The 115,343-nt window shown below is 65.0% G+C and carries 96 protein-coding genes and 3 pseudogenes (2 of these 99 only partly in view); 38 read left to right on the top strand and 61 right to left on the bottom strand.

What is annotated here, in order from left to right; genetic code table 11:
- The 3 genes in view from HAP48_RS30255 to HAP48_RS30245 are tightly spaced (at most 59 nt apart) and all read right to left on the bottom strand, a layout consistent with a single transcriptional unit that may run on beyond the window.
- Positions 1 to 107 carry the start of a WS/DGAT/MGAT family O-acyltransferase gene (locus HAP48_RS30255; protein ID WP_166203528.1) on the bottom strand. Its footprint begins 1,444 nt before the window's first position, so 107 of the gene's 1,551 nt are visible here — the first part of the coding sequence; the start codon lies at positions 105 to 107; the stop codon falls past the left edge of the window.
- 59 nt (positions 108 to 166) lie between these two features.
- Entirely contained in the window at positions 167 to 958 is a 792-nt protein-coding gene (locus tag HAP48_RS30250; protein WP_166215281.1) for an alpha/beta fold hydrolase, read from the bottom strand.
- Positions 959 to 966: 8 nt separating this feature from the next.
- Positions 967 to 1,215 (bottom strand): DUF6489 family protein, encoded by a 249-nt coding sequence (locus HAP48_RS30245; RefSeq protein WP_166203526.1) that lies wholly within the window; start codon positions 1,213 to 1,215, stop codon positions 967 to 969.
- 376 nt (positions 1,216 to 1,591) lie between these two features.
- On the opposite strand from HAP48_RS30245, the gene HAP48_RS30240 reads away from it, so the two are divergent.
- The 13 genes and pseudogenes from HAP48_RS30240 to HAP48_RS30180 all read left to right on the top strand — a co-directional run bounded on the left by HAP48_RS30240 (position 1,592) and on the right by HAP48_RS30180 (position 16,883).
- Positions 1,592 to 3,190: an ABC transporter substrate-binding protein gene (locus tag HAP48_RS30240; protein ID WP_166203524.1), complete on the top strand. Its 1,599-nt coding sequence runs from the start codon at positions 1,592 to 1,594 to the stop codon at positions 3,188 to 3,190.
- A gap of 115 nt (positions 3,191 to 3,305) precedes the next feature.
- Positions 3,306 to 4,286 carry an ABC transporter permease gene (locus tag HAP48_RS30235; protein ID WP_166203522.1) on the top strand — a complete coding sequence of 327 codons (981 nt, stop codon included), beginning with the start codon at positions 3,306 to 3,308 and terminating at the stop codon, positions 4,284 to 4,286.
- A gap of 11 nt (positions 4,287 to 4,297) precedes the next feature.
- Entirely contained in the window at positions 4,298 to 5,260 is a 963-nt protein-coding gene (locus HAP48_RS30230; RefSeq protein ID WP_166203519.1) for an ABC transporter permease, read from the top strand.
- Complete coding sequence (locus HAP48_RS30225; protein ID WP_166203517.1) at positions 5,257 to 6,240, top strand: ABC transporter ATP-binding protein; 984 nt, start codon at positions 5,257 to 5,259, stop codon at positions 6,238 to 6,240. Before HAP48_RS30230 ends, HAP48_RS30225 begins: the two co-directional genes overlap by 4 nt.
- On the top strand, positions 6,237 to 7,232 hold the full coding sequence (locus HAP48_RS30220; protein WP_166203515.1) for an ABC transporter ATP-binding protein: 996 nt from the start codon (positions 6,237 to 6,239) through the stop codon (positions 7,230 to 7,232). Before HAP48_RS30225 ends, HAP48_RS30220 begins: the two co-directional genes overlap by 4 nt.
- 109 nt (positions 7,233 to 7,341) lie before the next feature.
- Positions 7,342 to 9,147, top strand: a complete 1,806-nt coding sequence (locus tag HAP48_RS30215; RefSeq protein ID WP_166203513.1) for a gamma-glutamyltransferase family protein — start codon at positions 7,342 to 7,344, stop codon at positions 9,145 to 9,147.
- A gap of 9 nt (positions 9,148 to 9,156) precedes the next feature.
- The gene (locus HAP48_RS30210; protein ID WP_166203511.1) at positions 9,157 to 9,867 is read left to right on the top strand and encodes a DUF1028 domain-containing protein; all 711 of its coding nucleotides are present in this window, start codon (positions 9,157 to 9,159) and stop codon (positions 9,865 to 9,867) included.
- Positions 9,864 to 10,853: an ABC transporter ATP-binding protein gene (locus tag HAP48_RS30205; protein WP_166203509.1), complete on the top strand. Its 990-nt coding sequence runs from the start codon at positions 9,864 to 9,866 to the stop codon at positions 10,851 to 10,853. The genes HAP48_RS30210 and HAP48_RS30205 overlap by 4 nt, the downstream gene beginning before the upstream one ends.
- A 163-nt stretch (positions 10,854 to 11,016) precedes the next feature.
- Positions 11,017 to 12,111: pseudogene (locus HAP48_RS30200) on the top strand (ABC transporter ATP-binding protein); the annotation flags it as partial.
- 30 nt (positions 12,112 to 12,141) lie between these two features.
- A complete protein-coding gene (locus HAP48_RS30195; RefSeq protein ID WP_166203505.1) occupies positions 12,142 to 13,665 on the top strand; it encodes an ABC transporter substrate-binding protein in 1,524 nt (507 codons plus the stop codon).
- Positions 13,666 to 13,801: 136 nt separating this feature from the next.
- Positions 13,802 to 14,884: an ISAs1 family transposase gene (locus tag HAP48_RS30190; RefSeq protein WP_166203503.1), complete on the top strand. Its 1,083-nt coding sequence runs from the start codon at positions 13,802 to 13,804 to the stop codon at positions 14,882 to 14,884.
- A gap of 162 nt (positions 14,885 to 15,046) precedes the next feature.
- Positions 15,047 to 15,988: an ABC transporter permease gene (locus HAP48_RS30185; RefSeq protein WP_166203501.1), complete on the top strand. Its 942-nt coding sequence runs from the start codon at positions 15,047 to 15,049 to the stop codon at positions 15,986 to 15,988.
- Positions 15,989 to 15,992: 4 nt separating this feature from the next.
- The gene (locus HAP48_RS30180; protein WP_029078096.1) at positions 15,993 to 16,883 is read left to right on the top strand and encodes an ABC transporter permease; all 891 of its coding nucleotides are present in this window, start codon (positions 15,993 to 15,995) and stop codon (positions 16,881 to 16,883) included.
- A gap of 178 nt (positions 16,884 to 17,061) precedes the next feature.
- On the opposite strand, the gene cnbZ is transcribed toward HAP48_RS30180, so the two are convergent.
- From cnbZ to HAP48_RS30150, 6 genes are all read right to left on the bottom strand, one after another.
- Positions 17,062 to 17,805, bottom strand: coding sequence for a 2-amino-5-chloromuconate deaminase CnbZ (gene cnbZ, locus HAP48_RS30175; RefSeq protein ID WP_166203499.1), 744 nt, complete (start codon positions 17,803 to 17,805; stop codon positions 17,062 to 17,064).
- Positions 17,806 to 17,999: 194 nt separating this feature from the next.
- Positions 18,000 to 21,098 carry a multidrug efflux RND transporter permease subunit gene (locus tag HAP48_RS30170; RefSeq protein ID WP_166203497.1) on the bottom strand — a complete coding sequence of 1,033 codons (3,099 nt, stop codon included), beginning with the start codon at positions 21,096 to 21,098 and terminating at the stop codon, positions 18,000 to 18,002.
- Positions 21,099 to 21,178: 80 nt separating this feature from the next.
- Positions 21,179 to 22,372 carry an efflux RND transporter periplasmic adaptor subunit gene (locus tag HAP48_RS30165; RefSeq protein ID WP_166203495.1) on the bottom strand — a complete coding sequence of 398 codons (1,194 nt, stop codon included), beginning with the start codon at positions 22,370 to 22,372 and terminating at the stop codon, positions 21,179 to 21,181.
- Between the two features lies 1 nt (position 22,373).
- Positions 22,374 to 23,075: a TetR/AcrR family transcriptional regulator gene (locus tag HAP48_RS30160; RefSeq protein WP_166203493.1), complete on the bottom strand. Its 702-nt coding sequence runs from the start codon at positions 23,073 to 23,075 to the stop codon at positions 22,374 to 22,376.
- Between the two features lie 64 nt (positions 23,076 to 23,139).
- On the bottom strand, positions 23,140 to 23,730 hold the full coding sequence (locus HAP48_RS30155) for a thiamine pyrophosphate-dependent enzyme (RefSeq protein WP_166203491.1): 591 nt from the start codon (positions 23,728 to 23,730) through the stop codon (positions 23,140 to 23,142).
- On the bottom strand, positions 23,727 to 24,260 hold the full coding sequence (locus HAP48_RS30150; RefSeq protein WP_166203489.1) for a thiamine pyrophosphate-binding protein: 534 nt from the start codon (positions 24,258 to 24,260) through the stop codon (positions 23,727 to 23,729). Before HAP48_RS30150 ends, HAP48_RS30155 begins: the two co-directional genes overlap by 4 nt.
- A 207-nt stretch (positions 24,261 to 24,467) precedes the next feature.
- Here HAP48_RS30150 and HAP48_RS30145 point away from each other — a divergent pair, with 207 nt between their 5' ends.
- Positions 24,468 to 25,703 (top strand): cytochrome P450, encoded by a 1,236-nt coding sequence (locus HAP48_RS30145; protein WP_166203487.1) that lies wholly within the window; start codon positions 24,468 to 24,470, stop codon positions 25,701 to 25,703.
- A 103-nt stretch (positions 25,704 to 25,806) separates the two neighbouring features.
- Positions 25,807 to 26,035, top strand: a pseudogene (locus tag HAP48_RS30140) (aminotransferase class III-fold pyridoxal phosphate-dependent enzyme); the annotation flags it as partial.
- Positions 26,036 to 26,573: 538 nt separating this feature from the next.
- Here the strand turns inward: HAP48_RS30140 and HAP48_RS30135 are convergent.
- A complete protein-coding gene (locus HAP48_RS30135; protein WP_224496680.1) occupies positions 26,574 to 26,855 on the bottom strand; it encodes a hypothetical protein in 282 nt (93 codons plus the stop codon).
- Between the two features lie 24 nt (positions 26,856 to 26,879).
- On the opposite strand from HAP48_RS30135, the gene HAP48_RS30130 reads away from it, so the two are divergent.
- The 3 genes from HAP48_RS30130 (at position 26,880) to rocD (ending at position 30,153) form a co-directional block, all read left to right on the top strand.
- Complete coding sequence (locus tag HAP48_RS30130; RefSeq protein WP_224496679.1) at positions 26,880 to 27,995, top strand: Spy/CpxP family protein refolding chaperone; 1,116 nt, start codon at positions 26,880 to 26,882, stop codon at positions 27,993 to 27,995.
- Between the two features lie 144 nt (positions 27,996 to 28,139).
- Positions 28,140 to 28,814 (top strand): potassium channel family protein, encoded by a 675-nt coding sequence (locus tag HAP48_RS30125; protein WP_224496678.1) that lies wholly within the window; start codon positions 28,140 to 28,142, stop codon positions 28,812 to 28,814.
- Between the two features lie 124 nt (positions 28,815 to 28,938).
- Entirely contained in the window at positions 28,939 to 30,153 is a 1,215-nt protein-coding gene (gene rocD, locus HAP48_RS30120; RefSeq protein WP_166203481.1) for an ornithine--oxo-acid transaminase, read from the top strand.
- A 25-nt stretch (positions 30,154 to 30,178) separates the two neighbouring features.
- On the opposite strand, the gene HAP48_RS30115 is transcribed toward rocD, so the two are convergent.
- The 11 genes from HAP48_RS30115 to HAP48_RS30065 all read right to left on the bottom strand — a co-directional run bounded on the left by HAP48_RS30115 (position 30,179) and on the right by HAP48_RS30065 (position 42,509).
- Positions 30,179 to 31,324 (bottom strand): alpha-hydroxy acid oxidase, encoded by a 1,146-nt coding sequence (locus HAP48_RS30115; protein WP_166203479.1) that lies wholly within the window; start codon positions 31,322 to 31,324, stop codon positions 30,179 to 30,181.
- 113 nt (positions 31,325 to 31,437) lie between these two features.
- Positions 31,438 to 32,301 carry a sugar phosphate isomerase/epimerase family protein gene (locus HAP48_RS30110; RefSeq protein WP_166203477.1) on the bottom strand — a complete coding sequence of 288 codons (864 nt, stop codon included), beginning with the start codon at positions 32,299 to 32,301 and terminating at the stop codon, positions 31,438 to 31,440.
- Positions 32,301 to 33,509 (bottom strand): dihydrodipicolinate synthase family protein, encoded by a 1,209-nt coding sequence (locus HAP48_RS30105; protein WP_166203475.1) that lies wholly within the window; start codon positions 33,507 to 33,509, stop codon positions 32,301 to 32,303. Before HAP48_RS30105 ends, HAP48_RS30110 begins: the two co-directional genes overlap by 1 nt.
- Before the next feature lie 15 nt (positions 33,510 to 33,524).
- On the bottom strand, positions 33,525 to 34,676 hold the full coding sequence (locus HAP48_RS30100) for a Gfo/Idh/MocA family protein (protein ID WP_166203473.1): 1,152 nt from the start codon (positions 34,674 to 34,676) through the stop codon (positions 33,525 to 33,527).
- Positions 34,673 to 36,079 (bottom strand): hypothetical protein, encoded by a 1,407-nt coding sequence (locus HAP48_RS30095; protein ID WP_166203471.1) that lies wholly within the window; start codon positions 36,077 to 36,079, stop codon positions 34,673 to 34,675. Before HAP48_RS30095 ends, HAP48_RS30100 begins: the two co-directional genes overlap by 4 nt.
- Before the next feature lie 14 nt (positions 36,080 to 36,093).
- Positions 36,094 to 36,942: an ABC transporter ATP-binding protein gene (locus tag HAP48_RS30090; protein WP_166203469.1), complete on the bottom strand. Its 849-nt coding sequence runs from the start codon at positions 36,940 to 36,942 to the stop codon at positions 36,094 to 36,096.
- A gap of 169 nt (positions 36,943 to 37,111) precedes the next feature.
- Positions 37,112 to 38,110 (bottom strand): ABC transporter substrate-binding protein, encoded by a 999-nt coding sequence (locus HAP48_RS30085; RefSeq protein WP_166203467.1) that lies wholly within the window; start codon positions 38,108 to 38,110, stop codon positions 37,112 to 37,114.
- A gap of 59 nt (positions 38,111 to 38,169) precedes the next feature.
- Positions 38,170 to 38,979, bottom strand: coding sequence for an ABC transporter permease (locus tag HAP48_RS30080; RefSeq protein ID WP_166203465.1), 810 nt, complete (start codon positions 38,977 to 38,979; stop codon positions 38,170 to 38,172).
- A 475-nt stretch (positions 38,980 to 39,454) separates the two neighbouring features.
- Positions 39,455 to 40,489, bottom strand: coding sequence for an IS110 family RNA-guided transposase (locus tag HAP48_RS30075; RefSeq protein WP_166203463.1), 1,035 nt, complete (start codon positions 40,487 to 40,489; stop codon positions 39,455 to 39,457).
- Positions 40,490 to 40,655: 166 nt separating this feature from the next.
- Positions 40,656 to 41,312: a TetR/AcrR family transcriptional regulator gene (locus HAP48_RS30070; protein WP_166203461.1), complete on the bottom strand. Its 657-nt coding sequence runs from the start codon at positions 41,310 to 41,312 to the stop codon at positions 40,656 to 40,658.
- 336 nt (positions 41,313 to 41,648) lie between these two features.
- Positions 41,649 to 42,509 carry a VOC family protein gene (locus HAP48_RS30065; protein ID WP_166203459.1) on the bottom strand — a complete coding sequence of 287 codons (861 nt, stop codon included), beginning with the start codon at positions 42,507 to 42,509 and terminating at the stop codon, positions 41,649 to 41,651.
- 334 nt (positions 42,510 to 42,843) lie between these two features.
- Between HAP48_RS30065 and HAP48_RS30060 the strand changes: the two genes are divergently transcribed.
- On the top strand, positions 42,844 to 43,737 hold the full coding sequence (locus HAP48_RS30060; protein WP_166203457.1) for a sugar kinase: 894 nt from the start codon (positions 42,844 to 42,846) through the stop codon (positions 43,735 to 43,737).
- Between the two features lie 22 nt (positions 43,738 to 43,759).
- The gene (locus HAP48_RS30055; protein ID WP_166203455.1) at positions 43,760 to 44,695 is read left to right on the top strand and encodes a ribokinase; all 936 of its coding nucleotides are present in this window, start codon (positions 43,760 to 43,762) and stop codon (positions 44,693 to 44,695) included.
- A gap of 103 nt (positions 44,696 to 44,798) precedes the next feature.
- Here HAP48_RS30055 and HAP48_RS30050 read toward each other — a convergent pair whose 3' ends face one another.
- Positions 44,799 to 46,016: an NAD(P)/FAD-dependent oxidoreductase gene (locus tag HAP48_RS30050; protein WP_166203453.1), complete on the bottom strand. Its 1,218-nt coding sequence runs from the start codon at positions 46,014 to 46,016 to the stop codon at positions 44,799 to 44,801.
- A gap of 258 nt (positions 46,017 to 46,274) precedes the next feature.
- Here HAP48_RS30050 and HAP48_RS30045 point away from each other — a divergent pair, with 258 nt between their 5' ends.
- Positions 46,275 to 47,066, top strand: coding sequence for an enoyl-CoA hydratase/isomerase family protein (locus HAP48_RS30045; RefSeq protein ID WP_166203450.1), 792 nt, complete (start codon positions 46,275 to 46,277; stop codon positions 47,064 to 47,066).
- A gap of 12 nt (positions 47,067 to 47,078) precedes the next feature.
- Here HAP48_RS30045 and HAP48_RS30040 read toward each other — a convergent pair whose 3' ends face one another.
- From HAP48_RS30040 to HAP48_RS30025, 4 genes are all read right to left on the bottom strand, one after another.
- On the bottom strand, positions 47,079 to 48,419 hold the full coding sequence (locus HAP48_RS30040) for a TRAP transporter large permease (RefSeq protein WP_166203448.1): 1,341 nt from the start codon (positions 48,417 to 48,419) through the stop codon (positions 47,079 to 47,081).
- The gene (locus HAP48_RS30035; protein WP_166203446.1) at positions 48,416 to 49,000 is read right to left on the bottom strand and encodes a TRAP transporter small permease; all 585 of its coding nucleotides are present in this window, start codon (positions 48,998 to 49,000) and stop codon (positions 48,416 to 48,418) included. The genes HAP48_RS30040 and HAP48_RS30035 overlap by 4 nt, the downstream gene beginning before the upstream one ends.
- A 27-nt stretch (positions 49,001 to 49,027) precedes the next feature.
- A complete protein-coding gene (locus tag HAP48_RS30030) occupies positions 49,028 to 50,029 on the bottom strand; it encodes a TRAP transporter substrate-binding protein (protein ID WP_166215278.1) in 1,002 nt (333 codons plus the stop codon).
- Positions 50,030 to 50,193: 164 nt separating this feature from the next.
- The gene (locus tag HAP48_RS30025) at positions 50,194 to 51,897 is read right to left on the bottom strand and encodes an IlvD/Edd family dehydratase (RefSeq protein ID WP_166203444.1); all 1,704 of its coding nucleotides are present in this window, start codon (positions 51,895 to 51,897) and stop codon (positions 50,194 to 50,196) included.
- Between the two features lie 172 nt (positions 51,898 to 52,069).
- Between HAP48_RS30025 and HAP48_RS30020 the strand changes: the two genes are divergently transcribed.
- Together HAP48_RS30020 and HAP48_RS30015 are read left to right on the top strand one after the other, a co-directional pair.
- Entirely contained in the window at positions 52,070 to 52,762 is a 693-nt protein-coding gene (locus HAP48_RS30020; RefSeq protein WP_166203442.1) for a GntR family transcriptional regulator, read from the top strand.
- Positions 52,763 to 52,796: 34 nt separating this feature from the next.
- Positions 52,797 to 53,366 carry an invasion associated locus B family protein gene (locus HAP48_RS30015; protein WP_166203440.1) on the top strand — a complete coding sequence of 190 codons (570 nt, stop codon included), beginning with the start codon at positions 52,797 to 52,799 and terminating at the stop codon, positions 53,364 to 53,366.
- Here HAP48_RS30015 and HAP48_RS30010 read toward each other — a convergent pair whose 3' ends face one another.
- Complete coding sequence (locus HAP48_RS30010; RefSeq protein ID WP_166203438.1) at positions 53,367 to 54,188, bottom strand: NAD-dependent epimerase/dehydratase family protein; 822 nt, start codon at positions 54,186 to 54,188, stop codon at positions 53,367 to 53,369.
- 124 nt (positions 54,189 to 54,312) lie between these two features.
- On the opposite strand from HAP48_RS30010, the gene HAP48_RS30005 reads away from it, so the two are divergent.
- Positions 54,313 to 55,275, top strand: coding sequence for an SMP-30/gluconolactonase/LRE family protein (locus HAP48_RS30005; RefSeq protein ID WP_166203436.1), 963 nt, complete (start codon positions 54,313 to 54,315; stop codon positions 55,273 to 55,275).
- 108 nt (positions 55,276 to 55,383) lie between these two features.
- Here the strand turns inward: HAP48_RS30005 and HAP48_RS30000 are convergent, their stop codons facing one another.
- Positions 55,384 to 56,817: an aldehyde dehydrogenase family protein gene (locus HAP48_RS30000; RefSeq protein ID WP_166203434.1), complete on the bottom strand. Its 1,434-nt coding sequence runs from the start codon at positions 56,815 to 56,817 to the stop codon at positions 55,384 to 55,386.
- Between the two features lie 302 nt (positions 56,818 to 57,119).
- The gene (locus tag HAP48_RS29995) at positions 57,120 to 59,486 is read right to left on the bottom strand and encodes a transketolase (protein ID WP_166203432.1); all 2,367 of its coding nucleotides are present in this window, start codon (positions 59,484 to 59,486) and stop codon (positions 57,120 to 57,122) included.
- Positions 59,487 to 59,628: 142 nt separating this feature from the next.
- Between HAP48_RS29995 and HAP48_RS29990 the strand changes: the two genes are divergently transcribed.
- Together HAP48_RS29990 and HAP48_RS29985 are read left to right on the top strand one after the other, a co-directional pair.
- The gene (locus HAP48_RS29990; protein ID WP_029078130.1) at positions 59,629 to 60,090 is read left to right on the top strand and encodes an Lrp/AsnC family transcriptional regulator; all 462 of its coding nucleotides are present in this window, start codon (positions 59,629 to 59,631) and stop codon (positions 60,088 to 60,090) included.
- Positions 60,091 to 60,739: 649 nt separating this feature from the next.
- Positions 60,740 to 61,036, top strand: coding sequence for a hypothetical protein (locus tag HAP48_RS29985; RefSeq protein ID WP_166203430.1), 297 nt, complete (start codon positions 60,740 to 60,742; stop codon positions 61,034 to 61,036).
- A gap of 597 nt (positions 61,037 to 61,633) precedes the next feature.
- Here the strand turns inward: HAP48_RS29985 and HAP48_RS29980 are convergent.
- Positions 61,634 to 62,806 carry a fumarylacetoacetate hydrolase family protein gene (locus tag HAP48_RS29980; protein ID WP_166203426.1) on the bottom strand — a complete coding sequence of 391 codons (1,173 nt, stop codon included), beginning with the start codon at positions 62,804 to 62,806 and terminating at the stop codon, positions 61,634 to 61,636.
- Between the two features lie 241 nt (positions 62,807 to 63,047).
- Between HAP48_RS29980 and ppk2 the strand changes: the two genes are divergently transcribed.
- Both ppk2 and HAP48_RS29970 read left to right on the top strand, forming a co-directional pair.
- Positions 63,048 to 63,911, top strand: a complete 864-nt coding sequence (gene ppk2, locus HAP48_RS29975) for a polyphosphate kinase 2 (protein WP_166215274.1) — start codon at positions 63,048 to 63,050, stop codon at positions 63,909 to 63,911.
- A 316-nt stretch (positions 63,912 to 64,227) separates the two neighbouring features.
- Positions 64,228 to 65,121: a transporter substrate-binding domain-containing protein gene (locus HAP48_RS29970; RefSeq protein ID WP_166203424.1), complete on the top strand. Its 894-nt coding sequence runs from the start codon at positions 64,228 to 64,230 to the stop codon at positions 65,119 to 65,121.
- Between the two features lie 175 nt (positions 65,122 to 65,296).
- Here the strand turns inward: HAP48_RS29970 and HAP48_RS29965 are convergent, their stop codons facing one another.
- The 8 genes from HAP48_RS29965 to HAP48_RS29930 form a co-directional block, all read right to left on the bottom strand.
- The gene (locus HAP48_RS29965) at positions 65,297 to 65,965 is read right to left on the bottom strand and encodes an amino acid ABC transporter permease (RefSeq protein WP_166203422.1); all 669 of its coding nucleotides are present in this window, start codon (positions 65,963 to 65,965) and stop codon (positions 65,297 to 65,299) included.
- A gap of 110 nt (positions 65,966 to 66,075) precedes the next feature.
- Positions 66,076 to 67,335: an NAD(P)/FAD-dependent oxidoreductase gene (locus tag HAP48_RS29960; RefSeq protein ID WP_166203420.1), complete on the bottom strand. Its 1,260-nt coding sequence runs from the start codon at positions 67,333 to 67,335 to the stop codon at positions 66,076 to 66,078.
- Positions 67,336 to 67,339: 4 nt separating this feature from the next.
- On the bottom strand, positions 67,340 to 68,098 hold the full coding sequence (locus HAP48_RS29955) for an SDR family NAD(P)-dependent oxidoreductase (protein WP_166203418.1): 759 nt from the start codon (positions 68,096 to 68,098) through the stop codon (positions 67,340 to 67,342).
- 81 nt (positions 68,099 to 68,179) lie between these two features.
- Entirely contained in the window at positions 68,180 to 69,262 is a 1,083-nt protein-coding gene (locus HAP48_RS29950) for a zinc-binding dehydrogenase (RefSeq protein ID WP_166203416.1), read from the bottom strand.
- A 91-nt stretch (positions 69,263 to 69,353) separates the two neighbouring features.
- Positions 69,354 to 73,142: an autotransporter domain-containing protein gene (locus tag HAP48_RS29945; protein ID WP_166203414.1), complete on the bottom strand. Its 3,789-nt coding sequence runs from the start codon at positions 73,140 to 73,142 to the stop codon at positions 69,354 to 69,356.
- Between the two features lie 241 nt (positions 73,143 to 73,383).
- Positions 73,384 to 74,337, bottom strand: a complete 954-nt coding sequence (locus HAP48_RS29940; RefSeq protein WP_166215270.1) for a DMT family transporter — start codon at positions 74,335 to 74,337, stop codon at positions 73,384 to 73,386.
- Positions 74,338 to 74,592: 255 nt separating this feature from the next.
- Positions 74,593 to 75,432: an aldo/keto reductase gene (locus HAP48_RS29935; protein ID WP_166203412.1), complete on the bottom strand. Its 840-nt coding sequence runs from the start codon at positions 75,430 to 75,432 to the stop codon at positions 74,593 to 74,595.
- A gap of 238 nt (positions 75,433 to 75,670) precedes the next feature.
- Positions 75,671 to 77,155: an aldehyde dehydrogenase family protein gene (locus HAP48_RS29930; protein WP_176399242.1), complete on the bottom strand. Its 1,485-nt coding sequence runs from the start codon at positions 77,153 to 77,155 to the stop codon at positions 75,671 to 75,673.
- A 117-nt stretch (positions 77,156 to 77,272) separates the two neighbouring features.
- Here HAP48_RS29930 and HAP48_RS29925 point away from each other — a divergent pair, with 117 nt between their 5' ends.
- Positions 77,273 to 78,358: a substrate-binding domain-containing protein gene (locus HAP48_RS29925; RefSeq protein WP_166203410.1), complete on the top strand. Its 1,086-nt coding sequence runs from the start codon at positions 77,273 to 77,275 to the stop codon at positions 78,356 to 78,358.
- Positions 78,359 to 78,418: 60 nt separating this feature from the next.
- Here HAP48_RS29925 and HAP48_RS29920 read toward each other — a convergent pair whose 3' ends face one another.
- Genes HAP48_RS29920 through HAP48_RS29910 form a run of 3 tightly spaced genes read right to left on the bottom strand, consistent with a single transcriptional unit; the run spans position 78,419 to position 81,314 of the window.
- The gene (locus HAP48_RS29920) at positions 78,419 to 78,865 is read right to left on the bottom strand and encodes a DoxX family protein (RefSeq protein WP_166203408.1); all 447 of its coding nucleotides are present in this window, start codon (positions 78,863 to 78,865) and stop codon (positions 78,419 to 78,421) included.
- A 56-nt stretch (positions 78,866 to 78,921) separates the two neighbouring features.
- Positions 78,922 to 80,280 (bottom strand): MFS transporter, encoded by a 1,359-nt coding sequence (locus tag HAP48_RS29915; RefSeq protein ID WP_224496677.1) that lies wholly within the window; start codon positions 80,278 to 80,280, stop codon positions 78,922 to 78,924.
- Between the two features lie 59 nt (positions 80,281 to 80,339).
- Positions 80,340 to 81,314: an amidohydrolase family protein gene (locus HAP48_RS29910; protein ID WP_166203404.1), complete on the bottom strand. Its 975-nt coding sequence runs from the start codon at positions 81,312 to 81,314 to the stop codon at positions 80,340 to 80,342.
- Positions 81,315 to 81,498: 184 nt separating this feature from the next.
- Here HAP48_RS29910 and HAP48_RS29905 point away from each other — a divergent pair, with 184 nt between their 5' ends.
- Positions 81,499 to 82,050 carry a MarR family winged helix-turn-helix transcriptional regulator gene (locus HAP48_RS29905; protein WP_166203402.1) on the top strand — a complete coding sequence of 184 codons (552 nt, stop codon included), beginning with the start codon at positions 81,499 to 81,501 and terminating at the stop codon, positions 82,048 to 82,050.
- A 21-nt stretch (positions 82,051 to 82,071) separates the two neighbouring features.
- Entirely contained in the window at positions 82,072 to 83,271 is a 1,200-nt protein-coding gene (locus HAP48_RS29900; protein WP_166203400.1) for a 3-hydroxybenzoate 6-monooxygenase, read from the top strand.
- A 23-nt stretch (positions 83,272 to 83,294) separates the two neighbouring features.
- On the opposite strand, the gene HAP48_RS29895 is transcribed toward HAP48_RS29900, so the two are convergent.
- From HAP48_RS29895 to HAP48_RS29870, 6 genes are all read right to left on the bottom strand, one after another.
- Positions 83,295 to 84,194: an SMP-30/gluconolactonase/LRE family protein gene (locus HAP48_RS29895; RefSeq protein ID WP_175612236.1), complete on the bottom strand. Its 900-nt coding sequence runs from the start codon at positions 84,192 to 84,194 to the stop codon at positions 83,295 to 83,297.
- 270 nt (positions 84,195 to 84,464) lie between these two features.
- A complete protein-coding gene (locus tag HAP48_RS29890) occupies positions 84,465 to 84,887 on the bottom strand; it encodes a globin family protein (protein ID WP_166203398.1) in 423 nt (140 codons plus the stop codon).
- Between the two features lie 91 nt (positions 84,888 to 84,978).
- A complete protein-coding gene (locus tag HAP48_RS29885) occupies positions 84,979 to 85,773 on the bottom strand; it encodes an ABC transporter ATP-binding protein (RefSeq protein WP_166203396.1) in 795 nt (264 codons plus the stop codon).
- An 11-nt stretch (positions 85,774 to 85,784) separates the two neighbouring features.
- Complete coding sequence (gene ntrB, locus HAP48_RS29880; RefSeq protein ID WP_029078150.1) at positions 85,785 to 86,687, bottom strand: nitrate ABC transporter permease; 903 nt, start codon at positions 86,685 to 86,687, stop codon at positions 85,785 to 85,787.
- Positions 86,688 to 86,751: 64 nt separating this feature from the next.
- Positions 86,752 to 88,068 carry a CmpA/NrtA family ABC transporter substrate-binding protein gene (locus tag HAP48_RS29875; protein WP_166203394.1) on the bottom strand — a complete coding sequence of 439 codons (1,317 nt, stop codon included), beginning with the start codon at positions 88,066 to 88,068 and terminating at the stop codon, positions 86,752 to 86,754.
- 344 nt (positions 88,069 to 88,412) lie between these two features.
- Positions 88,413 to 89,327 (bottom strand): dioxygenase family protein, encoded by a 915-nt coding sequence (locus HAP48_RS29870; RefSeq protein ID WP_166203392.1) that lies wholly within the window; start codon positions 89,325 to 89,327, stop codon positions 88,413 to 88,415.
- A 145-nt stretch (positions 89,328 to 89,472) separates the two neighbouring features.
- Here HAP48_RS29870 and HAP48_RS29865 point away from each other — a divergent pair, with 145 nt between their 5' ends.
- The 3 genes and pseudogenes from HAP48_RS29865 to HAP48_RS29855 all read left to right on the top strand — a co-directional run bounded on the left by HAP48_RS29865 (position 89,473) and on the right by HAP48_RS29855 (position 93,839).
- Positions 89,473 to 90,738 carry a serine hydrolase domain-containing protein gene (locus HAP48_RS29865; protein WP_166203390.1) on the top strand — a complete coding sequence of 422 codons (1,266 nt, stop codon included), beginning with the start codon at positions 89,473 to 89,475 and terminating at the stop codon, positions 90,736 to 90,738.
- Positions 90,739 to 90,972: 234 nt separating this feature from the next.
- Positions 90,973 to 92,430 carry a sensor histidine kinase gene (locus tag HAP48_RS29860; protein WP_210292954.1) on the top strand — a complete coding sequence of 486 codons (1,458 nt, stop codon included), beginning with the start codon at positions 90,973 to 90,975 and terminating at the stop codon, positions 92,428 to 92,430.
- Between the two features lie 89 nt (positions 92,431 to 92,519).
- A pseudogene (locus HAP48_RS29855) lies at positions 92,520 to 93,839 on the top strand (dicarboxylate/amino acid:cation symporter).
- Between the two features lie 141 nt (positions 93,840 to 93,980).
- Here HAP48_RS29855 and HAP48_RS29850 read toward each other — a convergent pair.
- Positions 93,981 to 94,292, bottom strand: a complete 312-nt coding sequence (locus HAP48_RS29850) for a hypothetical protein (protein ID WP_224496676.1) — start codon at positions 94,290 to 94,292, stop codon at positions 93,981 to 93,983.
- Between the two features lie 583 nt (positions 94,293 to 94,875).
- Between HAP48_RS29850 and HAP48_RS29845 the strand changes: the two genes are divergently transcribed.
- Together HAP48_RS29845 and HAP48_RS29840 are read left to right on the top strand one after the other, a co-directional pair.
- Complete coding sequence (locus HAP48_RS29845; protein ID WP_094194089.1) at positions 94,876 to 95,271, top strand: helix-turn-helix domain-containing protein; 396 nt, start codon at positions 94,876 to 94,878, stop codon at positions 95,269 to 95,271.
- A gap of 521 nt (positions 95,272 to 95,792) precedes the next feature.
- Entirely contained in the window at positions 95,793 to 96,125 is a 333-nt protein-coding gene (locus HAP48_RS29840; RefSeq protein ID WP_166203386.1) for a hypothetical protein, read from the top strand.
- 191 nt (positions 96,126 to 96,316) lie between these two features.
- Here the strand turns inward: HAP48_RS29840 and HAP48_RS29835 are convergent, their stop codons facing one another.
- The 8 genes from HAP48_RS29835 to HAP48_RS29800 form a co-directional block, all read right to left on the bottom strand.
- Complete coding sequence (locus HAP48_RS29835) at positions 96,317 to 97,399, bottom strand: isocitrate/isopropylmalate dehydrogenase family protein (protein ID WP_166203384.1); 1,083 nt, start codon at positions 97,397 to 97,399, stop codon at positions 96,317 to 96,319.
- Positions 97,400 to 97,563: 164 nt separating this feature from the next.
- Positions 97,564 to 98,634: an alcohol dehydrogenase gene (locus tag HAP48_RS29830; RefSeq protein ID WP_166203382.1), complete on the bottom strand. Its 1,071-nt coding sequence runs from the start codon at positions 98,632 to 98,634 to the stop codon at positions 97,564 to 97,566.
- A gap of 84 nt (positions 98,635 to 98,718) precedes the next feature.
- Complete coding sequence (locus tag HAP48_RS29825) at positions 98,719 to 99,687, bottom strand: ABC transporter ATP-binding protein (RefSeq protein ID WP_166203380.1); 969 nt, start codon at positions 99,685 to 99,687, stop codon at positions 98,719 to 98,721.
- The gene (locus HAP48_RS29820) at positions 99,684 to 100,670 is read right to left on the bottom strand and encodes an ABC transporter ATP-binding protein (RefSeq protein ID WP_166203378.1); all 987 of its coding nucleotides are present in this window, start codon (positions 100,668 to 100,670) and stop codon (positions 99,684 to 99,686) included. The genes HAP48_RS29825 and HAP48_RS29820 overlap by 4 nt, the downstream gene beginning before the upstream one ends.
- Positions 100,667 to 101,536, bottom strand: coding sequence for an ABC transporter permease (locus tag HAP48_RS29815; RefSeq protein WP_166203375.1), 870 nt, complete (start codon positions 101,534 to 101,536; stop codon positions 100,667 to 100,669). The genes HAP48_RS29820 and HAP48_RS29815 overlap by 4 nt, the downstream gene beginning before the upstream one ends.
- Entirely contained in the window at positions 101,523 to 102,431 is a 909-nt protein-coding gene (locus tag HAP48_RS29810; protein ID WP_234622381.1) for an ABC transporter permease, read from the bottom strand. Before HAP48_RS29810 ends, HAP48_RS29815 begins: the two co-directional genes overlap by 14 nt.
- The gene (locus tag HAP48_RS29805; RefSeq protein ID WP_224496675.1) at positions 102,337 to 104,022 is read right to left on the bottom strand and encodes an ABC transporter substrate-binding protein; all 1,686 of its coding nucleotides are present in this window, start codon (positions 104,020 to 104,022) and stop codon (positions 102,337 to 102,339) included. Before HAP48_RS29805 ends, HAP48_RS29810 begins: the two co-directional genes overlap by 95 nt.
- A gap of 236 nt (positions 104,023 to 104,258) precedes the next feature.
- On the bottom strand, positions 104,259 to 105,434 hold the full coding sequence (locus HAP48_RS29800) for a CaiB/BaiF CoA transferase family protein (protein ID WP_175612235.1): 1,176 nt from the start codon (positions 105,432 to 105,434) through the stop codon (positions 104,259 to 104,261).
- A gap of 211 nt (positions 105,435 to 105,645) precedes the next feature.
- Here HAP48_RS29800 and glgA point away from each other — a divergent pair, with 211 nt between their 5' ends.
- Together glgA and HAP48_RS29790 are read left to right on the top strand one after the other, a co-directional pair.
- Positions 105,646 to 107,073 (top strand): glycogen synthase GlgA, encoded by a 1,428-nt coding sequence (glgA, locus tag HAP48_RS29795; protein ID WP_166203371.1) that lies wholly within the window; start codon positions 105,646 to 105,648, stop codon positions 107,071 to 107,073.
- Between the two features lie 181 nt (positions 107,074 to 107,254).
- A complete protein-coding gene (locus tag HAP48_RS29790; protein ID WP_166203369.1) occupies positions 107,255 to 108,313 on the top strand; it encodes a class I SAM-dependent methyltransferase in 1,059 nt (352 codons plus the stop codon).
- Positions 108,314 to 108,420: 107 nt separating this feature from the next.
- On the opposite strand, the gene HAP48_RS29785 is transcribed toward HAP48_RS29790, so the two are convergent.
- The 5 genes from HAP48_RS29785 to HAP48_RS29765 all read right to left on the bottom strand — a co-directional run.
- The gene (locus HAP48_RS29785; protein ID WP_166203367.1) at positions 108,421 to 110,049 is read right to left on the bottom strand and encodes a L,D-transpeptidase; all 1,629 of its coding nucleotides are present in this window, start codon (positions 110,047 to 110,049) and stop codon (positions 108,421 to 108,423) included.
- A 222-nt stretch (positions 110,050 to 110,271) separates the two neighbouring features.
- Positions 110,272 to 111,510 (bottom strand): MFS transporter, encoded by a 1,239-nt coding sequence (locus HAP48_RS29780; protein WP_166203365.1) that lies wholly within the window; start codon positions 111,508 to 111,510, stop codon positions 110,272 to 110,274.
- A gap of 88 nt (positions 111,511 to 111,598) precedes the next feature.
- Entirely contained in the window at positions 111,599 to 112,102 is a 504-nt protein-coding gene (locus HAP48_RS29775; protein ID WP_166203363.1) for a PRC-barrel domain-containing protein, read from the bottom strand.
- 47 nt (positions 112,103 to 112,149) lie between these two features.
- Entirely contained in the window at positions 112,150 to 114,351 is a 2,202-nt protein-coding gene (locus tag HAP48_RS29770; RefSeq protein WP_166203361.1) for an amylo-alpha-1,6-glucosidase, read from the bottom strand.
- A gap of 84 nt (positions 114,352 to 114,435) precedes the next feature.
- On the bottom strand, positions 114,436 to 115,343 hold the 3' portion of the coding sequence (locus HAP48_RS29765) for an ABC transporter ATP-binding protein (RefSeq protein WP_166203359.1). It continues 856 nt past the right edge of the window; 908 of the gene's 1,764 nt are visible here — the last part of the coding sequence; its start codon lies beyond the right edge, outside the window — the gene reads right to left on this strand; it ends in the stop codon at positions 114,436 to 114,438.

Below are 115,343 nucleotides of genomic sequence, written 5' to 3'. Positions count from 1 at the left end.
TCGGGCAGGCGGAAGATCGCCATGCTGCCAACATGCATCGGCATTTCCGGCGTTTCCAGATAGAGAAACGATGCGTCCAACGAGGACAGCTTCTTGGCGTCGCTCATGATCTCCTCCCGAGAGCAAATTGACGCGGGCGCCTTGGCGGCGCTTCTCGTCGTCTGGTTTAGGATAGTGCCTGTTCTGCCGCCCCGTAGGCAATGGCAAAGGGGCCCGACCGGTCAAAATGCCGGAACTCCCCTTCCGGCTGCGCCAGCCGGTTCGCGATCGCCCACAAGGCTGCGGGGTTGACGCCGAGGCCGAGATGGCTGGCGAAATGCACCTCGATGTTCTCGGCGGTGGCCGAAGGCCGCAGCCGCGAGGTCCGCCAGTTCACGATGCCGTCGGTGCGGGAATAGATCGAAGTTGTCGGCACCGGCATGTCGCCGGCGATCGCGGCGCGGATCTCGGGGATGTCGTCCACCCCCTCACCGGACAACAGCTCATAGAGCCGTGTCGCATTGGTGGCGCGGATGTCGTCGGCGAACGGGCTGCCCAGCGTGATAATGGAGCGCACCAGCTCCGGCATCTGCGACGCCAGGTCGCGTGCGTAGACGCCGCCGAGGCTCCAGCCGATGATCGAGACCTTGCGCCCGGAAGCCTCGTGTATCCGCTTCACGAGGTCGCGCAGCGCATCGCGCCTGGAGGCGATGCCGCCGAAATTGCGGCCCATGTTCCAGGCGTATGCGTCGTAGCCGAGCTCCTTCAGATAGCGCCGCATCGGCGCCATCGAAAGGTCGCTGGCCAGGAAGCCCGGCAGCGTCAGCACCGGATGACCGTCGCCCTTCGGCGCCTGCAGCAGCAGCGGCGAGAGCAGCAGGCTCGAATTGAGCTCGAGCACGCCGCGCGCTTCCGCCAGCATCAGGAACAGGCTTGGCGGGCGCAGCCGGCGTCCGGTCCCATCGACGCTCCTGTCCATGTCGGTCACTACTTCTTCTTGGCCGTGCTGCCGAAGCCGGCCATCGCCACGAACATGTCCTGGAAGCGCTCAGCGAGCTTGGGATCGAAGGTGAACCAGCTCTGCATCAGCGATTCCGGTGAAATCTTGTCAATGTTCGACAGCATCTGCTGCTGCAGCTTGTCCATCACTGCGTTCTGCATCGGCGCCACATCCGGCAGGCCGAAGAACTGCCGCGCTTCAAGGGGCGTACAATCTATCTCGACGTTGACTTTCATATCCCGCCTCCTCAAATGCGCCTGGCCCGCCTCAGTATCACCGCGACGGGGGGAGTCACGCAAGCGAGCCGTATCTGCCCCGAGGTACAGTCGGCCTCAATCATCCGTTATGGTCAACTAAACCGTTCACCCGTGGCCGGCGCAAACGGCGGCCGCCGGTGATCGCCATTGCGGCCAATACGGCACTCCGAAAGTCGAATGTCACGCGTTCGCGCCGACCGCCTATTCTCACGATCCTGTTCATTGCGCTGCACCCGCGCAAACCGGTTAACCCTTTGGGAAATCGCGCTTGCGTGGCCTGCAAACTCTGGCAACATGGCCAATAATACCAGCCGGACAAAGCAGCCGGCGGACAAAAACGGGGACGCGGGATCACATGTCGGTACGTTGGAGTTTGTTTGCGGCGGCTGCCGTCGCACTCGTTGCCTTTGCTTTGCCGGTATCGGCCCAGACGTTGAAATATGCCAACCAGGGCGAGCTCAAGTCGCTGGATCCCTACACACTGAAGGAAACCACGACGATCGCGCATCATGGCCATGTCTATGAGGGACTGGTTGCGCGCGACAAGGACCTGAAGATCATCCCGGCACTGGCGGAGAGCTGGGAAATACTGAGCCCGACTCAATGGCGCTTTCATCTGCGCAAGGGCGTGAAATTTCACAATGGCGACCCCTTCACCGCCGACGACGTGCTGTTTTCCGCCGAACGCGTCCGCGCCAAGGGCTCCAACTTCCTCAGCAACGTCCCGGCCGACGCCAAGTTCACCAAGGTCGACGACTACACGGTCGACGTGACGCTGGACTCACCCAATCCCATCCTGACCGCGCAATGGGATGGCTGGTACATCATGGACAAGAAGTGGTGCGAGGAGAACAACGCCGTCGCACCGACGCCGGCCTCCGCGACCACCCCGAGCTACGCGACGCTGCACGAGAACGGCACTGGCCCCTTCACGATCGAGAGCCACCAGCCCGGCGTCAAGACCGTCTTCAAGGTCTACCCGGACTACTGGCGCAAGCCGGAGCACAATCTCAAGGAAATTATCTTCACCCCGATCGCATCCGATGCCACCCGCGTCGCCGCGCTGCTCTCGGGCGAAGTCGACGTCATCGAGCCGGTTCCGATCCAGGACATCCAGCGCGTCAATTCGAGCGGCACCGCGACCGTCCTGACCGGGCCGGAGATCCGCACCATCTTCATCGGCATGGACATGGCGCGCGATGAGCTGCTGTTCTCCAATATCAAGGGCAAGAACCCGTTCAAGGACATCCGCGTCCGCGAGGCCTTCTACAAGACGATCGACGTCGATCTGATCAAGACCCGCGTCATGCGCGGCATGTCGACGCCCTCGACGCTGATGATCGCCCCCGAGCTCTATCCGCTGTCGAAGGAGTTCACCCGGCCGAAGCTCGATCCGGATGGTGCCAAGAAGCTGCTCGCCGACGCCGGCTATCCGAACGGCTTCGAAGTCACGATGGATTGCCCGAACGACCGTTACGTCAACGACGCCGCGATCTGCCAGGCGGTGGTCGGCATGCTGGCGCGCATCGGCATCAAGGTGAACCTGCTGGCGCAGCCGAAGGCGCAGTATTTCGCCAAGGTGCTGAAGCCCGGCGGCTACCAGACCTCGTTCTTCATGCTCGGCTGGACGCCGGCGACCTCGGATTCCCACAACGTGCTGCACGACATTTTCGGCTGCCGCCCCGACCCGAAGGATTCCACGAGGGGTGAAGCCAATCTGGGCGGCTACTGCAGCAAGGAGGTCGACGCGCTGACCGACAAGGTTCTGGTCGAGCCCGACGACGCCAAGCGCAACCAGCTGATCAAGCAGGCCTACGAGATCGTCATCAAGGAGTACGGCTACATCCCGCTGCACCAGCAGTCGCTGGCATGGGGCGTATCCAAGAAGGTCAAGCTGACCCAGCGTGCGGACAACCAGGTGCTGCTTTACTGGGCGACCAAACAGGGTGAATAGTGGTTGCAGTGAATTGGGTCCCGGAAGCCCCTGCTTCCGGGACCTCTTGCTTTCCGGGCGCGCAATGCCGCGTGCCGAGTGTACTGACAAGTGCCAAGAGCAGTGAAAGGTAGAGATGCTGGCTTTCACTCTTCGTCGCGTGCTGCAGGCGATCGGCGTCATGCTCGCCGTGGGCGTCATTGCGTTCTCGATGTTCCGCTTTGCCGGCGACCCGGTGAACCAGATCGTCTCGATCGACACCTCGGCCGCGCAGCGCGCCGAGATACGGCAATCGCTCGGCCTCGACGATCCCGTGCTGGTGCAGTTCGGCCGCTATTTCATCAATGCCGTGCAGTTCAAGTTCGGCGTGTCCTACCAGTTCCGCCTGCCGGTCTCCTCGCTGCTGGCGGAGCGGCTGCCGGCGACGCTGGAGCTTGCGATCTGCGCGACGCTGTTCGCCATGGTGGCCGGCATCCTGATGGGGGTCTATTCGGCGCTGCGCCGTGACACCGTGCTCGCCAAATTATTCCAGGCGATATCGCTGATCGGCATTTCGCTGCCGACCTTCCTGATCGGCATCCTGCTGATCTATCTGTTCGCTGTGACGCTGGGCTGGCTGCCCTCCTTCGGCCGCGGCGAGGTGGTGAAGCTCGGCTGGTGGACCACCGGACTGCTGACCGTTTCCGGCCTGAAAGCGCTGATCATGCCGTCGATCACGCTCGGGCTGTTCCAGATGACCCTGATCATGCGGCTGGTGCGCGCCGAAATGCTGGAAGTGCTACGGACCGACTATATCCGCTTCGCCCGCGCCCGCGGTCTGACCACGCGCGCTATTCATTTCGGCCATGCGCTGAAGAATACCCTGGTCCCGGTGATCACGGTCGCCGGCCTGCAGTTTGGCTCGGTTATTGCTTTCTCGATCATTACGGAAACCGTGTTCCAATGGCCGGGCATGGGACTTCTGTTCGTACAGGCCGTGCAAAACGTCGATATCCCGATCATGGCCGCGTATCTGTTGATGGTCTCGCTGATCTTCGTCACCATCAATCTCGTGGTCGACATCCTCTATACCGTGGTCGATCCGCGCTTGCGGTCGACTGTCGGCCGCGCGGCGTGAGGGGCTGACCGATGTCCGACGCCGTCGTCCCCCATCGCCCTGAAGATCACTCGCACGCACCGGCCGGCTGGTTCAGGCGCGCGCTTGACAGCGACATCTTCTATTCGTTCCGCCGTTCCCGGCTGACGATGGTCGCCGCCGTGATCACGCTACTGTTTTTCCTGCTGGCGCTCTTCGCGTCGTGGCTGGCGGTGCAGAACCCGTTCGATCCGGCGCAGCTGCAGCTGATCAACTCGCGGATCGCACCACTGTGGACCGCCGACGGCCAAAGCCCCTTCCTGCTCGGCACCGACGAGCAGGGCCGCGACGTGCTGTCCGCGATCCTCTACGGCCTGCGCATCTCGCTTGCGGTCGGCGTCGCCGGCGTCGTCTTCGCCGGCGCGCTCGGCATCGCGCTCGGGCTGGTCGCCGGATATTTCGGCGGCGCGGTCGACAGCGTCATCATGCGGATCGCCGACGTGCAGCTCACCTTCCCGGCGATCCTGATCGCGCTGTTGGTCAACGGCGTCGCCAAGTCACTGCTCGGCAACCGGCTCGACGAGATGAGCACGCTCGGCGTGCTGATCATCGCGATCGGACTCAGTTTCTGGGTGCAATATGCCCGCACCGTGCGCGGTTCGGTGATGGTCGAGAAGAACAGGGATTATGTGGCGGCGGCGCAGCTGATCGGGCTGCCGGCGCCGACGATCATGCTGCGGCACGTGCTGCCGAACACGATGGGTCCGATTCTCGTCATCGCCACCATCAATCTGGCGCTCGCGATCATCACCGAGGCGACGCTGTCGTTCCTCGGCGCCGGCATGCCCGACACCATGCCATCGCTCGGCACCCTGATCCGGATCGGCAACAACTATTTGTTTGCCGGCGAATGGTGGATCGTCGCCTTCCCGGGCATTGCGCTGGCGGGCCTGATCCTGTCCATCAACCTCGTCGGCGACTGGCTGCGCGACGCCCTCAATCCGAAGCTCCGATGACCAAACCCGTCCTCTCCGTGCGCAACCTCGAGGTGGAGTTCGTCACCCGCCGCGCGACCTTGCGCGCCATCAACGGCGTGTCGTTCGACATCGCCAAGGGCGAGGTGCTTGGCGTGGTCGGCGAATCCGGCGCCGGCAAATCGGTCACGGGCCTGGCGGTAATCGGACTGATCGATCCGCCCGGCCGGATCTCCGGCGGCGAGATCGAGCTGTCGGGCACCCGGATCGACCATCTTCCGCCGGAGGAGATCCGCCGCGTCAGGGGCAAGCGGATCGGCATGATCTTCCAGGATCCGCTGACCAGCCTCAATCCGCTCTACCGGATCGGCGACCAGATCATTGAGACCATCCGCACCCACACCAATCTCAGCGAAAGCGCCGCACGCAGGCGCGCCATCGATCTATTGGCCGAGGTCGGCATTCCCGCGCCGGAGAAGCGCATCGACGGATACCCGCACGAATTCTCCGGCGGCATGCGCCAGCGCGTCGTCATCGCGCTTGCGATCTGCGCCGAGCCCGAGCTGATCATCGCCGACGAGCCGACCACCGCGCTCGATGTCTCCGTGCAGGCGCAGATCATCGCGCTGATCAAGCGGCTCGGCCGCGACCATGGCACCGCCGTGATGCTGGTGACCCACGACATGGGCGTGATCGCCGAAACCTGCGACCGCGTCGCGGTGATGTATTCCGGCCGCATCGCCGAGATCGGCCCGGTGCAGGAGGTGGTGCGCAATCCGCTGCATCCCTACGCCAAGGGCCTGATGGGCGCGATCCCGACGCTCGCGGGCGAGGACAAGCGGCTGGTGCAGATCCCGGGCGCGATGCCGCGGCTGTCTGCGATCCCGCCGGGTTGCCCGTTCAATCCGCGCTGCGCGTTCGCGTTCGATCGCTGCCGCATCGAGCGGCCCGAACCGATCCGCCAAGGCACACAATCCGTCGCCTGCCATCTGTTCGAGCCCGCAAAGGAGACGGCGGCATGAGCACGGCGCTGATCGAGGTCAAGAGCCTGCGCCGTGTCTTCGACGTCTCGAAGCCGTGGCTCAATCGCGTGATCGAGGGCGGCCATCTCGAATTCCTGAAGGCCGTCGACGGCGTCAGCTTCGACATCAAGCGCGGCGAGACCTTTGCACTGGTCGGCGAATCCGGCTCCGGCAAGACCACGGTTGCGCGCATGGTCGTCGGCCTGCTGCCGCCGAGCTCGGGCGAAGTCGTTATCGACGGCGTCTCGATGACCGATCCGCGGCAGGCCCAGGCGCGCCGCCGGCTGCGCCGGCGCATCCAGATGGTTTTTCAGGACCCCTATGCGAGCCTCAATCCGCGTTACCGGGTCGCCGCCATCGTCGCCGAGCCGATCCGCGCCTTCGACCTGATCCAGGGCGAGCGCGACATCAAGGCCCGGGTCGGCGAGTTGCTCTCGCTGGTCGGCCTGCACCCCGACGACGGCCAAAAATTCCCGCACGAATTTTCCGGCGGCCAACGCCAGCGCATCGCGATCGCCCGCGCGCTGGCGTCCGAGGCGGAGTTCATCGTCTGCGATGAGCCGACCTCGGCGCTCGACGTCTCCGTGCAGGCGCAGATCCTCAATCTGATGCGCGATTTGCAGGACAAGTTCGGCCTGACCTATCTCTTCATCAGCCACAATCTCGCGGTGGTCCGCCATATGGCGAGCCGGATCGGCGTGATGTATCTCGGCCGCATCGTCGAGATCGCGGAGGGCCGAAAACTGTTCGAGACCCCGCTTATGCCCTACACCAGGATGCTGCTCGGCGCGGTTCCAGATTTGGCGATGTCCGGGCGCCAGCGCATCCCGGTCAAGGGTGAGATTCCAAACCCGATCGATCCGCCGCCGGGTTGCGCGTTCAACCCGCGCTGTCCGCTCGCCTTCGATCTCTGCCGTGAGAGGACGCCGGAACTGATCGATGGCGTCGCCTGCCACGCCGTCAACAATGCCGCCGCCGCCGTTCCGGCATGATCACGCGGATGGGAGCGGCCATGTCTACCAAGCGGTTGGCATACCAGCCGGCCTGTGATCAAGTGCGCGCGCACAAGAAACCCAACAAGCCGCCAAACGGTCAATCGTCATGAGCAACGTCAACCCCGATCCGTTCACCACCAGGCCCGAGATCGAAGGCACCTTCGGCGTCGTCACCTCGACGCACTGGATCGCCACCGCGGTCGGCATGGCGGCGCTGGAGAAAGGCGGCAACGCCTTTGATGCGGGGGTCGCGACCGCCTTCACGCTGCAGGTGGTCGAACCGCATCTGAACGGGCCCGGCGGCGACGTGCCTGTTATCGTGCACGACGTCAAGCGCGGCAAAAGCGAAGTGATCTGCGGCCAGGGCCCGGCGCCGGCGAAGGCAACCATCGCGCACTACCGCAGCGAGGGCCTCGATATGGTGCCCGGCACCGGCCTGCTCGCGGCCTGCGTGCCCGGCACGTTCGAAACCTGGATGCTGCTGCTCCGCGACTACGGCACGATGAAGCTGCGCGACGTGCTGGAGCCTGCAATCGCCTATGCCCGTGACGGCTATCCGCTGGTCGAGCGTGCGTCGGCCACCATCCAGACCGTCGAGCAGCTGTTCCGGAAATACTGGACCACGTCGGCCGACGTATACTTGCCGAACGGCGAGGTACCGAAGCCCGGCACCATCTTCACCAACAAGACGCTCGCCGAGACCTACACACGCATCCTTGAGGAGGCGGAGAGCGCCGGCAGCGACCGCGTCGCACAGATCGAGCGCGCGCGGCAGGCCTGGTCGAAGGGCTTCGTCGCCGAGGCGATCGACAAATTCTGCCGCACCCAGGAGGTGATGGACGTCTCCGGCTCGCCGCATCGCGGCGTGCTGTCGGCCGACGATATGGCGCGCTGGCAGCCGACCATCGAGGCGCCGCTCACCTATGATTACGGCCGTTACACCGTGCAGAAGTGCGGCGTCTGGAGCCAGGGCCCGGTGATGCTGCAGCAGCTCGCGCTGCTCAAGGGTTTTGAGCTCGACGGGCTCGATCCGGCTGGCGCCGACTTCATCCATCTGCAGATCGAAGCCGCCAAGCTCGCTTATGCCGATCGCGAGACATTCTATGGCGACCCCAAGTTCACCGATATTCCGATCGAAACGCTGCTGTCCGATACCTACAACAACGAACGGCGCAAGCTGATCTCGAAGGAGCATGCTTCGCTCGATTTCCGCCCCGGCTCGCTCGAAGGTTTCGGCGGCGTGGTGAAATTGCGGCGCGCCGAAGGGCATCGCGAGGCCGTCGGCGCCATGGGCGCTGGCGAGCCGACGGTCGGCCGGTTCGGCGAGGTGCGCGGCGACACCGTGCATTTCGACATCATCGACAAGGCCGGCAACATGATCTCGGCGACACCGTCGGGCGGCTGGCTGCAATCCTCGCCGGTGATTCCCGAGATCGGCTTCTGCCTCGGCAGCCGCGCCCAGATGTTCTGGCTGGAGGAGAACCACCCCGCCGCGCTCGCACCGGGCAAGCGGCCGCGCACCACGCTGTCGCCAACCATGGCGCTGCGCGACGGCGAGCCGTATCTCTCCTGGGGCTCGCCCGGCGGCGACCAGCAAGACCAGTGGATCACGCAGTTCTTCCTGCGCCACGTCCACGCCAAACTCAATCTGCAGGAGGCGATCGACGCGCCGGCCTGGCACTCCGAGCATTTCCCGATTTCGTTCTGGCCGCGCACTTCGCGGCCCGGCGTGCTGGTGCTGGAGAATCGCGTGCCGAAATCGACCATCGACGAATTGAAACGCCGCGGCCATCTGGTGGAGATCGGCCCCGATTGGTCGGAAGGCCGTCTCACCGCGGCCTCCAAGGTCGGCCCGCGCCGCCGTGCCGCAGCCAACCCGCGCGGCATGCAAGGTTATGCCGCAGGCCGCTAGGGGTTTGGGATGACCTGGTCGATCATCGCCCGCGACAGCGCCACCGGCCAGCTTGGCATCACGGTTGCGACGCGGTTCTTCGCGGTCGGTGCGCTGGTGCCGCACGTTGCGCCCGGGATCGGCGCCGTCGCGACCCAGGCGCTGGTCAATCCCTATTACGGCATCGACGGCCTCGCGCTGCTGCGCGACGGCAAGAGCCCGCATGAGGTGATCGCGGCGCTGCTTGCGACCGACAGCGGCCGCGAGAGCCGGCAAGTGCATGTCATGGACGCCAAGGGCCGCATCGCCGCGCATTCCGGCAAGGACTGTATCGACTGGTTCGGCCATATTGCAGGCGACGGCTTCTCGATCGCCGGCAATATGCTGGCCGGCGCCGCGGTGCTGGACGAGACCGCGCGCGTGTATTCCGCAAGCGAAAAACTCCCGTTCGCCGAGCGGCTGATCAAGGCGATGTTTGCCGGCGAAGCGGCCGGCGGCGACAAGCGCGGCAAGCAATCGGCGGCACTCCTGATCCACGGCGCGGAGGAATGGCCGCTGCTCGACCTGCGGGTCGACGATCACGCCGATCCCCTGCGCGAGTTGGAGCGGCTGGAAGCGGTCAGCCGCGAGCATTGGGTGCCGTTCCGGAACTTCATGCCGACCCGGAGCAATCCGGCCGGAACCAGCGACCGCGCCAAGATCGACGCCGGCATTGCAGCCGCAACCGCGGGCCGCGAATGACGGCAGGCCCGCTGATCGAGATCGAAGGCCTGCGCGTCACGTTCCACGGCGACGACGGCCGCGTTACACATGCCGTCGACAGCGTCGATCTGTCGGTCGCCAACGGCGCCACGCTCGGCTTGGTCGGCGAGTCCGGCTGCGGAAAAAGCGTGACCTCGCTCGCGATCATGGGATTGTTGCCGAAACAATCGGCCGAAGTCTCCGGCGCGATCCGCTTCGACGGCTTCGACCTGCTCGACGTGCCGGACGCGACGTTGCGCGACCTGCGCGGCAATCGCCTCGCGATGATCTTCCAGGAGCCGATGACCTCGCTCAACCCGAGCTTCACCATCGGCGACCAGATCGCCGAGACCATTTTGCGCCACCGCGGCGGCTCGCGGCGCGCGGCGCGCGAACGCACCATCGAGCTGCTCCGCCGCGTGCATATCCCCTCGCCCGAAAAGCGCATCGACGAATTCCCGCACAAGCTGTCCGGCGGCATGCGCCAGCGCGTGATGATCGCGATGGCGCTGGCCTGCGATCCGCAGCTTCTGATCGCCGACGAGCCGACCACCGCGCTCGACGTCACGCTGCAGGCGCAGATCCTCGATCTGATGCGCGAGCTGAAGGCCGCGAGCCGCGCCGCGATCATCCTGATCACCCACGATCTCGGCGTCGTCGCCGAAGTCTGCGACGAGGTCGCGGTGATGTATGCCGGCGAGATCGTCGAGCGCGCGCCGGTCGATGAGCTGTTCGCCAACCCGCAGCATCCTTACACGGTCGGCCTGCTCGGCTCGATCCCGCGGCTCGACCGCCGCACCAGCCATCTCGCCACCATCGAGGGCATGGTGCCGAACATGGCGAACCCGCCGGCGGGCTGTCGCTTTGCCGCGCGTTGTCCGTTCGTTGAGAATGCCTGCACCAAATCGCCGCCGTCGCTCGCGATGCTGAGCGCAACCCACGCCTCGCGCTGCATCAGGGCGCCGCTGGAGCGGCTGGTGTCATGACGGTTCCGTCTTCCACTCTCGTGCCCCGGGCGCAGTGCAGCACAAGCGTAGCGCGGTGGTGCACTGCTGAACCGGGGCCCACAGCGAGCGTGATGAGACATGGGTCCCGGTTCAGCAGCGCAACACTTCGCGTTGCACTGCGCCCGGGACACAGAGGGCAACACCGATGACCGTGCTGCTCGAGGTCGAAGGGCTGGTTAAGCATTTCGTCGCCGAACGGTCGGTATTCGGCCGGCCGACCGCCCATGTGAAGGCGGTCGACGGCGTCAGCTTCACGGTCGAGGCCGGCAAGACGCTGGCACTGGTCGGCGAATCCGGCTGCGGCAAATCCACCGTCAGCCGCCTGGTGCTGCGGCTGATCGAGGCGGATGCCGGACGCATCAGATTCGAGGGCCGCGACCTCGGCGCGCTCGATGCCGAGCAGTTGCGCGTATTCCGCCGCGACGCGCAGCTGATCTTCCAGGACCCCTACGCCTCGCTCAACCCGCGCATGACGGTGAGCCAGATCCTGACCGAGCCGCTGGCGCTGCACGATCTGGTACCAGCGGCGCGCCGCCGCGAGCGGGTCGAGGAGCTGCTGCGCCTGGTCGGCCTCGAGCCGCGCTTCGCGCGCCGCTATCCGCATGAATTCTCCGGCGGGCAGCGCCAGCGCATCGCGATTGCGCGGGCGCTCGCGGTCGAGCCGAAGCTGATCATCTGCGACGAGCCGGTGTCGGCGCTCGACGTCTCGATCCGCTCGCAGATCCTGAACCTGCTGCGCGACCTGCAGGATCGCCTGAAGCTCGCGTACGTCTTCGTGTCGCACGATCTCGCGGTCGTGAAGCACATCGCCGATCGCGTCGCCGTGATGAATCTCGGCACCATCGTCGAGACGGCGGATGCGCAGGCGCTGTTCGCCGCGCCACGCCATCCCTACAGCCGCGCGCTGTTGTCGGCGATCCCGGTGCCTAAACCGAAGGCAAAGCGCAGCCGGATTGTGCTGCAGGGCGAGCTGCCGAGTGCGCTGCATCCGCCCGCGGGCTGCCGATTCCACACAAGATGTCCCTATGCGATCGAGCGCTGCCGCAGCGAAGCGCCACAGCTCGTTGAAGATGGCACCGGACATGCAACGGCGTGTCACCGGACGGCGGAGCTGCCGCGGGACGATGCGATCGTCCCGTCTGACGGCGGCTCCTCGCCGACGCTGGAAAAACTGCTGGCCGCCTTCGGCGCGGCGGAAGGGGCCGGACGTCCCGGGGTTGGTACAGTCGGGACTTAAGGTCGGCGCGTGAACATGGGGAACGGTGTGATGAAGATGTTTCGTTTGGCGGCGGCTGCAGCAGGCCTGCTGCTCGCGCTCGGCGCGGGCGCCCAAACCCGGGCTCAAGCCCAGACCACGCTGCGCATCGGCCTTGCCGAGGACCCCGACATCCTCGATCCCTCGATCGGGCGCACCTATGTCGGCCGCATCGTCTTTTCCGCCTTCTGCGACAAGCTGTTCGACATAGATGAGAAGCTGAACATCGTGCCGCAGCTGGCGCTGTCGTACGAGACCTCCGCCGACGGCAAGGAGATGACGATCAAGCTCCGGCCCGGCGTCAAGTTCCATGACGGCGAGCCGTTCGACGCCGAGGCCGCCAAGTTCTCCCTGGAACGCCATCTCACGCTGCCGACCTCGTTCCGCAAGCCGGAATTGGCCGCGCTCGACCATGTCGACGTCGTCGATCCCCTGACCATCAAGCTGGTGCTCAAGACGCCCTACTCGCCGCTGATCGCGCAGTTGACCGACCGCGCCGGCATGATGGTCTCGCCGAAGGCGGTAAAGGAAGCGGGCGACAAGTTCGGCCTGCATCCGGTCTGCGCGGGACCCTACAAGTTCGTCGAACGCGTGCAGCAGGACCGCATGGTGTTCGAGAAATTCCAGGATTACTGGAACAAGGATAACGTCTTCATCGATCGCATCGTGTTCCTGCCGATCGTCGACGCCACGGTGCGGCTCGCCAACCTGAAATCCGGTGGGCTCGATCTGATCGAGCGCGTGCTCGCCACCGACATCAAGGACGTGCGCGCCGACAAGCGGCTCGTGCTGTCGACTGCGCCCGAACTGGGCTATCTCGGCCTTACGATCAACATTGCGAACGACAAGAACAAGGGGCCGCTCAGCCAGTCGGAGAAGGTGCGCCAGGCGCTCGACCTGTCGATCGATCGCGAGGCGCTCAATCAGGTCGTCTTCAACGGCGAGTTCACGCCGGGCAATCAATGGGTCAGCCCGACGCATCCCTATTACCAGAAGGCGTTTCCGGTTCGCGGACGCGATGTCGCCAAGGCCAAGGCGCTGCTGAAGGAAGCCGGTGTCACGCTGCCCGTCGCCGTCGACTACATGATCCCCAAGGGGGCCGAGAACGAGGCGGTGGCCCAGGTCGTGCAGTCGATGGCCGCCGAAGCGGGCTTTGACATCAAGATCCGCGTGGTCGAATTTGCGACAACCTTCAAGCAGGCCCAGGCCGGTGAATTCCAAGTGTTCCAGATCAACTGGAGCGGCCGGATTGATCCTGACGGCAATTCCTACGTCTTCCTGCACACCAAGGCACCGCAGAACGACGGCGGCTATTCCAATCCGGAAGCCGACCGGCTGATGGAAGAGGCGCGGCTGGTCAACGACCCCGCCCAACGCAAGGCGATCTACGAGAAGATGGCCAAGATCGTGCTCAACGACGAACCCATCATCTACATCTATCACCGCACACTTCTGATCGCACACACCACCAAGGTCGAGGGTTACCGGCAGATGCCGGATGGATTGGTGCGCGTGGTCGGGCTGAAATTGAAATGATGACCGGCGGCATCGGCGCTTTCTGCGCTCCCTCCCCCCTTGTGGGTAGGGGAATCGCATATGGCTCAGGAGGGGTGTTGCCAAGCGGTTGGAACTGGATTCTTTGGGGGTCTCTCGATTGTCGAGGGAGACCCAAATGCGCAAACTCAGGCGCCTGTTTCGACCGCTCAAGGATCCACGCGCCGGCAACACGCGACACGATTTGTTGGAGATCCTCGTCATTGCCTTGGCGGCGACGCTGGCCGGCGCCAAGACCTGCACCGAGTTCGAGTTCTTCGGCAAAGGCCGAGAGCAGCTGTTGCGGAAGTTCCTGGAGCTTGGACACGGTATTCCTAGCCACGACACGTTCAGCAACGTCTTCCGCGTGCTGGACCCGAAGGGTCTGGAAGCGGTTTTGCGTAAGTTCAGCAAGAGCTTCGGCGTCAAGGGCGTGGTCAGCATCGACGGCAAGGCGTTGCGCGGAGCCTTCACGCGTGGCCGGCGGGCTACGCCGCTACATATGGTCAACGTCTGGGCGGCAGGCACGCGCATGGCGTTGGCGCAGAGAAAGGCTCCCAATCGCAACGAGATTGCCGGCGCTCTCGAAGTCCTCGCCCTGCTCGATCTGGATGGTGCTCTTGTCACCGCCGACGCCTTGCATTGCCGGCCCGACACGGCGCAGGCCATCCGCGATCGGAAGGGCCACTATGTATTGGCCATCAAGAGTAATCGCGGCCGGCTCTTCAAAGCCGTCAAGGCGCTGCTCGATACGGCCCGGAAGCCAGCGCGGGCGAGCCAGCGAAGGACATCGGCCCACGGCCGCATCGAGCGCCGGCAGGCCATCGTCGTGCCGGCCCCAGACTTGGCAAAGCAATACAGCTTCCCTGCTATCGCTGTCGTCGGTCGCATCGATAGTTGGCGCGCCAAGGCCGGCAAGACAGCCAAACACACGGCCCGATACTTTCTGGCCTCACGCCGGTTGTCGGCCAAGAAGCTGCTCGAGGCCGTCCGCGCCCACTGGGGTATCGAGAACAACTTGCATTGGGTTCTCGACGTTCTGTTCGACGAAGACGCCTGCCGTAGCCGCAAGGGCCATGCCGCCGGAAATCTTGCCGCCATCCGAAAGCTGGCACTTAACGCTCTACAAGCCACGCCAGGTCCCACGCGCACCAGCCACAAAATGCTCCAGGCCAGATGGAATAACGACTTCCTTCTCTCCGTCCTCGCCCATATGCGATAGCCCTACCCTTGTGGGGGAGGGTTGGGGTGGGGGGTGCCACGAACTCAGAGTCCCGTTGGGTTACCCCCCTCCCTATCCCTCCCCCACAAGGGGGGAGGGAACGGAGTCAGTGGCGCGTGCCGGCACGCTTGTTCCGTCGTCGCACGGAGATGGACGATCGTCATGCTGAACTTCCTCGCCAAGCGGCTGGTTCAGCTGGTGCCGACGCTGTTCTTTGTCTCGCTCCTGATCTTCTCGCTGCAGCATCTGCTGCCCGGCGATCCGGCACTGGTCATGGCGGGTGAGGAGCGCGATCCCGCCGTCATCGAACAGATCCGCCAGCAGTACCATCTCGATCGGCCGATCCCGGTGCAATATGCCTACTGGGTCAAGGGCGTGCTCACAGGCGACTTCGGCGAATCCCTGCGCAACAAGATGCCGGTGTTGAGCCTGATCACGCAGAAGCTGCCGGTGACGATGCAGATCGCCGGCATGGCGATCGTGATCGCCTTCCTGATCGGGATTCCCGCCGGCGTCATCTCTGCGGTGAAAAAGGGCACGGCGTGGGACTATGGCGCCAATTTGTTCGCGCTGTGGGGTATCTCGACGCCGAATTTCTGGCTCGGCATCATGCTGATCTTCCTGTTCTCCGTCGAACTGGGCTGGCTGCCGGCCTCAGGCTACGTGCCGCTGAGCGAAAACTGGCGCGCCAGCCTCGCCGCATCCATCATGCCGGCCTTCGTGCTCGGCAACGCGATCGCCGCGATCCTGATGCGGCATACGCGCAGCGCCATGCTGCAGGTGCTGGAGAGCGACTATGTCCGCACCGCGCGCGCCAAGGGCCTGTCTGAACGCACGGTGATCCTCAAGCACGCAATGCGCAACGCGCTGACGCCGATCATCACGCTCGGCGCGCTCGAGCTCGGCACGCTGCTGTCGGGGGCGGTTCTGACCGAGCAGATCTTCTCGATCCCCGGCTTCGGCAAGCTGATCGTCGATGCCGTATTCAATCGCGATTACGCGGTCGTCCAGGGCGTGGTGCTGACCACCGCGACGATCTACATCACGCTCAACCTGATCGCCGACATCGCCTACATTCTCGTCAATCCGCGACTGAGGGGCTGATCGGATGACCGACGCCACACTCGTCACATCAGCTTCGCTTGCCGCCTCCGAGACGCTGGAGAGCCCGGCGCGGCGCGCGTGGCGGCGGCTGGTCAGGCGCAAGGGCGCCGTGCTCGGCCTTGCCGTGATCGCAGTCTTCATTCTGCTCGCAATCTTCGCGCCGCTGATCGCGCCCTATGATCCGGTCGCGACGAGCTGGTCTTTGGTACGAAAGCCGCCTTCGGCGCAGCACTGGTTCGGCACTGACGACCTCGGCCGCGACGTGCTCGTCCGCGTCATGTTCGGCGCCCGCGCCTCGCTGCTCGCGGGCGTCATCGCGGTCAGCATCGCGCTTGCGGTCGGCGTGCCGCTTGGATTGCTCGCCGGCTATCGCGGCGGCTTCATCGACGCGCTGATCGGCCGCATCACCGATGCGATGCTGGCCTGCCCGTTCCTGATCCTGGCGATCGCGCTGGCCGCCTTCCTCGGTCCAAGCCTCGGCAACGCAATGATTGCGATCGGCGTCTCGGCGACCCCGATCTTCATCCGCCTGACCCGCGGCCAGGTCATGAGCGTCAAGGTCGAGGACTATGTCGAGGCCGCACGCGCCATGGGCAATCCGCGCTGGCGTATCGCGCTGGTCCACATCCTGCCGAACATCCTGCCGGCATTGCTGGTGCAGGCGACGCTGTCGATCGCGGCTGCGATCATCGCGGAAGCCGCACTCTCCTTCCTCGGCCTCGGCCAGCAGCCGCCGGCGCCGTCCTGGGGCAGCATGCTCAACGCCGCCCAGCGCTTCCTCACCAGCGCGCCATGGATGGCTATCTGGCCCGGGCTCGCGATCTTCCTGATCGTGCTGTCGTTCAACCTGGTCGGCGACGGCCTGCGCGACGCGCTCGACCCGAAGGCGCGGTAGCATGTCGCCGTCCGTCGCAGGGCGCGCCTATTCTTCCCCGTCATCCTGAGGTGCGAGCTCTTGCGAGCCTCGAAGGATGCACGGCCCGGCTGGTGGCCGCCGATCCTTCGAGGCTCGCTGCGCGAGCACCTCCGGATGACGGGATCGATAGTGGCGACTCGGTGAGAGCAATATCGACCTAAATCACCACTTCCCTTAGCACGCGCCGACAATCCATCTCGTATTCGAGATCGACCACCGGCGGCCGGCAGAAGTGCCAGGTCAGGCCCGAGCGCGTGGCGCCGCGGCGAACCAGTTCGTCGACCATGACGGGATGGATATCGTGCACGGTGTAGGCCTGCACCGCCGTCGTCTCCGGCCAGCCGAAGCTGAACTCGGCGAGACGCCGCTCCATCTCGCCCGTGGTGAAGCGGACCTTCTCCCGCCACGCGCCGGGACTGAGATCGCGATAGCAAACGATGCGCTCGGGATAGCTGCCGGCGCCGCCGCGTGCCTCGGCGCCACCCGCGATCACGAAGGACGGCGACGCGCTTGTGCTCGGGCGCGTGAAGGAGAACGCATGGAACGACGGCTCGGACGGCGGATCGATCTCGGGACAGACATTGCTGCGGGCCACCGGATTGATGGTGCCGTCGAACAGGCCCCACTCGGCGAGCGTCTTGACATAATGCTGGTTGAAGGCACGGAAACCGTCCTCGGTGAAGGCGGCCGGCGAGCGCAACTCGCAGGCGCAGAACGAGGTCAGCGGCCGGCCGGCATTCCGGATGTAGGCCGCGCTCTGCGCAAAACCTTCCGCAAGCGGCACCAGGCGGTCGAAGCGGACCCGCTCGATCTCATAGCCCGCGTTGGCCTGCGCGCCGCTTGAATACTGAAACACGGCCGGAATGAACCGGTAATTGCCCGCCGCAAACTCGCTCGCCATGCCTGTTTCCTCCAGATCTTGTGCGGAGCATAGCGTTTTTTCGAGCGAAGTGGTCTCCCGGTTGGCGTGAAGAAAACACGTCAAACCACGGAGGCTTCTGCCTGCCCATCGGCAAAGCCTGTCACAGGACAAAGAAAAGGCGGCAGTGGCTTTCGCTAGTGCCGCCTTTCCTGCGAGCATGAGCTTTGGAGGGCTCAGGTCGGTTTCAGCGCACCGCCGCCGCCGAGCTCGTAGTCGGCGATCTGCTTGGCGCGGTCGGAACGGGCCGCGGCCTGGTGGTCGGTCGCGATCACCGTGTAGACCATCGGCAGCACGAACAGGGTGAACAGCGTGCCGATCGTCATGCCGGTGACGACCACGAGCCCGATCGAGAAGCGGCTGGCGGCGCCGGCGCCCGAGGCGGTGAGCAGCGGCAGCAGGCCGGTGACCATGGCCGCCGTCGTCATCAGGATCGGACGCAGACGAATCCGGGCCGCCATCTCGATCGCCGAGCGACGGTCCAGTCCCTCGTTGAGCTGCAGCTCGTTGGCGAACTCCACCATCAGGATGCCGTGCTTGGTGATCAGTCCGACCAGCGTCAGCAGGCCCACCTGGGTGTAGATGTTCATGGTGGCGACGCCGAAGAACAGCGGGATCAAGGCGCCGACGATCGCCATCGGCACGGAGATCATGATCACGAACGGATCGCGCAGGCTCTCGAACTGCGCCGCCAGCACCAGGAAGATGATGATGATGGCGAACGCGAAGGTGACCAGCAGCTGGTTGCCTTCGTGGACGTATTGCCGGGAGTCGGCCAGGAAGTCGTAGGTGAAGCCGGACGGCAGCTTCTTGGCTTCCCCCTGCAGGAACTCCACCGCCTGCCCCATCGAGACGCCGGGCATCGGCACGGCCTGGAAGGTCGACGAGTTGAGCTGGTTGTAATGGGTCAGCGCGTTCGGATCGACGCCGGTCTCGACCGTAACCACGGTCGACAGCCGCACCAGCTGCCCGGTCGCGGTCGGAACGTAGTAGTTGTCGAACGATTCCGGCGCGAGCCGGTTGGCGCGCGGCACCTGCGGGATCACCTGATAGGAGCGCCCTTCCAGGTTGAAGCGGTTGACGTAGTTGCCGCCAAGCAGCGTCGCCAACGCGCCGCCGATCGACTGCATGGTGATACCGAGGTCGCTCGCCTTGGAGCGATCGACCTTCACCCGGACCACCGGCTGGTTGAAGTCAAGATCGCTGTCGGTGACGATGAACAGGCCGCTCTTGCGCGCGGCAGCCTTCAGCTTGTTCATCTGGTCGAAGACCTGCTGGAAGCTGGCCGTCGAGTTGATCACCATCTGCACCGGCAGACCGCCGGGGCCGCCAGGCAGCGGCGGCAGGCTGAACGCGAACGCGCTGATGCCTTCGAGCTTCGACAGTTCCGCCTGGATCAGCGGCTGCAACTGCTGCGCGGTACGCTTGCGCTCATCCCACGGCTTCAAAAGCGCGCCGGCGAAGCCGCCCTGCGGACCGGTGATGCCGTTCAGGATGAACCGCAGGTCGGTCTCGGGAAACTTCTGGAACTCCTTGTCCATCTTGTCGCCGTAGTAATCGATGTAGTCGATGTTGGCGTATTTTGGCGCCTTGGTGATCGCGAACACGATGCCCTGGTCTTCCTGCGGCGCCAGCTCCTTCTGGATGTGCATATAGAGGAAGCCGACCAGGCCGAGGATGGTGAGGGCGAACAGCGCCGTGATCGGGCGATAGTCGAGCGAGCGGTCGAGCAGACGGCCATAGCCGCGCGTGATCGCGCCGAACACGCGATTGACCAGCCTGGCGAAACGCCCCTCTTCCGCACTCTTGAGGAACACCGAGCACATCATCGGCGACAGCGTCAGCGCGATCACGCCCGACACGATCACCGAGCCGGCGAGCGTGAAGGCGAATTCCCGGAACAAGGTACCGGTGACGCCGCCAAGGAAGCCGATCGGCGCGTACACCGCCGCCAGCGTGATCGTCATCGAGACGACCGGGCCGACGATCTCGCGCGCACCTTTCAGCGATGCCTGCACCGGTGGCAGGCCCTCTTCGAGATGTCGATGGATGTTCTCCACCACCACGATGGCGTCGTCGACCACGAGGCCGATCGCCAGCACCATCGCCAGCAGCGTCAGCAGGTTGAAGCTGAAGCCCGCGGCCAGCATCAGGATGCAGACGCCGATCAGCGACAGCGGAATGGTGACGACGGGGATGATCACCGAGCGGAGCGACGCCAGGAACAGGAAGATGACGACGACGACGATCAGGACCGCTTCGGTGAGCGTCTTCTCGACCTCGTCGATCGACGATTGGATGAACTTGGTGGAGTCATAGGCCACCTTCATCTTCATCGACGGCGGCAGGTTGCGCTCGAGGGTGGGAAACAGCGCCCGCACGCCCTGCACCAGGGTCAGCGGGTTGCCTTGCGGCGTCGCCTTGATGCCGATGAAGATCGCGTGCTCGCCGTTGAAGGCGACGCTGGCATCGGTGCTCTGCGCCGCGAGCTCCACCGTCGCGATGTCCTCGATGCGCACGAAGCCGCCGTCCTTCGACTTCACGATCATTCGCTTGAACTGATCGATGTTCTGAAGGTCGGTATTGGCCGAGACGTTGGAGACGATGAAGAAGCCCTTGGTCTGGCCGGCGGCCGCCTGGAAGTTGTTGGCGGCGATTGCGGCGGCGACGTCGTTGGGCGACACGCCGCGTCCGGCCATGCGGGTCGGATCGAGCCAGACGCGCATCGCGAAGGTCTGGCCGCCCAGGATGTCGGCCGAGGCGACGCCGTCGACCGTCGAGAGCACCGGCTGCACGACGCGGGTCAGATAGTCGGAGATCGCAGATCCGGTCAGCTCTTCGCTGGAGAAGCCGAGATACATCACGGCGATGGTGTCACCGGTCGCCTTGCTCACGACCGGGTCGAATGCTTCCTTCGGGATCAAATATTTGACCGAGTTGACCTTGGCGAGCACCTCGGTCAGCGCCTGGTTCGGATCGTGGTTGAGCTTGACGTAGACCTGAATCGTCGAAGTGCCGAGCACCGAGTTCGACGTCATGTAGTCGACGCCCTCGGCCGAAGCGACGGCCTGCTCGATCGGCGTGGTGATGAAGCCGTTGATCAGCTCCGGCGACGCGCCCGGATATGACGTGGTGATCGTCACGACGGTGTTCGAGAGATTCGGATATTGCCGGATCGGCAGCACCATCGCCGCGCGCAAGCCGATCAGCAGGATCAGCAGGCTGACGACGACCGACAGCACCGGGCGCTTGATGAAAATATCAGTGAAGGCCATCGCCAACTCGATTCGTGTTGTCTGCCGGTTGCGGCATAGGGCGGAGGGCCAATCGGCCCTCCGAGTTCAGATAATGGAGATCAGTAGCGCGGCGGCTCGGCCGGAATCGGCGGCGGCGGATCGGTTGAGATCGCAACCGCCATGCCCGACTGCAGCTTGATCTGCCCGACGGCGACGACCTTGTCTCCGGGCTTGAGACCCTTGAGGATCTCGACACGTCCCTCGACGCGGTTGCCGGTCTTCACGAAGGTGCGGTCCGCGGTCAGCGTGGTCTTGCCGTCGTCGCCCTTCTTCTCGGTGATCAGGAACACCGAGTCGCCGTACAGCGTGTAGTCGACCGCCGTCTCAGGGACGGTGACAACCGGCGGCTTCTCGGGCAGCACGATCGTGGTGGTCGCGAACATGCCGGGCTTGAGGATGCTGTCCGGATTCTGGATCGTGGCCTGGACCCGGATGTTGCGCGTGTCGGTCGAGATCTGCGGCTCGATGGTCGTGAGCTTGCCCTCGAAGGTGCGGCCCGGATAGGCGTCGACCGCGATCCGCACGGTCTGGCCGACCTTGATCTGCGAGCTCTGCTTCTCGGTCACGGTCAGGTTGGCGTACAGCACCGACAGATCGGTCAGCGACACGATCTGCGTGCCGGCCGTCAGGTACTGGCCGACTTCGACCTGGCGAACGCCGAGGTCGCCTTCGAACGGCGCGCGGACCAGCTTCTGCGAGATCAGCGCTTCGGTCCTGGCGATGCCCGCCTTGGCCTGGTCGTAGGTCGCCTGCGCGGTGTCGACGGTCGACTGCGGTCCAAACTGGCGTGACGCGAGTTGCTTGGCGCGGTCGAGCTGCTGCTCGCCGACGGTCGCCTGCGCCTTGAAGCTCGCCAGATCGCCCTGCTCCGGCGCGTCGAACAGCTGCACCAGCGGCGTCCCCGCCTTCACATGGCTGCCGGCGGTGAACAGGATCTCGGTGATGCGGCCCGACACGTCGGTGGTGACGTTGACCTGGTGCACGGCGACGAGATCGCCGACCGCACTCAACAGGTTCGGAATCACCTCGGACTTCGCCTCGACGGCGGTCACGTTCGACGGCGGCGGCTTATTGTTGGCGAAGAACTGCGCGATCATGTGGCTGCGGAAGGCGTTGAAGCCGACCAGCGCGCCGACCAGCAGAGCCAGCAACAGGCCTACGATGAAGAACCAGCGCACCATGCGGACGGGGCGCTTGGCCTGTTTTTCCTTGAGCGGTTGTCCCGAGATGTGACTTTCGGTCTGGATATTCATGTCATGCACTTTCTGCAGTTACCGACGGTCCTGCGATCGGCGACGGCTGGCGGCCCAAATGAGTTGAGATTGCGGCCTCGGTAAGTCCGATGCCGCGAAGGATGAATTGGCAAAGCTGCCGCTCGGCCGCGGCGGCATCGCCGTAGGGGAGACATGGTGTCGCGGGCAGCTGTGTCAGCGCGCTCATAAGCACGGTGTGGTGCGCAAACCAGAACAGGTTGAGCGGCTGGTCGCCGATCTGCGTGGCCTCGCCGGCAGCGATCGCCCGTTCGAGCGAGGCGGCGAAGGTCGGACCGATCAGCTTGCCGACCTTGTCGTAGAGCAGGCGCGCAAACTCGCCGTCATCGAGATGGCTCGTCACCATCAGCCGCATCCGCTGCGCCTCTTCCTGGTCCGGCGCATCCCGCAGTTGCATGAAGTGGCCGACCATGCCCTGCACCAGTTCGACCAGCGTCGCGGTCGAGGGCTCCTGGCCGAGCAGATGTGCGAGGTCGGGATCGGCCTCGCACTCTTCGGCAAGGATTTCGGCGTAGAGCGCCGCCTTCGACGGGAAGTGCTTGAACAACAGCCCTTCCGAAATGGCAGCCGCGGCCGCCACGCTCTTGGTCGTGGTGCCGGCAAAGCCGTTCCGGGCGAAGCATCGCTTTGCAGCGCTCAGGATCAACTGACGCCGCAAGTCACTCGTCATGCGTAAAGTAGACATTTGGGTCGTGAGTAATCACTCACTTTACCAAAAGTCAAGGTTCTACTGCACCGCGAAAGCCACTTTAAATTGGAGTGTGGCCGACAGACCCGCGGATGCGGTTGACGATGTAGGTGCCGTCGCGGCTGGACAGCACGCGTTCCAGATTGGCCCCGTCGATCTTCGCGCTGGCGAACCGCGGTCCCGCCGTAACGTCTTGCAAAGACGAAGCAAAAGCCTCGACCTCGGCCATCGTGCTGATCGAGCGGCTATCCCCGATTCCGCACGCTTTGGCAACACCCACGAGGTCGGCGGGCCCGCCGGTGTGGCTGGACTGGCCGCCGGTCTCGCCATAGGCCTCGTTGTCCAGCACGATGATCGAGAGGTTTTTGGGCCGCTGCAGCCCGACGGTCGCGAGGCTCCCCATCCCCATCAGCATCTCGCCATCGCCGGTGATCACGACCACCGGCAGCGTCGGCTGGGCCAGTGCAAGGCCAAGCCCGATCATGACGGCGCCGCCCATGCCGCCCCAGAGATAGAAGTTGCGGTCGTGGTCGCCGGCGGCGGCGATGTCATAGGTGGAGGCGCCGAGGCCGCCGACGGCGAAGGCGCCCTTGCGATCCCTCAGCAGTTCGGAAACGACGGCGCGGCGGTCCAGGAGATTGGCTTTGCTCATTTGGTGAAAACCTTTGCCCCGATCAGGCGCTGCGACAGCAACACGGCGGTCGGCGTGCAAGCGTTGTAGGCTTGCGCGGCGCCGGCCTCGACGACTTCGCGCACCTCATCTGGATGCGAGGCGCGGAGCACCTTGATCCCCGCCAATTCGAGAATCCCTTGGGTGTTCGAACCCATCGGCACCTGCCACGGATTGAACTCGCCCCATTCGCCGCGCATCGTCACCAGTGTGAGGAACGGCAAGCGGAAGATCTGCACCAGCGACAGCATGTTGATGCAATTGCCGACCCCGCTCGACTGCATCAGCAGCACGCCGCGCTGGCCGCCGGCCCAGGCGCCCGCCAGCAGCGCCACGCCCTCCTCCTCGGTGGTCAGCGCAATGCCGCGCATCGAGGACGAACTGAGCACCCGTTCGATCAGCTCTGAGTGCCCGGCGTCCGGCACGTAAGGCACCTGGCGCACCTCGAAGCGCTGCAATATCGAGAAAATCTCCTCGGGCCAGGAGGCCGCGGTCTCGGCACGGGCATGCATCGGCGTTTCCGGTCTCTATTGTTTGGCCGCGACTGTAGTGGGGCGCGCGCGCTTCATCAAAGCGCAAAACCGCATATGGCTCTGCGATTTACTCGCATCGGATCGCGGCCGCCGCGCTGTTCCCGCGGCCTGCAAATTGTGTTGCGCGGCCGCCGCCCGCGGCTTACGATAGTTGCAAATGAAACTAATAAGCGTTGGATTTCCGCCATGAACGGGCACGCGCGAGAGCTGGCTGACGGTTTCGACCTGGAGAAGCTGACGCCGGACTTCTACGCCAACCCCTACCCGACCTATCGGGCGCTGCGGGAGACCGCGCCGGTGAAGCGGCTGCCGAACGGCTGCTATTTTCTCACCCGCTACGACGACCTGATCGCCGCCTACAAGAACACCAAGGCGTTCTCCTCCGACAAGAAGAAAGAGTTCTTGCCGAAATACGGCAACTCGCTGCTCTACGAGCACCACACGACGAGCCTCGTCTTCAACGATCCGCCGGCGCACACCCGGGTGCGCCGATTGATCATGGGCGCATTGTCGCCGCGGGCGATCGCCGGCATGGAGCCGGACCTGATCGCACTGGTCGACAGCCTGCTCGACCGGATCGAGACCAAAGACCGCGTCGAACTGATCGGCGATTTCGCTTCTGCCATTCCCGTCGAGGTGATCGGCAATCTGCTCGATGTGCCGCACGACGAACGCGAGCCGCTGCGCGACTGGTCGCTGGCGATCTTGGGGGCGCTGGAGCCGGTGATCGGCAAGGAGGCGTTCGACCGCGGCAACAATGCGGTCAAGGATTTCCTCGCCTATCTCGAAACCCTGGTCGAACGCCGCCGCGCCAAGCCGGGCAATCCCGAGCGCGATGTGCTGACCCGGCTGATCCGAGGAGAAGGTAGTGGTGAGGACAATGGCGAGCGGCTGACCGCGAAGGAATTGCTGCACAATTGCATCTTCCTGCTCAATGCCGGCCACGAGACCACGACCAATCTGATCGGCAATGGGCTGGTGACGCTGAGCCGATATCCCGAGGAGAAGCAGCGGTTGATCGCGCAGCCCGAGCTGATCAAGACCGCGGTCGAGGAGATGCTGCGCTACGAAAGCTCGAACCAGCTCGGCAACCGCATGATCGTGGAGGAAACCGAGCTCGGCGGCATCAAGCTGCCGGCCGGCACGCTGGTCACGCTGTGCATTGGCGCTGCCAACCGCGACCCCGCACAGTTCCCCGATCCTGAACGCTTCGACGTCGCGCGCACGCCGAACCGACACCTCGCCTTCGGCACCGGCGCGCATCAATGCGCGGGCATGGCGCTGGCGCGGCTCGAAGGCGCCATCGCGATCTCGCGATTCCTCAAGCGCTTGCCGAACTATGTGCTCGACGGCGAGCCGGTGCGCGGCGGACGGGTGCGCTTCCGCGGCTTCCTCAGCGTGCCATGCCAGACGAATTTGTAGGTCCGCAGGGTGCGGCAAACGCGCTCTTGCCCCATACGGACTGCGGACCGGCCTGCAAGCCCTCGCGAATTTGGCCAACGACAACACTTCCCTCATCGTCTGCGCCAACGTGATCCGCGAGGTACGCGGGCGCGGCTGATGCTGGCGATCGAACTACACCCGGAAGCCGGCGGTGCCCGCCGCTACTGCCTGGCGCTGCAGCGCGCGGCATCCTCGCCAAGGACACCCACGAACACACCATTCGCATCGCGCCGCCGCTGGTGATCACGGCCGATCAGGTCGACTGGGCCGTGGAGTGGATTGCGGCTGCCCTCACCCAGGACATTTCCTGACGGTTGCCTGCGTCGGAACACCGCAAGGCCGGCCGCGACCAACAAGAACGATTCGGACGTCTGTGCGTTGAAGCTCTGTGGGCGGGATGAACGGAGAGCTACGCTCATGCTTCCCCGCCGTGGTGGCTTTGCTGTGTTTTTGATCGGCGTCTCGCTGCTGGCCGCAAGCAGCGGCGCGTTCGCCCAACCGCATGGAAAGGGCGGACCGCCAGGAGCCGCGGCACGTCCAGCCGCACCGCCCGCGATGGCGCGCCCTGCCGCACCGCCAGCGATGGCACGCCCCTCCGCGCCGATGGTACACGCCGCCCCTCCCGCAATGGCTCGGCCGCCAGCGATGGCTCGGCCGGCCGCACCCGCCTTCCATCCTCCGCAACGGCCGGCAATGGCGCCGCACGCGGCACCGCATTTCGCCACCCCGGCCCCGCGCCAGGCCCCCCACATCGCCGCGCCGCGCGTCGCTGCACCGCGGCCCGAATTCCATCGAGCGACACCGCAGCGTCAGGCACCGCACATCGCCGCGCCATCGCGTCAAACCCCCTCATCGCGCGTAAGCGAGCGGCCGTCCCCGACGGAGCGGATCGACCATCGCGCGCAACAGCATCAGCAGCTGATCCAGCAGCGCCAGCAGATGGCGCAGCAGCGGCAGCGCGAGACGCTGTCGCGCCAGACCGCCGAGCGGCAGACCCGGATCGATCGCCTGCAACAACGCGTGCAGCAATTGCAGTCGCAAAAGACCGACGGCGCGCGCGCGCAACGCGTCCATGACCGAGCCCTGCAGGCGCAGAACCGCCTGCTGCAACGCGAGCAGCGCACGCAGCAATCCGACGTTGCTCGCCAGCAGCGCTTGGGGCTGGCGACCACGACGGTCGGAGCCGCCGCGGCGACCACCGTCGCAGCCCAGGCGGCGCAGCGCGAGCGATTTGCCGCGCGCTTCCGCGAGCAGGCAGGTGCGCAAGGCCAGACGGCGCTTGCCGCGCGCGAGAACGGCTGGGCGCCCCGGAAGGCGTGGCGACGCGGCCACCGCGCAGCGTTCGTGGCGTGGCTGGGCCCGGTGTTCTTGCCTTACGCCTATTCGGACATCTTTGATTACACGTTCTGGTCCTATGCCTACGAGCCCGGCTATTGGGCCTACGCCTATGACGACTTCGTCGACACCGTGTTCTGGGACACCAAGAGCCCCTATTCCGCCTACGCCAGCATCAACCCGGATGACTATGCGGGGGCCGCTGGCCGCTCTCGATCCCGTCAACGCGCCGACATGAGCCCGCAGGCGATCAAGCAGCTCTGCGGAGAACCGGACAAGGGCGTCACCGCTTGGCCGCTCGCCGACATCGCGCGGGCAGTCCGGCCCAGCGCCCAGCAGCGCGTCCTGCTCGACGAACTGAAGACCGCGGCGGCGAAGGCAGCCGGTGTGTTCAAGGATTCCTGCACGGACAGCTATGCGATGACGCCGGCCGGCCGCTTGCGGTCGATGCTGAACCGCATCAGCGCGACACTCGAGGCGATCAAGATCGTGCGGCCCGCCCTGGAGAATTTCTACAACTCGCTCGATGACGAGCAACAGGCCCGCTTCAATACGCTCGGCCCGCATGTTGGCGAGCGTGCGGCGCGGCAGCAGGAAGCGACCACGCAATCCGGCAATTGCGGCGATTCGAAATCCGACCTGGCCCAACTGCCGATCGACCGGATCGAGGCGTCGGTCCGTCCGGCCGGCAAGCAGAAGGAGGCGCTCGGCCGTCTCAGCGATGCGACCACAAAAGCCATTGCGGACCTGCAGGCGGCCTGCCCGAACGACGTGCCGCTGACGCCGGTCGGCCGGCTCGAGGCGATGCAGCATCGGCTCGAGGCCATGCAGAAAGCCGCCAGACTGATCGAGCCCGCACTGGACGCGTTCTACGCCACGCTGAGCAGCGAGCAGAAAGCGCGATTCAATACGCTGCAGCGGGTCGCGAGCCCCTGAGGTAGCTGGCCTGCGACCTCGACCGCCGGGCACCCGCGCGAGGCCAGCCGTCCCGTCTTGCCTTTGTAACCGCCGCACAGCAATGTTTGGCACCGGCATCATCATGCCATGCCGAGCGACGGGGCAGGAATGAAGCGCGATTGGATGAGCATCGGTGAAGCGCGCGAGCGCTGGGGCGATTCCTTGCTGACAGTGCTCACTGTCCTGATCATGATCATGATGTTCGTGGTGGCGCCGCTGCAGGCGCTCGGCCTGTTCGAGTTTCAGGTCTTCGAGCTGTTTCTCGCGCTGTTCCTGGTCGGCGGCGTGTTCCTGATGTCGGGCAGCGCAATTGCGGTCACCGCGATGCTGGTTGCGCTCGCCATGATCGTCACGGGCGGGGTCCTGAGGCTGCGCTCGCCCTCGATCCTCGACCTCAATCTGTTCGCGGGCTCGTGGCTGATCGTCGGCATCACCCTGGCCGTGACGGTGGCTCGTGCGACATTTGCGCCGGGCCGCGTCACCTATCACCGCGTGATCGGTGCGGTCCTGCTCTATCTCTCCGTTGCCGTAGTCTTCTCGGCACTCTACACCTTCATCGGCACGCTGCTGCCGAAAGCCTTTTCCGGGATGAAGATGGAGGACAGCCCGGCGCTGGCGAACCAGCTGATCTATTTCAGCTTCATGACGCTGACGACCACCGGCTATGGCGACGTCGCCCCGCTGCATCCGATCGCACGCAGCCTGTGCAATCTCGAGGCGATCTTCGGCCAGCTTTATCCCGCGACGCTGCTGGCGCGGCTCGTGACGCTGGAGATCACGCACAGCGATCAGGACTGACGCGCAAGGGATGGACCGAATTTGGTCCACAGCAATCCTTTAAGCCGCGCCAGCCGATACCCAAATCAGTGATAGGATGCAGGACGGCACCTCCATTGTGCCGGCACAGCTGGAGTGACGAAACATGCGTCCGCCAGTCACCGATTTCATCGCAAGGGAGGCGCAGTTTGGCGCCCAGAACTACGCGCCGCTCGGCGTCGTGCTGTCGCGCGGCGAAGGCGTCTGGGTTTGGGACACCGACGGCAAGCGCTACCTCGATTGCCTGTCGGCCTACTCGGCGGTCAATCAGGGCCACTGCCATCCGAAAATCCTTGCCGCCATGGTGGAGCAGGCCGGCCGGCTGACACTGACCTCGCGGGCCTTCCACAACGACCAGCTCGCCCCTTTCTACGAGGAACTTGCCGAGCTGACCGGCTCTCACAAGGTGCTGCCGATGAACAGCGGCGCGGAGGCGGTGGAGAGCGCGATCAAGTCGGTGCGCAAATGGGGCTACGAGGTCAAGGGCGTGCCGGATGGCGAGGCCGAGATCATCGTCTGCGCCGACAATTTTCACGGACGCACGCTTGCGATCGTCGGCTTCAGCACCGATCCGGACACAAGCGCGCATTTCGGACCGTTCGCACCGGGCTTCAAGATCATTCCCTTCGGCGACGCCAGGGCGCTGGAGGACGCGATCACGCCGAACACGGTTGCCTTCCTGGTCGAGCCGATCCAGGGCGAAGCTGGCGTCATCATCCCGCCGTCAGGCTATTTCCCCCGCGTCCGCGAGCTCTGCACCGGCCATAACATCATGCTGATCCTCGACGAGATCCAGACCGGGCTCGGCCGCACCGGCAAACTGCTGGCGGAACAGCACGAAGGCATCGAGGCGGACGTGACGCTGCTCGGCAAGGCGCTGTCCGGCGGCTTCTATCCGGTCTCCGCGGTGCTCTCGAACAACGAAGTCCTCGGCACGCTGAAGCCCGGCCAGCATGGCTCGACCTTCGGCGGCAATCCGCTCGCCTGCGCGGTGGCACGCGCGGCGCTGCGCGCGCTGGTCGACGAAGGCATGATCGAGAACGCGGCGGCCCAGGGCGCGCGCTTCCTCGAAGGCCTGCGAAGCATCCGTGCCAACACCATCAGCGAGGTGCGCGGACGCGGGCTGATGCTCGCGGTCGAGCTGCACCCGGAAGCCGGTCCTGCCCGCCGCTATTGCGAGGTGCTACGGGAGAAGGGCATCCTTGCCAAGGACACCCATGACCACACCATCCGCATCGCCCCGCCGCTGGTGATTACGCCCGATCAGGTCGATTGGGCAGTGGAGCAGATCGGCGCCGCGTTGACGCAGGACCTCTCGTGACGGCGAGTTCGTCAGGATCGCGCGGCTATCTGAACCGCAAGTTTGCACGGGAGAGCTGGCTGATCGAGGAACACCCCATCAGCCGCATGTCCCGCACCAGCTCCGCCTGCAGCAGACCAAGCGCCCGCTCGACTCCGGCCTGGCCGGCCGATGCCAGCGGATAGAGATAGAAGCGTCCGAGGCCGACGGCCTTGGCGCCCAGCGACAGGGCTTTCAGGACATGGCTGCCGCGCTTGATGCCGCCGTCCATCATCACATCGATCCGGTCGCCGACGGCATCGACGATCTCGGCCAGCTGATCGAACGCCGCCCGCGAGCCGTCGAGCTGCCGGCCGCCGTGGTTGGACAGAATGATGCCGGTGCAGCCGATCTCGACCGCGCGCTTGGCATCCTCGACCGACATGACGCCCTTCAGGCAGAACTGGCCGTTCCACTGCCGGACCATTTGCGCGACGTCGTCCCATGTCATGGCCGGATCAAGCATCTCCGTGAAATAACGCCCGATCGACATGGCACCGCCGCTCATGTCGACATGCTCGTCGAGTTGCGGCAGCTTGAAGCTTTCATGGGTGACGTAGTTGATCGCCCACGCCGGCTTGATGGCGAATTGCAGCATACCGCCGAGCGTGAGCCTGAAAGGAATCGAAAACCCGGTGCGCAGGTCCCGCTCGCGGTTGCCGCCGGTGATGCTGTCGACGGTCAACATCATCACGTCGACGCCGGCCTGCTTGGCGCGCTGCATCATCGCCGTGTTGAGGCCCCGATCCCGGTGGAAATAGAACTGATAAACCTGCGGCGTGGCATAGGCCTTGCGCAATTCCTCCAGGCTCACGGTACCGAGGGAGGACACGCCGAACATCGTACCGTATTTCGCCGCCGCGGCAGCGACGGCCCGCTCACCCTGATGATGGAACAGACGCTGCAGCGCGGTTGGCGAACAATAGAACGGCGTTGCCAGCTTCTGTCCCATCACGGTGACCGAGAGATCGACGCTCTCCACGCCGCGCAGGACATTGGGCACCAGATCGCAACGCTCAAAGCTCGCGGTGTTCTGCCGAAGCGTCGCCTCATCGTCCGCGCCGCCGTCGATGTAATCGAAGATCGGCCCCGGAAGCCGCCGCCTCGCCAGTTCGCGGAAATCATGGAAATTGTGGCAATCGCTCAAACGCATGTCGTGCTCCGAAGGTCCGGACCGGGGAGTTCAACGGCCCCCAGTGCCGTTTACACCCGCAGCATCCGGAATAACGGGCACGCTTCGCCTTGTCCACTGAACCTCCCGTTGGGTCAGACCACCGAGCGGTGCCGCTCGATGCATGTCGTCAGGACCACATCCATCGGCTTCGTCCACCAGTCATTCGAAAAGATCTCGATCTCCGAATAGCCGGCAAAGCCCTGCGCCTCGACCGCCGCGCGCACCGATCTGATGTCGATCACGCCGTCACCCATCATGCCGCGATCGTTCAGGATGCCCCTGGTCGGCACCAGCCAGTCACAGACGTGGAACGCGAGCAGGCGGTCCGTGCCGGCGCGCGCGATCTGGCTCATCAGCTCCGGATCCCACCAGATGTGATAGACGTCGAGCGCGACGCCAAGCGCGCCGGTGCGGCCGGGATCGAGCGCGTCGCAGATGTCGAGTGCGTGCCTTGTGGTGTTCACGCAGGCGCGGTCGGCGGCATAGGCGGGATGCAGCGGCTCGATCGCGAGCGGCAGTTTTGCCTGTTTGGCATAATCCAGCATCTCGGCGATGCCGTCATGGACCTGCGACCGTGCCGCAGCGATATCCCTGGACGCCGCACTGCCCGGCCGTGAATATTGCGGCAGGCCGCCTGCGACGAGCACGATGCAGGGCGCGCCGAGCGCGGCTGCCTCGTCAACGGCTCGGCGGTTGTCGTCACGCGCCTCGCCGCGATGCGCGGCGTCCGCCGTAAACATACCGCCGCGGCAATAGCCTGACAGATCGAGCCCGGCGTCCTTGACCGCGCGTACCGCGCGATCCAGGCCGACAGCGGCGACCTGGTCGCGCCAGGGATCGATGGCGCGGATGCCATGCCGCGCGCAGGCCTCGATGATGGCTGTGAGATCGCCCTGCTTGCGGACCGTCGCCGTGTTCAGCGACAGCCAGCGGTGATCGTTGGAGAAGTCGCGCATCAGGGCTCAACGCCGCGTGTCGCCAGGATCGTCGTCATCCGGCGCGTCGCGGCTTCCGGATTGGCGAGCAGCCCGGCCTTGTCGGCGAGCCGGAACAGCTCGGCGAGATGCAAGGTCGAACGCGCGCTCTCCTGTCCGCCGACCATCGTGAAATGATCCTGGTGGCCGTTGAGGTAAGCCATGAACACGATGCCGGTCTTGTAGAACCGCGTCGGCGCCTTGAAGATGTGGCGCGACAGCGGCACCGTCGGTCCCAGCACATCGTGGAAGCCGGCCTCATCGCCCGCAGCCAGCCGCGACAGCGCGTAGGACGCCGCCGGCGCGATCGCATCGAAGATACCGAGCAGCGCGTGGGAATATCCCTTGTCGTCGCCGGCGATCAATTCGGCATAATTGAAGTCGTCGCCGGTGTACATTTTCACGCGCGGATCGAGCCGCCGCCGAATGTCGATCTCGCGCTGCTTGTCGAGCAACGACACTTTCACGCCATCGACCTTGGCCGCATTGGCGTTGATGATCGCAACCGCCGTGTCCATCGCCCTGTCGAGATCGGCCGTGCCCCAGTAGCCCGTCAGCGCCGGATCGAACATGTCGCCGAGCCAGTGGATGATCACGGGCGCGCGGACCTGCGACAGCACGCGGTCATAGACCTTCGCGTAGTCCTCCGCGCTCTTCCCAAGCTTTGCCAACGCCCGCGACGCCATCAGGATGATGCGGCCGCCGGCCTTTTCCACCGCCGCGATCTGCTCCTCATAAGCCCGGATCACGTCGTCGATCGACCTGGCGTCTTCCACCGCGAGATGATCGGTGCCGGCGCCCGAAAACACCAGCGCGTTGCCCTTGGCCTTCGCCGCCTTCACCGAGCGCTGGATCAGTTCGAGCGAAGTCGCCCAGTCGAGGCCCATGCCGCGTTGCGCGGTGTCCATGGCTTCGGCAACGCCGAGGCCGAGATCCCAGACGTGCTCGCGGAACGCGATCGTCCTGTCCCAGTCGATCGCAGCCGTCAGCCACGGATCGACGTCGGCGCGCGGATCGGCCACCACATGCGCCGCCGAGAATGCGACGCGGTTCAGTGTGCCCTCGAGCTTCGCCGGAAAGGTCCGCGACGCCGCCAGACGGTAGGTCTCGAGGCCTCCATCAGCGGTCGGCAGCTTCAGCGACAGCGATGAGTTTGTCAGGGCAGGCTTGGGCAGGACTGGCTTGTTCATGGCGATTGCCTTTCCTCAGACCACGATCGGCGCGACGTCGATCCATCGCCGCTCTTTCCAGCTCTTCAGCGCACATTCGGCGAGCTGCACGCCCTTGGCGCCCTCGAGCAGCGTGTATTTATACGGCGCATCCTCGCAGACATGGCGGATGAACATCTCCCACTGCTCCTTGAAGCCGTTGTCGTAGACGACGTTCTCAGGCAGCTTCTGCCAGTCGGCGTAGAAATCGTGCAGCCGCTTCTCGTCCGGATTCCACACCGGGCGCGGCGTTGCCTGGCGGGCCTGGATCACGCAGTCGGTCAAGCCCGCCACCGCCGAGCCATGGGTGCCGTCGACCTGGAAGGTGACGAGGTCGTCGCGGTAGACCCGCGTCACCCAGCTCATGTTGATATGCGCGATCACGCCGCCCTTCAGCTTGAAGGTGGCGTAGGCGGAATCGTCGGCCGTCGCCTCATACTTCTTGCCCTTCTCGTCGAAGCGCTCGGGGATATCGGTGGTACCGATACAGACCACGCTCTCGACCTCGCCGAACAGATTGTCGAGCACGTAGCGCCAGTGGCAGACCATATCCAGAATGATGCCGCCGCCGTCCTCGGCGCGGTAGTTCCAGGACGGCCGCTGCGCTTCCTGCCAACCACCCTCGAACACCCAATAGCCGAACTCGCCGCGCACCGAGAGCATGCGGCCGAAGAAACCGGAATCGCGCAGGAAGGCGAGCTTCTTCAGGCCCGGCAGGAACAGCTTGTCCTGCACCGTGCCGTGCTTGAGACCCTTGGCGTTCGCGAGTTTCACGACCTCAACGGCTTCCTCTAGGCTCGTGGCGATCGGCTTCTCGCAATAGACGTGCTTGCCGGCATTGATCGCCTTGGTCAGCAGCGAGGGCCGCGCCTGCGTGGTGGCGGCATCGAAGAACACGGTATCGCCCTTGTCGGCCAGCGCGCGATCAAGGTCGGTGGTGTGGCGCCCGATGTTGAAGCGTTTTGCCAATGCGGCGACCTTCTCGGCGTCGCGGCCGACCAGGATCGGGTCGGGCATGATGCGGTCGCCGTTCGCCAAGAGCACGCCGCCCTGCTCGCGGATCGCGACGATCGAGCGGATCAGATGCTGGTTGAGCCCCATCCGGCCGGTGACGCCGTTCATGATCAGGCCGAGACGTTTGGTCGTCATACTGTCTGCTCCTGCGAAACACGTGGTGTTGGCCGCTGCAGCGGCTGCATGGTGGACCAGTCCGGATGGACCGAACTGGCAAAGCCCGGCGCGGCTGCGATCGATCCCGTCAGGAGATCGCCGTCATGGATCGCGAGGCGGACCTTGCCGCCCGCGCGGGTGTCGAGATCGGGATGCGCTGTGAGGAAGGCGTCGGCCTCCTCGGCCGGAGTGTCGGCAAAGCCGTCGACATAATGGTGTCCATTGCGTTCGGCGTGGGTGACGCCGATCAGCGCGCCGAGCGCGAGGTCCTGCTGCACGCCGAGCCCGGCCTGGCAGGTCAGATCCTCGCCGCTGATGAAGTACGGGCCGCCATCCGCGCTCCACACGGCCGCCCGCGTGGCGTTGATGATCGACTTGTAGATTCCTTTGCACGATTTCGAGGAGATGCCGCGATAGCCGAGCGCGCGCGCCGCCGGAAACGCGTCATAGGAATCGTCGGCTTCGTCGATGATGAAGCTGCGCGTGGCCAGCTTCCCCAGCGGCGACGTCTTTGTGATATCGCGCGGCATCGGCTGCTCGATGTAGAGCAAGTTTGCGCTGATCGGACGCAGCGCCACGTCATGGTCGAGCCGATCGACCAACGCGTTCAGCGCGGTGAGGTCGGCATACTGCTCGTTGGCGTCGAGCGAGACCTTGATGCCGTAAGGCAGCCTTGCGAGCTCGTTGCCGATCCGCGCGAGCCGCGCCGCGTCGTGCGCGGGATCGCCGTTCAGCTTGAGCTTGAAATAGCGCGCGCCGGCATTCTCGTTGGTGTCAGCGACGCCGCCCTCGCCTTCAACCTTGTCGTCCATCCCGACGGTGTGCCTGACGGCGACACGATCAATCCGCTTGCGCGCCGAGAGGAAGCCCGTGATTGCCCGATCATCGAGATCGGGCGTCAACCGTGCGTCGATGCCGGCGATGTTGCCGGTCATGCCGTCGAAGAAATTGACACCGGCCGCGCGCAGCAGCGCATCCAGGATCGCCTTGTCGATCTCGGCCGGGCCGAAGCTGGCGGCGAGTTGCGGAATGTCTTCCGCGGCGCAGGCCGCAAGCTGCGGGCCGATACATCGGGCGTGCAGGCCGAACGCCGTCTCAAACCCCCTGCTCGCCAGATAGAGCTCGCGCGCAACCGCCAGCGAGCGGCGAAGTCCGTCGAGCGACTGCGCGTCCGTCAAGTGCGGCCGCTTGTCGAACCATTTCGGCGCCAGCATTTCGGCGCTGGCGCCGGTCGCCCAGCCCTTACCTTCCACCTCGATCTCCACCCGCACGAACAGCTGCGTCGACGCCGTGATCGTCACCGCGCCAAAGCGGAACGGCCGCGCGAACACCAGCGGTCGTTCGAAGAAGGCGATATCGTTGACTCTGAGGCGAAGCGTCATCGATCGGTCTGGCCCTAGTCCAGCGTCCCCTGCGTGAAGAAATGCTTCCGGATCCGCTGCACCAGTTCGGTGAAGACGGGATCGGACATCGTGTCGATCGAGCGCGGCCGCAGCATCGGCACGTCGTAGATCGCGGCGATGGCGCCGGGCCGCTCGGTCATCACAAGCACACGGTCGGCGAGGAACACGGCCTCGGGAATCGAGTGGGTGATCAGCAGTACGGTCTTGCCCGTCTCGCGCTGGATCCGCATCAGCTCGACATTCATCCGCTCCCGCGTCATGGCGTCGAGCGCCCCGAACGGCTCGTCCATCAGCATGATCTTGGGATCGTGCACCAGCGCGCGGCAGATCGAGGCGCGCTGCTGCATGCCGCCGGAGAGCTGCCATGGCAGCTTCTTCTCAAAACCTTCGAGCCCGACCAGCTTCAACAGCTCCCTGGCGCGGGCGCGGTATTTGTCCCGCGGCAGCTGCTTCATGTCGATCGGCAGCATCACGTTGGAGAGGATGTTGCGCCACGGCAGCAGCAGCGCGTTCTGGAACACGATGCCGACATTGCCGTGCGGCCTCGTCACCGGCTCGCCGTCGACCAGCACCTCGCCCGTCGTCGGCGGCAACAGGCCCGAGATCATCTTGAGCAGCGTGGACTTGCCGCAGCCGGACGGCCCGACCACGACAAAAAACTCACCGTCATTGATGGTGAAGTCGAGCGGTCGCAGCGACGGCACGTCGCCGTCGCGCGACCGGTAGGTCTTCGATACGCCAGAGAGTTTGATGCCCGGCGCAGCGCCCGCCGCGCGGTCCGACACCAGGCGTAGATGCGCGGCGGGTTGGCTGATATCGGCTGGCTTGGTTGCAGGGTTCATCGCAATCCTCTCCACCCGTCGTCCCTGCGAAAGCAGGGACCCATACGCCGTGCCCTCTCGTTCGGGCACGCGGGTAGAGACCTTCCGCAACAATTAAGGTCGGTGGTTATGGGTCCCTGCTCCGCGCGCAACAGCGCACTCGGCAGGGACGACAGGGGATATTTGTGGCTCACGAATCGCCCTTCGGCAGATAGTCGTTGGTGTAGAAGGCCTTCGGATTGGCCTTAGCCTTGGCGTCGAGCCCGCCATACTCGACCATCAGGTTGACCGACTCGGTCATGTTCTGGTCGGTGACCTGGAACGGCCGCCTGGCCTTGGTCTCCGGCGTGCGATAGAGCGGGATCGTCAGCTCAAACCCTTGCGTCAGCGTGTCGATCTTGCCGCCCTTCGGATTGGCGTCGAGGATCGACTGCGCAGCCGCCTTCGGCTCCTTCTCCGCGGCTTCCACCGCCTTGGTCGTTGCCGACATGAAGCGGCGGACCAGATCGGCATTGGCCTTCACATAGTCGGCGTTCGCGACGATGCCCGACGACACCATGTTGATGCCGTAGTCGGCGAACTTGATCGGATAGACGTCCTTGCCCGTGGCGTCCTTGATCTTCATCGACTGGTCCATGACGTAGCCGAGCAGCAGATCGGCCTGGCCGTTGATCACGGCATTGAGCTTGGTCTGGCCGTCGCCAGCGACGGTCTGGAAGTCGCTCTCCTTCAGGCCGGTCTTCTTCAAGAACAGCGGCCAGATCTGCGTCATCGAATCCGCCGGCGTGATCGCAACCGTCTTGCCCTTGATGTCCTCCGGCTTCCGGATGTTCTTGTCGGCAAGGCTCATCGCCGACATCGGGCTGGTCTGCAGCAGCACGCCGGTGGCGATCACAGGCGCGCCTTTCACCGCCGCGCGCATCATCGTCGGCACGTCGACATAGCCGAAATCCGCGGTCTTGGCCGCCACCGCCTGCGTGGTCGCAGCTGAGCCGCGGCCCTCCTGGATCTCGAGGTCGATGCCCTCAGTGGCATAGATGCCCTTGGCCTTGCCGTAGTAGAACGGCGCATGCTCGCCATAGACGTACCAGTTCAGCATCAGTACGACCTTGTCGGCCGCAGATACTGGAGCCACCGCAAGCGCGGTCCAGGCCAGCGCGGCGCCGGCAACCGCAATCAAACGCTTCATGGTTGTTCTCCCTTTATTGTGCCGCGGTCCTTGGGTGGGCCGCTTGTCCGGTTGCTGGGCTAGGAAGCGAAGACGATGTCGTCCCGCTGGCTGACGTGCCAGGGGATCACCAGCCGCTCGATGCGGTCGACGATCCAGAACAGGATGACGCCGAGCAGCGCCAGGATCACCAGCGCCGCGAACATCGTCGGCAGGTCGAAAGTGCCGATCGAGCGCTGCATCACATAGCCGATTCCGGAATTGGAGCCGACGAACTCGCCGACGACGGCGCCGACCACCGCCAGCGTCACCGAGACTTTCAGGCCGGAGAAGATCGCAGGCATCGCATGCGGCAGGTTCACGGCGCAGAATACGCGGAAGCGGCTGCCCTGCATCGCGCGCGCCAGATCGACCATGTCGGGGTCGACCGACTTGAAGCCCTGCACCGCCGAGACCACGACCGGGAAGAAGCCGAGCAGGAATGCCGAGATCACCTTGGGGATGATGCCGAAGCCGAACCACACCACGAACAGCGGCGCGATCGCGATCTTCGGTACCGATTGGGAGAACACCAGCAGAGGATAGACGTAGCTCTCGACCGTCTTCGAGCCCGCGATCAGCATCGCTGTGGGAATGCCGAACAGCGCCGAGAGCAGGAAGCCGCAGATCGTCGCGTAGGTGGTCGGCCAGGACTGCCGCAACAGCTCCGGCCAGTCGCTCCAGAGCACCGCGACGACGTCGCCGGGCGACGGGATCTGATAGGCCGGGATGTGGAACAGGCGGATCGCAAGGTCCCAGGCCGCCACGATGAAGACCAGGAACAGGAACGGACGCAGCCACGCCGCGTTCAGCACCTTCGACACGCCCGAAGGGCTTTTTGCCTCCGCCACGTCACGCTCCCTTGCAGTCTTTCTGTTCGACCATAAATTAACCCGTTGGATAAATACTGTCCAGCCCCTCGCGCGCGGCAAATTCGCGGCGAAGCACGCGACTTTCGTCAGGCGAGATTTTTACCGATGAATGTTCCGTAGTCCGGATGAAGCGCAGCGAAATCCGGGATCGCGTTATCCGCGGATGCAGTGCCCCGGATTGCGCTTCGCTCCATCCGGGCTTCTGTAACGGGCCTTGGTAAGTCAATCCCTTTTTGCGTGATCCACTCGCCGGGCACTTGCTTCTGTACGGGATCGGCGCGGTGGCCGTCGCCTGATGGGGTGCATTGAGGAGCCGGCCGGCCAATCTACGGAAGCGTGGTTGTGAGCCACTTCCCGGATGGCGGCCTGACCGGATCCATCGTCCCGGCGAAGGGACCTCGCTCAGGGAGAGCCTGGTGTCGTGGCCCGCCCAGAGCCGATTGCTGCTCCTTGCTTAGGTTGCCGAGGCCTTGGCCATCGGGTTGAACGGTTTGGCGTCGGCGAGCATGCGATGCAGGATCACGGCGAGCTTGCGTGCAAGCGCCACCTTGGCCTTGCGCATGCCTGCGCGCCGGGCGATCCGCATCGCCCAGCCCTTCAGCGCCGAGCAGTTCCTGACCGGCTTGGTCAGCATGACATGAGCCGCCTGATAGAGCGCCTCGCGCACGGAGGCATCGCCGATCTTGCTGATGCGGCCGGTATAGTCGGTTTCGCCCGATTGGTACTTCTTCGGGGTGAGGCCGAAATGCGCTCCCGTCGCCTTCGATGACCGGAAGCGCTTCGGGTCGTCGATCGCCGAGGCATAGGTGAGCGCCACGATCGGGCCGACGGACGGTGTCGTCATCAAGAGCTTCGCCTGCGGGTGCGACCTGGCGAGCCTTTGGGTGTGCTTATCCAGGCCATTGAACTCGCGCCGCAGCACGGCGTGGGCTTCGAGCAGTGCCTGGGCCACCACCTCAAGTCCAGGATGGCCCGCTACGAGCTCCCGGATGCGTTCGGCGAACGTGCGCTCGGTGGTCGGGCCGACCTTCAGACCGAAGCCGCGGAGCACGCCGCGCAGGCTGTTCTCGATGTCGCGCAGCTTCGACTGCAGCAGCTTGCGTGCCGTCAGAACCGCCCGCGTCTCCTGCGCTTCGATCGACTTGCAGTGCACCGGCCGGAACCAGCCCAGCCGCATCAGTTGCGCGATCCCGCGGGCATCGTTGCGGTCCGACTTCACCGGCATCGCCTTGAAGGCATCGCGGACGTGCCGCGTCTCCAACAGTTCGACTGCCAGGCCCGCATCCCGCATCGCTGCGTAGAGCCATTGCGACAGCGGACCAGCCTCCAGCCCGATCCGTTCCAGCACCAACCCCAGCGACCGGAACCAGCCGATCAAGGCCTCCGGCTCGCTCGCAACCTTCGCCTCGCGCAAAATCTTACCCGTCCCATCGACAAGGCAGACGCTCGAGCATTCCAAAGACACGTCGATTCCTGCATAGTGGTACATGGTCGTCCCTTAATGATGCTTGGAGCGGGCTTGCCCGACTCCGTTGACACCATCAGTTTGAGGGACGACCGCCTTCCAACCAACAGGCCGCTCGCGAGCGCGCTTCCAAAGCGCGCCGTAGCGAGCGGGCGGCCGGCCCGTTACCCCATCTACGGGCTGCCAGCGTTCACACCACCCGGTGTTCCGCCGCGCGCAGCACCGGCATCGCGCTAGCGAATGCGGCCGTGGACTTGCCGGTCAGCGCCGCCAGCACCAGCGCAGTCATGTGCTCGAGGCGCTCGTCGCGGGCGTCCTTCTTGAGCAGGTCGCGGCCGAAGATCACGCTCAGGGTGGCGCTGTTGGAGAGATAGAAGAACGCAAGCCCTGCGATCGAGATATAGAGTTGCACCGGATCGACGGCGACGCGGAAATCGCCGCTTTCGACCCCGCGCGTCACCACGGTGCGGATCATCTCGACAAAGGGCGAGTGCATCGACTTGACCTTGGTCGATCGCTTCAGGTGCTTTGCCTTGGCGAGGTTTTCCGTGTTCAGCAATGCCAGGAACTCGGGATTGCGCAGGAAATAGTTCCACGTGAAGTCGATCAGGCGCCCGATCGCCTCAGGCGGATCGAGGTGTTCGAGATCGAGCGCGCGTTCCTCGGCGCGGATCTTCTCATAGGCACCTTCCAGCACCTCGAGATAGAGATCCTCCTTGTTGCCGACGTGGTAGTACAGCATGCGCTTGTTGGCGTCGGCATTGGCCGCGATGCGGTCGACCCGTGCGCCGGCGAGGCCATGGGCGGCGAATTCCTGCTTCGCCGCCTCGAGAATCCGCAGCCGCATCCCCGCGGGGTCGCGCTGCCATCGCTGTATTCGCTTTGCCTTGGCCAAATCGATCGCCCGTGATGCTGGGTTGATGAATGTAGCATGACACGCGACGTTTGAGAACGAATGTTGTTGTGATGGCCGCGCGGGAATTTTTGTCGCAGCTGCCCTTTTCGTCATTCCCCGGTGCGCAATTGCGCACCTGAGGGCGTGCGCAGCACGAGCCCGGAATCCATCGAGCCACATTGTCCGTGATTCAAATGGATTCCGGGTTCGCGCCAGCATGACGAGCGCATGGAACGTGTATTTCTCTCCCGCGCACGTTGCCGGGACGACGCGCGCATAAAATCCGGCCTAGTCTGGTTTTCCCTGCGAAGGCTGCACCAGGAGCGTCGGCACGCCGCACGTGCCGTTGCGCACCGTCATCACGCGCGTGCCCGGCTTGCGGCCGGTGCGAATCTCGGAGACGTCGACGCCAGCGGCAATCAGTCGCGCACGGGTGGCATCGATGTCGGCGACGCGCCAGCAAATGCCGCGCAACCGGTCCGGCGCGTCCGCCTCCGCCTTGTTGTTTTCCTTGCCCGGCCGGTGCGTGACCTCGACGACGAGATCGCCGCAGCGGAAGAACATCAGCCGGCCCCATTCGGGATGCGACCGGTCGAGCGCCATGTCGAGCCCGAGCCGCGCGCCATAGAGCGCGGCGGCGCGCTCGGGATCGGCGGTCGAGACCACCACATGATCCATCGCGGTGATCGAGCCGGGGGTGGTGCGCACCGACAGCGGCCGTTCCTGCTCCCTTTCCAGGAAGAACATGCGCACGCCCCGCGTCGTATCGGTCACTGCGCGCGTCCGCTTCCATGACAGCGTAGCGCCGGTGGTCTCGTCGCGGCTCTCGACCTCGGCGACGGGCTCGGGCTTCAGCGTCAGCCGCTCGAGCCGGCGGTGTGTTTTCGCGATATCGCTGGTGCGGAAGCAGAGGCTTGCGAGCCCCTCGCCCTGGGTCACGAGCGCGCCGCGGACACGCTGCGCGGCGGCATCATCGCCACGCGGCGCCATCAATTCCAGCGTGGTGTTGTCGAGCGTGAACAGCACGCGGTCCGCGCCGTCGCCGCTGTTGCGCCAGGCCGGCGCCCGCGCGAACAGCGTCTGATAGGCGGCGCTGGCCGAGGTGATGTCGCCGGTCAGGACGACGACGTGATCGAGGCCGGTGATCATGGAAGCGGCCTCCCCGAATCTGCCGTCATTGTGCTCTCTCCTGTGCAACCAGGAACCGTGGACCGCGGCCGGCCGTTATGCCGCATGCCAGAATGGCCCTCGATCCGCTCGCCCGCCACATCTCTACCCGCAAACCAAGCAGGGATGCGAATAATTTCAGCGATACCGGCCGACCAGCGGTGCCAAAGCGTTTTCGAGCGAAGTGGGCACCGGTTCGCGTGAAGAAAACGCGCAAATGCCTGAATCTAGAGCTTCGGTTCTGATTTCAATCAGAACCGAAAATGCTCTAGTCTGGACAACGGCCGGGACCACAGCAAGCCACGACGGAAAGCGAATGCAGGCTCTCTTCATCGGACAGACCTATATCGACGTCACCTTCATCACCGACCACATGCCCGTTGGCGACGAAAAGCACGTCGCCGACGCCTATGCGGTGTCGTTCGGCGGCAACGCGGTGACCGCGGCGTTCTGCTGCGCCAAGCTCGGCATCCAGCCGGACCTGATCGCCACCATGGCCAATGACTGGCTGGGGCGGATGTTCTGGGACATGGCCGACAGGTACGGCATCTCGTTCCATCCCCGTAAGGTCAACTCCTCCTCGTTGTCCTTCATCATGCCCAACGACGGCAAGCGCGCAATTGTCCGCTGCCGCGACGACCAGCACATCCATCCCTTTCCGCTGCTGAACATCAAGGGCTGCCGCGCGCTGCATATCGACGGCCATCAGCCGGACGCCGCGATCCACTACGCAAAGCTCTGCCGCGAGGACGGCATCATGACATCGCTCGACGGCGGCGGCCTGCGCACCAATACCCATGAGCTGCTCGAATTCATCGACGTTGCGATCGTCGCGGAGCGGCTGTGCGAGCAGATGGACAAGACGCCGGAGCAGATGCTCGACTATCTGAAGAGCCGCGGTTGCCGGGTCGGCGGCATCACCATGGGCGAGCGCGGCCTGCTCTGGTACGACGAGGCGGGTACGGTGCGCACGCTGCCGGCGTTTCCGATCCCGCGCGAGCGCGTGATCGACACCAACGGCGCGGGCGACGTCTTCCACGGCGCCTACATCTATTCCTACGTTTCGAACCCGAGCAAAGGCTGGCATGAGCATTTCAAGTTCGCGCGCGCCGCTTCGACCTACAAGATCCAGAAGCTCGGCAACGAGGCCGGCCTGCCGACGCTCGCGGATATCGCGGCGGTCAAGCAGGAGTTTCGCGCCGAAGCCTGACCAAGCCAATCGAAGCTAGACCATGAAGCACGTTTTCGTCGCCGGCAGCATCAATATGGACGTGGTGGCGACCGCCGAGCGCCATCCGCGAATCGGCGAAACCGTGGCCGGTGAGGCCGTGCTTTATTTTCCCGGCGGCAAGGGCGCCAACCAGGCGGTGGCTTCGGCAAAACTCGGGGTACCGACCACGCTCATCGGCCGGCTGGGCATGGATGCGTTTGGTGAGGAGCTGAGAGCGTTCCTTGCCGCGCAAGGCGTCGATCTCACCTCCGTCAAGACCACGGCCGGCACGCATTCCGGCACGGCGATCATCACGATCGCCAATGCCGACAACACGATCGTCGTCGTGCCGGGCGCCAACGGGCTCGTCGATGCCCGTGATGTCACAGTACCCAACCTTGTGAAGGGCGACGTCGCGGTCAGCCAGTTCGAGATTCCGCTGCCGACGATCACGGCGTTCTTCCGGCGCGCCCGCGCCGCCGGCGCCACCACGATCCTCAATCCGGCGCCGGCGAAACAGGCCGACAGGGCGCTGCTCGATCTCGTCGACATCCTGATCCTCAACGAGACCGAGCTCGGCGCCCTCGCCGGAACGGAGCTGCGAGACAACGACACGCCGGAGCGTTTCACCGAGGCGGCGCGGACCCTGGGGCACGGCAAGATCGTCTGCGTCACGCTCGGCAAGCGCGGCGTGCTGGCGCTGGTCCAGGGTCAGCCGCTGCTGGTGCCGGGGCGCGAGGTCAAGGCCGTCGACACCACAGGCGCCGGCGACTGCTTCGTCGGCGCCCTCGCCGCCCAGCTCGCCATCGGCAAGCAGCTCGGCGACGCGCTGACCTACGCCAACGCCGCCGCCTCGATTTGCGTGCAACGAATGGGCGCTGCGCCATCAATGCCGACGGCGGACGAGGTGGATGCTGTTCTCTCCCCGAGTCGTCCCGGCGAAAGCCGGGACCCATAACCACCGGCCGTGGAGACAGGCACACGCGCAGTGACTGCGTTCATCTCCCCCCAATGACGGCCGCGGAGTATGGGTCCCTGCTTTCGCCGGGACGACGATGTTGTTAGGTCAGCGCGCTCTTGAGGTCGAACCCCGGATCCGCCGCCTGCTCCGGCCTGATTGAACCGCCGGCGCCGAGCAGCCTGCGGCCGAACATGTGGTCGCCGGCGCGATTGACCGACTCGATGCCGAGCAGCCTGTCGCCGCGATAGCAGAAGGCCGAGAACGCCCCCTGCGCGCGGTCGCCGCGCAGCACGACGCGGTCGTAGCCGGTGGTGAGGCCCGCCATCTGCAGCTTGTCGGGGCCCTGGTCGCTCCAGAACCACGGCAGCCCGTCATAGACCTCGGTCTTGCCGGTCAGCCGCGCCGCCACGCAGCGCGCATGGTCGGTCGCGTTCTGCACCGACTCGAGCCGCAGCGATCCGCCGAAGCGCTTGCTGGTGTAGAGCGCGCAATCGCCGATCGCGGAGATATCATGGTCGGCGGTCAACAGATGCTCGTCGACGACGATGCCGGATGCCACCGGCAGCCCGGCCTCCGCGGCGAGCTCGACATTCGGCAGCACGCCGACGCCGACCACGACTAGATCGGCCGGGATATGTGTCCCGTTGCTCAGGCTGACGCCGGTGACCTTGGCACCGTCGGCCTCGATCGCCGTGACCTGCACGCCGAGATGAATCCGGATTCCGGCCGCGCTGTGGCGGGACTGCGAGAACTCGGAAATCTCCGCGGTCACCGCCCGCGCCATCACCCGAGGGGCGAGTTCGACCACGTCGACCTCGAGGCCCTTGCCGCGCGCGGTCGCCGCGAATTCCAGCCCGATGAAGCCGGCGCCGATCACCACGACGCGCATGCCGGGTGCGATCAAATGGCGCAGCGCCTCGCTCTCGTCGAGGATCCGCAGGTAGCGGACCGCGTCGAGCTTCGCGTTGGGGATATCGAGCAACCGGTTCCGCGCGCCCGTCGCGAACGCCAGATGGCCGTAGTCGAGCGATGCGCCGGAGGCCAGCGTCACCTTCCGCGCGTTACGGTCGATCGCGTGCGCGCGATCAGTGATCAGCTCGATCTTGTTGTCCTGGTAGAATTTCTCGGGCCGGAACATCAGGGTCTCCGGCCCGCCGGTCCCCTTCAGGTAGGCCTTCGACAAAGGCGGCCGCTGATACGGCAAATGGCCTTCGTCATTGATCAGCGCGATGCGCTCGGAAAATCCGGCCTGGCGCAGCGACGCCGCGAGCTGGAAGCCGGCATGTCCGGCGCCGACGATGATGACCCCACCAGTCATCGGAACAACCCAAATGCGAGCGAGCAGGAGTGACCCATGCCGTTTCCTCTTGTCGATGTTAGCTTGCTTGCCTCCGTCCCCACAGCGCTCGTGTCTGCGTACCGAAGGCGGTCGCTATTTGGCCTCATGGCTCGCGCCGATGCAAGGGGGTCTCTGGGCGAATCCGGGCGCAGAAGCGCTCCTCGCGTCAGGGGGTGGATTGCCACCTCTCCCGGCAGGGCCTTAAATGCCGGGAACAACAAGCCTGAGGTCTTCAATATGCCAGAACCCACCTCCCCCAACGACCCCGCCCTGCTCCGGATCGACGGCGCCATCGCAACCATCACGCTGAACCGCCCGGCGGCGTTCAATGCGATCGACATGGCGATTGCCAAAAAGCTCGAACAGCTCGGCGGCGAGGTCGAGGCCAACAAGGACGTCCGCGTGCTGGTCATCGAGGGCGAAGGCCGCGCCTTCTGCGCCGGTGGCGATTTGCAGACCATCGGCGCCGCGGCCGAAGCCAACAATATCGCGCCCGTGGTCGGCGAGATGCTCGCGCACTACCATGCTTTCATCACCGCCTTGCGGCGGATGCCGAAGCTGGTGCTGGCGAGCGTGCACGGCTCGGCGGCCGGCGCCGGCCTGTCACTGGCCTTCGTCGCCGATCTCTGCATCGCCGCCGAGGACGCCCGCTTCACGCCGGCTTACGCCAAGATCGGCGTGTCGCCTGACGGCGGCGGCACCGTCGGCCTCGCCGCCAGCGTCGGCGCGCGCCGCGCGCTGCAGATCTTCCTCGCCGAGGACAGCTTTACCGCGCAGCAAGCCCAGCAATGGGGTCTCGTCGCCAAGGTGGTGCCGGCGGCCGAGCTGAAGGCCGCGACCCGCGAATTCGCGCTGCGGCTGGCGCAGAACGCACCCGCCGGGCTCGCCGCCACCAAGGCGCTGATCCATCAGGCGCCGACGACGCCGATCGAGGCGCAGCTCGACGCCGAGTGCGACGCGATCATCGGCTGCATGAACACCGACGAATTCCGCGCCGCGGTGAAGAAGTTCACCAGCAAGTCGAAATAGCAACGCGGCTCGCTAATTCGGGCAGATGTAACCGGTGCCGCCGGGTGCCTTGAAACAGCCGACCGATTCCGGGATCACCTGCTTGGGCAGCCACAGCACGACCTTCGGGAAATAGATCGTGAAGCAGATCGTGACCAGGAACACGACGTAGATCGGCAGCGCCGCCCGCAGCGCTTTTGCAAAGCTGATGCCGACGAATTTCGAGGCCATCAGCAGCACGAGCCCATAGGGCGGCGTGATCAGGCCGAAGGCGAGGGTTGCGATCAGCACCACGCCCATATGCACGCCATTGATGTCGCCGGCCTGGGTCAGCGCATTCACCAGCGGCATGAAGATGATGATGGTCGGCACCGGCTCGATGAAGTCGCCGACCACGGTGAACAGCAGCACCATCAGGAGCATGATGAGGTGCGGATCATTGCCGGCGATGGAAGTAATCCAGTCGGCGATGTAGATCGCGCCGCGCAGATAGGCCAGCATCCAGCCGAATGCGTTCGCCGCCCCGATCGTGATCAGCGGCAGCGAGAAGATCAGGCCGGCGAGGCAGAAGTCGTACGGGATCTTTTTCAGGTGCCCACGATTCAGCGCCGGGATCACCACGACGATGATGTAGACGACCGCGACCACGCCGGCCTCGGTGGGCGTGAACCAGCCGGTCAGGATGCCGCCCAGCAGGATCACCGGGATCATCAGCGGCAGCGCGGCGTCGCCGGCGGCGAAGGCGATCTGGCGCAGCGGCGCGCGCGGCTTGCGCAGACCCGAGGGCCCGAAGAAATAGCAGTAGATCATCAGCCCGAAGCCGATCATCAACCCCGGCACCACGCCCGCCATGAACAGGCCGGCGATCGACACATTGCCGACCGCGCCATAGACCACCGCCGTGATGCTCGGCGGCACCAGCGCCGCGATCGTCGACGCCGAGGCGATGATCGCGGCGATGAACGCCGGCTCATAGCCTTCCCGCTTCATCGGCCCGCCCAGCGCACGGCTCATCACCGCGACGTCGGCGGTGGTCGAGCCCGACATTTCCGAGAAGAACATGCTGAACACGACCACGACCTGCGACAGCCCGCCCCTGATGTGGCCGACCAGCGAGACCGACAGATTGGCGATGCGGACCACGACGTTCGCCGAGCTCATGAGCTCGCCGACCAGGAGGAAGAACGGGATCGCAAGCAGCGCCTCGGAATCGACGCCGTCGAAGATCTTCTGGATGATCGCCGCCAGCGAGACATCCGACAGCAGCGCGCCGACGAACACGCCGGCCATCAGCGAGAACGGCACAGGCACGCCGAGATAGCCGAAGAACAGGAAGCAGGACGACATCAGCACAAGCACGACCGGTGCGCTCACAGCTGCGCTCCCGTGGTCGCGCCGGTGTTGATCGCCGGAATCGGAAGGTCGTCATCGGGCGGTTCCGGATGATCGAAGCCGTTGCGGACGCCGTTGACGAGCTGCTCGATCGTGAACAGGCCGATCAGGATGCCCGACAGCGGGATCACCGCGTAGAGCGACGCGATCGGCGTGCCCGATGGCAGGCGGAAACTGCCGAAGCCGCGGAGGTAGTTCTGGTAGCCGTACCAGACCAGGCAGAAGGCGACGCCCAGCACGACAAGGCGGATGACGATCTCGACAATCAGCCGCGGCGTCCCGTGCATCGCCTCCGAAATCGCCGTCAGATACAGATGATCGTTGCGCCTTGTCGCGACCGCGGCTCCAATGAAGATCGCATAGATGAACAGCGTCGAGGTCACCTCCTGCAGCCACAGCCAGGGATGGCCGATGGTGCGGGTGACGATATCGGCGGTCACCGACAGCGAGAAGCCGAAGCACAACAGGCCGCACAGCATCATCAGGATCAGCTCGAGCCGATCCAGCGCCCGCCACTTCAGATGCCGCTGCCGTTGCAGCACCAGTCTGTCGGCAATCGCCATGGCTCGCGCTCCCGTCGACCCGGGCTTCTAGTTGATCGAGCGGATCAGGTTCTTGATCTTCTCCGCATGCGGGCCGAGGTCCTTGGCGAGCTTGTCGAGATAGGGATCGGCGATCGCGGTAAAGCCCTTCTTGTCCACGTCCTCGACCACCTTGACGCCGTACGATTTCAGCTTGGTCAGCGCGTTGCGCTCCAGCTCGAAGGCCTTCTGCGGCTCCTTCGCACTCACCTCGTTCGCAGCGGCCTGCACCCACTGCTTCTGCTCGGCGGAGAGGCTCTGCCAGAGCTTGTCGGAGACGAACAGCAGCGCGTTGTTGGCCTCGTGCTCGGTGATCGACAGCACCGGCGCGACCTCATAGTGCTTGTTGACGAGATAGACGTTGATGCTGTTCTCGGCGGCATCGACCACGCCGGTTTGCAGCGAGGTATAGACGCTGCCGAACGGCATGTGCACGGTCTGCGCGCTATAGGCCGGGAACATGGTGTCCTCGGTCGCGGTCGCCTGCACCCGCACCTTCAGCCCCTTGAGGTCGCCGACGTTGTGGATTTCCTTCTTGCTGTAGATGTGCCGCACGCCCTGCGATCCGGTGCCGATCACATGCAGGCCCTGGGCGGTCTCGTCGATCATCGTCCTGATGGCGTCGAACACCTGCGGGTCCGCCAGCGCCTTGATCACATGGGCATCGTTGCGGAACAGGAAATGCAGCGACATCACGCCGGCCTGCGGCGAGATCGTCGCGGTGTTGGCGGAGGAGATGATGGCAAACTCGATGTCGCCCGATTTCACGAGCTGCAGTAGCTGCGGCTCCTGGCCGAGCTGGGCGCCGGGATATTGGTCGACGATCAGCGTCCCCTTGCTCAATTCCTTGAGCTTGTCGGCGAACAGATCGCCGGCGACCGAGTAGCCGGTATTGCGCGGCTGGTCATAGGCGAAGCGGAAGTGCTTCACCTCCTGCGCGCCAGCGCTCGCCGGCAGCAGCAACGCTGCCGCGGCCATGGCAATCCCGACGATCCTGGCTGGATAGCCCATCGTGACGTTCCCCCTGTTCTTAATTGACGCGATCATCCCACCAGTCCCGCGGGATTGTCAATAAAACAGGAGGAATCAGACGAGTGCGGGCAACATTGACCGCCGCATCGCCGAAATTATCGACAATTCGGCTGCGGCGCCTGATGTCGGCAGCTATTTGCTGACTACTTCCCCTTGGCGCGCATGAAGTCGAAATCGCAGCCCTCGTCGGCCTGCAGGATGGTCTCGTTGAAGAGATGCGCGTATCCGCGCTTGGCCCAATCCGGCGTGCCGGCGGGCGCGAGCGCTGCGCGGCGCTTATGCAATTCGGCCTCGTCGACCAGGAGATCGATGCTGCGCCTGGCGACATCGAGCCGGATCATATCGCCGTTGCGCACGAGACCAAGCGGACCGCCGACGGCGGACTCCGGCGTGATGTGCAGCACGATGGTGCCAAACGCAGTGCCGCTCATCCGCGCATCCGAGATGCGCACCATGTCCTTCACGCCGGTGCGCGCGAGCTTCTTCGGGATCGGCAGGTAGCCCGCCTCCGGCATGCCCGGCGCGCCCTTCGGGCCGGCATTGCGCAGCACCAGCACGTCGTCGGCGGTCACATCGAGCGCGGGATCGTCGACCCGCAGCGTCATGTCCTCGACCGACTCGAACACCACGGCGCGCCCGGTGTGCTGCAGCAGCTTTGGGCTCGCCGCCGACTGCTTGATCACGGCGCCGCGCGGCGCGAGATTGCCGTGCAGGATCGCCATCGCGCCTTCGGCCTTGATCGGGTTCGCCTTGGAGCGGATCGCATCCTGTCCGGGCACCTCCTCCGCGCCGGCGACGACCTCGCGCAAGGTCTGGCCGGTGATGGTTTTCGCATCGAGGTCGATGAGGTCACCGAGCTGCGCCATCAGCTTCGGCACGCCGCCGGCGTGATGGAAATGCTCCATGTAATGCTCGCCCGATGGCTTGAGGTCGACCAGCACGGGCACTTCGCGGCCGAGCTTGTCGAACGCCTCGAGGTCGATCTTGTAGGGCGAGCGGTTGGCGATGGCGGTGAGGTGAATGAGCCCGTTGGTCGAGCCGCCGATCGCCTGCATCACGACCTGGGCGTTGCGGAACGACGATGGCGTCAGGATCTCGCTCGGCTTCGGTCCCTTGGTTTTTGCCATTTCGGCGGCGACGCGGCCGCTGGCTTCCGCGGAGCGGAAGCGTTCGGCATGCGGCGCCGGGATCGTCGCGCTCATCGGCAGCGAGAGGCCGAGTGCCTCGGTGATGCAGGCCATGGTGGAAGCCGTGCCCATCACCATGCAGGTGCCGACCGACGGCGCGAGACGGCCGTTCACCGCCTCGATCTCGGCATCGTCGATCTCGCCGGCGCGATACTTGCCCCACAGCCTGCGGCAATCGGTGCAGGCGCCGAGCACCTCGCCCTTGTGATGACCGACCACCATCGGCCCGACCGGAATCACGACCGTCGGCAGATCGGCGCTGATGGCGGCCATGAGCTGCGCCGGCAGGGTCTTGTCGCAGCCGCCGATCACGATCACCGCATCCATCGGCTGGGCGCGGATCATCTCCTCGGTATCCATCGCCATCAGATTGCGCAGATACATCGAGGTCGGATGCGCAAAGCTCTCGGCGATCGAGATGGTCGGGAACACGAACGGCATTGCGCCCGACAGCATCACGCCGCGCTTCACTGCTTCAATGATCTGCGGGACGTTGCCATGACAGGGATTGTAGTCGCTGTAGGTATTGGTGATGCCGACGATCGGGCGATTGAGCGCGTCGTCCGAATAGCCCATCGCCTTGATGAAGGCCTTGCGCAGGAACAACGAGAAGCCGGCGTCACCATAGCTTGTCAGTCCCTTGCGAAGTCCGTCGGCCATTTTCTTCCCGTCCCGTTGTTGTTCGGCCGCACTTAAGGAGCCGCAGGAATTATTGTCAATATGAGATAATCCGGCGCGACAGCGTGGCTGCTCTGCGGCAAAATTACCCCCATTATTGACAATAACCGCGGTGCCATGCTGACTTCAGGCGTCGATCCGAAGCCCAGAGCGCATGACAGCCGAGCCCACATTGCCCGATATCCAGGCCCTCTCGCGCGAGGAGGAGCAGGCGGAGGTGATCCGCCGGCTGGAGGAGGACATCATCTTCGGCCGCTTTTCGCCTGGTCTGCGGCTGGTCGAGGATACCCTGATGCAGCGCTACGGCGCGAGCCGGCATTTCGTCCGCCAGGCGCTGTTCCAGCTCGAACGCCAGGGCATCGTGCTGCGCGAGAAGAATGTCGGCGCCACGGTGCGGTTCTATTCGGCCGAGGAAGTGCGGCAGATCTACGAGGTGCGCGAGATGCTGACGCGCCAGGCCGCGCTGATGATCGCGCTGCCCGCGCCGGAAAGCCTGATCGACCAATTGAGCGAGTTGCAAAGGCATTACTGCATCAAGGCCGATGCGCAGGACATGCGCGGCATCCACGAAACCAACGATGCGTTCCACCTCGCGCTGTTCTCCGCCTGCGGCAATCCCTATCTGGTGCGCTCGCTGCAGGACTACATGAACCTGACGCTGCCGATGCGCGCAAAAAATCTCGCCGACAGCGAGGGCCTTGCGCTGTCGCGCCGCCAGCACGAATTGATGATCGAGCTGCTGAAGGGCCGCGACAGCTGGGCGCTGGCGCAGCTCTGCGTCGATCACATGCAGTACAGCAAGGCGGATTATCTCGTCCGCATCTCCAACGACAAAAAGCCGCAATAGCGCGATACGCGGCCTCCTCGTGAAGGAGACGGCGATGCGTCATGTGGCTTTGTTGATTGGATCGTTCGCCGCGCTGCTTGCGCTTGGCACTGCCGGTGAAGCGGCCGATCCGCGCGCGACGCAGCTCAGCTACGAGCCCTGGACCAAGACGTGCCTGACCCAGGCAAGCTGCTTCGTCGGCGCCGCCGCCCGCGGCCAGTGTTCGCCGTCGGGCGGCAGCATCAGCGTTTCGCCGCAGACCAGCAAGCGCGCGATCGTCAGCGCCAATGTCGGAACGCGGACCATGCTGGAGGGCACGATCAGCCTGCGGATCGACCAGGACGAGCCGATCCAGATCGCCAGGCCGCATTGCTACACGCTCGGCTGCGGCGGCGCGCTCGAAGCCGACGGCGAGATGATCGAGCGGCTGAAGCATGCGCAAACCATCGCCGTCGAGGCCAAGAGCCTGACCGGGCAGACCATCAGCCTCAACTTCCCCCTTACCCATTTCGCCGAGACTTTTGACGGGCCCGGGAGCCTGCCCAAGACATCCGGGCAGAGCTCGAAGGAGAGCCAGCGGGAGCATACCGAAGCGGTGAAGCAGCTGCCGCAATGCGAGGACTGATCACTTCTTCCAGTCGATCACCCTTCCCTTGTCGCCGTCGAACTCCATGCTGCAGAACGCGCCGCCCTGGTAGTAGTCGCCGACGGGATCCGGGGGCAGCTTGGCCTGCTCGGCCATCGCGTGCTCGCGGAAATCCTCGCCACGGCCGGTCGGGCGATAGCCGAGATCATAGGCGCGGTGATTGTCCCACCACGAGCGCTCATTGTAGGACGCGCCGTAAAGCACCTCGAAATGGATGTCGGGATGCTCGAGCCCGATGCGGCAGAGCTGCACCAGATCTTCCGGCTTGAGCCAGATCGAGAGCCTGCGGTGATCGAGCGGCACTTCGCCGAAATTGCCGATCCGGATGCAGGTCACCTTGATGCCGTGCTTGTCGGCGTAGAGCGCACCGATGCCTTCGCCGAACACCTTGCTCACCCCGTAGCGGCTGTCCGGCCGCGCGGTAACCTCGGTGCCGATGCGGTGATGACGCGGATAGAACCCGACCGCGTGATTGGAGGAGGCGAAGATCACCCGCTTGACGCCCGTCTTCCGCGCCGCCTCGAACAGATTGTAGCAGCCGATGATGTTGGACTGCAGGATCGAATCCCAGGGGCCTTCGACCGAATAGCCGCCGAAATGCAGGATGCCGTCGACACCCTCGCAGATCGCCTCGACCGCGGCGAGGTCGGCAAGATCGGCCGCCTTGAATTGTTCGTTGTTGCCGAGATCGGCCGGCGGCTTGATGTCGCTCAACAGCAGGTCCGGATAGATCGGCGGCAGCAGCTTGCGCAGGCTCGTGCCGATTCCACCCGATGCGCCGGTCATCAATATGCGTGGCATTCCGTCCCTCGTCTTTCCTGTTCGCCAAGTGATTCATTGGACCGAATTGCGGTCGCAGGCCGACAATGATAGCAAACCAGGCGCTCAAGGAAACACCATCGAAACACAACAACGAGAACAGCAAATGTCCGATGTCCATTCCGCCGGCTGGCGTCCCGCGACCTACTATCCCGATCCCGCGATCCACGCGCTCGATCCGCGCTTCGAGAAATACTGGCTGAAGCTCTCCGCCGTCGAACGCATCGCCACCGGCCTGCGCTGGGCCGAAGGTCCGGTGTGGTTCGGCGACGGCCGCTATCTGTTGTGCAGCGACATCCCGAACCAGCGCATCCTCAAATGGGAGGAAGAGACCGGCGCGGTCAGCATCTTCCGCAAGCCGTCGAATTTCGCCAACGGCAACACCCGCGACCGCCAGGGCCGTCTCATCACCTGCGAGCATGGCGGCCGCCGCGTGGTGCGCACCGAATATGACGGATCGATTACGGTGCTGATCGATTCGTTCGGCGGCAACCGGCTGAACTCGCCGAACGACGTCGTGGTGAAATCCGACGGCGCGATCTGGTTCACCGATCCGATCTTCGGCCTGCTCGGCAATTACGAGGGCTACAAGGCCGAGCCCGAGATCGCGCCCAACGTCTACCGGCTCGATCCCGCGACCGGCAACGCCAGCATCGTCGCCGAAGGCGTGCTCGGCCCGAACGGGCTGTGCTTCTCGCCGGACGAGAAGATCCTCTATGTCGTGGAATCCCGCGGCGAGCCGAACCGCAAGATCCTGGCCTATGACGTTTCCGCCGACGGCACGACGATTTCCAACAAGCGCGTCTTCATCGATGCCGGCCCCGGCACGCCCGACGGCATGCGCTGCGACATCGACGGCAATCTGTGGTGCGGCTGGGGCATGGGTGATCCCGAGCTCGACGGCGTCGTGGTGTTCGCGCCCGACGGCGTCATGATCGGCCGCATCGCGCTGCCGGAGCGTTGCGCCAACCTCTGCTTCGGCGGACTGAAGCGCAACCGCCTGTTCATGGCGGCGAGCCAGTCGATCTATGCGCTGTACGTCAACACCCAAGGTGCACTCGGCGGTTAGTTGCCTCCCACTGCGGAAGGCAAAGAGGACAAAACGGCATCTCCAAATGTCTGACGCCGGAGCGGTGATCCGCCCCGGCGCCAGAAATCGCGTCTCTCGTGGTTCGGCTTACGCGGCGTTGTAGCCGGCGACAGCCTTGGCCTCGAGATATTCTTCCAGACCGTAGCGGCCCCACTCGCGGCCGTTGCCGGACTGCTTGTAGCCACCGAACGGCGCAGAGCGTTCATTCGGCACGCCCTGCAGGTTGACGTTGCCGGCGCGGATCTGGCGGCCGACGCGGCGCGCGGTTTCCACGGAGTCGGCCGAGACGTAACCGGCGAGACCATAGGGCGTGTCGTTGGCGATCTTCACCGCCTCAGCCTCATCCTTGGCGCCGAGGATGGTCAGCACCGGTCCGAAGATCTCCTCGCGGGCGATCGTCATGTCGTTGGTGACGTCGGCGAAGATGGTCGGACGGACATAGAAGCCCTTGTTGACGCCCTCGGGCAGGCCCGGGCCGCCGGCGACGAGCGTTGCGCCCTCATCGATGCCCTTCTGGATCAGCGCCTGGATCTTGTCCCACTGGCCACGGTTGACCACCGGACCGATCGTGGTGCCGTCAGCGCGCGGATCGCCGGCCTTGGTCTTGTCAGCGACGCCCTTCGCGATCGCGGCCACTTCCTTCATCTTGGAGAGCGGCACGATCATGCGCGACGGCGCGTTGCAGGACTGGCCCGAGTTGTTGAACATGTGCATCACGCCGCCGGTCACCGCCTTGGCGAGGTCGGCGCCTTCGAGGATCACGTTCGGCGACTTGCCGCCGAGTTCCTGGCTGACGCGTTTCACGGTCGGCGCCGCACGCTTGGCGACGTCGACGCCGGCGCGGGTCGAGCCGGTGAACGAGATCATGTCGATGTCCGGGTGCTCGCTCATCGCGGCACCAACCTCCGGGCCGAGGCCGTTGAGGAGGTTGAACACGCCCTTCGGCACGCCGGCTTCATGGAGTATTTCCGCGAAGATCAGCGCCGAGGTCGGGGTGAACTCCGAGGGCTTCAGGATCATGGTGCAGCCCGCGGCGAGCGCGGGCGCGACCTTGCAGGCGATCTGGTTGAGCGGCCAGTTCCAGGGAGTGATCATGCCGATCACGCCGACCGGCTCGCGCACGATCACAGCGGTGCCCATGGTCTCCTCGAACTCGTACTTCTTGAGCACTTCGAGGGTATTCATGAGATGGCCGAGGCCGGCGCCGGCCTGCAGCTTCTCCGCCATCGGCAGCGGCGCGCCCATCTCGTCGGAGACGGCGGCGCCGATCTCCTTCATGCGGCCCTTGTAGACCTCGATGATTTTGGTGAGCAGCGCGACGCGCTCCTCGCGGCTGGTCTGGGAAAACGTCTCGAACGCGCGCTTGGCGGCGGCGACTGCCTTGTCGACATCGGCCTTGGAGCCGAGCGCAATCTCGTACATCGCCTCTTCGGTCGCCGGATTGACGACAGGGGTGGACTTGCCTTTGACGACGGGATCGACCCAGGCGCCGTCGATGTAGAATTGCATGCGATTGACCATCGGAAACCTCTTGTACGGGGCGTATGGAATGGGGGAACGAAAGCGTTCGGCAGGCATCCTTGCACGAAAGCCCGGCGAATTGAACCCGCCATGTGCGGGGCGCGGCTCGTGCGCGCCCGCGAGATATAAGGTAGCCGCCCGAGTGGTGGCAAGGCATGCGCCAAATGGGTCCCGGCTCTGCGTCGCGTCACTCCGTGCCGCGCCGCGTCCGGGACACGAACACCTCCCTGGCCGACCGCCTTGGTGCCCCGGATGCGGCGCAGCGCGAAGCGTTGCGACGCCGGTCCGGGGCCCATTCCAAATCACACCGCCATTTTGCGATGCCGCACCGGCGCGCCGACGGAGAGGCTTTCCGCCGCATCGATGATGGCGTTGGCGTCGATGCCGTAGTGGCGGTAGAGGTCACCGATCGTGCCGGTCTGGCCGAAATGCTCGACGCCGAGTGCCTCGAGGCGGTGGCCGCGCACGCTGCCGAGCCAGCCGAGCGAGGCCGGATGGCCGTCGATCACGGTCACTATGCCGCAGTCGCGGCTGAGCGGCGCCAGCATGCGCTCGATATGACTCAGATGCTGCACGCCGCGGCGGTCGCGTCGCAAATTCCGCGCGGCGGACCATCCGCCATAGAGCCGGTCGGCCGAGGTTACCGCCAGGAGACCGACGTCGCGGTGGCTCTCGCCGATCAGGCCGACCGCCTCGATCGCCTCCGGCGCGACGGTGCCGGTATAGGCAATCACGATGTCGCAGTTCGGCCCCGGCTTGCGCATCCAGTAGGCGCCATCGGTGATGTCGCGCTGCAGGTCCGGCGTCATGATCCGTTGCGGCTGCTCCAGCGTTCGCGTCGAGAGCCGCAAGTAAACCGAACCACCCTCGGCGCCCTCGCGCTGCATGTGGCCGAAACCCCAGCCCATGATCACGGCAAGTTCATCGACGAAGGCCGGATCGAACGAGGCGAGCCCGTCCTGCCCCATCCCGATCAGCGGCGTCTTGATCGACTGATGCGCGCCGCCTTCCGGCGCCAGCGAGATGCCCGACGGCGTCGCCGCCACCATGAAGCGGGCATCCTGGTAGCAGGCATAGTTCAACGCATCGAGGCCGCGCTCGATGAAGGGATCGTACAGCGTGCCGACCGGCAACAGCCGCGCGCCATTGATCTGGTGCGACAGGCCGAGCGCCGACAGCATGATGAACAAATTCATCTCGGCGATGCCGAGCTCGAGATGCTGCCCCTTCGGCGAATATTCCCAGGTGAAGGCGGACGGGATCTTCTCCTGCCGGAACAGGTCGTGGTTCTCCGCCTTGGCGAACAGCCCGCGGCGGTTGACCCAGCCGCCGAGATTGGTCGACACCGTGACGTCGGGCGACGCGGTGACGATGCGCGAGGCCAGTTCACTGTCGCCGCGCGCCAGCTCGTGCAGCACGAGGCCAAAGCCCTGCTGCGTCGACATCTGCGCGGAGGCCTTGAAGGCGAGCCGCTCCGGCACGTCGATTTCAGGCGCCGACAGGCGGCGGCGTCCCTCGCGGTTGAACGGCGCGTCCGCCAGGAAGGCCTCGAGCTTGGCAGGCTGCTGCGACAGGCCCTCGAACTTGTCCCACTCGTGACCGGTGCGGATGTTCTGCGCCGCGCGCCACTTCTCCATCTGCGCCACCGTCATCAGGCCGGCGTGGTTGTCCTTGTGGCCCTGCATCGGCAGGCCGACGCCCTTGATGGTGTAGGCGATGAAGCAGACCGGGCGGTCGTGGTCGACCGCCTCGAAGGCCTCGATCATGCTCGCCATGTCGTGGCCGCCGAGGTTCGACATCAGCGCCAGCAACTGGTCGTCGCTGCGCCGGTCGATCAGCGCCGTCACCGCGCCCTGGTCGCCGATGTCGTCGTGCAGATGCTTGCGGAACGCCGCGCCGCCCTGGAAGCAGAGCGCCGCGTACATCTGGTTCGGGCAATTGTCGATCCAGCGCCGCAACGCCTCGCCGCCGGGCTCGGCGAACGCCTCCAGCATCAGCTTGCCGTACTTCACGATCACCACGTCCCAGCCGAAATTGCGGAACATGGTCTCGAACTTGGCCCACAGCCCTTCGCGCACCACGGCGTCGAGCGACTGCCTATTATAGTCGACGACCCACCAGGTGTTGCGCAGGCCGTGCTTCCACCCCTCGAGCAGCGCCTCGAAGATGTTGCCCTCGTCCATCTCGGCGTCGCCGACCAGCGCGATCATGCGGCCCTCGGGCCGGTCCTTCATCCAGCCGTGCGCCTTGACGTAATCCTGCACCAGCGAAGCGAACAAGGTCTGCGCCACGCCGAGGCCGACCGAGCCGGTCGAGAAATCGACGTCGTCGACGTCCTTGGTGCGCGACGGATAGGACTGCGCGCCCTTGTAGCCGCGGAAATTCTCCAGCTTGTCGCGGGTCTGGTGGCCGAACAGATACTGGATGGCGTGGAACACCGGGCTCGCATGCGGCTTCACCGCGACGCGGTCCTGCGGCCGCAGCACCGAGAAATACAGCGCCGACATGATATTGGCGAGCGAGGCCGACGACGCCTGATGGCCGCCGACCTTCAACCCGTCGCTATTTTGCCTGACATGGTTGGCGTGATGGATGGTCCATGACGACAGCCACAGCACCTTGCGGGCCAGGGCTGTGAGCATATCGAGGCGTTCAGGCGCAATTCCCATGACGATGTTCCTGGCGATGCTCCGGGCGATATCGGCGATGTTACTGCCGCTGGGGCCGACGAAAATCTCAATTCCACGCGACAACACAGAAAAAATTGGGATAAATTCCCACGATCCGGCCGCAACCAACGAGTTCATCTCAATGCCTGCCCTCGACGCCATCGACCGCAAGATCCTGAGTCTGCTCCAGACCGACAGCCGCATGACCATGCAGGAACTCGCCGACAAGGTCGGGCTGTCGGTGTCGCCCTGCCATCGCCGGGTCAAGCTGCTCGAGCAACGCGGCGTGATCTCTCGCTACATCGCAACCGTCGACCAGAAATCGATCGGGCTGCATGTCTCGGTCTTCATCTCGATCAAGCTGGCGCGGCAGAAGGAGGAAGACCTCAACCGTTTCGCCCGCGCGATCTCGAAATGGGACGAGGTGCTCGAATGCTATCTGATGACCGGCAACCGCGACTATTTGCTGCGCGTCGTCGCCGCCGACCTCTCCTCCTATGAAGCGTTTCTGAAGAACAAGCTGACCCGGCTCGACGGCATCGCCTCGATCGAGTCGAGTTTTGCGCTGAGCCAGGTGAAGTACTCGACCGCGTTGCCGGTGTAGAAGTGTTGGTGGGGACGCCGACCGTGCCAACACCACGGTGTCGTCCTGGCGAAAGCCAGGACGACGCCGAGTTTTGTTGGACGGTCTGTGAGTCAAACATCCGCATTCTCGCGACATGATCTGCCCGAGCTTTGCTCTTCGTTCCACCCTCTCTCTTGCAGAGGGCGCAGGGAAAGCCGGGTGCCGATCGCACCCATGGGCCCCGAGCAAAGGGTGAAAGCTCGGGGGTAGGACCACAGGTGTAACCGGAGCAATCCGGCTTTCCCTGCGCGATGGTCTTACGGCTTATACGTGCTCGCCCCGGCGAGACTGGGCTTGGTTGTCACCGCCTTCCCTGAGAAGCGCTAGCTTCTTTAGGAGAGGACACCTACCACTAGGGCGTCAGGCCTGCACGACTTCGCCGTCCGCTTCACATGCGTTCGTCGCCTGCATGATCGGCGTCCACCGCATCTCACACCGCGTTCGTGACGATCGCGAAGCGCCCCTCCATCGGGTGAGACGGGCGAACCATACACCGAGTTGCCGTTCCGATAAACCGAAATATTTTTGCTGCCAGGACTTGACGCGTCGGGCAACTCAGTGATCGAGGTGCAACCCCGCAAGCGGCCCGGAGCCATTACCCACCGGGCGCCTTCACGGGATTTGCGATATGGTCGCGAGCGATCCCCCGCATTGGTCTCCCGGACATCTGGAGGAAACCGTCGTGAAAGCTTCGTCAATGGCCGCAATGATTGTCGTCGCCCTCGCCTCAACCGCGGCGGCAAACGCACAAATCGCCGGAGATCCACCAGGCAACAAGAAGCCTGTCACACAGCGCAAGCCGCAGGCGAAGGACCAGCCTTCGGCGCAGATCTTCTGCAAGAACGGCGTCCCTTGTCGCCCGGTGAGGAAAGGCTGCCATCTTGAGCAGCAGTCCGGCGGCTTCAACGAGGAAGTCTGTCCGTGACCGGGGCGCGCCGGCGCGACGACCGGCGCGGACATGCTTGCGGACATGTTCAACGAAACCGACAGCCCGGCTATCTGGCTGCCGGGCCGGCAGGGTATGACTGAGCAGGCGTCACGACCGTCGGCATGAAGCTGGTCGCCAGATCGGCTGAACGACGGCGCAACAACCCAGCTACGGCGCGATCCACACGCCGGTCACGATGATGGCCAGTGCGACGGCAATCACCAGCATATCCGTTGCGAGCCAATCGGGCAGTCCCTTTGACCATTCGCGCATGTCCGCGACTCCTTCTGTTCGCGTCCGAGCCGATATGTTGACACGGACCATGCGCCGACGAGCGTGAAGCAGATCACACAAATCGGGAAAAAGTGGCAATCCAAACTTCGCTGCGCGCAGCGCGCGCAAGTTGCAGCACACGATCGACCTGCCGCGCAGGTTTCTGAACATGTTCGGGCTGAGTGCGCTTGCGCTGCGCGCCTCTCCGGAGACGCAACCCACAGTGTCGCTCGCGGCGAAGATGGTGAGTTACGCCTTCCGCCTTCGCTCGTTGAGCTACGGCGGACGTGGTCGGCTACCCCCTACGCTCTGCCCGCGCCCTCACAGCACCTTGCGCTGCGCCAAATTCTTCATCAGCGCACCGACGCCGAAGCTCCAGGGCTCGCATTCGTCGCTGCTGCGCATGCGGTTGACGAGCTTGCCGAGCTGGGGCGCGGCAATGGTGACGATGTCGTCGCGCTTGTGGGTGAAGCCCTCACCCTTGGCGTCGCGGTCCTTGACCGGCGCGAACATCGTGCCGAGGAACAGCGCAAAGCCGTCGGGATATTGGTGCACGGGGCCGATGGTCTGGGCGACCAGATCGGTCGGGTCGCGGCTGATCTTTGAGATCGAGGAATGGCCTTCGAGCACGAAACCGTCCGCGCCCTTCACGGTCAGGCCGACATCCATCTTCCTGACGTCGTCGAGCGAGAAGGTCTGGTCGAACAGGCGGAGCAGCGGGCCGATCGCGCACGATGCGTTGTTGTCCTTGGCCTTCGACAATAGCAACGCCGAGCGGCCCTCGAAGTCGCGCAGATTGACGTCGTTGCCGAGCGCGGCGCCGACGATCTTGCCGGCGCCGGAAACAATGAGCACGACCTCCGGCTCCGGATTGTTCCAGGTCGACTTCGGATGCAGCCCGGCATCCATGCCGGTACCGACCGAGGACAGCGTCGGCGCCTTGGTGAACACTTCCGCGTCCGGGCCGATGCCGACCTCCAAATACTGGCTCCAGGCGTTCTGATCGATCAAGACCTGCTTCAGCTTCATCGCCTGCTCGGAGCCCGGCTTCAGCTTGGAAAGATCGTCACCGACCAGCCACACCACCTCGGTGCGGATCGCTTCCGCAGAGGATGGATTGCCGCGCGCCCGCTCCTCGATCACGCGCTCCAGCATCGAGATCGCGAACGTGACCCCGGCGGCCTTCAGCACCTGCAGATCGACCGGCGCGAGCAGATGCGGCTTTGTGCCGTCGCGGCGGTCCGGCGGCGTGTTGGCGAGGATCGCGTCGAAATCGCCGAGCCGCTCGCCTTTGGTCGCGCGCAACGCCGCTGCGGGATCGCTCTCCTCGCACAGCGCGCTCACGGTCGGGAACCGCGCCGTGACGTCGAACACGCCGTCCGCCCGCACCGCGACCACGGCCGGGCCGCCGGCCTGCGGCAACCAGACCCGTCCGACCAGCGTGCCGGCGGTCGCGTCCTCCGGCAGGACGTCTTTTAGCGTGAGCGAAATCATCGGCGTCTCCCATTGTTGTTGGCGCTTGTTAGCACAGTCCCGCCGACTGCGTGAAACAGCGGTCATGCCATTGTCATAGAGGGGTAACATCGCCCGTCAATGCTCCCGTCGATCCATCTAACACACTGAAAGACGGACCTGCATGACCGCCCCCCACCTCACCGACGAAGCCTCCCGAGATGAAGCCTTGCGCGACGAAGCCTTCCGTGACGAAGCCTTGCGCGCCCGCATCCACCAGGAGATGGCCGACAGCTTCGATGAGGAACTTGAGCTCGAGCTCGACGACGTCAGGCTCGACAAGCTCGACCATGACGGGTCCGCTGGACATCCGTCGATCGATCGCAAACTCTATTTCCGCGAATTGCTACGGCTGCAGGGCGAGTTGGTGAAGCTGCAGGACTGGGTGCAGCACGAGAAGAAGAAGGTGGTGGTGCTGTTCGAGGGGCGCGATTCCGCCGGCAAGGGCGGCGTCATCAAGCGCATCACCCAGCGGCTCAACCCCCGCATCTGCCGCGTCGCGGCGCTGCCGGCGCCGAACGAGCGCGAACGCACGCAATGGTATTTTCAGCGCTACGTGTCGCATCTGCCGGCCGGCGGCGAAATGGTGCTGTTCGACCGCAGCTGGTACAACCGCGCCGGCGTCGAGAAGGTGATGGGGTTCTGCACCGACGAGCAGTACGAGGAATTCTTCAAGTCGGTGCCGGAATTCGAGCGCATGCTGATCCGCTCCGGCACCATCCTGTTGAAATACTGGTTCTCGATCACCGACGAGGAACAGGCGTTCCGTTTCTCGATGCGGATCCATGACCCGCTGAAGCAGTGGAAGCTGAGCCCGATGGACGTCGAGGCGCGAACCCGCTGGGAGCAGTACACCAAGGCCAAGGAGACGATGCTGGAGCGCACCCATCTGCAGGACTCGCCGTGGTGGATCGTCGACGCCGTCGACAAGAAGCGCGCCCGGCTCAACTGCATCTCGCATCTGCTGAGCCAGATGCCGTATCAGGCTGTGCAGCACCAACCGGTCGTGCTGCCGCCCCGGGTGCGCAACCCCGACTATCACCGCGGCCCGATCCCGCCGGAGATGTACGTGCCGGGAAGGTATTGATCCGGGGTGCGATCTGCGCGCTCCCGCTTGCGGCAAGCGCTCAACGTCCCCACAAACTCGTCATGCCCGGGCTTGTCCCGGGCATCCACGTCTTCGTTTCCGCGCGAGAAAAGACGTGGATGGCCGGGACAAGGCCGGCCATGACGGTGCGGAGAGTCCAGTTGATTCCAAATGCAATCCGACCTCTCCCCGCAAGCGGGGCGAGGTAAGAAGGCCAGCACTTGGGCAACTGCGCCTACTATTGGCGGAGGCCCGCACTATTGCTGCGGCCAAATCCCGACGCTAGGCTTCCCCGATCTGGTGCAGGGAGGCCCGCTTGACTCAATCCGACGACATCACAATTTCCGAAGATCGCCGTGACGCGCTGCGCTATGCGCTCGGGATCGGCAGCGGCGCCGCGCTGGTGGCCGCGTTGGCAACCCCGGCCGCGGCGCAGACGCCTGCCGACAACACGCTGGATCGTATCCGCGCCAACAAGGTGCTGCGGATCGCCGTGCTGCCGGGCGAACTGCCCTATTTCAACAAGGATCTCGCCTCCGGCACCTGGTCCGGCTTCTCGATCGAGATGGCCAACGATCTGGCAAAGCTGCTCGACGTCAAGCTGGAATATGTCGAATCGACCTATGGCAATTCAATTCTCGATTTGCAGGCCAACAAGATCGATCTCGGCTTCGCGCTCAACCCGACGCCGCAGCGCGCGCTGGTGGTCGATTTCACCAATCTGGTGTTCCCGCATCCGTTCGGCGCGATGCTGAAGAAGGGGCTGGAGGCCAAGGCTTCAGATGCTAAGACCTGGGCCGACATCAACAAGCCGGAGGTCAAGATCGCGGTCGACGTCGGCTCGGCCAACGAGGCGGTGGCGCGGCGCTTTGCGCCGAACGCCACCATCAAGTCGCTGAAGTCGCGCGACGAGGTGATGCTGGAAATGTCCTCGGGCCGCGTCGATTGCGTCGTCAACGCGCTGGTGCTCGGGCTGACCGCGATCGCCAAAAACCCCAATCTCGGCACCTACAAGATCCTGACCTCGCCGTCGGTGACGATCGCGAGCGGCATGGCAGTGCGCCGCGAGGGCGACAAGCGCTGGCGCGACTTCCTCTCGGTGTGGGTCGACTATAACAGAGGCATCGGCCAGATGCGCGAATGGTTCGTCAAGGGCCTCGGGCTTGCCGGCGTGAAGCCGGAGGACGTGCCGGTGGAGTTGAGTATCTAGCCGCGCAATCCAGCGGTTTCTTCACCTCTCCCCGCCTGCGGGGAGAGGTCGGATCACATCGCCAGATGTGATCCGGGTGAGGGGGTACAGGTCTTTCGAGCATCGATACTCGCGGTGAGAGCCCCTCACCCCAACCCTCTCCCCGTAAGAACGGGGAGAGGGAGAGGAAACAAACTCACACCTTGTCATAGGTCAGCCCGCGCTCCAGCCGCCGCGCCACCAGCGTCGATGGGAACAGGATCGCAAAATAGATCAGCGCCACGATGGTGTAGACCTCGAGCGGCCGGTAGGTGTCGGCGTTGATCAAGGTCGCGTTGTAGACGAGATCGGGCACCGCGATGATCGAGACCAGCGAGGTGTTCTTCAGCTGCGTCACCGACTGGTTGACGTAAGGCGCCATCATCGGCTTCAGCGCCTGCGGCAGGATCACGAGCCGCATCAAGCGCCAGCCGCGGAAGCCGAGCGCCTTCGCGGCGTCCCACTGCCCGACCGGCACGCTCTCGATCGAGCCGCGCACGATCTCGGCATAGAACGCGCCGCCATAAAGCGAGAGCACGCTGACGGCCGCGGCATGCGCCGGGATGTTGACGCCGATCACGACCGGAAACGCGTAATAGAACCAGATGATCTGCACCAGCAGCGGCGTGCAGCGGAACAATTCGATGTAGGCGATCAGCAGCCAGTCGATCACGGGAATCCGCCGCAGCCGCAGCATGCCGACGATCAGGCCGATCAATGTGCCCAGGATGATGGTGCCGATCGTGTAGGCCATGGTCCAGCCGAGCCCGAGCAAGAACAGATGGCTGTACTTGCCAAGGATCGCGAAATCCCAAACGTAGTTCATCCTGCCCCTCGGTTGACTTTAGCTTTGACGCGTTTTCTTCACGCGAACCGGTGCCCACTTCGCTCGAAAACGCTTTGGACGCCTCAGCATCGCAGGCGGCCTCACGCGAGTCACGCGATATACCGGTCCGGCGAAAACGCCTTCAGGTCGAATGGCGGCGCATCGCCTGCGATCATCGCGGCAACCGCGGCGCCCGTTCCGGGGCCGGTGGTGAAGCCGATATGCTGGTTGCCGAAGGCGAGCCAGAGGCCGCGATGCCGCGGCGCTGGTCCGATCATCGGCAGGCTGTCGGGCAATGTCGGCCGCGCGCCGCGCCAGCGCTCGCCGACGGCATCGCCGAATTCGGCCACGCTGCGCGCCATCGGCACCACTGCCTCGAGCTGCGCATAATTCGACGGCGCGTCGCGCGCGGTGAACTCGACGCCGCTGGTGACGCGAATGCCCTGCTCCATCGGCGTCATCAGGAATCCGCCCTCTGCATCATGGATCGGCCGCAGCAATTTGCGTGCCGGGTTCGGCACGAAATGCTGGTGATAGCCGCGCTCGAACGCCAGCGGCACGCGATAGCCGAGCGGCCGCAGCAGCTCGGCCGACCACGGCCCGAGCGCGACCACGGCATGGCGCGCGGCGATCTCGCCGTCGGCAAGCTGCACGCGCCAGCCGTCGTTGTGCTGCTCGATCCGCCGGATCTCGGATTGCCTGACTGTGCCGCCGTGACCGGCGAGCATCTGCGCATAGGCCTTCACCACCGCGCCGGGGGAATCGACCGATGCCGTCTGGGTGTGCAGCAGGCCCGTGCTGTAGGCAGGGATGATACCGGGCTCGAGCGCGGAGATCGCCTGGCGGTCGAGCACCTCGCTCATGATGCCGAATTCGGCGAGCGCCGCCTGCTCGGCCTTCGCGGCGGCGAGCCCATCGCTGCGCCAGGCCTTGAGCCAGCCGGTCTCGCGGATGCGATGGCCGGCGCCGGCCTGCACGATCCAGTCGCGGTGCAGTTGCAGCGAGGTGCCGATCAGGCCGTGCAGCGCGGCGGCGCGCGGTTTTGTCTGCGACGGGGTGGCGGTGGCGAGGAAGCGGATCACCCAGCCGGCGTTGGCGAGCGCCCACGGCAGATTCCAGCGCAGCGCCGGATGCGTGTTGGTGAGATATTTCGGCAGGTTCTTCAGCAGCGATGGCGTGTTGAGCGGCAGGATCGAGCCTGACGAGATGATGCCGGCATTGCCGTAGGAGGTTTCGCTGCCCGGCTCGCGGCGGTCGACGATGATGACGGAGAGCCCGCGCTGCCGCGCGGCGAGGCCTGCCGAGACGCCGACCATGCCGGCGCCGAGCACGACGACGTCAGCTTGTTGCGCAGCCGTGCCCTCGCTCATGCCGTCACATCAAGGTCAGGCCGCCATCGACCGGCAGCGTGGCGCCGGTGACGTGGCCCGCTTCCGGCGACAGCAGGAATGCGACGACGGCGGCGACCTCGTCCGGCTCGGCGAGGCGCTGCATCGGATTGGCTTTCGCCACGCGCTCCCAGGTCGCAGTGTCAAGCGCGCCGAACAGGCCGGGATCCTTGCGGGTGTAGCCGGGCATCACGGCGTTGGCGGTGGCGCCGGAGGCGGCGAGCTCGATTGCCAGCGACTTCACCAGCACCTCGAGCGCGGCCTTCGCCGCGGCCGATCCCGGATAGGTGGCACCGGGCACGAAGCGATGCGTACCGAAGCTCGAGACAGCAACGACGCGGCCCTTTGCGTCGCGCGTGAGATCGGGCAGCGCGGCCGCCGCGATCTCGTGGAATGCCGCCGCCATCACCGCGAACGCGCGCTCCAGCGCCTCGCGCGGCAGGCTGGCGAAGTCGCGCCGGTCGGCAAAGCCGGCGGCGTGCACGATGCTGTCGACCGGCCCGAACGCGGCGCGCGTTGCCTCGACCAGCGCGGTGCCCGCGCCGGCTTTGGCGAGATCGCCGGTGAGAAGCTCGACCTTGGCGCCCTTGCCGCGGCATTCCTCCGCAACCGCATTCAGCCGCGCCAACCCGGCAGCCTCGGCGCCCTGTCCATGCAGCATCAGGCATTGATCGGGGCCGGCGAGCCGGCGTGCAACCGCAGCGCCGATGCCGGAGCCGCCTCCCGTGATGATTGAAACCCGCATGCGGTGCGTACTGTCAGTATTGCAAGGACAACGAACTATAGGTTCGGTGTCATGAAATGCAAACCGCGCGCCGCCAAGGGCTCACCGCCACGGCTCGACCAGGATCTTGGTGTGCGCCTCGGGATTGGCGAGATCGGCGAAGGCCTGCGCGACGCCGTCGATGCCGACGCGGCCGGTGACCAGCGAGGCGGCATCGACCTGGCCTTCCGCGATCAGGCGCAGCGAATACGCAAATTCCTCCGGCGTGTAGCCGAGCACGTATTGGACGTTGAGCTCCTTGATGATGCCGAGCATCGGCTCGGACTTGTCGGTCTCCATGCAGACGCCGACCACGACGATGCGGGCGCTGCGTGGCGCGCCTTCGAACAGCTGTTGCAGCACGCCGGGCACGCCGACGCATTCGAAGATCAGCGCCGGCTTCAGCGGCGGCAGCAGCGCCTGCATCGGCGGCCGCGCGGCCTTCTCCGCCTCCGTCATCTGGGCGTGCTCGGCCCAGCTCGCATAGGGCTGCGTCGTCGCGGGATCGACCACGACATCGGCGCCCATCTTCTCGGCGAGCAAGCGCCGCGCCGGCGAGTAATCGGCGGCGACGATCGGGCCGAGGCCCCTGATCTTCAGCGCCGCGATCACCGCTAGCCCTACCGGCCCGCAGCCGATCACCAGCGGCACCTCGCCGCCTCTGATGTTGGCCATCGCCACCGCATGCACGCCGACCGCAAGCGGCTCGGTGAGCGCGGCATGCTCGGCGGCAAGCCCGTTCGGCACTTCGAGCAGCAGCGGCTCGCTGAGCAGCATCTGCTCGGCATAGGCGCCGACATAATCGTTGGAATAGCCGATGCCCTTGGGGCCCTCCGGCGTCAGCACCGCCGGCAGCGAGCACACCCGTGTGCCGGGCTTCAGCTTGCGCGTGGTGTCAGGGCCGTAATCGAGGATCTCGCAGCAGAACTCGTGGCCGAACACGACGTCGCGCGACAAATCCATCGGCGCACGTCCCGGAAGGAACTTGCTCAGCTCCACCATGCGGTGGGCGTGCTTGCGGGCGTGCAGATCGGAACCGCAGATGCCGCAGGCGAGCGATTTGACCAGCACTTGCCCCGCGCCCGGCTTCGGTTCCGGCATGGTGCCTACGACAATCTCGCCGCTCCTGAAGATCGCTGCGCGCATCGTTCCTCCCGCGTGGGTTTGGCCCACTCATTGTTGCGTTTTCTTCAGGAAGGGATAGCCGCTTCGGGCGAAAACGCAAGTACGGGAAGTCTTACCAGGCGTAACGCACCACGCCCTTGCCGGCGTAGGACTGGGTAACGCTGGAGAATTCGCCTTCGAAGGTCGCCGCCGCCGACCAGCCGTTGCGCCACTTCAGCTCGGCCGAGGCCGTGGTCAGCGCGGAGTCGCTCGCCTGCGCCGCACCGTTGACCACGAAGGCCGCGCCCGGCAGCGTCTGGAACACGGCGCCAACGTTGCGGTCCGGGTTGAAGTCATGCGCCCAGGCGACGCGCCCGCGCAGCGTCACGATGCCGCCGTCGACCGCGAAGGATTTGTCGGAGCGCAGGCCGAGCTCGCTGCGGGTGTCGGTGACGCTCTTTGCGGCATAGTTGAGCGCGAAGGCGCCGCCGCCGGAGACCACGGTCTCGGCATAGTTCGGCAGCTCGAAGCTGGTGAACTGCGCGGCGGCGTAAGGCGTGAGCCCAATCCATGGCGTCGCATATCGATAGCCGCCCTCGAGCCGGCCCGACCACGCATTGGCATTGAAGTTGGCGCGCAGATGATCGGCGCCAGCAGCGGTGACGATGCGGTCGGTGGTGATGTCCTGCCAGCCATAGGCGAGCGCCGCGCTTAAGTATGCCGCGCCGACGCTGTGGCGGACGAAGCCGCCGGCCTGGAACAGGTCCGAGCGGCCCCAGCCGAGACCGTTGACGCTGAAACTGGTGCCGCCACCGGCGAGCGCAAAGCCGGCGATGGTGTTCGGCGAGAAGCGGTAGTCGGCGCCGACCGCGGTGCCTGAGAGGCTGCTCGTGGTGTTGTTGGAGCCGAGCACGGCATTGCCGCTCGTGCTCTGCGAGCCGCCATAGCCGGCCGCCCACACGCTCCAGCGCTGCGCGAAGTCGACCTGCTGCGGCGGCGCCTTGGCATAGATCGCGGCCAGCGCATCGCGCGGATCGGTCCTGCGCGCCGCGTAAGCCAGCGACGCGCTCTCCTCGGCAAACGGCGTGGCGCCCGCGCCGCCACCGAAGCCGCCGTCGCGTCCGGCGACGAACGGATCGGTCAACAGGCCGAGGAACTGGTTCATCGCATTGAACGTCGTCTGCTGCGATCCGGTCGCGCCCTCGCCCGAGGCCTGCGTCAGGCCGTTCGGCGAGAGGCCTGCGAACACGGCGCTGATGCCGCCATTGGCATTGAAGAAGTTCTGCAGCGTGGTGGCGACGTTCTGCTGATTGACGTTGAGCTTCGATGCTGCGCCGTAATCGAGCGCGAAATTGAGATAGACGTTGTTCGTGTCATAGCCGAGTGTCGCCACGAGATTGGACGGCAGCCCGGTTGAATCGACGCCTGCAAACGTTCCGCTGCGGCCGCCGGCGGCCGACAGAATGGTATATTGCTTGGCAACCGTGCTGCCGGCGGCGGCGCTGACGCCGACCGAACCGGCCAGCGTCGCGGTGCCCGTCACCTTGGCTGATGTCGATGCGGTCGAGCCGATGCTCACCAGATACAGCGCACCGGACTGCAACGCGAGATTGCCTCCCACGGTCAGGTAGGTGCCTGGCGTCGCATTGCCGGGCAGCATGATGCCGCCGCTTGCGATCGTCGTATTGTTGACGGTGCCGATGCCCGAGAGCGTGCCGCCGGCATTCACGGTGGTGAGGTACGACGACGCGATCCCGCCGTCGACTTGCAGAATGCCGCCATTGACCGTGGTGGTGCCCGAATAGGTGTTGAAGCCCGACAAGGTCAGCGTGCCGCTGCCGGTCTTCTCCAGATTGCCTTGCCCGACCGGGAAGCAACAAAAACTGTGATCGGCGATCACGCCGCTGACAGTGGTCGACAGATTGTTGCCGCCGACGGTCAGCGTGTTGCCACCGCCGATGTAGTAGGTGCCCGACCCTGCGATCGAACCGGCCGTGATGCGCCCGTCGCCGTTCGGACCAAGGGCGCCGCCGAAGTCCACAGAGCCGGTTCCCTGGGTCATGAACTGCGCGGTACCGCCCGTCGAGTTGCCGAGGAAGGTGACCGTGCCGCCGCTCTCGGTCGTGATGGTGGCATTGCCGGCCGTCGCATAGGCCTCAAAGATCAGCGCGCCGCCGGAACGGTTGGTGATGTTCGCATTGCCCGCGGTCGGCGCATCCACACCAACGCTGAACCCACCGAAAATCGTAGTGCCGCTGTTGTCGATCGTCGCGTTCGCGGCAGTACTGTGTTGGACGAAGCCGAGGCCGCCATTGGCTTCTGTAATAATCGTTGCCGACGCGGCCGACGAGAATTCGAAGAACTCGGTCAAACCGCTATCGCGATTGATGATGGTCGCCTGGCCCGCATTGGTGTGGCCCAGGAACACGGCGCTGCCACCGCTATGGTTGTCGATCACGGCCTTGGCGGCCGTGCTGGTGTCGGTGCCACCAGGAGGACCAAGCGCGTCGCCGAACACCACGGCGCCGCCAGTGCTGTTGGTGAACGTGGCACTGCCGGCGGAGCTCGTGTCGCGGAAGATCGTGAGCGCACCGTTGGTGTTGCTCACGGTGGCATTGCCCGCGGTGCCGCTGTCGCGAAACTCCGTGATGCCGAAATTCTGGTTCACGATCGTCGCTGCCGACGCCGACGTCGCATTGTAGAACGTCGTGGTGGCAATTCCATTGAAACCGTCGTTGACGATCTTGGTGATTCCAGACGTGTTCGCGTTGACGATGTCGAACTTGCCGTCGACGGTGACCTCGCCGACGATCGAGGCGGTGTGGGTGGCGTCGCCGAGCTGCAGCGTCGCGCAATCGCAGATCGTGGTGCCGCCGGTATAGGTGTTGGTGCCTGATAGCACCACACGGCCGAGGCCGCCTGAGCTGTCCAGCACCGTCAGCTTGCCGGGGCCGTTGCCGTCGGCGATGTTGCCGGCGATCGTGAGGTTCACGCCGTTGGCGTCGATCGCGCTGCCGATCGGCGACGTGTTGATCCTGAAATTGTTGCCGAAGGTCAGGTTGCTCAGGCCGTCGGCCTGGAACGCCGCATTGTCCAGCGTGACCGTGCCTGACCCGACCGACTTGTTGTTGCTGACGACGACGGTCGTATCGACCACCAGCGTGCCGCCGGTATAGGTGTTCACGCCGGAGAGCTGAACGTTGGAGAATCCGGACGCGGACGAATCGATCAGCCGCAAAACGCCCGCTCCACTTCCGTCGGCAATCACGCCCTGGAGATCGACCTGGGCGCCGTTCGCATCGACCGTGCCGCCGGCGGCGTTGACCGCGATGTTGTTGGAGAACGCGACGCTCGAGACGGTCGGCGACTGCATCTGGAAGGTGCCGCCGTTGAGCGTGATGGTGCCGGTGCCGACCGAATCCGCATTGGTCACCTGCACGGTGCCGGCCGAGATCAACGTGCCGCCGGTGTAGCCGTTGGTGCCCGCGAGCACCAGCGTGCTGTTGCCGAGCTGCTGCACCATCACCCCGGGCGCAAATCCGTCATTGATGTTCGCGCTGATGGTGATGGTCTGGCCGCTGTTGGCCCGGTTGATCAGACCGCCGGTTGGCCCGGTCAGGGCGAAGTTAACCGGGTTACCGCTGATCGTGTACGACTGCGAATTGGCGGTGAAGGTCCAAGAGTCCGGAAACATCGGACCAGCGCCGATGGTGACCGTGCTTGATCCCGCTGAATCGAAAATGGCGGATTGGGTCGGGAGGATCGGCGGCGCGCCGGGCGACGTCGTCGACCAGTTGGTCGGGAGCTGGTAGTCCGCGCTGCTCGTCGTGCTGCCGCTGCCGCCCCAGGTGAAGCTCTGGGCCTGCGCCGGACTGACCGGAAACAGACTGACGGCCGCCGAGACAAAGGCCGCCGAGGCCACCGCACGACGAGACGAGCGACCCAACAAGACAAAGAACAAACCAAAATGCACTGCACCGCCCCCAAGCGCTCTGCGGCGCTGTTGGGGTCAGGTTAGCATGCGGCGAACTGCGAGATTGCCGATTGTTTCCGAAACCCTTCGATTCAGATTGCGGAGATCGACGTTTCGGCCCGACTGTGGTACACGCGCAACGCTAGGGCAGGCTGCTTTCGCAACCAGCGCATGATTTTCGGTACCGCGGTCAGGCGTTGGGCGACGGCTCGCTCGCCACGGCCAGCAATTGCGAGCGGCGGATTCGCTCGCGATGCGCGGTGTAGAGGCCCGAGGCGACGATGAAGCCCGCGCCGAGGATGGTCCAGCCGTCGGGCAGCTCGCCGAAGATCAGGAAGCCGAGGATGCTGACCCACAGCAGCTGCGTGTAGGAGAACGGCGCGAGCACCGAGGCATCGCCATAGCGGAACGCCAGCACCACGATCCACTGCCCGACGGTGGACGCGACACCGATCAGGATGCCGAACATCACGTCGTGCCAGCTCGGCGCGACCCAGACGAACGGCACCAGCGCGCTGACGATGGCCAAGCCGACAATGGACGAGTAGGTCATCACCGTGATCGGGCGCTCGCTGCCGCTCATCATGCGCGTCAGGATCAGCGTGCCGGCCCAGGCCAGCGCGGAGACGATCGGAAAGATCGCGGCAGGGTGGAAGGCGCTGGTGCCCGGCCGCAGGATGATGAACACGCCGGCAAGGCCGACCGCGGTCGCGATCCAGCGCCGCATGCCGACCCGCTCGCCAAGAAATGCGATCGACAGCGCAGTGACGAACAGCGGCGAGACGAAGCTGGTGGCCGAGGCTTCGGCGATCGGCAGGAAGCTCAAGCCGGTGATGAAGATCAGGGACGAGCCGAGCAGCGCGGCGCCGCGCAGCACATGCAGGCCGGGACGGCTGCTGCGCAGCGCGAGCAACGGCGAGCCCGGCAGCATCGCCGGCATCATGATCAGCGCGAACACCAGGAAGCGGATCCAGGTGATCTCGATCGGGGGCAGCGTCTTCGACAGATATTTTGCTGTGACGTCGGAGGTGCCGAGAAACACCGTCGACAGCAGGATCAGCGCAATGCCCTTGAACGGCCGGTCGGTGCGCGCAGGCGCTTTGCGCGCGACGCTTATCGTTGCGGGCGCCGTCTTCTCGGGCAATGGAAATGAAACGCGGTCCAGCCTGGCGGCTGCTGCGGGAGGCGGAGTCACGGCAATCTCGAAAGCAACAAGGGGGAATCTGCTGCTATCACAAAACGCCAATTCCCCCGCAAGGACAATGCCCGAAAACGGGACTCCGATATGCATCGGGGTGCGCGACGGCCTGCCGCAGCCAGTGCGCGGCAGCAACTGCAACAGTTTGTTAAGAACCGTGTGGAGCGAGGCGGCGCAAACCTCTGATTTTGCGCATCCCGTTCAGAGCATCGGCAGCGAGCGCGGCTTTGGCCCGCGCAGGAACGCCTTGTCGAGCGCTGATATCTCGCCATCACTGAGCTTGAGCGTGCCCGCCGCTGCATTCTCCGCCGCGTGCTCGGCGTTCGACGCCTTCGGGATCGTGAGCACCAACGGCAATCGCGTCAGGAAGCTCAGCGCGACCTGGCGCGGCGTCGCCTGGTGCGCCTCGGCGATCGATTGCAGCACCGTTCCACCCTTGCTCGACGGCGCGGGAAAATCATTGTGGCCGAACGGCGAGTAGGCGACGACGGCGACGCCATGTTGTTCACACCACGGGATCACGGCGTGCTCGATGGCGCGCTCGCGCAGATGGTAGAGCACCTGGTTGCAGGCGATCTTCCCCTCGCCCGCGACATCGCGCAGTTCATCAAGATCGTCTGCGTCGAAATTGCTGACGCCCCAGGAGCGGATCTTGCCCGCGGCGATCAATTCGTCGAAGGCGGCGACCGTCTCGGCAAATGGAGTGGTTCCGCGCCAGTGCAGCAGATAGCAATCGAGCCGATCGGTCTTCAGCCGCTTCAGCGAGCGCTCGCAGGCGGTGATGGTGCCGCGCCGCGAGGCGTTGCTCGGCAAGACCTTCGAGACCAGGAACAGCTCGTCGCGCCGGCCGGCGATCGCGTCCGCGATCACGGGTTCGGCGTCACCATACATCTCGGCGGTGTCGATATGCGTCATGCCGGCATCGATGCCGCGCTTCAGCGCAGCGACGGCTGTCTTGCGGTCACCGCGATCGAGATACCAGGTGCCGTGCCCGATCACCGAGACCTGCGGGCCGTTGTTGCCGAATTTTTTTGTCTGCACGATCGCCTCGTTCTGCGTGGTTCGCTTATGGCCCCGCGCAGAACGATAAAGGAAACAGGCGACAATGTCTCCCACCGTCGTCCCTGCGAAAGCAGGGACCCATACTCCGCAGCAAGAGTTGTTGGCGGGACTCGTCATTCCAACCGTGCGCAACAACAACCAGTCGTGGTTATGGGTCCCGGGTCAAGCCCGGGACGACACTTGTATTGTGGCGTGCGTTCACGCTTCTCTACGGCCCTCACACGTTGAGATTCATCCACACCGCCTTCGGCTCGGTGAAATTGTCGAGCGCGGCGGTGCCGTGCTCGCGGCCGAGGCCGGAGTCGCGCTCGCCGCCCCACGGCAACCGCACATCGGTGTAGCCATAGGTGTTGATCCACACCGTGCCGGCGCGGGCCTTTTTGGCGAAGCGCTGCACACGGCCCATATCCGCGCTCCAGACCCCGGCGGCGAGGCTGTAGGCGGTGCCGTTGGCGATGCGCAGCGCGTCGGCCTCGTCCTTGAACTTGATCACGCTGACGACGGGACCAAAGATCTCCTCCTGCGAGATGCGCATTTCGTGCGCGACATTGGCGAACACCGCGGGGCTGATGAAATAGCCGCGGTCACCGACACGCTCTCCGCCGGTGGCGAGCTGCGCGCCTTCATTGTTTCCGATCTCGACATAATCGAGGATCGAGCGCATCTGCTTCTCGGAGATGACAGGTCCGAGCACGGTGGCGCGATCCGCGGGATCGCCGATGCGCAGGCTTTCGGCGCGGGCGACCAGCCGTTCCACCACCTCGTCATAGGCCTTCTCCTGCACCAGCACGCGGGAGCCGGCCGAGCAGACCTGCCCGGCGTTGAAGAAGATGCCGGCGGCGGCGGCCTTGGCGGCGGCTTCGAGATTGGCATCGTCGAAGATCACATTGGCGGACTTGCCGCCGAGCTCGAGCGAGACGCGTTTGAAGTTGCCGGCGGCACCCTTCATGATGCCGCGGCCGACACCGGGCGAGCCGGTGAACGTCACCTTGTCGACGTCAGGATGGTTGACCAGCGCGTCGCCGACGACGCGGCCGGGGCCGGTCACGATGTTGAGCACGCCCTTCGGCAATCCGGCCTCGAGCGCCAGCTCGCCGATCCGCAGCGCCGACAGCGAGGTCAGCTCGGCCGGCTTCATCACCACCGTGCAGCCGCAGGCCAGCGCCGGCGCCAGCTTCCACATGCCGATCATCAGCGGGAAATTCCACGGCACGATCGCGGCGACCACGCCGACCGGCTCACGCACCGTATAGGTCAGCGCGTCGTCGCGCGTCGAGACGACATCGCCGCTGATCTTGTCGGCCCAGCCGGCATAATAGGTCAGCGTGTCGATGGCGGCCGGAAGATCCTGCCGCAGCACCGCTGCAATCGGCTTGCCCGCATCGAGGCTCTCGAGCGCTGCGATCTCGTCGGCGTGCTGCTTCAAGAGCTCGGCCCAGCGCAGGAGAATGTGGCCGCGTTCGGCGGCGCGCATGGTGCGCCAGGGCCCTTCGAAGGCGCGGCGGGCGGCGGCGACGGCGCGGTCGACATCCGCCTCATTGCCTTCGGCAATCGTTGCGATCACCTGCTCGGTGGCGGGATTGAGCGATTTGAAGGTTTTTCCCGAGAGGGAGCGGATTCGGGCGCCGTCGATCAGCAGCAACTCTTCCCGGACGGTCGGGGCGTGGCGGGCGTCGCGCTCATAGTCATATGCAACCGACATCATATTTCCTCCTGGTGTTGTGTTTCAACGTAGGAGGGTTTGGTCAGCAGTAAATATGATATCTTGTGCCTATTGGTATACCATGATATGAAGTCAACTTCATAAGTGGTGACCACGATGCTGCAGATCGAGATCGAGACCGTCTGGCGCTTTCGCAAAGAGAACTCACCGCAAACCGCGGTCGTGATGCTCGGCATCCTCAACGAGATCAGGAAGACCGGGAAGATCACCAGCGCCGCCATTGACGCGCATTTGTCCTATCGCCATGTCTGGAACCTGATCGAGCAGTGGACCGAATTCTTCGGCGTGCCGCTGGTGGAGACACAGCGCGGCAAGGGCTCGAAGCTGACGCCGTTCGGCGAGAAGCTGGTGTGGGCCGGCGAACGCATGCAGGCGCGGCTCGGGCTGCAACTCGAGAACCTCGCGCAGGAACTGGTCACCGAGATCAAGCCGTTCCTGGAGCAGCGGCCGTCGGTGATCCGCGTCCATGCCAGCCACGGCTTCGCGGTCTCCAAGCTGCGCGAATTCCTCGACCGCGAGGGCGGCGTCGGCGTCGATCTGCGCTATGTCAGCAACCAGAACTCGCTGGTCTCGCTGGCGCAGGGCGCCTGCGATCTCTCCGGCGTGCATCTGCCGCGCGGCGAGTTGCGGGCGCAGGGCATCAAGGCCTGCCGGGAATGGCTCGATCCGCGCGAGGACCGCCTGATCAATTTCGTCACGCGCGAGATGGGCCTGATGGTCAAGCGCGGCAACCCCTTGAAGATCACCTCGCTGAAGGACCTGGTCGACCGCAAGGCCCGCTTCGTCAACCGCGACCATGATTCCGGCACAAGGATGCTGTTCGATCAGTTGCTGGCGCAGCACAAGATCCCGGAAAGCAAGATCAACGGCGCCCAGCACATGGAGTTCACCCACGCCGCGGTCGCCGCCTATGTCGCGAGCGGCATGGCGGATGCCAGTTTTGGCGTCGAGGCCGCCGCCCGGCAGTTCGGCCTCGATTTCATTCGCCTGCTCACGGAAGATTATTTCTTCGTCTGCAAGCGTGCGTTCCTCGAGACCGAGCCGATGCAGCGGGTGCTCGACATCATGAAGAGCAGCGAGTTTCACAAGGCGGTGGGCGCCCTGCCCGGCTATGTCGCTTCGAATACCGGCGCCGTCAGCGGCGTGAAGGAGTTTCTCGAGAAGATGCATTCCGACCGCTGACCCGCTGGCATCGGTGGCGGCTGGACTCGGCGTGCCCCGAACGCTGATCGTCGGGCGAAGCTAGGTGCGCTTCGTGCCCACATTCACCGCGTAGCTCCCGGGCCCGTAGACCGCGATCATCGCAAGCGCGCCGAGCAGGCCGAGATTCTTCAGGAAGTTGATGGTCTGGGTGAAGACCTGCGCCTCCGGCGCGGCCCAGAAATTGTGAAACATCAGCGTCGCGGCGATCGTGAACAGGAACAGGACCAAGGCCGCCTGACGTGCGAACAGGCCGAGCACGAGCGCCGCGCCGCAGCCGAGCTCGACCGCCGTCGCGCCGGCCGCAAGAACCGCGCCGATGCCGTCGGCGCCGCCGAGGCGTCCGGCGGTCGCCGAGAACGCCATCAGCTTGCCGATGCCGCTGTAGAGAAACAGCGGCGCGATGGCGAGCCGCGCAAACAGCAGAACCCAGGATGGGGAAAGCCGCGCGGCTTTGTCATCGGCCGCAATGTGAGTTGTCGTGGACATGCGTTGTCTCCGTGGGTTCTAAACTCGCCTATGCGGCGTTTGATATGGATCCGTCGTCACTCCGCGGGCGCCGTATCGATGGCCGCGGGCCGGGGCGCGGCGGCGAGGCCAAGCGAGCCGATCGCGAACGCGCCGACGATCGCGGCACCGCCGATCACCCAGAACACGATGTCGGGGCCGCCGGTCATCTGTTGCAGCAGTCCGATCACGTAGGGACCGAGGATCGCGCCGACCCGGCCGACGCCCAATTCCATACCGACGCCGCTGGCGCGCAGCAGCGTCTCGTACGAGCCTGCGGTGAAGTTGTTGAGCACATGCTGGGCGCCGATGATGCAGAAGCCGGCGATGGCGACGATCGCGAGATTGACGCCGTGACCGCTGACGAACACCAGCGCCAGCACGGCAATGCCGCCGCTCAGCCACCATGTGGCGAGGTAGCGCGGCGTCAGCGACAGATTGCGGTCGGCCAGCATCGCAAGCGTGAGCCCGCCGACGAACGACATCGCCTGCATCAGTGCGCCGAAGCCGAACGACGCCGCAAACGTCTCGCCGCGCTTCTGCATCACCGTCGGGATCCAGCCGGTGAGGCCGAAGATCGCGAACAGGCTCAGGAACGCGGTGATCCAGATCGTCAGCGAGACGCGGCGATAGCGCGGGCTCAGCAGCGCCGCGATCGGATTCGGCACGCTGCCGGCATCGACTGATGCAAAGGTCGCGTTGCGATAGGCGGCGGCCCGCTCCGGGCGCAGCCGCGCGAGCAGCGTGCGCAGCTCCTCGGTGCGGCGCCGCGCCGCCAGGAATTGCGGGCTTTCGGGCAGCACCGCGTGCGCCACGAATGTCAGCGGGATCGACAGCGCGCCGAGATAATACAGAATCTGCCAGCCGTAATGCGGCGTCAGATAGACGCCGACGAGCCCGGCACAGACGCCGCCGAGCGACCAGCCCAGCGTCACGCCCCACAACGAGAACGCGTTGCTGACACGGCGCGGCGCCAGTTCGTTGACGAAGGTCGTGCCCAGCGGCAGCAGCACGCCGAGGCCGAGGCCGGTCGCAAAGCGCAGCGCGCAGAAGCTCCAGAAGTCGCTCGCGACCGTTGCCGTCAAAAGCGTGAAGAGGTTGACGACCCACAGGCCGGCCAGCAGCGTGCCGCGCCGGCCGAGCCGGTCGGCGACCGTGCCGTGACCGACCGCCCCGAACAGGAATCCGACGAGGCCCGAGCTCACGAGGAAGCCCGCCTGGCTCGGCGACAATCCCCAGGGTTTTGCGACGTAGTGGATGACATAGGCGGGATTGAACGTGTCATAACCGTCGAACAGCGTGATAAGCGTGATCAGGATGCCGAGCATGATGTGCAGCCGGCCGATGGCCGCACCGGACAATTCCTCGTGCACGTCGATGTCGGGCGAAGTGCTCACGGTTTCCTCCCTTGCAACTGATGATGCGCCCTGCTCTGCGGCAGGTTGGAATCGCGCGCTTAAAGCTTGAACAGCCTGCGGGCGTTGTCGCGGCCGATCTTGAAACGGTCGCCCTCGGCGATGGTCGCGGTGTCGAACCATTCGGCGGCGTGGTCAATGTTCTCGAACGGCCAGTCGGCGGAGAACAGGATGCGGTCGGCGCCGATCTCGAGCATCGCGTCGATCAGGGTTTGCGTCCGGAAATTGCCTGACGTCGTGATGTAGAAATTCTCTCGGAAGTAGTCGGCGATCTTGCGCCTGGCGGGATAGATGTTCTGCGCCCGCATCCACTTGTTGTGGTTGTCGACCCGCCACATCGAGTACGGCAGGCCCTCGCCCATGTGACCGAGGATGATCTGCAGCCGCGGATGAGCATCGAACAGGCCCGAGCCCATCAGGCGCAGCGCGTGCACCGCGGTTTCCTGGCCGAAGGCCCAGGTCGGCCCCATCAGCCAGCGATGGCCCTCGTAGATCGCGGCATCCTTCGCCAGCGGGTTGCGCGGGTGGAGATAGAACGGAACGTCGAGGCGCTCGACCTCCGACCAGAACGGCCAGAACTCCTTGCGATCATAGTAGACGGCGCCGTCGTGGCCTTCGACCTCGCTGAAGCCGTTGACGAGCGCGCCGCGGAATTTCAGCGCACTCACGCAGCGATCGAGCTCGCGCGCGGCAGCTTCCGGATCCTGCATCGGCAGCGCGGCCAGGCCCTGGAAGCGCTGCGGCCGCCGCGCCACCTGCTCGGCGAGGAAATCATTGGCGCGGCGCGACAGCTCCAGCGCGCGGCTGCGGTCGGGGATCGCCTGGATCGCCGGCGCGTTGAGCGACAGCAGCATCAGCTCGATGCCGTGCGCATCCATCTCGGCAAGGCGGCGGTCCTGAATGTCGAGCAGCCGGGCCTTGAGCTCGACCCAGTCGTCGGCCGGCGAGAAGCCCGCGCTGTCGCGAACCGTCTCCTCGATGGCGAAGTGCTCCTCCAGCGCGATCTTTCCCTGCATCGGTTGCTCCCTTCGGGCTCGTGCCCCCGTTTCCGTGTTGACAGAGCAAAACATCCGGTCCAATTATTTGTCAATGAGAAAGTTGCGAATGCAAATGATTGATATGCAACTGTTGTCGGTGCGAGGACCGGCGGCTATTCCGGGCGGACGCCTCCCGCCAGAAATGAAGCCCGGACCTAAGCCCATGTACCGATTTTCGAATTCGCTGCCCTATCTGCTCGCCCGGCTCGGCGTGCGGATGGGCGATCTGTTCGTCCGCGTCATCCGTCACGAGAAGTTGACGCTGCCGATGTACCGCGTGCTCGCCGCACTCTCGGAGCAGGGACAGCCGCTGCGGCTCGGCGAAATCGCCGAACTGACGTCGGCCGATGTCTCGACCTTGTCGCGCATCGTTGCCGAGATGAGCCGCGCCGGCCTCCTGACGCGCGACCGGCCTGAGAACGACCAGCGCAGCCTGCAGGTCGCGCTGACGCCGAAGGGCGCCGAGCTCGCAGACCGGCTGATGCCGATCGCGCAACACTATGAAGAGGTCGCAACCGGTGCGATGTCGGCCAAGGAAGCCGCCGAGCTCAAGCAGGTGCTGGTCGAGCTCTACAAGAATCTCGACCGGCTGGAGCACGAGGTCGAGGCCGGCATGATCGAGGTGCCCCCGCCGAAGGTGCCGAAAGACGTTCGCGAGGCGAAGTCCGACGCCAAAGGCACGGCCGGCCGCCGCCGCAAGATACCGAGGAAATAGCACCAACGTCAGGGAGAGGACATGCGCAAGGATCCGATCATCATTGCAGGCGGCGGCATCGGCGGACTGGCCGCGGCGGTCGCGCTGGCCCGCAAGGGATTTCAGGTCACCGTCCTGGAACGCGCACCGCGCTATCAGGAGATCGGCGCCGGCATCCAGCTCGGCCCAAACGCCTTCCATGCCTTCGACCATCTCGATCTCGGCGATGCCGCCCGCGCGATCGCGGTGTTCATCGACCAGTTGCGGCTGATGGACGCGATCTCGGCCGAAGAGATCACCAGCATCGACCTGACCAGCTATTTCCGCCGGCGCTTCGGCAATCCCTATGCGGTGGTCCATCGCGGCGACCTGCACGGCATCTTCCTGCGCGCCTGCGAGGCGCATCCCGGCATCACGCTGCGCAGCGATTGCGATGTCGTCGGATACGACCAGGACGGCGAGGCCGTCGTCGCGCGGCTGAAATCCGGCGAGCGTGTCAAAGGCCGTCTCTTGATCGGCGCCGACGGGCTGAGGTCCCGGATTCGCCAGCAGATGGTCGATGACGGCCCGCCGCGGATCGCGGGCCATACCACCTATCGATCGGTGATTCCGACCGAGCAGATGCCGGAGGATCTGCGCTGGAACGCCGCGACCCTATGGGCCGGCGCCAAGTGCCATCTGGTGCACTATCCGCTCTCGGGCTGGAAGGTGTTCAACCTCGCGATCACCTGTCACAACGATCCGGCGGAAGCCTTTGCTGCGAGGCCGGTCACCCATGAGGAGGTGCTGGAGGGCTTTCGCGACGTTCATCCACGCGCCAAGGCGATCATTCACCACGGCAAGGATTGGAAGGCGTGGGTGACCTGCGATCGCGATCCAACCGAACACTGGGTCGACGGACGCGTGGCCCTGCTCGGCGATGCCGCGCATCCGATGCTGCAATATTTCGCGCAAGGCGCCTGCATGGCGCTGGAGGACGCGGTCTGGCTCGCCGAATTACTGGGCGCAACGCCTGATGCCTTCGCGCACGCGCTGGAGAAATACCGCCAGGTTCGGCTGATGCGCACGGCACGGGTCCAGTTGCAGGCCCGTGAACTCGGCACCCATGTCTATCATCCGGCCGGCGTGCACGCGTTGCTGCGCAACCAGCTAATCCGCAACACCAGCCTCGAGCAGTTCTGCGATAACCTGGCGTGGCTGTACGACTCGCCTTTTCCCGAGCGTCCGAACCTCGCTGCATAAGCGATGATTGCCGGACAGACGAATCAGCCGAGCCCGCTGATATCAGCGACCAACACAGAGCCCGTCACCGATTCCGTGATGTAGAGCCGGTCGCGGTTGGCGCCGCCGATCGCGACATTGGTGCAGCTTTGTCCGGCGCAGGACTTGATCCGGGCGATGCACTCGCCGTTCGGCGCAAACACGAAGACATGGCCGAGCGAGGCGTGCGCGACGAACAGCCGCCCTGCCCTGTCCATCGTCATGCCGTCGGGCCCGCTCGGGCCGAACAGCGAGCAGAACCGCCCGACCTTGGACACGCTGCCGTCCTTCATGAACGGCGCGCGCCAGACCGCGTTGTCGCGCGTCATGGCGACGAACAGCACCGCCTCGTGCGGATCGAGCACCAGGCCGTTCGGGCTGATGCCGGTGTCGATCAGGCAGTCGAGCGCACCGTTCGCCCGCAAGCAATAGACGCGGCCGGTCGGATCGTGCAGTCCGGTCTGCCCCTGATCGGTGAAATAGATGTCGCCGTTCGAGGCAATATGCAGATCGTTGCAGCCGCGGAACGATTCCGAATTGCGCGAACGCAGCAGCGGCGTGACCTTGCCCGATCTGGCATCGAGCTCCATCAGCCCGTGCCGGTAGTCGGCGATCAGGATGCGGCCCCTGGCGTCGATCTTCAGCCCGTTCGGCCAGCCGTCATATTCGGCGACCTCCGACCACGACTTGTCCGGCGCGATCCTGAAGACGCGGCCGAATGGAATGTCGACGATGTAGAGATTGCCCGACGCATCGAATGACGGGCCCTCGATGAAGCAGTCGGTCACCGCGCCCGGCCGGTTGGCATCGGCCCATTCGCTCGCCACCTTGCGGCGAAACTCGGCGGGAACTGCTGAGAATATCTCGGTCGGGATCAGTTTCGGCGGCGTTTCCAGGAACATCATTTTCTTGATTCACCCGTTAGCGGAGCGAGTGAACCTTAGATCGTTCCGTTCGTCATTGCGAGGAAGCTCGCGACAAAATTGCAAGCGCAATTTTGCGCTGAAGCGACGAAGCAATCCATCTCTCGGCAAGCGGAGGTATGGATTGCTTCGCGGAGCCTGTCATCCGGCGGCGCTTCGCGCCGACCGGGTGGCTCGCAATGACGGGGGAGAGAGTTCTAGTTTGCCGTCAGCTGCGATTTGGCAGCAGCGGCCGGCGCCTCCACGATTCCCCTACTCCGCTGCCTGCGCGCCATAGGCTTCCGAAATCATGTAGCCGGACAGCGTGCCGTAGGCCGCAGTCCATGCGGCGGCGACGTCAGGCGTCCAGCCATCACCGAGGCCCTTCTCCAGCGTCCACAGCAATGCGTCGCCGACCACCGGATAGTGCTCGGGCCTGGCGCCATAGCCGACATGGCGTTTGGCGAGTGCACTCGCGGCGGGCAGGATCGCGTCGAGATTGCTCAGCCCGTTGACGACGACGGCGAGCGTCGTCATCAGCTTCTTGCGCTGCTCTTTCATGTCGGCCGGAAACATCGCCTTCACGGCGGGCGCGACTTCGAACAAGCGATCGTAGAAAATGACCGCGGCTTGCTCCGCAATCGGCGCGACCTTGCCAAAGCTATCCTGAACCAGCTTGATTTGGGCCGGATTCATTTCAACTCTCCGTGGTTCTGAATGACTTTGCAAAATCCGAGCATTGGTCGTGGACCACGGCGTTTCGGTTCAAGGCCGAAACGCCTGATCTTCAAGCCGCCTCGACGAAGCTGTGGCGCTCATAGAGGAATTCGAGCACGCGCTGCCGGCACTTCAGATAGCCGGGGTTGTTCGCGAGCTCGAGCCGCTTGCGCGGACGCACCAAGGGCACCTCGAGCACCTCGCCGATCCGTGCGCTCGGACCGTTGGTCATCATGACGATGCGGTCCGACAGCAGCACGGCTTCGTCGACGTCGTGGGTGATCATCAGGATGGTGTTGCCGAGCTTTTGATGCAGCGCCATCACCGAATCCTGCAGATGCGCCCGGGTCAGCGCGTCGAGCGCGCCGAACGGCTCGTCGAGCAGCAGCACCTTCGGCTCCATGGCGAGCGCACGCGCGATGCCGACGCGCTGCTTCATGCCGCCCGAAATCTCGCTCGGCCGCTTGTCCTTGGCATGCGCCATCTGCACCAGGTTGAGATTGTGCATCACCCAGGCGTCGCGCTCCGCCCTGCTCTTGGTCTTGGCAAACACCTTGTCGACGCCGAGCTTGACGTTCTCGTAGACGGTCAGCCACGGCAGCAGGCTGTGGTTCTGGAACACCACGGCCCGGTCGGGCCCCGGTGAATTGACCTCGCGGTTCTCCAGCAGCACGCAGCCATTGGTGGTGCCGGTGAGGCCGGCGACGATGTTGAGCAAGGTCGACTTGCCGCAGCCGGAATGGCCGATGATCGAGACGTATTCACCCTTCTGGATCGTCAGGTTGATGTCCTTCAGAACCTCCGTGGTGGCGCTGCCGCGGGTAAAAATCTTGTCGATGTGGTCGAGCTTCAGATAGGCCTGCATGACTTGTCCCCTCAGTTCGCAGCCGTGCCGCGGGTCACGATCTTGCCCAATCCCGCGATCAGGCGGTCGAGCACAAAGCCGATGATGCCGACATAGAACAGCGCCAGGATGATTTCGCTGATGTGCGAGGAATTCCACGCATCCCAGATGAAGAAGCCGATGCCGACGCCGCCGATCAGCATCTCGGCGGCGACGATCGCGAGCCATGACAGGCCGATGCCGATGCGCAAGCCGGTGAACATGTAGGGCGCGGCCGCCGGGATCATGATCTTGGCGAAGAACTCCAGCGGATTGAGCTGCACCACGGCGGCGACGTTGCGGTAGTCCTGCGGGATATTGCGGATGCCGACCGCAGTGTTGATGATGATCGGCCACACCGAGGTGATGAAGATGACGAAGATCGCCGAGGGCTGGCCGTCGCGGAATGCGGCGAGCGACAGCGGCAGCCACGCGAGCGGCGGGATCGTGCGCAGTACCTGGAACAGCGGATCGAGCCCGCGCATCGCCCAGACCGACTGGCCGACCAGCGTGCCGAGCGCGATGCCCGCGATCGCCGCCAGCGAATAGCCCAGCGCGACGCGCTGCAGGCTCGCCGACAGGTGCCAGAACAGACCCTTGTCGATGCCGCCGTGATCGAAGAACGGATCGAGGATCAGCTCCTTGGTATCCTTGAACACGCGCGAGGGCGGCGGCAGGGCCGAGCCGGCGCGGCGGCACACCAGCTCCCAGACGAGCAGCAGCAGCGCGAGTACGATCAGCGGCGGCACGACGCGCACTGCCGCCTCCTTCGCCATCTTGGCATATGTCTCGGCACGCGGCGGCCGCTTGGGCGTCATCGTCACCACCGGCGCCGCGGTTGCGGCAGCCGGAACGATCGCTGCGGTGAGTTCGGTCTTCATGGCAGGCATTGACATCGACAAAGTATCTCCGTGGTCAAATGGGTGGGCCGCGCGCGAGGGGCGCGCAGCCCTGCTCAAATCAGACGTCCACGCGCTTGATCGACAGCGACTTGAGGTATGCGGCCGGATTTTCCGGATCGAACACCTTGCCGTCGAAGAAGGTCTCCTTGCCGCGCGAGGTCGAGGTTGGAATCTCGGATGCGGGCACGCCGAGATCCTTGGCGGCGGCACGCCAGATGTCCTCGCGGTTGACCTTGCCGATCAGGCCCTTGGTATCGAATCCCGCTTCGAACTTGCCCCAGCGAATGTCTTCGGTGAGGAACCAGAGCTCGTGGCTCTGGAACGGATATGACGCGAAATCGCGCCAGTACTTCATGATGTGCGGTGAATTCTCGACCACCTTGCCGATGCCGTAGTCGAACTTGCCCGCAGTGCGGTCATAGACGTCCTCGACCGGGCAGTTGATCCACTGCCGCTTGGCCATGATCGCCGCGAGCTCCTGCTTGTTCTCGGCCTTGTCGGCCCATTGCTGGGCTTCCATCACCGCCATCAGGATGGCCTTCGCCGCGTTCGGATATTTGTCGACCCAGGCGGCGCGCATCGCGAACGACTTCTCCGGATGCTTGTTCCAGATCTCGCCGGTATTGACCGCGGTGTAGCCGATGTCCTGGTGGATCAGCTGCAGATTCCAGGGCTCGCCGACACAGAAGCAGTCCATGGTGCCGACCTTCATGTTGGCGACCATCTGCGGCGGCGGCACCACGATGGTCTCGATATCCTTGTCGGGATCGATGCCGCCTGCGGCCAGCCAATAGCGTATCCACAGATCATGGGTGCCGCCCGGGAAGGTCATCGCGGCCTTCACCGCCTTGCCCGACGCCTTCTTCTTTTCCAGCGCCGTCTTGAACGGCGATGCGTCGGTCGAGAGCTTGAGGTCGGCATATTCCTTTGCGACCGAGATGCACTGCGCATCGAGATTGAGCCGCGCCATGATGTACATCGGCGTCGGCTGGTTGTTCTGCGTCACCTTGCCGGCCGAGATCAGATACGGCATCGGGGTCAGGATATGCGCGCCGTCGATGCCGTTGCCCTCGGAGCCGAGCACGAGATTGTCGCGCGTGGTGCCCCATGAGGCCTGCTTCTGCACGTCGACATCGGGCACGCCATACTTGGCGAACAAGCCCTTGTCCTTGGCGACGAACAGCGGACCGGCGTCGCTCAGCGCAATGAATCCGAGCTTGGCGCCCTTCACCTCGGGGCCTGCACCTTGCGCGAATGCACCGGCGGGAAAGTTGAGCCTGGCTGCAGCGAGCAGCGCGGCGGCGCCACTGCTCGCCTTCAGGAGCTGACGGCGGCTGAGGCCACGGCCTGAGGGCTTATTGGTGGGCTTGGTCATCGGTCGTCCTTTGCGTCGTTGCGTTGCGGTGTTGCGTCTTTGCGTCGAGCGCCCTCCTTCGGGTGGCGACGCGCGCAGGGCGCAAAAGGGCATGCACCGGGGAGGCCCCGGTCTGGCGGCGTCAGAAATCCGATGGGGTGGCCTCGAGGGACGGCTTCAATGGCGTCGGCACCGACTATTCAAGCCTTGTGCCAAGCTACCGCAGTGCAAAAATTGATTTTATTGCAAAGTCTTGCGCAACATGTCGCAGCGCGCGCGAACTTTCCGCGCGCTCCCAAAATTTGCGATTCGCTCAATTCTTGTGCGACGCACAAGAATTGAGCAGACGGCTTCGACGATAGCGATCAGGCGTCCTCGGCGACCTTGGTGCCGAGCGGCGCGGGCGCCATTCCGCCACCGGGTTTCACATGGAATTCGTAGCTCATCAGATGCCACGGACCATCCGAGCGCTGGCCATCGGGCATGTCAGGATCGGTACGCCGTTCAACCTTGGCGATCAGCTCGTCCTTCACGCCGAACACGACGTCGGAGTCGATATATTTGTCGCCTTCCATGAATACGTGCGTGATCAGCGGCTCATGGCCCTTGGCATTGACCAGGAAGTGCACATGCGCCGGCCGCATCGGGTGACGGTTGGTCTGCGTGATCATCTGCCCGACCGGACCGTCGGTCGGAATCGGATAGCTGCACGGCACGATGGTGCGGAAGAAGAAGCGGCCGTCGGCATCGGTGACGAAGCGCGCCCGCGACGACGGGCCTTCGGTGGCATAGCTCGGCTTCTGCGAGTCGTAGAATCCGTCGTCGTCCGCGTGCCAGACATCGACCGGCACATTGACCAGCGGCTTGCCCGTGAGGTCGGTGACGCGGCTCTGCACGAACATGCGCTCGCCGGGCAGGCTTGCCGAGATATCGGTGCCATGCGGCGCCACCTTGTGCTCGCCGACATAGAACGGGCCGAGCACGGTGGTCTCGGTCGCGCCGTCGCGATCGCGGTGGTTGACCGCATCGACCAGCATCGACACGCCGAGCACGTCGGACAGCAAGATGAACTCCTGGCGGATGTCGGTGCACTTCTGTCCGGTGCGGGTCAGGAAGCCGATCGCGTGGTCCCACTCCTCGAAGGTGAGATCGGTCCTGCGCACATAATCGTGCAGCGACTTCACCAGTTCCTGCAACAGGAACTTGGCCCGCGGATCGGGCGTCTGGTCGAAGCTGCGGATGACGGCGGTGGTGAGCTCGGTCTCGTTGAACTGGGTCATCTCGGCGTTTCCCTTGAGCCCCCTTCGGGGTGCGATTGCAAGGGCGAGCGTACACCACCGCCCCTGTGGCGGTAAGCAGCGGCGGATTGGTGAAACGGACACTTTTCGGCTATCAAGACGGCCTTGCCAGCCGGAGAAATGCCCGATGTTAGCCCCCACGCCTGCCTCGCCCGAATCGGCGGGAATGTCGACCACTGCCCTCAACCGTCTCGAAGCGCATCTGAAGAGCCGCTACATCGACGGCGGCCGCTTTCCCGGCACCCAGCTCCTGATCTACCGGCGCGGCAAGATCGTGCATTCCACGGTGCAGGGCTTTGCCGATCTCGAGCGCAAGGTACCGGTCAAGGACGACACCATCTTCCGCATCTATTCGATGACCAAGCCGATCACGTCGGTCGCCTTCATGATGCTGGTCGAGGAAGGCAAGGTCGCGATCGACGAGCCGGTCGCCAAATACATTCCGGAGTGGAAGAATCTCGGCGTGTTCGTCGCCGGCACCGCGCCCGCCTTCCTGACCCGCCCACTGAGCCGGCCGATGCTGATCGTCGACCTCTTGCGGCACACTTCGGGCCTCACCTACGGCTTCCAGCAGCGCTCCAATGTGGACGCGGCCTATCGCGAGAAGAAGATCGGCGAGATCATCAAGGCCGGCACGCTCGACAGCATGATCGAGGATCTGGCGAAAATCCCGCTGGAGTTCTCGCCGGGTGAAGCCTGGAATTATTCGGTCGCCACCGACGTGCTCGGCTATCTCGTCGGCAAGATCTCAGGGATACCGTTCGAGCAGTTCCTGAAGGAGCGCATCTTCAAGCCGCTCGGCATGAACGACACCGACTTCTTCGTGCCGGCCGACAAGGTGCACCGCTTCGCCGCCTGCTACTCGGCCGACCCGCAGGGCGGCCACGCCACCGAGCGCAAGGGCACGCTGACGCTCCAGGACGACCCGGCCGCCAGCTCGTTCCTGTCACCGCCCTCGCTAATCTCGGGCGGCGGCGGGCTGTGCTCGACCGCCTCAAACTATCTCACCTTCTGCCGCGCCCTGCTCAACGGCGGCGAGCTCGGCGGGGTCAGGCTGCTCGGCCCGAAGACGCTGAAGCTGATGGCCTCCAACCATCTGCCCGGCGGCGTCGACCTGCCGGCGATGTCGCGCTCGCTGTTCTCCGAAGCCGCCTATGACGGCATCGGCTTCGGCCTCGGCTTCGCCGTCACGATGCATCCGGCGCAGACGCTGATCGCGGGCAGCCCGGGCGAATTCAACTGGGGCGGCGCCGCGACGACGTCGTTCTTCATCGACCCGGCAGAAGAGCTGATCACGATCTTCATGACCCAGGTGCTGCCATCGAGCGCCTATCCGCTGCGCCGCGAGCTGCGCACCATGGTCTACGCCGCGATCACCGAGAGCAATCTCTGAACCAGCGCTTTTCCGCGGCGCACACCCCTCGTTTGAGCATGATCCTTTCGGAAAACCGCTTCACACTTTTCCGGATCATGCTCTAAGCGCCGCGGAACCTTTCCAATCACCAGCTATTTCGTTTGGCGGACTTTTCCCGCTTCCCCTAAGCTCCCAGCAGATGGGCACCGACTCGGGGACTTCGTGCCGAAACTGACATTGCCAGTGCGTCTCGTGCTCCTGGTCGCGGGAACGATGTTGCCGCTGATCGTTTTCGCGGTCGGCATAGTGTTCCACAATTACCAGCAGGACCGCCAGGCCGCCACGCAGCGCGTGCTCGAGACCGCGCGCAACATCCGCCTGCTGCTCGATGCGGAAATGCAGCGCATGACCGGCGGGCTGCAGGTGCTGGCGCTGACCAATTCGCTGCGCAACAGCGACTTCGACAATTTCCGCCGCGTCGCGGCCGGCTTCATCGACCAGTACGGCAAGGACGGCGTGGTGCTGGTGGCCGACCGCAGCGGACGCCAGGTGTTCTCCTCGCTGACGGCGGATACGGCGAGCCTGCTGCCGCGCAACAATCTCGAGATCCTCGTCAAGGTGTTTGCGACAAGGCAGCCGCAATATTCTAACCTGTTCTTCGGCGCGGTGAAGCAGCGCCTGATCATCACCGTCGAGGTGCCGGTGATGCGCGACGGCGAGGTGCTCTACGACATCTCGTTCAGCCCGCCGATCGAGGTCTTCCAGGCCATCATCGAGAAGCAGCGCCTCAACCAGGACTGGACCATCTCGATCTTCGACAGCGACGGCGTCAACCTGGCCCGCGTGCCAAATCCGCAGGCGACGATCGGGCAGCGCGCCGCGCCGTCGCTGTTCGCCGAGATGTTCCGCCGTAGCGAGGCGACGCTGCCGACCGTCTCGCTCGAAGGCGTCGCGCTGATCACCGGCTTCACGCGGTCGCGCGTCACCGGCTGGACCGTCGCCGCGGGCATAGCCGAGAACTCGCTGGTGGCGCCGCTGTGGCGCTCGCTTGCGATCACCAGCGTGATCGGCGGCGTGCTGTTGCTGGTCGGCCTCGGCTTCGCGGTGCGGATGGCGACCACGATCGCGCGCGCCGAGATGCTGCACGATCTCCTGATCGAGGAGCTCAACCACCGCGTCAAGAACACGCTGGCGATCCTGCAATCGATCGCCACGCAGACCTTTCGCAGCGCGAGCCGCGCCGAGCGCGACAAGTTCGAGGGACGGCTCGGCGCGCTTGCCGAGGCGCACAACCTGCTCTCCACCGACAAATGGCAGGGCTCCGACCTGCAGGACGTGGTCAGCCGGGTGTTGCGGCCCTATCTGCTCAACGCCTCCGAGCGGGTCAAAATGTTCGGCCCACGTGTGCCGCTGTCGCCGCGGCTTGCCCTGGTGCTGTCGATGCTCCTGCACGAAATGGCGACCAACGCCGCCAAATATGGCGCGCTGTCCAACGACACCGGCACGGTGACGCTGGACTGGGAGATCCTGGAGGAAGGCGCCGGACCGAAGCTCCGGATGATCTGGACCGAGGCCGGCGGTCCGCCGGTCACCGCGCCGGTCCAGCGCGGCTTCGGCTCCCGGCTGATCGAGCGCAGCGCCCGCGACCAACTCGGCGGCGAAGCCACGGTGGATTTCCTGCCCCAGGGCGTCGTCTACACCGTGACCAGCTCCCTCGAACCCCGCGATTGACCCGATAATGGCGGCCAAGCCTGCGACATCTTGGCACGCAAGTTGCTAAGATAGGGCGGGTTCGGCCGGCCAGAAACAGGGGGAAGTTCATGTCGACCATCGTAGCGGAAGCCAGTGTGGCACGAAAGCCGCTTTACACGTCACTGTTCGTGCAGGTGCTCGTCGCGCTGTTGCTTGGCATCATCATCGGCATGGCCGCGCCCGATTTCGCGATCGGGTTGAAGATCTTCAGCGATGCCTTCCTGAAGCTGATCTCGATGATCGTGGCGCCGATCGTGTTCTGCGTGGTGGTGCACGGCATCGCGGGCGCCGGCGACCTCAAGAAGGTCGGCCGCGTCGGCGTCAAGGCGCTGGTCTATTTCGAGGTGATGACGACGGTCGCGCTGGTGGTCGGGTTGATCCTGGCCTACCTGTTCGGGCCCGGTCACGGCATGAACATCGACACCTCGACGCTGGATCCCAAGGCGCTCGGCAACTATGCCAGCAACGCGCAGAAGCTGAAGGGCGAAGGCGTCGGCAGCTTCCTGCTCAACATCATCCCGACCACCTCGTTCGACGCGCTGTCGCGCAACGACGTGCTGCAGGTCCTGTTCTTCGCCATCATCTTCGGCGTCAGCCTGGCGCTGGCCGGCGGCGAGAAGGGCGAGAAGATCTCCTCCCTCATCGACGCGGTCTCGACCGTGCTGTTCCGCGCCATGGGCCTGATCGTGCGCATCGCGCCGATCGGCGTGCTCGGCGCCGTCGCCTACACGGTCGGCAAATACGGCGTCGGCTCGCTGAAGCAGCTGCTGTCGCTGGTGGCGCTGTTCTACGTCTCGGTCGCGATCTTCGTGCTCGGCGTGCTCGGCGGCGTGATGGCGCTCGCCGGCATCAACATCCTCAAATTCCTCGGCTACCTGCGCGAGGAGCTGACGATCGTGGTCGCCACCGCATCCTCCGACGCCGTGTTGCCGCAGATCATGCGCAAGCTGGAGCGCCTCGGCGTCAAGGATTCGGTGGTCGGCCTGGTGATCCCGACCGGCTAGTCCTTCAACCTCGATGCGTTCTCGATCTATCTGACGCTTGCGGTCGTGTTCATCGCGCAGGCGACCAACACGCCGCTGTCGTTCGGCGACCTGCTGCTGGTGCTCGGCGTGTCGCTGATCACCTCGAAGGGCGCGCATGGCGTGCCGGGCTCGGCGATCGTCATCCTGGCGGCGACGCTCAATGCGGTGCCGAGCATCCCGGCGATCGGCCTCGTGCTGGTGCTCTCGGTCGACTGGTTCATCGGCATGGCACGCGCGGTCGGCAATTTGATCGGCAACTGCGTCGCCACCGTCGTGGTCGCGGCATGGGAGGGTGACCTCGACCGTGACAAGGCCCGTCGCGTGCTTGAAGGCGCAGAGGCAGTCGACGTCACCGCCGGCTAGAGCATGATCCGGAAAAGTGTGTAGCGGTTTTCCGAAAAGATCATGCTCAAATCAAAGAGCCAGAGCGGGATGACTAAAAGTCATCGCGCTCGAGCACGGCACAGGACCGGCAGCGTCCCGCGCGTGGCGCGGGGCGCTGACCTACTTGACCAGCCTCAGATACGGCGGCAACTGCCGGGTCGCCGGTTCCGGCGCCGGCCCGTCCGACGCGATCATGTCACACAGGGCCTTCAACTCGGAATCGGTCACCTTGTGGAGCTCCATCCGGAGCTCGAGGATGGCAAGGGACAAAAGCCGCGCCGTCTCCGTATTGGTCCGGTCGGTCAGGAAGGCCTGACACTCTTCCAGGGTTGCGAGCAGCGCCAGCAACCGTTCTTCCGTATTTGCGACCGGCATATCTTCCACTCCCGAAGCCGCGAGGTAGAGTCGAGGCGTTCCCCTCTTCCGCTTCATTGGCCTCTCCCGCCAGAGTTCGCCGGCTTGTCGTAGGCGCACATTGGTTCCCGATGATCGAGAACTTTCAGGCAATTGTCCAGCAACATTCCGAAAGCCCGACTTGGACTTAGGTCAAACTTTTCGCCTGGCGGGCCATTCCGTCAAGCAACCGCCGCCCCGTCTGCGCGACCTCAGGGTGCACTAGCTGGGGTTGCATCCACGCAAAGACGCCCGTACAATATAGTTGCCCGTAGAACTACGGGCGCAGTGTACTGCCGCCCGGTAAGCATGCGTGCAAAATCTGTGGCGATCAAACTCGCGCTAGTTGTGGTTTGGTCAATATTTTGCCAAATGTAGAGGGCGGGGTGTCGAGAGACACCTAGGCACGGTCGACTTCAGGTAGTTGGCTGTGTCGGTAAAGGGTGCTTCCAATACGCATGCTTCCAACAAGGATGTGCGTTTGGATACCATCCCGCGATCTTCTTGGATTTTCGTGGTTCACGACGAACTGACGATCCACTCGAGCTTAACGCGGTACATCATGAACGTGTCCCTGACCCAGCCGGGCCAGGGATTCCCGATTGAAGGACGGGTCACAAGAATGAACAGATCAGCAGCAAAGAAGATGAAGCAGCGCAGCGCCGGCAAGCCAGACATCGAGTTGGGCAAGCGGATTCGCCTGCGCCGTGTCGAGCAGAAGATCTCGCAGGCCGAACTCGGCGACAAACTCGGCGTCAGCTTCCAGCAGGTGCAGAAGTACGAGAAGGGCGTGAACCGCGTCGGCGCCGCCCGCCTTCAGCAGATCGCGAGCGCGCTGGATGTGCCGGTCACCTTCTTCTACGACGGCGACAACAAGGCCCGCGAGGTCGAGAGCCTGCTGTTCCTCGACAGCGCGTTCAGCCTCCGGTTGCTGCGCGCCTACAGCAAGATCAAGGATCAAACCGTACAGCGCCAGCTGGTGTCGCTGATGGAATCGATCGCCGCCAACGAGGACTGAGCCGCGGGTCGGGTCGCGACGCCGCGAACGCGATCCACCACGCCGCATCGGCCGGTTGCCGGTCACCACGACCGCCATACGCCGGTCGGGCCGGGACATGACAAAGCGCTGCCATCGGCGATGGCGGCGCTTTTTCTTTTTGCCGACGCAGTCGGCTCAAGGATTTGTGATCGAGGCGAGCCTCTTCAGTCTCGCGTCCGAATGCGGGGTCATGAAGCGACGGCAAGCGCGGCGTCATGATCTCGCAACTCGACTTGAGCACGGTCTTCGCGCACACAGTTGCGTATCAGCGCAGGTCTTTCCGGCTCACGCTTTGACTGCACATCTCATGCAGCGCATGCACGCGCGACGCGCCGCCATTCTGCCGCGCGGCCAATTGTCGCCCGCACACAGCGCGACCTCACAACTCCCGCATTTCCTGCGTTGAACCGGCGTCCCTTAGAACCAAGTGCACAGTCTTTCTTGTCGCAGCAACGAAGTGGCCGCATGGACGTTTTCAGGCTTCAACCAAGGAGATCTCGATGAATATCAAGCTTGCTGTTATTGGACTGGCCGCGCTCGGAAGCGCAGCGCTGATGTCGGGTGCGGCGTCAGCGATGCCGAACGGGCTGCCGCAGGCCGGCCACATCGCAGGCGAAACGTCCAATGTCGACAAGGTCCGCCAGGTCTGCGATCGCTGGGGCCGCTGCACCTGGCAACCGGGCGGTTACGGCTACTACGGACCACGCCATCACGGATGGCATCATCGTCCGCACTACCACCATCGCCACCATCATCACGGGCCGCGGCATCATGGCGGCCATTACGGCGGCGGACACCGCGGCGGCGGGCATCACGGCGGACACCATCGCTAATCGTCAACGAGGGGGCTTCGGCCCCCTCTCCTTCCCCGTCACCCTGAGGTGCGAGTTCTTGCGAGCCTCGAAGGGTCGACGGCCCGACTCGGGCCGTGCATGCTTCGAGGCTCGCTCCGCGAGCACCTCCAGCGACAACGGCAAAGCCGTTGCGCGGGCATGACTGGTTGAAGATTGAGCGCGCCAGCGCGCTAAAGCGCCGCCAGTACCGCCTTCGCCACATCGGCCGTGCCATTGCTGCCGCCGAACTCGAACGGCTTGATGCCGTCGGCATAGACCCTGTCGACCGCGCGCTCGATCCGCTCTCCGGCTTCCGCAGCGCTCTCCAGACTGTGTTTGTCGGCGAGCCAGTCCAGCATCATCGCGGTCGAGAGGATCATCGCGGTCGGATTGGCCTTGCCCTGCCCCATGATGTCGGGCGCCGTGCCATGGCAAGGCTGAAACACCGCGTAGCGATCGCCGATGTCGGCCGACGGCGCCATGCCCATGCCGCCGATCAGGCCGGCGGTGAGGTCGGACAGGATGTCGCCGAACATGTTCTCGGTCACCATGACGTCGAAGTCCCAGGGACGCTTCACCAGCGCAGCCGCCGTCGCGTCGATGTAGAGGTGGTCAGCCCTGACGTCGGGATGACGCTTCGCCGTCTCGTCGAAGATGTTGCGGAAGAATGCGAACGCCTTGAACACGTTCGCCTTGTCGACGCAGGTCAGCCCGCCGCCGACGCGGCCGCGCGCCTTGCGGCGTTCGGCAAGCCGGAACGAGAACTCGAACAGCCGCTCGGAGGTCCGGCGCGTGATCACCATCGTCTCGCGCGCCTCGCTGTCGGTGACGACGCCCTTGCCCATCGAGGCGAACAGGCCCTCGGTGGATTCCCTGATCACGACGAGGTCGATGCCCTTCTGATCGGCGCCGACGATCGTGCTCGGCACGCCAGGGATCAATCGCGCCGGCCGCACACCGGCATAGAGATCGAAGATCATGCGCAGTTCGATCTGCGGCGCGATCTCGGTGTTGTCGGGGTAGCGCACCGACGGCAGGCCGCAGGCCCCGAGCAGGATCGCATCGGCCTCCTCGCACAGCCGGATCGTGCTCTCCGGCATCGACTTGCCGGTCTCCTTGTAATGACCGGCGCCGGCCGGCGCCTCGGTGAAGCGGAATTTGAGGCCGGCCGACGCCTCGATGCCGCGCAGCACCTCGAGCGCCGGCGCCATCACCTCGGGGCCGATGCCGTCGCCACCGAGAACTGCGATGTGAAGTGCGTCGTTGGCGGACATGGGGATTCCCTGATAGCTTCAGTTGTGAACCTCGTCATGCCCGGGCAGAAGCGCGAAGCGCGTCTTCGCGCTAGATGTCCCGGGCATCCACGTCTTAACCGCGCATCGGCAAGCAAGCCGTGGATGGCCGGGACAAGCCCGGCCATGACGCGAGATATGCCGTCTTACGGCGTCAGCACCGCGCGGCCGACGAGCTGGCCTTTCTGCAGATTGGTCAGCGCCTCATTCGCCTTCGCCAGCGGCATCGGCGTGACCGGGATCGCCGGAATCTTCTTGGTCCGCACCAGGTCGAGCAGCTCCTGCGTCTCGCGCAGATTGCCGACATAGCTGCCCTGGATGGTGACGGCCTTGATCGGGATCAGCGGCAGCGCCCAGGTCGCGCCGCCGCCGAACAGGCCGACGATCACGAGCTTGCCGCCCTTGGTCAGGCAGTCGAAGCCGAGCTGCGAGGTCTGGGCGTTGCCGACGAGATCGATCGCGGCGCGGATCGGCTGGCCGGCCTTCTTGACGAGCTGCTCCAGCGCGTCGGGCGCCTTGCCGTCGACGGTGGCGAGCGCGCCGGCGGCCTCGGCCGCCTCGCGCTTCCTGGCGTCGATATCGACCACGATCGCGCCCTTGCCGCCCATCGCTTTCAACAGCGAGAGCGCCATCAGGCCAAGACCGCCGGCGCCGAAAATCACGATCGGCGTGTCGAGATCCTTCTCGACCTTCTTCAGCGCGCTGTAGGTCGTGACGCCGGAGCAGGCGTAGGGCGCCGCCGTGACCGGATCGAGTCCGTTCAGGTTGAGCAGATATTTCGGATGCGGCACGGTCATGTGATCGGCGTAGCCGCCGTCGCAGTAGACGCCGAGCGCATTCGGCTTGATCGCGCACATGTTCTCGTCGCCACCGAGGCAGGTCGGGCATTTGCCGCAGCCGAGCCAGGGATAGGCCAGCGCGACATCGCCGAGCTTGAGACCGCCCTTGTCGGCATCCTTGACGTCGGGCCCGAAGGCTATGATTTCGCCGACCGTCTCGTGGCCCATCGTGCGCGGCAACGAGACGCCGCGATCCTTCAGCGACAGCGGCTTGCGGCCATGGCCAAGATCATAACCGCCTTCCCAGATATGCAGGTCGCTGTGGCAGACACCGGCGGCCTTGACCTTGATCAGCACCTGCGTGCCCGACGGCTGCGGCGTCGGCTGATCAACCTCTTTCAAGGGGGCGTTGAAATCGACGACCTGGAAACTCTTCATCGCTGCTCTCCCGAAGCTTGTTCTTGCGGCGGACCTTGCCACGCCTGCCCGCCGGGGACAAACGCGGTGTTGGTCTCCCCATATTTAGATCAAGGGATGATGGCAAGCCGCGAACTGGCCGGGCGCAACCGTGCGCAGTTCCGGCACCTCGCTGGCGCAGCGCGCATCGGCCCGCGGGCAGCGGGTGCGGAAGCGGCAGCCGGACGGCGGCGCGATCGGCGACGGCGGCTCGCCGACCGGCACGCTCCGGGTCGGACGGACATCCGGATCGGGCACCGGGATCGCTTCGATGAGCAGCGCGGTATAGGGATGCGCCGGCTGTGCAAACAGCTGTTCCGACGGACCGACCTCGCAGAGCCGGCCGAGATACATCACCGCGACGCGATCTGAGACCGCCTTCACCACCGCGAGATCGTGAGCGATGAACAGCAGGGTCAGGCCGTAACGCGCCTTCATCTCCTCCAGCAGATTGAGGATCTGCGCACGGATCGAGACGTCGAGCGCGGACACCGGCTCGTCGCAGATCACGAATTCCGGATTGAGCACCAGCGAGCGGGCAATGCAGATGCGCTGGCACTGTCCGCCGGAGAATTCATGCGGCAGCCGTCCGCTCACCAGCGCCGGATCGAGGCCGACCGCCGACAGCACCTCGTTGACGCGGCGCCCTCGTTCCTCGGGATCCTTGACGCCCGCGATCACCAGCGGCTCGGCGACGATATCGCCGATCCGCCGCCGCGGATTGAGGGAAGCGATCGGGTCCTGGAAGATCAGCTGCACGCGCCGGCGCATCATGCGCAGCGCCTCGCCGCGCAGGGCGGTGAGATCGTGGCCGTCGAACAGCACCTTGCCGGAAACGGCCTGGCGCAATTGCAGCACGGCGCGGCCGAGCGTGGACTTGCCGCAGCCGGATTCACCGACCAGCCCCAGCGTCTCGCCACGGGCGATTTCGAGGCTGACGTCGGACACGGCATGGATGATCTTGCCCCCCACCGAATATTCGACGACGAGGTTTTCCACCTTCATCAGCGGATCGGATGCGGCCTGCTGCATCATGCGCCGACCCCCGCCGCGATCGGATGGAAGCAGGCATAGAGATGGTCTGATGTCTCCGCCGCGCAGAGCGGCGGCTTCTCGGTGCCGCAGCGCCCGGCGGAATAGCGGCAGCGCGGCGAGAACGAGCAGCCCTTGAGCGGCCGGGTTGGGTCGGGCGGCCGCCCCGAAATCGCCGGCAGCGGCGTATGCGGCGGGACGTCGAGCTTTGGCAACGCGGCGAGCAGCGCCTCGGTGTAGGGCATCCGCATCTGCTTGAACAGGGCAGGTGTCGGCGCGCGCTCGACGACGCGCCCGGCATACATCACCGCGACCTCGTCGGTGCGGCCGGCGACCACGCCGAGGTCGTGCGTGATGATGATCATCGCCATATGACGGCGCTGCTGCTCGCGTGCGAGGAGATCGAGGATCTGCGCCTGGATCGTGACGTCGAGCGCGGTGGTCGGCTCATCGGCGATCAGGAGTTTTGGTTCGCAGGACAGCGCAACTGCGATCGCCACACGCTGGCGCATGCCGCCGGAGAGCTGATGCGGATATTGCGTCAGGCGTTGCTCAGGTGCCGGAATGCCGACGGCGGCCAGCAGCTCGATGCTGCGCTGCCTCGCCCCGGCAAGATCGAGCTCGAGATGTTCCACAATGGTCTCGATCAGCTGGGTGCCGATGGTCAGCACCGGATTGAGCGAGGTCATGGGATCCTGGAACACCACTGCGAGCGAGCGGCCGCGCAGCTTGCGCAGTTTCTCCGGCGACAGTCTTGTCAGGTCCTGCCCGTCGAACATCACCCGGCCGGACAATTTCGCCTTCTTGGGCAGCAGTTGCAGGACGGCGCGCGACAGCATGGTCTTGCCGCAGCCGGACTCGCCGACAATGCCGAGCGTCCTGCCCGCACCGACAGAGAGATCGACGTGATCGACCGCCCGCAGATTGCCGCGCGGCGTCGGCAGATCGACCACCGCGTTCTCGACCGAAAGCAGCGTGCCACTCATAGCGCACCCTGCCTGGGGTCGGTCAGCGCGCGGATGGTGTCGCCGATCAGGTTGAAGGAGAGCACGGTCAGGAACATCGCAATCGCCGGAATGAAGGCGAGCCGCGGCGCCACGTCGAGGCTTTCACGGCCCTCCCCGATCATGCTGCCCCAGCTCGAGATCGGCGGCGGCACGCCGAGGCCGAGGAAGGACAGCGCGCCCTCGACCACGATGGTGACGGCGACGCCGAGCAGGAAGAAGGCGAGCAGCGGCAGTAGCACATTCGGCAGCAATTCGCGCAGCAGGATGCGCGCATGCGTAGCGCCGAGTGCCTGTGCCGCGATGACGAATTCGCGCCGCGCCAGCGTCAGGGTCGACGCTCGCGCCACCCGCATGAAGGCGGGAATGCCGAGCACGCCGAGGATGCAGGTCAGGTTGAAGATCGACTGGCCGAGATAGGCGGTCACCGCCAGCGCCAGGATCAGGGGCGGAAACGCCAGCAGCACGTCCATGCTGCCGACCACGATGGATTCGAAGCGGCCGCGGAAATAGCCGGCCAGCATGCCGAGCGCGCCGCCGATGGTGACCCCGATCACCGGCGCACAGAGCCCGACGATCAGCGAGATCCGCGCGCCATAGATCAGCCGCGACAGCTCGTCACGGCCGAGACCGTCGGTGCCGAGCCAATGCTCGGCCGAAAACGGCGCTCGCCGCTCCAGCATGTCCATGTCGGTCGGGCTCGGCAACGGCAGCACATCGGCAAGGATCGCGACCGCGAACACCAGCACCATCCAGCCGATCGCGATCCAGAACAGCGTGCCGAGCCGGCGTTTGCGCCGTGCCGGGGCCGCGGTGGTCTCGTCGAGGCTGAGCTCAAGCGTGGCCATGGCGGATCCTCGGGTCGAGCACGGCGTAGAGCAGGTCGACGATGAAGTTCATGATGACGAAGCCGGCGGCGACCAGCAGCACCACGCCCTGCAGGATGATGAGGTCGCGGGTATAGATCGCGCCGACCAAGAGGCGGCCGATCCCGGGCAAGGCGAAGATCGTCTCGACGATCACGGCGCCGCCGATCAGGCGGCCGATATTGATGCCGGTGATGGTGACGAGCGTCAGCGACGACGGCTTCAGCGCATGCACGAACAGGATGCGCGACGGCTTCAGGCCTTTCGCCTTCGCGAGCGCGATATAATCCTCCTGCAGCGCCGCGATCATGTCGGAGCGCAGCACGCGCATGATGCCCGGCCACTCCGCAAGCGCGAGCGTCAGCGCCGGCAGCACCATGAAGCGCAGATTGGCGAGCGGATCCTCGGCGAACGGCACGTAGCCGGTCGCCGGCAGCCAGCGCAGCTCGACCGCGAACAAATAGATCAAGAGGATCGCGGACAGGAAGGTCGGCACCGACAGCATGCCGAAGGCCGAGCCGGTCATCAGGCGGTCGAACGCGCTGCCGGCCTTGGCCGCGCAGGCGATCGCGAGCGGCACGCCGATCGCAAGCCCGATCAGTTCGGCCAGGATCATCAGTTCGAACGAGACCGGCAGACGCTCGCTGACCGCCTGCAGCACGGTCTGCCCGGTGCGGAACGAGCGCCCGAAATCACCTTGCAGGATGTGCCAGAGCCAGCCGAGATAGCGCAGCCAGATCGGCTGATCGAGCCCCATATCATGGCGCAGCGCCGCGACGTTCTCAGGCGTCGCCTGGTCGCCGAGGATCACGTAAGCGAGATCGCCCGGCAACAGCGACGCAATCACGAAGGTCAGCGCCGAGACCGCGATCAGCACCGGCACCAGGTACAGGAGCCGACGCGCGACGAAGAACAGCATGCAGCGCTATTCCTTCCAGGCGTAGGAGACGTCGAGCACCCCGTTGAACATTTTCGGCACGCCCTTCACCTTCGCGCTCGATATCGCATAAATAGGTGTTCTGGAAGGTCCAGAACCAGATCGCCTCCTTGTTGATCAGGCGGCTGATCGCGCAATAGTCCTCGGTACGCTGGGCGACGTCGGCCGTGGTTCGCGCATGCTCCAGCAGCCGATCGAGTTCCGGATTGGAGTAGTTCGCCAGCGCCACTGGGCTGCCGGTGTGAAAATTGGCGTACATCTGCGGATCGGGATCGGCGAGATCGACGATGCGCCACGGCGTGAGCTGGAACTGGCGCATGAAGGCGCGCGGCGGAATGGTCGCCTGATCGACCTGCTCGATCTCCATGTTGGCGCCTACGCGCTTCCAGAATTGCTGCAGGACCTGACCGCCCGTGCGGCCGCGCGGCGTCGCCGAGACCAGCATCTTGAACTCGACCGGTTTGCCGTAGTCCTTGATGAGCGCCTTGGCCTTTTCGACATCGAAGGGCAATGCGCCGTCATCCTTGCACTTCACCCAAGAACCGTCGCCGTAGGGATTGCTGGCCGGTCGCGCCAGGCCATTGGTAATCGCTTGCGACATCTTGTTGCGGTCGAGCGCCATCACCAGCGCCTGGCGCACGCGCACGTCGTCGAACGGCGGGACCTTGGTGTTGAAGGCAGCGACTGAAGCCCCCGAGCCTTGATAGGTATGCACGGTTAGACTCGCGTCCTTGCGCGCCTTGATAATGTTGTCGGCGTCGGCCTCGTCGTCCCAGATGATGTCGGCCTCACCCGATTGCAGCGAGGCAAAACGCGACTGTGCATCCGGCAGCGGCTTCAGGATGATGCGGTCGAGATAGGGCTTGCCCTTGTCCCAATAGTCCGAGTTCTTCTCGAGCACCATGCGATCGCCGGCGGTCCAGGATTTCAGGATGTAGGGGCCGGTGCCGACCGGATTGCGGTTGTAGTCGTCGCCCTTGGTCTTCCAGGCGGTCGGCGACTGCATCACGTTGTTGGAGCTCTGGATCGACTGGGTCGCCGGAAAGTTCACCGACGGATCGCTGAAATTGTAGACCACCGTGAGGTCATCGACCGTCTGCACACTGATGATGCTCGTGATGTAGAAGGCGCAGCGGCACTTGTTGGCGGGGTCCTTCTGACGGTCGAAGTTCTCCTTCACCGCCTGCGCGTTGAACGGCGTGCCGTCGTGGAATTTGACGCCTGGCCGCAGCTTGATGGTCCAGGTCTTGAAGTCGTCGGAATGCGTCCACGACAACGCGAGCTTCGGTATCGGCTCGCCCTTGTCGTCGAGCGTGGTCAGTGTGTCGAAGATCGCGGCCGCCGCGGTGTTGGCCGAGGTGTCGTAGACGCCGACCTTGAGCGGGTCGAAGCCCGCAATGTCCAGCTCCTGGCCGACGTTGAGCGTGCCGCCCTGCTTCTGCGCGCTGGCGGGTACAGCGAATGTTGCCGCAGCTAATCCCGCCACAAGAAATATGCGCGCAACCGCGTGCGCGCGCCCGGCCAGCTTCATCGATGCTCCCTCCCAGGTGGGCGACGTCCGGTGTTCCGGATCGTCGTATGTTGCGCGGCAGCTTGTCCGGAATCGCCGCGCGCGACAAGACCGTAATACGGATGAAAAGCCGCAGGGAGATCACGATGCGATCACGCAAGACCGCATCATGATCTCATTGACTTGTTTGAGCATGACCTTTCGGAGAACCGGTATCCACTTTGCGCTAACGCGGCCCTCCGGGTCCGGATCATGCTCTAACTGCGCGCGGCTTTTGCCGGTTGCGCTGCGAAGCCTGCGATCTGATCGTCGGAGAGCCCGATCTCCTTCAAATAAGACAGCGTGTGCTCGCCGAGCGTCGACATCCGCTTGGCGGCGCCGACCGTCGCGCCCGACATGCGGAACGGCAGGTTGAGCACCTTGAAGGCGCCGCCGCCGTCCTCGACCTCGGCCAGCGCGCCGCGATGGGCGATTTGTGGATCGGCGAGCGCTTCGCGCACGGTGCGATAGGCCGACGACGGCACGCCATATTCATTGAGCGCAGCGAGGCAGGCCTGCGTGCTCACCGCGCGCGACCACGCCTCGACGCCCTCCATTAGGGCCGCCCAGTTGTCCCGCCGATCGGAATATCTGGCGAAGCGCGGATCGGAGACCCATTCGCCATGGCCGATCACCTGCATCAGGTTCTGGAACGTCTTCTCGCTGGCGATCGCCACCATGACGTAGCCGTCGGTGGTTTCGATCGGGCCGAACATCGGGCGCTGCGTTTGCTTCACCTCGAATTGTGACCACTGCAACTCGTTGAGGGTCAGGCTCAGCATCGATTCCAGCATCGAGACGTCGATATGCTGGCCCTTGCCGCTGGCGCTGCGCTGATAGAGCGCCGCCGAGATCGCGCCGAAGGCATAGACGCCTGTGAGCACATCGGCGTGATAGATGCCGCAATAGTCCGGCCGCGAGCGGCCCGGCTGATAGGCGAGATGCGCCATCTCATAACCCGAGGCGGCATGGATCACCGGCGCATAGGCCGGCAACTCCGCCGACGGGCCGGTCTGGCCGTAGCCGGAGATCGAGCAGTAGATCAGCTTCGGGTTGATGTCCCTTATCGAGGCATGGTCGAGCTTCAGCCGCCGCATCACGCCGGGGCGGAAATTCTCCACCAGCACGTCGGCGGTCGCGATCAGCCGGCGCACGGCCTCGACGCCGGAGGGCGACTTCAGGTCGAGCACAAGACTGTTCTTGCCGACATTGAGCTGACCGAACGCCGTCGAGCAATTGTTGCGCAGCGGCGGCCGCGTCCGCATCGTCTCGCCTTCGGCGGACTCGATCTTGATCACCTCCGCGCCCATGTCGGCGAGCATCCGCGTGCAATGAGGTCCGGCGATCGTGGTGGAAAAATCCAGCACCCGAAGGCCGTCGAAGCTCCGTGTCAAATTCCCCTCATCGTCAGCAGCTATTGTTGTGGCCAAGGCTTCCTCCACCGCGTGGTTCTCATTGTTCGGCGCCGCGCGACCCTAAAGTGAGCCGCCCTGACAGGAAAGCGTCTCGTCCAGACCGGACCCGCGGGCCGTCTTGCATTTTACTCAAAGGCAGATTGGACCCGATCTTGCATAGCCCTGTCACGGGCTAGAACGAGGGCGCTTGTTGAAGGTCTTATTCGTCACGACGGAGATGGACGATTTCGTCCGCGTGGGCGGGCTTGCCGCCGTTTCCGCTGCACTCCCCCGGGCGCTCCGCCCATGGAGCGATGTCAGGATCATGCTTCCCGGCTACCGGGACGTGGTCGAGCAATTCACTCACATTGAAATCGTTGGAAACTGCCCTGCGCTTGCCGAGATGCCGGCCTGCACGCTCGGGCGCGCATCGACCAAGGACGGCATGCCGGTCTACGTGCTGCTGTGCCCGCAACTGTACGACCGGCCGGGCAATCCCTACGGCGATGAGTCCGGCCGCGACTGGCCGGACAACGACATCCGCTTCGGCCGCTTTGCCTCCGCCGCTGCCGAACTTGCAGCCGGAACGCTGGACAAGAATTGGGCAGCCGACCTCGTTCACGCCAACGACTGGCAGGCCGCGCTCACACCGGCCTACCTCGCATGGCGTCAGCTGCGGATTCCGTCGATCCTGACCATCCACAATCTCGCCTATCAGGGCCTGTTTCCGAAGGACTCGCTGCGGCGGATCGGCGCACCGGAAAGCTCCTTCCACATCGACGGGCTGGAGTTCTACGACCAGTTGTCCTTCCTCAAGGGCGGTCTCGTCTACGCCTCGCATTTGACCACCGTCAGCGCGACCTATGCGAAGGAGATCACGACCGCGGAGCTCGGCTGCGGGCTGGAGGGCGTGCTGCGCGCCCGCTCCGACGCCGACCAGCTGACCGGCATCCTGAACGGCATCGACGAGAGCTGGGACCCGCGTCATTGCGCGCAGCTGGCGCAGCCGTTCGGCGCCGGCGACTGGAAGGGCAAGCAGGCCAACGCCGATTATGTCCGCCGGCAGTTCGGGCTTGCGGTCTCGCGCGGGCCGATCTTCGGCCTGGTTGCGCGGCTCGTGCATCAGAAGGGCGTCGACCTCGTGCTGTCGGCCGCCGATCAGATCATCGGGGATGGCGGCCAGATCGTCGTCACCGGCAGTGGCGAGCCTGCCCTCGAGGACGCGCTGGTCGCCGCACACCGGCGCCGGCCGGACGCGATCGGCGTTATCATCGGCTTCAACGACGCGCAGGCGCGCCGGATCTTCGCCGGCAGCGATTTCACCCTGATGCCGTCGCGCTTCGAGCCCTGCGGCCTCAGCCAGATGTATGCGCAGCGCTTTGGCTCGCTGCCGATCGGCCACCAGACCGGCGGCCTTGCCGAAACCATCGCCGACGGCGAGACCGGTTTCCTGTTCCCGCAGCCGTCGGCGGAATCTTTCCTCGGCGGGGTCAGGCGCGCCTTCGACGCCTATCGCGCCAAGGACCGCCTCAACGCCATGCGCTCCAGCGCAATGGCCAAGTCCTACAGCTGGGACCTGTCGGCCGCCTGCTACGGCGCGCTGTACAAGAGGCTGGTCATGCTGCGGGCGGCGGCGTAGGCCGCCCGCCTCGCAGGCCTGTGAAGGCCGGCCGCTCTGGGATCCCAGCGGCGAAGTAACAATCGCTTCATTGCAGCGAACCTTTCATGCGATCGCGTCGCCCCATGGCTGTACGACGACGCATGCGTGAAATTGCGAATGATGGACTTTTGGCCAAACGCGATTGCGATGGAGGAACATCATGGACGTCAATGAGGAACGCCTCAATTTATTCATGGGAAAGATGATCGGCGATGTCGGCGCGGCGATGAACGCCTCGCTGATGCTGCTGGGAGACAAGCTCGGGCTCTACAAGGCACTTGCACAGCAAGGACCGATGAATGCCGCGGCGCTGGCCAAGGCAACCGGAACCGCCGAGCGTTACGTTCAGGAATGGCTCTCGGCGCAGGCCGCCTCGGGCTACATCGAATACGACAAGGCGTCCGGAAAATTCTCGATGCTGCCCGAGCAGGCGCTCGCGCTCGCCGATGAGGAAAGCCCGGTGTTCCTCGGCGCCGTCGGAAGCCTGGTCGGCGCGACCTTCCTCGACGAGCCGAAAATTACCGACGCGTTCAAGACCGGCAAGGGCGTCGGCTGGAACAAGCGCAGCGAGTGCCTGTTCTGCGGCACCGCCCGCTTCTTCCGCACCAGCTACAAGCACTATCTGGTCCAGGAATGGCTGCCGGCGCTCGAGGGCGTCGTCGACAAGCTGAAGAAAGGCGCCGTCGTCGCCGACGTCGGCTGCGGCCACGGCGTCTCGACGCGGTTGATGGCGGAGGCGTTTCCGAAATCCACCTTCTACGGCTTCGACTATCACGACGGCTCGATCCAGACAGCGCGGGCCTCGGCGAAGGAGGCGGGATTGTCGGACCGCGTCCATTTCGAAACGCATTCCGCCAAGACATTCCCGGCCAAGGGGTATGATCTGGTCTGCTTCTTCGACTGCCTGCACGACATGGGCGATCCGGTCGGCGCCCTCAAGCACACCCGCTCCACCCTCGCAAATGACGGCACCTGCCTGCTGATCGAGCCGTTCGCCAACGACCGGCTGGAGGACAACCTCAATCCGATCGGGCGGGTTTACTATGCCGCCTCGACCATGATCTGCACCCCTGCCTCGCTGGACCAGGAAGTCGGGCTTGCGCTCGGCGCCCAGGCCGGAGAGGCAAGACTGCGCGAGGTCGCGCGCCAGGGCGGCTTCTCCCGCTTCCGCCGCGCGGCGGAAACGCCGTTCAACCTGATCCTGGAAGCTCGCCCGTAACGCGGAGGCTACCGCACTGCGCAGTTGGACGGCGGCATCACGCCGCCGTCCAATGCACACAGGGTTAGTCGGATTCCTCGGCTTGCGTCCTACGCGTCGCCGCCCTGCTACCAGTCCTGTTGCGATTGCCAGTAGGGCTGGCCGCCGCGCCGGCGCGGATTGGCGGCTTGAGGGTTGCCATAAATCTGAGGATTGCCGTACTGCGGATTGCTGTATTGGCGGCTGCCATACTGGGGCACGCCGTATTGGGTGCCGGATTGGGGATTCCAGCTGCGCTGATAGAAGAAGCCGAAACCGTCCTCGTTGCTCGCAACCATGTCGTCGGGCACCATGGGCCGGGTGGGCTTGCGCGTGATGAAACCGCCCTGCGGCTGGTTGCTCAGCACGGCGACGAATTCGGTGCGGTAGTTGGTCTCGCTGCTCAGCGGCTCGTCCGAGACGATGATGGAAGACCGTGGCACCACGGTCGGTGCAATGCGATCCAGCACGTCCTGCGGGATGGTGATGCGGTCGAGCGCGTCCTTGGCGTTGTCGCCCTCGTCGATCGTCACCTCGGTCCAGCGCAGGCCGGTGTCGTTACGCGCCATCGCCGTGAAGATATGCGTGCCGATCGGCTTGTCCGGATCGCGGATCGTGACGGGAACCTCGATGCTTGAATCGAACACCTCGCCGCCATCAGCCCACGGCTTGTGGGTGTTGCGGCGGACGTAGAGCTTCTGCGTTGCGCGGCTGATGTAGACCGAGACCGGCTCGAGCGCGAGCTTCGCCTCGGTCGCCGCCTTCGCGGTGTCGGCTTTCTTGGTCTCGGCCGCCTTGGCGGCGTCCTTTGCGGCTGCCGCGGCGTCGAGCTTCGGCCTGGCGTCGCCCTGGGCGGCTTCGAACTGCGTGGTCGCTTCCGCGGCCCTGGCGGCGGCCTTCTGCTTCAGATCCTCGGCGCGCGCCTTGGTCTGGTCGGTCTTGGCATTGGCGAGCGTCTTGTCGGCGAACGCAAGCTCGGCGTCGGCACGGGTCTTGGCCTTTTCCAGCTTGCGCAGTGACGCAGGCGTGAACAGTGCAGCTTCCTTGGTCGCGGCTGTGGAGGCCCTCTTCGCTTCGTCGGCCGCCTTGGCGGCATCCGCGGCGTCGCGAGCAAGCGTCTGGGCGCGCGCCGGAGCAGCCGCGATCGCCTGCGCGTTCGGCACGAACAGCGCCGGGTGGGTAAAATCGACCGGTGCCGCGTCGTTCGGCGCGATGATCACCCGCATGCCGATCCGCGTCTTGTCGAACAGCTTTTCGGCAAAATCGTAGGGCATCCGCACGCAGCCATGCGAGGCCGCATAGCCCGGCAGCGGCCCGCCATGCAGCGCGACGCCGTTCCAGGTGATGCGCTGCATGTTCGGCATCCAGGCGTCGTCATAGAGCGTCGAGTGGTGGTCCTTGTCCTTCTCGATCAGCGCAAAGACACCGGCCGGCGTCTCGCGTCCCTTGACGCCACTCGACACCGGCGCGCGGTAGATCCAGCCGTCGGCGTCGTAGAAGGTGACCTTCTGGGCCTTGATCGACACGATCGCCATGATCGGTTCGCCCGCGGTGCGTGGCGCCGTCGCCTCGACGGTTGGCTCGGGACGCTGCTGCTTCGCGGCGGCACTGCCGGTCAGTGCCGCAAATGTGACCATCGCTGCGAAGGTCACAATCGTGGGATGCCCCCAACGCCGCATCGCTCCGGTGGTCTGCGCCGTCGTCGTTCGATTCACCATGCCATTCCTCGGTCGAAATGCCTGCCCGCGCTGCGTCGATCCGTACCAGATCGCGATTTTGGATTGATTAATCCGGCGGAGCATCGGCGCGTTCCAGCAGCAAATCACTCATATATGACGGCGCATGCAGGAGGAAGGGTGTGGCGCGGTCAAAACCGGCCCACCGTCGCGGATATCCATAGTCTGAAAGGTAGCCCATGGCACTGCGGCCGCGTCCTCTTGTCATGCCGTCCGCCGCGTTTCCGGCATTACCAGCCAGATCACGAACAGCCCGAGCGCGGCGACGCCGGCCAGGCCCATAAAGGCCGTGCTGCTGCCGAGCTTGTCGCTGACATAGCCGGCCAGCACCGTGCTGAGCGAGGCGCCGATGCCGACGGCAGTACCGACTATGCCCTGCGCCAGGTTGAAATGGCCGCTACCGAACGCGACGTCGGCCACGATCAGCGGCACCATCACGCTGAAGATCGCTGCGGTGATGCCATCGAAAATCTGCACCGCAACCAGCAAATAGGGATCATGCACCGTTGCGAACAACAGGCCGCGGATCACCAGGGAGGCGAACGCGATCAGGAGCAGCGGCCGGCGGCCCCAAGCCTGGGCCTTGCGGCCGACCGAGGGCGAGCACAACGCGACGATCGCCTGCGGCACAATGATGCAGGCGGCGATCAGGACCGGCGCCCATTGGCTCGACCGCGTGGTGACCACGCCCGCCATCAGCGGCAGCATCGCGGCATTGGCGAGTTGGAACAGCATCATCGCGCCGGCAAAGATCAGCAGCGACCGCTGCCGCACCAGGCCGACGACGCTGGTGGCGCGCTTGTCCGGAACCTCGCGCTTCACCTCACCATGGGCCTGGGCGATGTCGATCTCGCGCTCGCGGATCCGCACCAGCGACAACAATGTCGGGATCACCAGGATGAAGGTCACGAGGAACACCGAGCGGCTCGACAGGAAATAGCCGCAGGCGCCCATCAGCGCCGCGGCCGAGCCGCTGCCGAGCGAGGCGAAGCGCGCGTTGCGGCCGAGCCGCTCGCCGATCGCAAGCGGTCCGACCAGCCCAAGGCTGATCGCGGCGATCGCCGGACCGAGCACGCAGCTTGCGAGCGCGTGCAATGTCGCGGCGAGCGTCACCACGGGAAAGATCGGCCACAGCGCATAGGCGAGCGCGCTGGCGCCGATCGCGGCCACCGCACAGCCGGCCACCACCCGCTCCGAGCGGGCCGCATCGACGATCGCCCCACCGGGCATCTGGCCAAGCAGGCCGATGATGCCGCCGATCGAGAGCACGAAGCCGATCTCGACCTGGGTCCATTTCTGCGTCGTCAGATAGACCGCGATAAACGGGCCGAAGCCGGTCTGCACGTCGGCGAGGAAGAAGATGAACCAGTCGAGCCCGCGCTGGCTTTCGCGCGACGGCGTGCGCGGTTCCTCAGGACTGGGCTGATCGGGAACACGCGGCACAATTTTGGTGCCGCCGGCTGATCGCTCGCCACGACCGTCGCCAACCGTCTCGAAGGAAGAGTTCGGACGCGCGACCAGCTCGAGCCCCCTAATGTTCGTAATCCCATGGATGGAGACTGCCGGCCGCGCCCAGCACGATCAGCGGCGTATCTTCCTTGTATTCCGGCGCAGCGCTCACCTGCTGCTTGTTCAGGTCCAGCGTGATGCTGTCGCTCTTGCTGGAAACGCCGGCGAAACGCAGGGCGTTCCAATCGACCACGATCTTGCGGCTCCCGACGCCGAGGAACCCGCCGAAATCGATCACGGCGGCGCGGACCTTGCCGTCGCGGTCGACGATGACGTCGACGATGCGGCCCATGTCCTCATTGGCGGAGCTGCGCACATCGCGCCCGAGAATGCCGTGCGCATCGCGCGCGCCGATCACGGTCACCGACGGCGGCGGCGATGGCTCCTTCGACGGCTCTTTGGCCTGCTCCTTCGGTGCCGCTGGCGGCGCCTGGGCTGCCGGCGGCGTCACATCGTCGGCGGCGCGGACACCAGCGGATGTCAGCAGCACGGCTGCGACCAGCATGATCATGAACCTCGGACGCATGTACCTCTCCCACGATCTCCTGGCGCGCGCGTGCCGTTCCGCGACGCTCAATGCGTCAGCACGATCGACACCTGGATCTGGCCGCGCGTGCGCAACACTTCGAGTGACACTTCGTCGCCGTGGCGGCGCAGCCTCAGATCGACGCTGGAAGTGCCAAGCCTGAGGTTGCGCAGCACCACGTCGTTGAGGAATTCCGGCAGTCGCGGATCGCTCAGCCTGATCTCGCCGCGTGTGGTGTCGAACTCGATTCCCAGCGCCGCCTCCAGCAGCGTGAACGGCGTCGCGCTCGCCCAGGCCTGCGGCGCGCAGGCGACCGGATAAAGCACCGGGCCGCGGCGGCGCTCGCGGCGAAAGCCGCAGAACAGCTCCGGCAGCCGCCGCAGCTCCATATAGCTCGCAGCGTCGAACAGGCCCTTGAACAGATGCGCGACCGAATGCTTGAGGCCGTAGCGGGCAAGTCCAAGCGCGATCAGCGCATTGTCATGCGGCCAGATCGAACCGTCGTGATAGGACATCGGATTGTAGCGCGCTTCGCCCGCGGCAACGGTGCGGATGCCCCAGCCCGAGAAGAATTTTTGGCTCATCAGACCGGCGGCGACCCGTCGCGCGCGGTCCTCGCGCACCATGCCGGAAAACAAGGTTTGTCCGGCATTGGACGTGCGCACCTTGCACGGCTGCTTGGCGCCGTCGAGCGCGACCGCATAGGTACCGAGCTCCTCGCACCAGAACGCTTCCTCGAAGCGCTCGCGCAGCCGCTCGGCCTCGGCTTCCAGCGTTGCGGCCTTGTCGGCAAAGCCAAGCTTGCGCGCCGCACGCGCGGCAAGCTGCTTACCCGCGAACACGTAGGCCTGCACTTCGCACAGCGCGATATTGCCTTCGGCGAGCGTTCCGTCGGCATGGAAGATGGCGTCGAAGGAATCCTTCCAGCCCTGGTTCCGAAGCCCATCGTCGGTCGCGCGCTGGTACTCGACGAAACCGTCGCGGTCGGGATCACCCGGGCCGTCGATCCATTGCAAGCCGGCCTCGACCGCCGGCCACAGCTCGCGCAGCGTCTCCACATCGCCGGTGCGCTCCAGGTAGAGCCCGGCGAGCAGCACGAACAGCGGGGTCGAATCGACGCTGCCGTAATAATGCGCGAACGGCACCTCGCGAAGCGCGGCCATCTCGCCGCCGCGCATCTCGTGCAGGATCTTGCCCGGCGCGGCATCGGCCAGCGGATCGACCGTCTTGGCCTGGAACAGCGCGAGCCGCTTCAGCACGCCTTTGGCGATCCTGGGATCGACCCACAGCATCTGCAGCGCGGTGATCAGCCCATCACGGCCGAATGTCGTCGAATACCAGGGAATGCCGGCATAGGGGTAACGGCCCTGCGGCGTCTCCGTCATCAGCATGTTGAGGTCGGCCATCGCCTGGCACAGCACCTCGTTGAAGATGTTGTTCGAGGTCTCGATGCTGGCCGCGCCGGCCGACGAAATCCGCATCTCGCGGCGATGCGCCAGCAGCCCGCGGAAGAACGGCACCGGCTTCTGCATGATCGGCTTGTTGCAGGAGACCGCGACGAACAGCGAGGTGACCTGCCCGGGCTCGAGCTCGAAATGGTAGGTCGCAGCATTGACCGACAGCCGCGTCGGCCGCGGATCGAAATGCAACGCGGTGATCCGCGACTGCTCGTCGAGGCCGCAATATTCCAGCACGACGTCGGTCGGCCCCAAGAGCTTGCTCGAACCGATGCCGCGGCGCGGCCGGCGCTCACCGCGCACCTCGAACAGATCGGCAAAATCATTGTCGAACAACAGCGTGAGATCGAAGCTCGCGGTATGATCGCCGTGGTTCTGCAGGCCGATGCGCTGATAGAACGTGCCGCGCCACAGGAAGATCGAGCGCACGATATGCAGCGTGTCTTTCTGCAGCGTCAGGCGGTCGTCGCGGTAGACGTCGGAATTGGTGAGATCGACCGTCAGCGCCGAATTGTCGTCGCGCATGTTGGAGCCGAGCAGAAGCGGCTGCACGCCCTCCAGCACCATTTCCAGCCGCGCGAGGTAGCGCGTGTCGGCGTTGAACAGGCCGTCCGGCCCGCCGGCCGAGGCGCCGATGTCGCCATGGCTGTCGAGCACGATGAAGGTGTCGTCATGCTTGAGCGAGCGCCGCGGCCGCGCCGCGGGCCCGGTCATCGGAATGTAGAACGGCGATTCGGCGACGTGCTCAGTGATGCGAGCAGTAATGATCTGCGTAACGACGTCAGCTGCCATCTGAACCTCTGGCGACTTCTATTGGCCGTTTTCCTGACTCGAACGAACGCACCGGAACGCTAGAACAGGCCTGATGACGCGGGATCAGGCCGCGCTGGTGGACAGGCGGCCCATTTCGCGCGCAACCAGGTCGCGGTAGGGGCCCCTTCCCTTCACGAGGATATCGGGCGGACCGTCCTCGACGATGCGGCCGCCCTGCAGCACGAGCACGCGGTCGAAGCTGCGCAGCGTCGCGAGGCGGTGCGCGATCGCCACCACCGTACGCCCGCGCATCAGCCGCGACAACGCCTCGCGGATCGCCTCCTCGGAATCCGCATCGAGCGCCGCGGTGGCTTCGTCGAGCAGCAGGATCGGCGCGTCCTTCAGGAAGGCGCGTGCGATCGCGATGCGCTGGCGCTGGCCGCCGGAGACCTTGATGCCGCGATCGCCGACGATGGTGTTCATGCCCTCGGGCAGGGTTTCGATGAAGTCGCAGCGCGCCGCGATCGCCGCCCGCAGCACCTCGTCGTCGGTGGCATCAGGCCGGCCGTAGCGGATGTTCTCCAGGATCGAACGGTGGAACAGTGAGATGTCCTGCGGCACCACCGAGATCGCCGCGCGCAGGCTCTGCTGGGTGACGCGCGAGATGTCCTGGCCATCGACCATGATGTTGCCCTGCTCGACGTCGTAGAACCGCTGCAGAAGGGTAAACAATGTTGACTTGCCACCGCCGGACTGGCCGACCAGGCCGACGCGCTGGCCGGGCTGGATGCGCAGGCTGAAGCGATCGAACACCTGAAGGCCGCCGGGATAGCGGAACCCGACATTGTTGAATGCGATCGCCGCGCCGCTCTTCACCAGAGCTTCGGCTTCCGGATGGTCCTTCAGCTCGTGCGGCTGCAGCAGCGTCGCCAGCGCCTCGGTGAGCCGGGCGACATGCTGGGTGACGTCGACCAGCGCAACGGCGAGATCGCGGGTGGCGCTGAGGATCGAGATGCCGAGCGTGCAGACCA

This window comes from Bradyrhizobium septentrionale (assembly GCF_011516645.4).
Taxonomy (GTDB): Bacteria; Pseudomonadota; Alphaproteobacteria; order Rhizobiales; family Xanthobacteraceae; genus Bradyrhizobium; species Bradyrhizobium septentrionale.
Note: the sequence above shows the minus strand (reverse complement) of the source record. Positions and strands in the feature narration are given on the sequence as shown.

Coding starts and splice junctions, on each gene's coding strand:
- HAP48_RS30230 (WP_166203519.1), top strand. CDS start 4,298: ATGTCCGACGCCGTCGTCCCCCATCGCCCTGAAGATCACTCGCACGCA.
- HAP48_RS30145 (WP_166203487.1), top strand. CDS start 24,468: ATGAACGGGCACGCGCGAGAGCTGGCTGACGGTTTCGACCTGGAGAAG.
- HAP48_RS30215 (WP_166203513.1), top strand. CDS start 7,342: ATGAGCAACGTCAACCCCGATCCGTTCACCACCAGGCCCGAGATCGAA.
- HAP48_RS29965 (WP_166203422.1), bottom strand. CDS start 65,965: ATGAACTACGTTTGGGATTTCGCGATCCTTGGCAAGTACAGCCATCTG.
- HAP48_RS30045 (WP_166203450.1), top strand. CDS start 46,275: ATGCCAGAACCCACCTCCCCCAACGACCCCGCCCTGCTCCGGATCGAC.
- HAP48_RS29930 (WP_176399242.1), bottom strand. CDS start 77,155: ATGTCGGTTGCATATGACTATGAGCGCGACGCCCGCCACGCCCCGACC.
- HAP48_RS30235 (WP_166203522.1), top strand. CDS start 3,306: ATGCTGGCTTTCACTCTTCGTCGCGTGCTGCAGGCGATCGGCGTCATG.
- HAP48_RS30095 (WP_166203471.1), bottom strand. CDS start 36,079: ATGACGCTTCGCCTCAGAGTCAACGATATCGCCTTCTTCGAACGACCG.
- HAP48_RS30085 (WP_166203467.1), bottom strand. CDS start 38,110: ATGAAGCGTTTGATTGCGGTTGCCGGCGCCGCGCTGGCCTGGACCGCG.
- HAP48_RS30110 (WP_166203477.1), bottom strand. CDS start 32,301: ATGCGCGACTTCTCCAACGATCACCGCTGGCTGTCGCTGAACACGGCG.
- HAP48_RS30165 (WP_166203495.1), bottom strand. CDS start 22,372: ATGAATATCCAGACCGAAAGTCACATCTCGGGACAACCGCTCAAGGAA.
- HAP48_RS30100 (WP_166203473.1), bottom strand. CDS start 34,676: ATGACGACCAAACGTCTCGGCCTGATCATGAACGGCGTCACCGGCCGG.
- HAP48_RS29845 (WP_094194089.1), top strand. CDS start 94,876: ATGAACAGATCAGCAGCAAAGAAGATGAAGCAGCGCAGCGCCGGCAAG.
- HAP48_RS30225 (WP_166203517.1), top strand. CDS start 5,257: ATGACCAAACCCGTCCTCTCCGTGCGCAACCTCGAGGTGGAGTTCGTC.
- HAP48_RS30020 (WP_166203442.1), top strand. CDS start 52,070: ATGACAGCCGAGCCCACATTGCCCGATATCCAGGCCCTCTCGCGCGAG.
- HAP48_RS29955 (WP_166203418.1), bottom strand. CDS start 68,098: ATGCGGGTTTCAATCATCACGGGAGGCGGCTCCGGCATCGGCGCTGCG.
- HAP48_RS29865 (WP_166203390.1), top strand. CDS start 89,473: ATGTTAGCCCCCACGCCTGCCTCGCCCGAATCGGCGGGAATGTCGACC.
- HAP48_RS30240 (WP_166203524.1), top strand. CDS start 1,592: ATGTCGGTACGTTGGAGTTTGTTTGCGGCGGCTGCCGTCGCACTCGTT.
- HAP48_RS30055 (WP_166203455.1), top strand. CDS start 43,760: ATGAAGCACGTTTTCGTCGCCGGCAGCATCAATATGGACGTGGTGGCG.
- HAP48_RS29820 (WP_166203378.1), bottom strand. CDS start 100,670: ATGAGTGGCACGCTGCTTTCGGTCGAGAACGCGGTGGTCGATCTGCCG.
- ppk2 (WP_166215274.1), top strand. CDS start 63,048: ATGGCCGACAGCTTCGATGAGGAACTTGAGCTCGAGCTCGACGACGTC.
- HAP48_RS30185 (WP_166203501.1), top strand. CDS start 15,047: ATGCTGAACTTCCTCGCCAAGCGGCTGGTTCAGCTGGTGCCGACGCTG.
- HAP48_RS29950 (WP_166203416.1), bottom strand. CDS start 69,262: ATGCGCGCAGCGATCTTCAGGAGCGGCGAGATTGTCGTAGGCACCATG.
- HAP48_RS30210 (WP_166203511.1), top strand. CDS start 9,157: ATGACCTGGTCGATCATCGCCCGCGACAGCGCCACCGGCCAGCTTGGC.
- HAP48_RS30115 (WP_166203479.1), bottom strand. CDS start 31,324: ATGCGTTTGAGCGATTGCCACAATTTCCATGATTTCCGCGAACTGGCG.
- HAP48_RS30180 (WP_029078096.1), top strand. CDS start 15,993: ATGACCGACGCCACACTCGTCACATCAGCTTCGCTTGCCGCCTCCGAG.
- HAP48_RS29805 (WP_224496675.1), bottom strand. CDS start 104,022: ATGAAGCTGGCCGGGCGCGCGCACGCGGTTGCGCGCATATTTCTTGTG.
- HAP48_RS30105 (WP_166203475.1), bottom strand. CDS start 33,509: ATGAACAAGCCAGTCCTGCCCAAGCCTGCCCTGACAAACTCATCGCTG.
- HAP48_RS29885 (WP_166203396.1), bottom strand. CDS start 85,773: ATGCAGGCCTATCTGAAGCTCGACCACATCGACAAGATTTTTACCCGC.
- HAP48_RS30035 (WP_166203446.1), bottom strand. CDS start 49,000: ATGGCGATTGCCGACAGACTGGTGCTGCAACGGCAGCGGCATCTGAAG.
- HAP48_RS29920 (WP_166203408.1), bottom strand. CDS start 78,865: ATGTCCACGACAACTCACATTGCGGCCGATGACAAAGCCGCGCGGCTT.
- HAP48_RS29895 (WP_175612236.1), bottom strand. CDS start 84,194: ATGATGTTCCTGGAAACGCCGCCGAAACTGATCCCGACCGAGATATTC.
- HAP48_RS29835 (WP_166203384.1), bottom strand. CDS start 97,399: ATGTCCGCCAACGACGCACTTCACATCGCAGTTCTCGGTGGCGACGGC.
- HAP48_RS30125 (WP_224496678.1), top strand. CDS start 28,140: ATGAGCATCGGTGAAGCGCGCGAGCGCTGGGGCGATTCCTTGCTGACA.
- HAP48_RS29980 (WP_166203426.1), bottom strand. CDS start 62,806: ATGATTTCGCTCACGCTAAAAGACGTCCTGCCGGAGGACGCGACCGCC.
- HAP48_RS30090 (WP_166203469.1), bottom strand. CDS start 36,942: ATGAACCCTGCAACCAAGCCAGCCGATATCAGCCAACCCGCCGCGCAT.
- HAP48_RS29900 (WP_166203400.1), top strand. CDS start 82,072: ATGCGCAAGGATCCGATCATCATTGCAGGCGGCGGCATCGGCGGACTG.
- HAP48_RS29960 (WP_166203420.1), bottom strand. CDS start 67,335: ATGAGCGAGGGCACGGCTGCGCAACAAGCTGACGTCGTCGTGCTCGGC.
- HAP48_RS30025 (WP_166203444.1), bottom strand. CDS start 51,897: ATGGCCGACGGACTTCGCAAGGGACTGACAAGCTATGGTGACGCCGGC.
- HAP48_RS29905 (WP_166203402.1), top strand. CDS start 81,499: ATGTACCGATTTTCGAATTCGCTGCCCTATCTGCTCGCCCGGCTCGGC.
- HAP48_RS29925 (WP_166203410.1), top strand. CDS start 77,273: ATGCTGCAGATCGAGATCGAGACCGTCTGGCGCTTTCGCAAAGAGAAC.
- HAP48_RS30245 (WP_166203526.1), bottom strand. CDS start 1,215: ATGAAAGTCAACGTCGAGATAGATTGTACGCCCCTTGAAGCGCGGCAG.
- HAP48_RS30170 (WP_166203497.1), bottom strand. CDS start 21,098: ATGGCCTTCACTGATATTTTCATCAAGCGCCCGGTGCTGTCGGTCGTC.
- HAP48_RS30195 (WP_166203505.1), top strand. CDS start 12,142: ATGAAGATGTTTCGTTTGGCGGCGGCTGCAGCAGGCCTGCTGCTCGCG.
- HAP48_RS29815 (WP_166203375.1), bottom strand. CDS start 101,536: ATGGCCACGCTTGAGCTCAGCCTCGACGAGACCACCGCGGCCCCGGCA.
- HAP48_RS30005 (WP_166203436.1), top strand. CDS start 54,313: ATGTCCGATGTCCATTCCGCCGGCTGGCGTCCCGCGACCTACTATCCC.
- HAP48_RS29995 (WP_166203432.1), bottom strand. CDS start 59,486: ATGGGAATTGCGCCTGAACGCCTCGATATGCTCACAGCCCTGGCCCGC.
- cnbZ (WP_166203499.1), bottom strand. CDS start 17,805: ATGGCGAGCGAGTTTGCGGCGGGCAATTACCGGTTCATTCCGGCCGTG.
- HAP48_RS29860 (WP_210292954.1), top strand. CDS start 90,973: ATGTTGCCGCTGATCGTTTTCGCGGTCGGCATAGTGTTCCACAATTAC.
- HAP48_RS30250 (WP_166215281.1), bottom strand. CDS start 958: ATGGACAGGAGCGTCGATGGGACCGGACGCCGGCTGCGCCCGCCAAGC.
- HAP48_RS29785 (WP_166203367.1), bottom strand. CDS start 110,049: ATGGTGAATCGAACGACGACGGCGCAGACCACCGGAGCGATGCGGCGT.
- HAP48_RS30220 (WP_166203515.1), top strand. CDS start 6,237: ATGAGCACGGCGCTGATCGAGGTCAAGAGCCTGCGCCGTGTCTTCGAC.
- rocD (WP_166203481.1), top strand. CDS start 28,939: ATGCGTCCGCCAGTCACCGATTTCATCGCAAGGGAGGCGCAGTTTGGC.
- HAP48_RS29870 (WP_166203392.1), bottom strand. CDS start 89,327: ATGACCCAGTTCAACGAGACCGAGCTCACCACCGCCGTCATCCGCAGC.
- HAP48_RS29790 (WP_166203369.1), top strand. CDS start 107,255: ATGGACGTCAATGAGGAACGCCTCAATTTATTCATGGGAAAGATGATC.
- HAP48_RS30075 (WP_166203463.1), bottom strand. CDS start 40,489: ATGTACCACTATGCAGGAATCGACGTGTCTTTGGAATGCTCGAGCGTC.
- HAP48_RS29890 (WP_166203398.1), bottom strand. CDS start 84,887: ATGAATCCGGCCCAAATCAAGCTGGTTCAGGATAGCTTTGGCAAGGTC.
- HAP48_RS29910 (WP_166203404.1), bottom strand. CDS start 81,314: ATGCAGGGAAAGATCGCGCTGGAGGAGCACTTCGCCATCGAGGAGACG.
- HAP48_RS30060 (WP_166203457.1), top strand. CDS start 42,844: ATGCAGGCTCTCTTCATCGGACAGACCTATATCGACGTCACCTTCATC.
- HAP48_RS29775 (WP_166203363.1), bottom strand. CDS start 112,102: ATGCGTCCGAGGTTCATGATCATGCTGGTCGCAGCCGTGCTGCTGACA.
- HAP48_RS29985 (WP_166203430.1), top strand. CDS start 60,740: ATGGTCGCGAGCGATCCCCCGCATTGGTCTCCCGGACATCTGGAGGAA.
- ntrB (WP_029078150.1), bottom strand. CDS start 86,687: ATGTCAATGCCTGCCATGAAGACCGAACTCACCGCAGCGATCGTTCCG.
- HAP48_RS29990 (WP_029078130.1), top strand. CDS start 59,629: ATGCCTGCCCTCGACGCCATCGACCGCAAGATCCTGAGTCTGCTCCAG.
- HAP48_RS29825 (WP_166203380.1), bottom strand. CDS start 99,687: ATGATGCAGCAGGCCGCATCCGATCCGCTGATGAAGGTGGAAAACCTC.
- HAP48_RS29770 (WP_166203361.1), bottom strand. CDS start 114,351: ATGGCAGCTGACGTCGTTACGCAGATCATTACTGCTCGCATCACTGAG.
- HAP48_RS30205 (WP_166203509.1), top strand. CDS start 9,864: ATGACGGCAGGCCCGCTGATCGAGATCGAAGGCCTGCGCGTCACGTTC.
- HAP48_RS30030 (WP_166215278.1), bottom strand. CDS start 50,029: ATGGGCTATCCAGCCAGGATCGTCGGGATTGCCATGGCCGCGGCAGCG.
- HAP48_RS30150 (WP_166203489.1), bottom strand. CDS start 24,260: ATGCATGCCCGTGCCGAGACCGCGGCCTCCTGGCCCGAGGAGATTTTC.
- HAP48_RS29875 (WP_166203394.1), bottom strand. CDS start 88,068: ATGACCAAGCCCACCAATAAGCCCTCAGGCCGTGGCCTCAGCCGCCGT.
- HAP48_RS30065 (WP_166203459.1), bottom strand. CDS start 42,509: ATGATCACCGGCCTCGATCACGTCGTCGTCCTGACCGGCGACATCACC.
- HAP48_RS29830 (WP_166203382.1), bottom strand. CDS start 98,634: ATGAAGAGTTTCCAGGTCGTCGATTTCAACGCCCCCTTGAAAGAGGTT.
- HAP48_RS29850 (WP_224496676.1), bottom strand. CDS start 94,292: ATGAAGCGGAAGAGGGGAACGCCTCGACTCTACCTCGCGGCTTCGGGA.
- HAP48_RS30015 (WP_166203440.1), top strand. CDS start 52,797: ATGCGTCATGTGGCTTTGTTGATTGGATCGTTCGCCGCGCTGCTTGCG.
- HAP48_RS30155 (WP_166203491.1), bottom strand. CDS start 23,730: ATGAGCAAAGCCAATCTCCTGGACCGCCGCGCCGTCGTTTCCGAACTG.
- HAP48_RS30190 (WP_166203503.1), top strand. CDS start 13,802: ATGCGCAAACTCAGGCGCCTGTTTCGACCGCTCAAGGATCCACGCGCC.
- HAP48_RS30160 (WP_166203493.1), bottom strand. CDS start 23,075: ATGTCTACTTTACGCATGACGAGTGACTTGCGGCGTCAGTTGATCCTG.
- HAP48_RS30010 (WP_166203438.1), bottom strand. CDS start 54,188: ATGCCACGCATATTGATGACCGGCGCATCGGGTGGAATCGGCACGAGC.
- HAP48_RS30070 (WP_166203461.1), bottom strand. CDS start 41,312: ATGCGGCTGCGGATTCTCGAGGCGGCGAAGCAGGAATTCGCCGCCCAT.
- HAP48_RS30050 (WP_166203453.1), bottom strand. CDS start 46,016: ATGACTGGTGGGGTCATCATCGTCGGCGCCGGACATGCCGGCTTCCAG.
- HAP48_RS29840 (WP_166203386.1), top strand. CDS start 95,793: ATGAATATCAAGCTTGCTGTTATTGGACTGGCCGCGCTCGGAAGCGCA.
- HAP48_RS30000 (WP_166203434.1), bottom strand. CDS start 56,817: ATGGTCAATCGCATGCAATTCTACATCGACGGCGCCTGGGTCGATCCC.